Here is an 81,514-nt window from a genome sequence, read left to right as displayed (position 1 = left end):
CCTGATCCCCATTATCCGCTCCGCGTCACAACACGGATGCTTATGAAGCACTGGTCAGCGCGTTTGGAAATCCTGAATGTCGATCCAACCTAGTTGCCGCTGGACCGCAATCTCTGAGCGGCTATGCTTAGGCTTTTAGCCATTCGTCGTCACGCATTGTTGCCGCTGGACCGCAATCTCTGAGCGGCTATGCTTAACAGCGGCATCGCTTGGGTTCGACGGATGTTGCCGCTGGACCGCAATCTCTGAGCGGCTATGCTTTCTCGGGCGACTATTTGAGCGGTGCGTTGTTGCCGCTGGACCGCAATCTCTGAGCGGCTATGCTAGGTGCCTTCCGCTGGCGGAATGCAGGATGGTTGCCGCTGGACCGCAATCTCTGAGCGGCTATGCTCTGGGGCGTCACCCAGATCGCGGACGAGCTGTTGCCGCTGGACCGCAATCTCTGAGCGGCTATGCTCATCCGGGACGAACGGCTGTGCTTCTACAAGTTGCCGCTGGACCGCAATCTCTGAGCGGCTATGCTGCTGACCGTGCCGCGCAATTCGCGCTGGCAGTTGCCGCTGGACCGCAATCTCTGAGCGGCTATGCTGACACGGCCGATGCGTTCTATGGCGACGCAGTTGCCGCTGGACCGCAATCTCTGAGCGGCTATGCTGCCGCTGAAGCCGCCGACTATATCCCGCAAGTTGCCGCTGGACCGCAATCTCTGAGCGGCTATGCTCTCCATGACGCTTTCCAGATCGGCCTCTGAGTTGCCGCTGGACCGCAATCTCTGAGCGGCTATGCTTTGCAGGCGCTCGGCCATGAACGGCCGGGCGTTGCCGCTGGACCGCAATCTCTGAGCGGCTATGCTGTTCGGCCGCCTTCTCGGATCGCACGACGAGTTGCCGCTGGACCGCAATCTCTGAGCGGCTATGCTCGTAGCGGGAGCGCCGTCTACGTATCTAATGTTGCCGCTGGACCGCAATCTCTGAGCGGCTATGCTCCATTTCTACCTGTTGGATGATTTCGTTATGTTGCCGCTGGACCGCAATCTCTGAGCGGCTATGCTCTCGATGTCGCGGACCAGGCCGTCGGTCATGTTGCCGCTGGACCGCAATCTCTGAGCGGCTATGCTACGATGGACAAGTGGCGGGGCCAGTCGATTGTTGCCGCTGGACCGCAATCTCTGAGCGGCTATGCTTTATACTGCTTGTATGCGTCGGTTAGTTCAGTTGCCGCTGGACCGCAATCTCTGAGCGGCTATGCTAATAACCCTAAGAGGCACCTACCGCTTCTTGTTGCCGCTGGACCGCAATCTCTGAGCGGCTATGCTCGAGCAACAGTGGGATCGTGCAAGTATATCGTTGCCGCTGGACCGCAATCTCTGAGCGGCTATGCTTCGAGACATTGCAGTCTCAATTGATCCCCAGTTGCCGCTGGACCGCAATCTCTGAGCGGCTATGCTACCGAATGATCGGCATCAAGTGGGACGGCGGTTGCCGCTGGACCGCAATCTCTGAGCGGCTATGCTACATTTGAATGTACGTCGCGTTGCGGTCTTGTTGCCGCTGGACCGCAATCTCTGAGCGGCTATGCTGGATGGTGGGATATCGTGTTGATCCGCAACGACGAAATCGCCCATCCGGCATAGTCAAACCGTCCGCGAATCATCAGAACAGGGCCAACTGATCGGGGTTTTTTCGCGGCTGTCGACGGGACTGGCCGGCGAAGCGGATGATGTTTTCATATTGGCGGTCGGTAAAGCTCAAGATGTGGACCTCTCCCTTGTCGGGCAGATGGGCCTCGATACGACGCAGATAGGCCTCCATCTGTTCCTTGCCGCTGCAAAAGCGGGCATAGACCGAAAACTGGCTTTTCTCGAATCCTTCGTCGAGCAGATATTCGCGGAACCTGGTCGCCGCGCGGGCCTCCGACTTGGTGGTCACGGGCAGGTCGAACATCACGAAGATCCACATCAGCCGATATCCCGACAATTGCCCGATGCCTGGCGATCCCATGGTCATCGGACCAGGCCGTCCAGCCCGGCCAGCTCCAGCGCGGAGGGCGGCAGGGGCAGGATCAGGTCCGCGGCTCGCCCGGTCTGAAAGCTGCGCGCCAGCGTCTGGGCGACGCGCTGGATGGCGAGCCAGACGGTGGTGATCCCGTCGTCCAGCATCAGGTCGACCGCGATCAGCCCGGCATAGGCGCGCTTGGCCTCGGGCGTGACGCGGGTGATGTCGCGCGCAATCAGCCTCAGGGTCAGCGCATCGACCAGCGCGCGAAACGGCTCGATCACGTCGTCGGCCAGCGCCAGCGGATTGCCGCGATGCGCATGGTGCACTCCGATCGACGGATGCAGCCCCGCCGCGACCACCGCGCGGGCACAGGTCGCGCGCATCACCGCATAGCCATAGTTGAGCAGCGCATTGGCGCCGTCCGCATCCCGGTCGCGACGAAAGGTCTCGCCCATCAGCAGCGGCCAGTATCGCCGCGCCGCCTGTGCCTCGACATTTTCGGGGTCGCCCGACCCGACCTTGCGCGCCAGATGGTCGAAGGCGGTGGCGGAGTGTCCGTTGGCGGCCAGCACCGCGCCTTGCCAGCGGATCTTGGCGACAACCAGCGCGCGCCACAGTTGCTTCGACAGCGGCCGACCGGCCTCCCATTGCGCGCGCATCCGGCCGTTCTGCGCATGATGACCGGCGATCGGCAGGCAGATGGCGGCGGGGCTGTGATTGGCGCCGCATAGCAGCAGGACCGCGCCCCGCTCGGCCAGCGCGACGATCAGGTTGGTCGACCAGGTGATGCCATGCGCATGGACGATGACGGCGCCGACATCGTCGAGCGGCACGCGGCCGACCTCGACCCGATCCTCCGAGACGATCAGGAAGCCGCGATGGGCGGACAGATGCCGGTTGTCGGTGGCGATATCGACGATCCGTTCCAGCCCCATCGCGGCGCGCGTCCCTCAGTCGGCCGGCGCGGCGCGGGGGCGGGTGCGCCTTACGGTCTTGCGGGCAGGAAAGCCGGGGTCGAGCACGCGGCCGAGTTCGTCGATGCGCACCTGCCGGGCCCGAAGCTTCTTGAGGCCGCCAGCCGTCGGTGCGGAATATTTGAAAGGATCTTCGTCATTGGCGGTTGCGTCACGCCGCTTCAGATCGCCCGCCTCCTGCGGAGCCGCCAGCGTCACCTGACCATTCTGGCCGAATTTGACGACACGCATCAGTCGCCGTTCGCCGCCATCCGGTTCGATAGCGATGATGTCATTCTGCTGAAGGCTGAGAACCCGTTTGGCGGCGGGGTGGGGGCGGGCGGAGGCGCCGGACTGATGCGCGTCGAACATCGAGATGATGCTGCTCTGTTCACGGGCATCGGGATCGTGCCAGCGGGTAAGCCACTTCCCGTCGGGCATCTCCCACACGTCGTACCGGTAATTGCTGTCGCCCTTATAGCCCTTGTACGCGCGGCCATCGCGGTCGCGGATCGGGATGATGGTCAGGGGCTCGGTCACGCGCACCCGGCGGATGCCGCGGTAGAGCAGGGGGCCCAGTTCGCCGAAGCGCGCCATGCGGGCCTCGAACGCCTTGCCGTCATGCCCCTGGGTGAATTCGGCCAGCGCCGTTCGCAGCAGCGGATCGCGGACCCGGACGATATCGGCGGGCTTCCTGATCGCGCCCAGCGGCACGCGCCGGACGACGATGCTGTTGCCCTTGGCATCCGTCTCGCCCGTCAGGCCATAGGCGGTGTCGTTGTGCAGCCGCCCGGCGGTCTGGTCGCGACCGGGACGCAGGCCCGCCTTGGACACCGTGCCGTGATCGGGGCGGTGCGACACGATGATGCGGTTGACCGCCGCGCGCAGATCGTCGCGAAAGCCGTCCCATGGCGCGGGGACATGGATGCGCTCGCGCCCTTCGCTGCCCTCCTGACCCGAAGCGCGGGCGATGGCGTTCAGCATGCCCCGGTCGACGATCGCGACCACGACCGCGTCGATGGCGTGATGGCGATGATCGAGCCGGTTCTTGGGCTGGTCCGCGCCGCCGCCGAAATTATGGTCGGGCAGCAGATCGTTCAGCCCCAGCTTGCGCCGGATCATCTCGGTCAGGCGGCCGGGCGATTCCCAGACGGGGTTCGATCCCTCCCCGCGGCCGGGATAGAGCGAGGTCAGATATTCGCGCGCCAGCCGCCCCAGATACTGGGTGTCGACCAGATGCCGCGCCAGGAAGCCGCCATCCTGCGCGAAACGCTGCATCGCATCGGGTTCGAATCGCCAGCGTTTGGCCTTGGGTAGCCGAGAGGCGCGTTCGGCGATCCCCGGCCAGCGATCGGTGTGACCCCAGGCCTCATAGGGGGAGCGGCGGCGCTTCTCGCGGTTGGCCTCGCGCAGGCAGAGCAGCTTGTTGCCGTTCGAATCGTCCAGCGTCTCGGCAAAGGGCAGGATGTGATCGACCTCGACCTGGGCGGAGAACAGCATGTCGATCGAAATCTGTTCGCCGGTATAGATGCAGCGGCGATCGAGCACATTGCCCGGATTGAGTTCCTCCCACAGCTTCAGAAGCGCGCGGTTCGCGCCGCTGTCACGCTGGCGGATCTCCTCCAGCTTGCGGGACCGCCCCTCGGCGGCGAGGCGGTTCTCGGCATTTTCGCGGTTGCGCCGCTTCTTTTCCTCGTCGGTCAGCTTCAGTTCGCGGGCGAGTTCGACCGCAATTTCGTCGGGCGGGCCATAGGCGCGGATCAGGCGGTTCACGACATGGCGAAGCTGGTTCAGCCCGATATGCACCGTGGGGTTGGTCAGGCGGCCGATCCGCATCTCCTCGGGATCGGTCGGCTCGGCGGTGCCCGGCATGATATGCCGTTCCAGCGCGACGCCGTAATAGGGCAGTTCGCTGACCTCCCTATCGGCGTCGTCGCGGCGGAAATCGCTGTGATGGCCGAGGCCCGATCTCTGCACCGCCTCGCTATAGACCAGGACCCGGCCATCCTCGGTCCGGTCGTGGAGCAGCGAATCGATCAGCGTCGTCGTCGCGGTCGGCCCGAAGCGGCCATGCCCGTCCGGCAAGCGCGCGCCCAGCACCGCCCGTGCCTCGTCCTCCGAAAGCCCATGGGTCTGCCGCAGCCAGTCCGCGAACGCCGCCTCGTCGCGCTCGCTCTCGACCGCCGTCAGCCGCTGCACCACCTCCCATTGCGCCTCGATCGACAGATGCGCCCAGCGTGTCCCGAACCGCTTCGTGGCGCCCAGTTCGGCGGCGACCTCGTCGCCCTTCAATTCGGTGCGGTTCTCGCTCTCCTTGTTGAAACGGTCGGCGGGGTCGAGCTTCAGCTGCTTGCGCAGGGCGGCGAAGCTCATCTTCGCGCGCGTCTTGAGCGCCAGGAACAGCACATCGCGCTGCTCGGGCGTCAACCGCTGCGCGATCTCGCCCGCCCGCACGATCGTCAGCGCATTGATCTCCTCGAGCAGGCGGCGCTTCTGGAACAGCGGATGCGCCTTGGCCAGCCGCGTCTCGCCGGGGACCAGCGTACATTGCCCGACCGGCGGGGCCTTGAGCGGGCGCTGGTGAAAGATGATCTCGTACAGCCGGTCATGGACCTCGCGCGTCAGCACGGTCGGATGATGCGGCGCCTGTGCCGCCCAGATCTCGGCGAACTCCTCGGCGATCAGCGCGCGCGAGGGGTAGAAGTCATAGCCGTCGCCCTTGGCCCCCTCGCCGGTTTCGGGGCGCAGCCGGGTGCGGACCGAGGGGATATGGTTGGCATCCTCCGCCGCCTGACGTCGTCGATGGAGAAATTCGCCCAGCGTCCGGGCATCGCTGTCCCGCATCTGCCGGGTCAGCCGGTCGACGCCGACCGCGATCTTGCCCGCCTCGTCATCCTGGCCGCGATCGGTCTTGCGGTTGGACTGGAAACCGCGTCGCTGGTTGAGGTGGAACAGCGCGCGGCCCAGCTCGAACGGGGACAGCGCCTCATCCAGCGCGCGGGCGCGCAGGGCATAGGGGTCCTCGACCGCGAGCCTCTGTCGCTCGGCCTGGTCGGCGGGGAAAAGCCCGTCGCGAATCAGATATTTGATGAGCGCGGCCTGACGCTGCTTGAATCGGTCGCGCCGCCGCCGCATCGCGCGGGCGGCGCGGCGGTCGACGGCCAGCGAGGCGCCCGATTTGGGATCGCGCCCGTCGCTGAAGATTCGCGATCCCATGGCGAGGATGCCGTCGGGATCGCCCGCGCCGTCCAGGTGCAGCGCGGCCCAGCCCAGCGAATTCGCGCCCAAATCCAGTCCCAGTCGCCAGCCCATCTGCTCCCCCGCCCATCTGTTCGTTCGGCCGAATGATGGACGCGTTTATCTTGGGAGGAAAGTCCCTGGGTGGAAACCGGAAGATGGTTCGTTCCGGCGGTAAATCGCACTTGACCGACGCCGTGAAATCGCAAAGACTGCGGGCCTCAGAGATTGCGGTACTGGCGGCTAACAAGCAGTCATGTCTGCACCAGATAAGGCCAGCGCTACGGCGCTGGCTTTTTTCTTGTCCGGCGTTGGTGATGTCGCATGGAAAAGGGCGACGGAGCATTCGCCCCGCCGCCCTTGACTGTTCATGCGTACAGGCGCGGAAACTTACGCTTCCGCCTGGTCGCCATAATTGGCCAGTTCGTCGCCCATGATGCGGGTGACGTGCAGGACGTTGGTCGATCCCGGCGTGCGGAAGGGGACGCCCGCCATCAGCACGACCTGGTTGCCCGCCTCGGCGATGCCGTGGCGCAGCGCCATGCGCTTGGACTTGGCGACCATCTCCTCGAACGACTCGACGTCGCGGGTATGGACCGCATGCGTTCCCCAGAGCAGGCCCAGGCGGCGCGCCGTTTCCAGCTGCGGCGTCAGGACCAGGATCGGCACGGAGGGCCGCTCGCGCGCGACGCGGCGCGCGGTCGAGCCGCTGGAGGTGAAGCAGATGATCGCCTTGGACGACACGGTGCGCGAGATGCCCGCCGCCGCCGCCGCCAGCGCGTCGGCGGTGGTCGGGTCGGGGGTCATCGCGGTGAAGTGGACGCGGTCGCCATGACCGGGATCGTTTTCCACCGACACGCCGATCGCGTTCATCATCGCGACCGATTCGACCGGCCAGGCGCCCGCCGCCGACTCGGCCGACAGCATGATCGCATCGGCGCCGTCATAGATGGCGGTCGCCACGTCCGACACCTCGGCGCGGGTGGGCGAGGGGCTCTGGATCATCGATTCGAGCATCTGCGTCGCCACGACGACCGGGCGGCCCATGCGGCGCGACACCTCGACGATGCGTTTCTGGAGCGGCGGGACGGCCTGGGGCGGCAGCTCGACGCCCAGGTCGCCGCGCGCGACCATCACGCCGTCGCACTGCTCGACGATTTCCTCCAGCCGGTCGATCGCCTGCGGCTTCTCGATCTTGGCGAGCAGCGCGGCGCGGCCCTTGATCAGGCCGCGCGCCTCCATCAGATCCTCGGGCCGCTGGACGAAGGACAGCGCGATCCAGTCCACGCCCTGCTCGACCGCGAAGGCCAGGTCCGAACGGTCCTTCTCGGTCAGCGCGGCCATGGGCAGCACCACGTCGGGAACGTTCAGCCCCTTGTTGTTCGACAGCGCGCCGCCGACCTCGACCAGCGTCGTGATCTTCTGCTCGTCATGAAAGGCGACGCGCAGCACCAGTTTGCCGTCGTCGAGCAGCAGGCGCGCGCCCGGCTCGATCGCGGCGAAGATTTCCTTGTGGGGGAGTTCGACGCGGGTGGCGTCGCCCGGCGTCGGATCGCGGTCGAGCACGAAGGTGCTGCCGGTTTCCAGCATCACCTTGCCTTCGGCGAACTTGCCGACGCGCAGCTTGGGCCCCTGAAGATCGGCGAGGATGGTGGTCGGGCGGCCGAATCGCTCTTCCAACGAGCGGATCGCCTGGATCAGCGGAACCTTGGACTGCTGGTCGCCATGGCTCATATTGATTCGGAAGGCGTCGGCCCCTGCCTGAAACAGGGTGGCGATCATTTCGGGATCGCTGCTGGCCGGGCCAAGCGTGGCAAGAACGCGGACTTTTCGCGAACGCGGGGGGAGGGCCTGGGTCATCTTACATCCTGCTTCTTTTCTGGGTGCGTCCTAAAGCCTAATGCGGCGCGATCAACCTTGGAGAGACGAATATGGCCGATGCAGTGGATGCGTTGAATGCAATCGATGACAATGCGGCGGCGGCGGCCTTTCGGCGGCTGGTCCTGCATCTGCGCCACCGGACCGATGCGCAGAATGTCGACCTGATGGGGCTGGCGGGCTTTTGCCGCAACTGCCTGTCCGACTGGGTGGGCGAGGCCGCAGGGGTCGACAAGGCGACCGCGCGCGAAGCGATCTACGGCATGCCCTATGACCAGTGGAAGGCGCAGCATCAGGGCGAAGCGACGCCCGAGCAGCTGGCGCGCATGGCCGAAAGCGTGAAGAAGAACGCCTGACGAACATGCCCGCTTGAGCCCGTCGCGTTAAGCGCCTAGACCCGCCGCCGATCCCGACATGGGGCCCGATCCGGCCGCGCCAGACCGACCTTCGCTTGATTGAGGGGGCAGGTACGGGCCGCGACATGGATTGGGTCATGCGGGCCTATCGGTATTCAGAGGGTTAAGACGATGGCGGACGACAATTACGACAGCAGCGGCAATGTGACGGCCGACGAGCTGCGCCTGCTGATCGAGCGGGCCGAGCGGCTGGAAGAAGAGAAGAAGGGCATTTCGGACGACATCAAGGACGTCTTCGCCGAAGCCAAGGCGCGCGGCTACGACCCCAAGGCGATCAAGAAGATCATGCAGATCCGCAAGAAGAAGCGCGAGGAATATCAGGAAGAGGAAGCCATCCTCGAAGTGTATATGAAGGCGCTGGGCATGATCTGATCCCGGTTTTCCGGTTTCAGGATGCGAAGGGCGGCGGGGCTTTGGGCTCCGTCGCCCTTTTTGTTTGGGGCGGGCGGTGGGGCGTGGCCTTCGACTTCGCTCAGGCTGAACGGGGGTGGTGGACGTAAGGAAATTTGCGTTTCAGGCGAAAAGGTGCACGCCAGGCTGACATTTTCTTGAAGACCGGCATATCGTCGCGCGGGATGGCGACGTTGGGCGAGAGGAAACGATGGGGCTTTTGGCTGTTCTGGCTGTTCCCGCCGTCATCGCGCTATGCTGGTCGGACCAATTGCTTGCGATGCTGTTGGAACGGAAGATCCGCCGTGATGACGACAAGCCAGCAAAACGTCGCGAGAGGTAGGGCGCTGGCCTGCGCCATAGCCGCGAACCAAGGTTTTTATCGGCCGTAACCCCCAACCTCCGTTCAGCCTGAGCGAAGTCGAAGGCCAAGCGAAACCCTCACCCCATCTCCGCCGCCTGCGTCGTCCAGCCCAGCCGGGGAATCGTGATCGACCGTTTCCCCGTCAGATCGGTGCGGCACACGAACAGGTCGCGACTCTCGATATAGGCGATCAGCCGCTTCACCCGGCCTAGCGAGCTGGTGCCATAGGTCTCGGCGATCTTGGTATCCGGTGGGCAGGGCAGGCCCTCCCGCGCCGCGCGCGCGACCAGCAGGAACGCGCCCAGCATGTCGTCGGGCAGCATCCCGGCCAGCGCCAGCGCCTCCTGCCAGTCGGGATCGTTGACGTCGAAAATCCCCGCCCGCGCGCAAGATAGCCGTCGGGCGAAGCCGTTCAGGTCGAGCGGCGGCCGGGCCAGCCCCGCCATCCGGCATCGGACCTGGAAATCCTGGAACAGCACCGAGGCGGGGCGGAAGGTCGATTCGGGGTCCTCGACGATCGCGCGCAGCACCTGTTCGTAGATCGCCTCGACCTCGCCCTCGTCCATTTCCGGCGCGGGCGGCGCGGCGGTGGTCGGCAAAGGCGGGCGGCCGAGATCGGCCATCAGTTCCTCGGCGGGCACCCGGCGCGGACGCGGGTCGAAGGTCATGGGCAGGGTCGGCGCTTCCTCGACCGGCGCGAAGAGCAGTTCCTGCAAATCGGGCGGCGGGGCGTCGGGCAGGGGGGTCAGCTTGGGGCTGCCCGACCGGGCCGAGGTCTCGACCGCGCCGATCTTCACCGTGATCGGCCGCCGCGAGACGGCGGGCCCCAGCGCCAGGAAGGTGCCGCGCGCCAGATCGCGGATCGAGTCGGCCTGCCGCCGCTCCATGCCCAGCAGGTCGGCGGCGCGTGCCATGTCGATGTCGAGGAAGGTGCGGCCCATCAGGAAGTTGGACGCCTCGGCGGCGACATTCTTGGCGAGCTTGGCGAGTCGCTGGGTCGCGATCACCCCCGCCAGGCCACGCTTACGCCCACGACACATGAGGTTGGTCATGGCGGACAGCGAGGCGCGGCGGACCTCCTCCGACACTTCGCCGCCGGTGGTGGGGGCGAAGAGCTGCGCCTCGTCGACCACGACCAGCGCCGGATACCAATGCTCGCGCGGGGCATCGAACAGCGCGTTGAGGAAGGTCGCGGCGCAGCGCATCTGCCCCTCGATCTCCAGCCCCTCCAGGCTGAGGACCACCGAGGCGCGGTGTTCGCGGATTCGCGCGCCGAACCGCCCGACCTCACGCTCGGCATAGTCGCCCGCCTCGATCACGACATGGCCATAGGCCTTGGAAAGCGTGACGAAATCACCCTCGGGGTCGATCACCACCTGTTGCACCTGGCCCGCCGATTTCTCGAGCAGGCGGCGCAGCAGATGCGACTTTCCCGACCCCGAATTGCCCTGCACCAGCAGGCGGGTCGCCAGCAGTTCCTCAAGATCGATCGGCACCGACGAGCCACGCTCATCGGTTCCCATATCCACGCGTACCGTCATGACTCTGGCGTTTGGCCGATCAACGCCCCAAGGAGCAAGGCATTTGATTCCCCGAGGGAGCGACCGAACATGGCCCTGTCGACCGCCGCCGAAATCGCCCGCCGTACGCTGGGCAAGCCCGCGCACGAACTGGACGAGGAAGAACGCCAGGTCATCGCCGACATCGAGTCGGGCCAGCTGAGCACCCGCGACGCCGCCGACGTCGCGGACGAAAGCTCGACCTGGGGCGAGAAACTGGCCGACCGGGTGGCGGCGGTCGGCGGAAGCTGGGGCTTCATCATCACCTTTTCGGTGATCCTGCTGGGCTGGATGCTGCTGAACTCGGACGTGCTCGGCCATTTCGGGCTGGTCTTCGATCCCTATCCGTACATCTTCCTCAACCTGATGCTCTCGACGCTGGCGGCGATCCAGGCGCCGGTCATCATGATGAGCCAGAACCGGCAATCGGCCAAGGATCGGCTGGCCGCCAGCCTCGACTATCGCACCAATTTGCGCGCCGAGATCGACATATTGCGGCTGCATCACAAGCTGGACAGCACGGTCGTCGAACGACTCGACTCGCTGGAGGCGAAGATCGACGGGTTGGCAAAAGCCCTTGCGCGGTCGTAGAGAGCGCGATCATTTTACGAGGCACCGATGGCAGGCCACAGCAAATTCAAGAACATCATGCACCGCAAGGGCGCGCAGGATAAGAAGCGCTCGGCGGCATTTTCCAAGCTTTCGCGCGAAATCACCGTCGCGGCCAAGATGGGCACCCCCGACCCGGACATGAATCCGCGTCTGCGCGCCGCCGTCAACGCGGCCAAGGCGGCCTCGATGCCCAAGGACAATATCGCCCGCGCCATCGACAAGGCCTCGCGCGGCGACGGGGAGAATTACGAGGAAATCCGCTATGAAGGCTTCGGTCCCGGCGGCGTCAGCCTGATCATCGAGGCGCTGACCGACAATCGCAACCGCACCGCGACCAATGTGCGCACCGCGGTGTCGAAGAATGGCGGCAATCTGGGCACCGCCGGTTCGGTCAGCCACGGCTTCGACCGGATGGGCCTGATCAACTATCCCGCCAGCGCGGGCGACGCCGAAAAGGTGTTCGAGGCGGCGTTGGAAGCCGGGGCCGAGGACGTGACCTCGACCGAGGACGGCCACGAGATCTGGACCGCGCAGGCCGATCTGCACGAAGTCGCCAAGGCGCTGGAGCCCGTGCTGGGCGAAGCAGAAGGCGCCAAGCTGGCCTGGCGTCCGCAGACCATGGTCGCGGTCGACGAAGCGGCGGCGGCGACCCTGTTCAAGCTGATCGACACGCTGGATGACGACGACGACGTCCAGACCGTCTGGGGCAATTACGAAGTCTCCGACGAAGTGATGGAAAAGCTCGGCTAACCCCTATTCCTCCCCGAGCTCGGCTTGGGGAGGGGGACCGCGCGGCATGGCCGCGTGGTGGAGGGGCAAGCCACGCGCAAGATAACCCCTCCCGAAAGCCCGTCATGACCCCACCCCCCGCCATCATCCTCGGCCTCGACCCCGGTCTCGGCACCACCGGCTGGGGGGTGATCGCGGCGGAGGGCAACCGCCTGCGCCATGTCGCCAACGGCCAGATCAAGACCGAGCCGTCGATGCCGCTGCCGCGCCGCCTCGCGAACCTGCACGCCGCGCTCTACGACGTGATCCGCCAGCAGCAGCCCGACGGCGCGGCGGTGGAAGAGGTGCTGGGCAACAGCAACGCGCAGTCCACGCTGAAACTGGGCCAGGCGCGCGGCATCGTCCTGCTGTCGGCGGCGCAGGCCGGGCTGATCGTCGGCGAATATCACCCCAGCATCGTCAAGAAGGCGACGGTCGGCACCGGCGGCGCGGATAAAAAACAGGTGCAGGCGATGGTCGGCCACCTGCTCCCCGGTGTGAAGCTGGCGGGGCCGGACGCGGCGGACGCGCTGGCGGTGGCGATCACCCATGCCCACCATTTGGCGAGCGCGCGGGCGATGCAGCGGCGGACTTCTGCTTTTTAAGGGGTGTGGTTCGCGCGAAGCCGCGATGACGCGAAGAAGAGAAGGTTTGTTCGCGCGGAGGCGCAGAGGACGCAGAGATGGTTGGTATGCCGCGCCAGCGGCCCTCCTATCTCTACGGTTGATGGTACAGCCTGGGCTTCGCCCAACAGGACGCCGCCTCCGCGCCCTCCGCGCCTCTGCGCGCACAAACCTTCTTCGCGCCATCGCGGCTTCGCGTGAACCCGTCCCACTCGCAACATCGGCGAGGGGCGTGACGAAACCCCCGTTTTGTTCTAATCCGTCGCCATGATCGCGCATCTCAAGGGACGTTTGGACTCCACCGGCATCGACCATGCGGTGATCGATGTCGGGGGGGTCGGCTATCTGGTCGGCGCCTCGGCGCGCACGCTATCCTCGATCGGCCCGGTGGGTGAGGCGGCGATGCTGCATACCGAGATGCTGGTATCGGAGGATTCGATCCGCCTCGTCGGTTTCGCCAGCGCGGACGAGCGGGACTGGTTCCGGTTGCTGACCGGGGTGCAGGGCGTGGGGTCGCGCGTGGCGCTGGCCATCCTGTCGGCGCTGGAGCCCGCCGACCTGATGCGTGCGATCGCCAGCGGCGACAAGGCGATGGTCGCGCGCGCCAATGGCGTCGGGCCGAAGCTGGCGCAGCGGATCGTGATGGAGTTGAAGGACAAGGTCGGCGGCATCGTCTTGGCGCCCGGATCGGGCGGCGGTGCGGCGACGCCGGTCGGGGCGGGCGCGGATGCGGTGTCGGCGCTGCTCAACCTGGGCTTCCGCCCCGCCGAGGCAAGCGCGGCGGTCGCGGCGGCGGAAGAGGAACTGGGGGCGGGCGCGACCCTCGATGCGCTGGTGCGGCTGGCGCTGCGCAAGGCGGCCAAATAGGGGGGCGCCCCTTAACCCAGCAACCCCGGCGGCTCGCGTCCCGCGAAATGCGCCTCCAGATTGGCGACCACCATCGCCGCCATCTCGGCGCGCGCCTCGCGCGTGGCGCTGCCCTGATGCGGGGCGAGCACGACATGGTTCATCCGGCGCAGCGCATAGGGCACGTCGGGTTCCTCGGCGAACACGTCCAGCCCCGCACCCGCGATCCGGTGCGCCTCCAGCGCGGCGATCAGCGCCTCCTCGTCGATCAGGCTGCCGCGCGCGATATTGACGATCACCCCCTCCGGCCCCAGCCGGTCGAGCATCGCCGCGTCGACCAGATGGTGCGTGTCCGCCCCGCCCGGCGCGGCGAGGATCAGCACGTCGCTCTCCGCTGCCAGCGTCGCCGGGTCGGGGACGAAGCGCCAGGATACGGGCTTGGCCGAGCGGGCGGTGTAGAGGATCTCGCTGGCGAAGGGCTCGGCACGCCGGGCGATCGCCTGGCCGATCCGGCCCAGCCCGAAGATACCGATCCGCCGCCCGCTCGCGCGTCGGCCCAGCGGAACCGTCCAATTGCCCATCCGCATCGCGCGGTCGTTGGCGGCGACCCGCCGCTCGACCGCCAGCCACAGCGCGATCGCCTGGTCGGCGACATCCTCGGTCAGCGCATCGGGGGTGATCGCGATGCGGATGCCGCGCGCGGCCACCGCCTCCCGGTCGATCCGGTCATGGCCGACGCCGTGCACCGCGATGATCTCCAGCGCGGGCAGCCGGTCGAGCAGCGCCTGGTCCACCGTCATCATCCCGCCGCCGACGATCGCGCGGGTCGAGGGCGGGGCGTCGTCGCGATGAAGCTGGAAACGCTCGGCAAGCGCCAGTTCCAGCGCGGGCGGAATGGACGTGGCCAGGAAGAGGTCGTGCGGCATGCCCGCCAGTCTAGCGCGATTTGCGGCGAAAGTCCGCCACATGAGGCAAGCGCAACGGGCCGGGCCGCACGGCCGGTGACGCCATGGCTGTCCCTGTCGGCCACAGGCTGCTATGTTCGTGCAATGTTCGCCGTTTCTGCCTTTCTTCCGCTGCTCGACAGCCACGCCGCCCAGCCGCTAGGGCGCGTGTCGTGACCGACCAAGACCGTCTTCTGTCCGCCAGCCGCCGTCCCGAGGATGTCGACGCCGCGCTTCGCCCCAAGAGCCTGGACGAGTTTGTCGGCCAGCAGGCCGCGCGCGACAATCTGCGCGTCTTCATCCAGGCGGCGAAGGGGCGCGGCGACGCGCTGGACCATGTGCTGTTCTTCGGCCCGCCGGGGCTGGGCAAGACGACGCTGGCGCAGATCATCGCGCGCGAGATGGGGGTGGGGTTCCGCGCGACCTCGGGCCCGGTCATCGCCAAGTCGGGCGATCTCGCCGCGCTGCTGACCAATCTCGAGGATGGCGACGTCCTGTTCATCGACGAGATTCACCGCCTGCAACCCGCGGTCGAGGAGGTCCTTTATCCCGCGATGGAGGACCGCGTCCTCGACCTGATGATCGGCGAGGGGCCGTCGGCGCGCTCGGTGCGGATCGACCTGCCGCGCTTCACGCTGGTCGGGGCGACGACGCGCCAGGGGCTGCTGACCACCCCCTTGCGCGATCGATTCGGCATTCCGGTGCGCCTGCAATTCTATACGGTCGCCGAGCTGACCCGCGTCGTGACCCGCGCCGCGCGGCTGCTCGACCTGCCCATCGCCGAGGACGGCGCGGTCGAGGTTGCGCGCCGATCGCGCGGGACGCCGCGTATCGCGGGGCGGCTGCTGCGCCGGGTGCGCGACTTCGCGACGGTGGCGGGGCATGAGATCGTCCATGCCGCCGCCGCCGACCAGGCGCTCAACCGGCTGGAGGTCGATTCGCTGGGGCTGGACGCGATGGACCGGCGCTATCTGACGATGATCGCCGATGTCTATCGCGGCGGCCCGGTGGGGGTGGAGACGCTCGCCGCCGGACTGTCCGAGCCGCGTGACACGATCGAAGAGGTGATCGAGCCCTATCTGATCCAGCTCGGCCTGCTGGCGCGGACGGCGCGGGGGCGTATCCTGAATGCGGGCGGGTGGAAGCATCTGGGGCTGAACCCGCCGGTGGGGTCGCAGGACGGGTTGTTCGATGCCTGAGGGGCGGGCGGGGCCTTTCGAAAAGGACCCCCGCCGGTCGGACGACCGGCAGGGGCCAGGCAGGGTATAACTCGGCTCGACCCTTGGTCGGCTGGACCGGGCGGAAGTGTCGTCGCCATCCTGCATGATCGGCAGGCCATCCGGAGAAGCCGGGCCGCCGGCATCCAACGAAGCCTTGCCGCATCGGTTTCGTTGATCCCGTCGAACAGATGGAAAACGCGTCGCATAGTATTATGCGGTTAATACACTTGAACCGCGCGGCCATCCCCTCCACACTAGGCGGCAAGGTATTTGGAGACGCGTAATGGCCACGACCGCCGAGACTGTGACCGGGGAAAAGGGGCTGACCCTGACACCGCCCGATCCCGTGCCGACGGTGGCGCCGTCCCAGGCCGCCGGGCTGGTCCCGGTCGACGACAAGACCCGCAGCCAACTGGAGCAGAAGGTCGACGGCTTCGTCGCCGAACTGATCGCGCAGGACGTCAACAGCCCCGAATTCGGCCGCCGCGTCGATGCGATCACCGCCATGGGGCAGAAGGAAATCCGCGAGGCCGCCAGCCAGTCCAACCGCTTCCTCGACCGCCCGGTCAAGGCGATGGACGGCGAGACCGGCGTGGGCAAGGACCTGACCGAACTGCGCCGCGTGGTCGAAAGCCTCGATCCCGGTCGCCAGGGCAATCTCTCGGCACCGCGCAAGCTGCTGGGCATCCTGCCCTTCGGCAACAAGATGCGCGACTATTTCGACGGCTATCGCTCGTCGCAGACGCATATCGCCGCGATCCTGAAGAGCCTGTCCTCGGGCCGCGACGAACTGCTGATGGACAATGCCGCGATCGATACCGAGCGGGCGAACCTGTGGTCGGCGATGGGGCGGCTGGAGCAGATGATCCATCTGTCCAAGACCATGGACGCCAGGCTGGAGGATACCGCCAACGAGCTGGATCACACCGATCCCGCCAAGGCCAAGGCGATCCGCGAGACCGCCTTGTTCTACACGCGCCAGCGGACCCAGGACCTGCTGACCCAGATGGCGGTCACGGTGCAGGGCTATCTGGCGCTCGACCTGGTCAAGAAGAACAATGTCGAGCTGGTGAAGGGCGTCGACCGCGCCTCGACCACCACCGTCTCGGCTTTGCGCACCGCCGTCACCGTGGCGCAGGCGCTGGCCAACCAGAAGCTGGTGCTCGACCAGATCACCGCGCTCAACTCGACCACCGCCAACATCATCGATTCGACCGGCAAGCTGCTGCGCAGCCAGACCGCGCAGATCCATGAGCAGGCGGCGGCCTCGACCATCCCGCTGGAAACGCTGCAACGCGCCTTCCAGAATATCTATGACACGATGGACGCGATCGACAGCTTCAAGCTGAAGGCGCTCGATTCGATGAAGACCACCGTGACCACGCTGGGCAACGAGGTCGAGAAGTCGAAGGGCTATATCGCGCGGGCCGAGGGGGCGCAGAACCCGCAACTGACCGGCGGAGCATCGTCGTCGTCGTTCAAGCTGGAGGCGCTGTAAGCTCGTGACCACACCCCGCTCGAACGAGGTCGATGCCCAGATCGAGCGTGCGCGCGAAGTGATGGCGCGCATCTCGCAGGATTATCGCGGGTCCGCGCAGCAGACCGTCAGGCGGGTGCGCCGGCGCGCGCGCTCGGCCCTGCAACGCGTGATCCTGATCGCGGTCGCCAATGCGGTCATCCTGATCGCGGCGATGGTGACCGGGCTGATCCTGCCCGGCGGCATCGGCATTTTCGGGGCGCTGGCGGCGATGATGCTGATGATCGCGGTGACGCTGGCGATCGCCCTGGCCCCGGCCGCGCGCGCGCCCAGCCCGGCCAGGCTGGCGCAGGTGGATATCAAGGCGCTGCCCGCCCAGACCGAGCGCTGGCTGGAGGCGCAGCGCCCCTTGCTGCCCGCGCCCGCCGTGCAACTGGTCGACCGGATCGGCCAGCGGCTCGACACGCTGTCGCCGCAGCTCGCCGCCGTCGACAACGACACCGCCGAGGCGATGGAGGTCCGCCGCCTGATCGGCGAGCAGCTGCCCGCCTTTCTGCGCGATTATGAGCGCGTGCCCGAGCCGCTCCGCCGGGTCGAGCGCAACGGGCGGACGCCGGATGCGCAGCTGGTCGACGGATTGAAGCTGATCGAACAGGAGATTGGCGACATGACCCAGCGTCTGGCCCAGGCCGATCTCGACAGCCTGTCGACGCGCGGACGCTTCCTGGAAATGAAATATCGCGAGGAAAGAGCGGAATGATCCGGCGCGCGGCGGTGGTCCTGATGGCATTCTCCACCGCCGCGATGGCACAGGATGGCGCGACACAGGCGGATCTGGAGGCAGCGAACGCGGCGTCGCAACTGCTGGGGAAAGGACGCTATCTCGATGCTGCCGAGCGGCTCCGGCCGCTGGCTTTCGATCCGGCCGGCAAGGCGAAGCCGGGTTTCGTCCACGGCCAGTGGCTGGAAATGCGGACGCTGATGACGGCCGAACCCGTAGAGGCCGAGCCCGCACCAGCCGAGGACGCCGAGGCTCGGGCGATGGCGGAGCGGGTCGCCGCCGCGACCCCGCGCGACGCCATCGCCGAGATCGTCGCGCGGGCGGCCCGGACGCGCGTGGTCATCCTCAACGAGAATCACGGCGTTCCCCGGCATCGGGCCTTTGCGCTGGAGGTGGCGCGGGCGCTGCGGCCGCTGGGCTATTCGGTGCTGGCGGCGGAAACCTTCGTCAGCGAAGGGACGCAGGCCGCCATGACCCGCCTGGCGAAAAGCGGTTATCCGACGCTCAACGGTACGGGCTATTATACACGCGACCCCGTGTTCGCCGATTTCGTCCGCCAGTCGCTGTCGCTCGGCTATCGCCCGCTGGCCTATGAGATCACCCAGGCGGAGCGTGGCGGCGGCACGAGTCGCGCCGAGAGCATCGCCCGGCGGGAAGAGGCGCAGGCCAATCACTTGGTCCAGGCGCTGGCGGCCGATCCCAAGGCCAAATTCTTCGTCTATGTCGGTTTCAGCCATGTCACGGAGCGGCTGATCCAGGGCTGGGACGAAGGCACGTATAGCTGGATGGCGACCCGGCTGAAGGCGAAGACCGGCATCGATCCGCTGACCATCGATCAGGTGACCCTGGGGCCGCAAATGGGCCGTGATACCGGGCTTGCCCGCCAGGCCCTGGCGGCGAAGGGTTATGATCGATCGACAATCCTGTTCGACGGCGATCGCCCCGTCACCGTCGGCCAATATGCCGGTGCGGTCGACTTGCAGGTCTATCATCCCGCCGCCCGCAGGGTGAAGGGGCGCCCCGACTGGCTGGCGGCGATGAACCGGCGGCCTTTGGCGATCCCGCCGGGCTTCGTGCCGCAAAGGGGCGAGCGGCTGGTTCAGGCGTTCATCGCGCGCGAAAGCGACGATGCGATTCCGGTCGATCAGGTGCTGGTGCGGGCGGGCGAGGATGTGCCGTCGCTGCTGGTGCCCGGTGACAGGCCATTGCGGCTGGTGATGCAGGACCTGGCTCCGGCAAGGCCGTGACGCGGACGCCGCCGTCCCATCCGCTCCAGAAATGAAAAGAGGCTGCCGGGACGTCATCGCGACGGCCCCGGCAACCCCTAAACATGGTCAGCGGCCGGAGAGCTCCAGCCCGGGAGACCATGCGGGCCTCATGACATCGGACACGGCCGTTGATTGGGGGAGAATACCCCCCGGACCGAATCCATCGATGTCAGAGACCGGCCCCCCGAACGAACTGAACCGACCCCCTTGCTGAACCATGAGACATCGGATCACCTCCTTTCGCTAGTGGATAGCCAACGCGCCCTTTCAAAGTGCGCAACCGCAATGTGCGTAGTCGAAAGTCGATAAACAAGACTTGTAATGCAACGATGTTTGGCCGAGCATCTTGCGCCCGCCAAACGGCCGGGACTCAGCCCCGACAATCCTCGATCACGCGTCCGATCTCGGCATAGGCGGGGATGACGAGCGGCACCTGGCCCGCCTGTTCCATCGTGAACCGCCCCCGGCTGAACGCCATGGCGTCGAGCAGCGGGTCGGCGGCGGGGAGCAGGATTTCCGCCCCCGTCGCGACGGCGCGCGCGGTCAGTGTCTTGGTCGTGCTGGAGGTGCGGACGGTGATGCTCCCGGCGACCGAGGCGGGGCGGTCCAGCCTGATCTGGCGGGTGCGCGGATCGCAGGTCAGCGCCAGCCGCGTGACCCCCGCCGTACCGAACACCGCCGTCGAGCCTTGCGCGGTGCGCCGATAGCGCCAGTCGCCGGGCGTCAGCGGCCAATCGCGCCAGTCGGAGCCCAGCACGGGACGCGGGGCGGGCGGCTGCGGGGCCGGGCGGGGCGTGTGACGGACCGGCGGAGCGGCCTCGGGGCGGGTGGCGGGGATACAGCCCGACAGGGCGGCCGCCGCGACCATCGTCGTGGCGAGGGGGGCAAGGGACAAGCGACGCATTGCCCCCAGCCTATGGGCGAGCATCAACCATCGCTCAACCCCGTGCTGCGGCAGGCCGTGCTGTTGCGGCGGGCACCGGAACCCGGCCTCGCCCTGGCGGGTTTGAAGGGCGATAAACGGAGGTTAAGAATGGCCGATCACGATACGCCGACCCTGATCCTGGTCCAGTCCAATGTCGCGGGCACGCTGAAGCTGGAGAGCCGCGACGGCGACACGATCGGCAGCGTCTATTCCTTCATGGTTCACAAGCGATCGGGCCGCGCGACGCATGCGGTGCTGGCGTTGGGCGGGTTCCTGGGCATGGGCAAGAGCTTTTACCCGGTGCCGTTCAGCCTGTTGCAGTTCGATCCGGTGAACGACCAATATGTCATCACCGTCGACCGCCGCCTGCTGGAAGGCGGCCCGAGTTGGGCCAACAATGCGCCGATCTTCGACCAGGCCTATGCCGACCGGGTGGCGGGCTATTATGGCGTGACGACGGAGAATCTCGACCTGGGGTGAGGGGGCGGAGGAGCGGTTTGCGGGGTTTCCCCGTATCTCCGCAGCCTTGTTCGAATGCCTAAATAATGGCCATTGATACGCCCGAAGCCTTTCGCCCCGCATGACCCGATAGCTCCTCTCCCGGCAGGGGGAGGGGTTGGGGAGGGGCAAAGGCCAAACAGGTCCAGCTTGGGTGAGGGGGCGAGCGAGCCCAGAGGCTCGCGCGCTCGCTTCGCGAGCGCCCACCCCTCACCCAGCTCCGACTAAGCCTTTGCTTTCGCAAAGGCCAAGTCTGCGCAACCCTCTCCCCTCTGTGAGGGGCGAGGGAGAGAAGGCATTACTGAGTATCGATCGGCCCTGACGCGGCCTGGGGTCCCTGCGGTAACCGCGTTAGCGTCACGAACAGCTCCGACCCTGGGCCCTTGCGGCGCGGGCCCTCCCCCATCCCCTCCCGCTTGCGGGAGGGGCGGGTTTGGGGAAGCCGGATGCGTGCCTCATGGGGCGGTCGCCCCTTCGATCAATTCGCCTTGCGCCCGCTGGCGAACTTCTTGCTCTTGCCGAACCGCGTCTTGCGGGTTCCCGGCTTGCCCTCGTTGGAGCGCCCCATGATCGGGGCCTTCTGCTCATGGACGGGCAGGCCCAGTTCCTCATTCTCCAACTGCCGGATCTCGTCGCGCAACCGGCCCGCTTCCTCGAATTCGAGGTCGGCGGCGGCCTTGCGCATCTTCTTTTCGAGTTCCTCGATATAGGCGCGCAGATTGTGGCCGACCATGTGTGGACGGTCTTCGTCGATCGGCACCGTCACCTGGTCTCCGCTCGCCACATGCGCGATGATGTCGCCGATCTGGCGGCGGATCGTCTGCGGCGTGATGCCGTGTTCGGCATTATAGGCCATCTGCTTCTCGCGACGCCGTGACGTCTCCGACATGGCGCGTTCCATCGATCCGGTGATCCGGTCGGCATAGAGGATCACGCGGCCATCGACGTTGCGCGCCGCGCGGCCGATCGTCTGGATCAGCGAGGTTTCGGAGCGCAAGAAGCCTTCCTTGTCCGCGTCCAGGATTGCGACCAGCCCGCATTCGGGAATGTCCAATCCCTCGCGCAGCAGGTTGATGCCTATCAGCACGTCATACACACCCAGCCGCAGGTCGCGGATCAGCTCGATACGCTCCAGCGTCTCGACATCGGAGTGCATGTAGCGGACCTTGATCCCCGCCTCGTGCATATATTCGGTCAGGTCCTCCGCCATCCGCTTGGTCAGCGTGGTGACGAGGGTGCGGTAACCGAGTTCGGTCGTCTTGCGCGCCTCGATGATCAGGTCCTGCACCTGTTCCTCGACCGGCTTGATCTCGACCGGCGGGTCGATCAGGCCGGTGGGGCGGATGACCTGTTCGACGAAGACGCCGCCGGTCTGCTCCATCTCCCAATTGCCGGGCGTGGCCGAGACGCTGACCGTCTGCGGGCGCATCGCGTCCCATTCGTTGAAGCGCAGCGGCCGGTTGTCGATCGCAGAGGGCAGGCGAAAGCCATATTCGGCCAGCGTGATCTTGCGCCGATGGTCGCCGCGCGACATGCCGTTGATCTGGCCGATGGTGACGTGGCTCTCGTCCACGAACAGAACCGCGTTTTCGGGCAGATACTCGAACAAAGTGGGCGGCGGCTCGCCGGGCAGGCGGCCGGTCAGGAAGCGGCTGTAATTCTCGATGCCGTTGCAGCTGCCGGTGGCGGCGATCATCTCCAGGTCGAAATTGGTGCGCTGCTCCAGCCGCTGGCGTTCCAGCAGCTTGCCCTCGATCTCCAGCTCCTTCAGGCGCTCGGCCAGCTCGAACTTGATCGCCTCGACCGCCTGCTTCATCGTCGGGCCCGGCGTCACATAGTGGCTGTTGGCGTAGATGCGCACCGAGTTGAGATGCGCGACCTTCTTGCCGGTCAGCGGGTCGAACTCGACAATCTCCTCGATCTCGTCCCCGAAGAACGAGATGCGCCAGGCCGAATCCTCATAGTGCGAGGGGAAGATTTCGAGATTGTCGCCCTTCACCCGGAAATTGCCGCGCATGAAGGCGGCGTCGTTGCGCTTATACTGGAGCGCGACGAGCTTGCGGATGATCTCGCGCTGGTCGACGCTCTGACCTTTCTTCAGGTCGAAGATCATCGCCGAATAGGTCTCGACCGAGCCGATACCATAGAGGCACGACACCGAGGCGACGATGATGACGTCGTCGCGCTCCAGCAGCGCGCGGGTCGCCGAGTGGCGCATCCGGTCGATCGACTCGTTGATCGAGCTTTCCTTCTCGATATAGGTGTCGGACCGGGGGACATAGGCTTCGGGCTGGTAATAGTCGTAATAGCTGACGAAATATTCGACCGCGTTGTTGGGGAAGAAGTTCTTGAACTCCCCGTACAACTGCGCCGCCAGGATCTTGTTGGGCGCCAGGATCAGCGCGGGGCGCTGCAGCTCCTCGATCACCTTCGCCATGGTGAAGGTCTTGCCCGAGCCCGTGACGCCCAGCAGCACCTGGTCCTTGTCGCCCGCGCGCGCCGCCGCGGTCAGTTCGCGGATCGCGGCGGGCTGGTCGCCGTTCGGCGTATAGTCCGTCACCAGCTCGAACCGCTTGCCGCCCTCGGCCTTTTCGGGGCGCGACGGGCGGTGGGGGATGAAGCTGACCCCGGTTTCGGGCTCGTCGAGGGTGGTTCGGATCTGAATCGCCATGGGGTGGAATATGGGTATCTGTTCCCGTTTCGTCACCCGTCGATCTGGGTTAGCATCGGCCAAAATCGCGAAAAAGGGGAATCCATGCGCCACGTCATCGCCGCCGCGCTTCTGCTGACCGCCGCACCGGCCTTTGCCGAGCCCGATTATGCCGCCGCGGTGAAGGCGGATTACGACCGCGACCTGGGCAAGCTCTGGGACTGGTTCCACCGCAACCCCGAACTGTCCTTTCGCGAGGTGAAGACCGGCGCGCGCATGGCCGCCGAGCTGCGCGCGGTGCCGGGCATGGTCGTGACCGAGAAGGTCGGCGGGACCGGCGTGGTCGGCGTGTTGAAGAACGGCGCGGGGCCGGTCGTGCTGCTGCGCGCCGACATGGACGGGCTGCCGGTCGAGGAGAAATCGGGGCTCGCCAATGCCTCGACCGTGCGACAGGTGGGCGTGGACGGAGTGGAGGCGCCGGTGATGCACGCCTGTGGCCATGACACGCACATCACCGCGATGGTGGCGACCGCGCGGCGGTTGGCGGCGTTGAAGGACCGCTGGCGTGGCACGGTGGTCTTCATCGTCCAGCCCGCCGAGGAACGCGTCGGCGGGGCCAAGGCGATGGTGGCGGACGGGCTCTATAGCCGCTTCCCCAAACCCGATTACGCCGTCGCCTTCCATGTCGATGCCGAGCGCGCGGCGGGCACCGTGTCGGCGTCGGAGGGGATCCAGTACAGCTCGTCCGATTCGGTCGACATCACGGTGCCGGGCATCGGCGCGCACGGGGCGAGCCCGCATATGGGCAAGGACCCGGTCTATATGGCCTCGCAACTGGTCGTCGCGCTCCAGGGGCTGATCAGCCGCGAGCAGCAGCCGCTCAAGCCTGGCGTCATCACGGTGGGCTCCTTCCATGCCGGGTTGAAGCACAACATCATCTCCGACCAGGCGAAGCTCCAGGTAACGGTGCGCGCCAATGACGAGGCGGAGCGGGCGCGGCTGCTGGCGGGCATCAAACGGGTCGCGCGCGGGGTGGGCGAGATGAACGGCATGCCCGAGGACAAGATGCCGGTCGTGACCGTGACCGAGGGGACGCCGACCACGATCAACGACGCCGCGCTGGCCAAAAGGCTGAACGCGGTGATGGCGGCGACCTTCGGGGCCGATCATGTCACGCCGTTCGAGCAGAAGGGGATGGGGGCGGAGGACTTCGCCTATCTGGTCCAGCCGGACAGCGGGGTGCGCGGCTATTATCTGTCGGTCGGCGGTACGCCCGCTGCGGCGCTGGCGGCGGCGAAGGCGGGCGGGCCCGCGATCGCGTCGCACCATTCGCCCCAGTTCAGGATCGCGCCCGAGCCCTCGATCGTGACCGGCGCGGTGGCGACGACGGCGGCGATCCTCGATCTGTTGAAGCCGGGGGCGATGGCGTCGCTCTGACCCGTCGGCGTGGAACGGGCCGGTCGGCGAGCGACCGCCGGCCCGTATCGCGACGCTGCGGCGCGATCAGCGACGGCGGCGTGCGACGCGGGCCTGCCACAGCATCAGGAGCGGGACGACGCCCAGTTCCATCGCCAGCCCCAGCCGATGGCCGGTCGAGGGCGCACCGACCATCGCCCAGGACAGCGCCCGCGCCATGCCGCCCGCGATCACCAGCGCGCCCAGCAGGCGGAAGCGTGCGCCCTTGCGCTCGATCGCGGGCACGCAGGTGACGAAGGCGAGCCCCAGGCCCAGGAAGATGCCCGAGACATAGCGGAACTGGCTGTCGAGATCGGCCGGGATCGACGGTGCATGGCCCAGCCAGCCGGGGCCCCTGACGACGCTGATCCCCCCGATCGACAGCGGCACCAGACAGGCGATCGCAACCACCGCCTGCAGCGCGCGACGCTCGGCGATCAATCCAGGATTTCCTTGCGGACATGGATCGCGCGCAGCGAGATGCGCACCTCGACCATGAAGGCGATCAGGCACAGCGTCAGCAAGCTGACCGACAGGATGAAGGCCAGCGCGATCCAGGTGCCGATATGGAATTTGCCGAGATTGGCGATGAACAGCACCGCGATCACGATGCAGGCCATGACCGCGCTCGACACCGCCAGGAACAGCGCGGCGTTGATGATCGACATGCGCCGGTCGAGCAGCCGCAGCTCCCATTTGTGGCGCAGCAGGTCGGGGCCGTGATCGATCTTGTGGATCATCATCTCCAGCCCGCGCGCCCGGTCGATCACCCGCGCCAGCCGCCCCGCCAGCACGTTCAGCAACTGTCCGATGGCGGCGAGCAGGAAGACGGGGGCCAGCGACAGCTGGATGGTCTGGGCGATGGTGGCGACGGCGGGAAGGGTAGGCATGTCCGCGAAATGGTGGCGTGTCGTGCGCGGTCGGGCAAGGGGGAAGTGCTGCCCCGCCACGGGGCTGCCCGTCACCGAATTCGCGGAGGAACCTTTCGGGCGATCAGCCCTTGGCCAGCATCTTTTCGGCGCTGGTCTTCACGAACTCGCCGATCGGGCCCGCCATCATCGACAGCATCATCGGGATCGTGACGGTGCCGGTGATCGCACGGTCGGCGACCGCCATGTCGGCCTTCACCGTCTGTCCCATCGCGATGATGGTCAGCATCAGCCGGTCGTCGGCGACCCATTCCGAGGAAACCTGTCCGCCGCCGGGAATCTTGGATTCCAGCTTGGGCAGGCCCTGCTCGATCCGGCGCCGCGCCTCGGCATGACCCAGTTCGTGGGGGATGTCGAAATTGACCGATGCCATGGCGCAAATCCTCTCGTCCGGTGAACGGGCGGAGTGGCGGCGCTTTACGTGAACGTCAAGCAGCGAACGGCAAATTATTCAGAATGTTAGGCTGATGCACGGTGAGGGGGAATGGAGCGGGTAACGGGAATCGAACCCGTGTATTCAGCTTGGAAGGCTGCTGCACTACCATTGTGCTATACCCGCTCGGATCCGGCGCCGCTATCGACCCTAGCCGATCGGCGGGGATGGTGGAAGGGACTGGATTCGAACCAGTGTACGCTCACGCGGGCAGATTTACAGTCTGCTGCCTTTAACCACTCGGCCACCCTTCCGGGGTGTCACTCCATCGGAGCGAGGCGCGCCAAATGCCGAAGCAAAGCACCGCTGTCAACGCCGTTTTGCGGGTTTTTTGGCCGGAATGTGCGATCACTCGCTTGCATCGCCCGGGACCGGGACATAGCCTCTGTCCCATATCCGTTACCTGGGGGTTTTCATTTCGATGCGCGTTTCCCTGCTCGCCGCCGTCGCGGCGGCCGCCCTGTTGCCCGTCACCGCCGCCTCCGCCCAGGATCGTGCCGCCGCCAACCGGATCATCGACGAGGGCATGAATCACAGCCAGGCGATGCAGACCGCCCAGCATCTGACCGACGTGATCGGCCCGCGCATGACCAACAGCCCCGCGATGCGCGCCGCCGAAGCCTGGACCGCCGGGCAATTCGCCAAATGGGGGCTGAAGAACGTCCATAAGGAAGGTTTCGCCTTCGGGCGCGGCTGGTCGATCGAACGGGCGAGCGTCCGGATGGTCTCGCCCCGCCCGTTGCAGTTGACCGCAATCCCCATCGCCTGGACGCCCGCCACCAACGGCGCGGTGACCGCCCCGGTGATCGTCGCGCCGATGAAGCGTGAGCGGGACTTCGACAAGTTCCGGGGCCAGCTGCGCGGCAAGATCGTGATGGTGTCGCTGCCCGGCACCGGCGACGAACCCGGCACCGCGCCCTTCCGCCGCCTGTCGGGCGAGGACATCGCCAAGCTCGACCTTTACGTCCAGCCCGAGCATGACCCCGAAAGCGCCGATCGCCGGATGAAGCGGCTGGACTTCGCGCAGAAGCTCGACGCCTTTCTGAAGGCCGAGGGCGCGGTCGCCTATGTCACGCAGAGCTATCGCGACGGCAAGCTGCTCCACGGCGAGGGCTATCTGTTCGGACGCGGCGAGACGCCCGCGGTGCCGGGGATCGAGCTGGCCGCCGAGGATTATCGCCGCCTCGCACGGCTCGCCAAGGTCGGCCCCGCGCCCACCATCGAGGTGCTGAGCGACGTGCGGTACGACGACAGCGACGAGAACGCCTACAACATCATCGCCGAAATCCCCGGCACCGATCCCAGGGCGGGCTATGTGATGGCGGGCGCGCATCTCGACAGCTGGGTCGCAGGCGACGGCGCGGCGGACAATGCGGCGGGCAGCGCGATGGTGATGGAGGCCGCGCGCATCCTCGCTGCCACCGGCCAGCGGCCCCGGCGGACCATCCGCTTCGCGCTCTGGTCGGGCGAGGAGCAGGGGATTCTCGGCTCGATGGCCTATGTCGAGCAGCATCTGGCGACGCGCGGGCGGCCGGGCGATGCGCCGCAGACGGGCCTGAAGCGCTATTATGGCTGGACCAATCGCTGGCCGATCACCCCCAAGCCGGGTTACGGCGACCTCGCCGCTTACTTCAACATCGACAATGGCTCGGGCAAGCTGCGCGGGCTCTATGCCGAGAACAACCCGGCGGCGGTGCCGATGCTGAAGGAATGGCTGTCGCCCTATGCCTCGATGGGGGCGGGCAATGTCGTCCAGCGGACGACGGGGGGTACCGACCATGTCTTCATGCAGGCGGTCGGCGTACAGGGTTTCCAGTTCATCCAGGACCCGCTGGACTATGGCAGCCGCATCCATCACAGCTCGGCCGACACCTTCGATCATTTGAAGGGGGAGGACATGCGCCAGGCCTCAGTCGTGCTCGCGGGGGTCTTGCTCGCGGCGGCGAATGCGGACAAGGCGTTGCCGCGTCCGCCGGTGCCGACCGAACCGGCATCGACCAACCCCTTTGCATATACGGATACCGACGACTGATGGCACGCCGAGGACATCGCCCCAGCCAGGCTTCTTCCAACCGCCCGCGCTTCTGGGGGCGGCATGCGGTGACGGCGGCGCTCGCCAACCCCAACCGCACCGTGCGCAAGATCTGGGGCACGCGCGAGGCGCTGGCCGCGCTCGACCTGCCGCCGGTGGTGCCGATCACCTATGCCGATGTGGCCGATCTGGGCCGCCTGGTCCCCGCCGACGCGCCGCACCAGGGCCTGGTGGCGGAAGTCGATCCGCTGGAGGATATGTGGCTGGGCGATCTGCTGCACGAGGGGCAGGACGACCGGCGGCCGCTGGTCGTGCTCGACCAGGTGACCGATCCGCACAATGTCGGCGCGATCCTGCGTTCGGCCGCCGCGTTCGACGCGCTGGGGATCGTGACCCAGGACCGGCACGCGCCGCCCGAATCGGGCACGGTCGCGCGTTCGGCCAGCGGCGCGCTGGAGACGGTGCCGTGGATCCGCGTCGTCAACCTCGCCCGCGCGCTGGAGGAGATCGCGGAGGCGGGCTTCTGGCGGATCGGCCTGACCGGCCATGCGAACCAGACGCTGGCCGAGGCGATGGGCACGCAGCGCATCTGCATCGTGCTGGGCGCCGAGGGCGAGGGGATGCGCCAGAATACCGAGGCGCATTGCGACGAGCTCGCCAAGCTGCCGATCAGCCCGAAGGTGGAGAGCCTGAACGTCTCCAACGCGGCGGCGATCGCCCTCTATGCGGTGGCGGCACGGTGATGTCTTGGGGCGGCGGGTCTGGTCCTGCCGCCCTTTTTTGCGCGCGGAGCGGATCGTTGTCGACGGCGGAGCGTGGCCTTCGACTGCGCTCAGGCTGAACGGATGTTGGTATGGGTGGCTATGATCCCCAAACTCCGTTCAGCCTGAGCGAAGTCGAAGGCCACGGGTTTCACGCGGAGACGCGGAGGCGCGGAGATGTCCGGCTCCGGGTGATCGAAGCCCGCCATCACGACCGGCAGACTTTGCGACGGCCTGAGGGGATGGAATGGCCTCGCGGCCAAACCCATCATCTCCGCGCCTCCGCGCCTCCGCGCGAACAAAAAAGGCGGGGCCGAAACCCCGCCCTCGACGTTCACGCGCGATGCGCCGTCAGTCCTCCGCCGCGATCCGCACCCGCATCCCGTCCTGTGCCGCGCCGAAGGGCAGCTGGCACGACAGCCGCGAGGTGGCGTCGCGCTCGCTGGTCGAATCGAGCAGATCGTCCTCGTCCGGCCCGATCGCGGGCAGCGTGCCGGCGAATTCGGGATCGACATGGACATGGCAGGTCGCGCACGAGCAGCACCCGCCGCACAGCGCCAGCAATTCGTCGACGCCTGCATCGCGGATGACTTCCATCACCGACAGACCGGCCTCGCCGTCGATTTCGCGTTCTTCCCCGTCGCGGGTCACGACGATAAGCTTGGGCATGTCCATTCTCCTTGTCGGCCCTGATGTCGAAAGCGCCTCTGCCGGGCCTGAACGCGCGGATCAAGCATCATGGGGCTGAGCGCCGAACAGATTCGCGAAAGTCTCGACGCGCTGGCCGCCGCCGAGCCCGCCATCGCCGCAGCCGTGGCGCGCATCGGCTATCCCGAGCCGCGTATCCGCGCGCGCGGCTATGCCACGCTGGTCCGCACCATATTGGGCCAGCAGGTTTCGGTCGCCTCGGCGGATGCGCATTGGCGGCGGCTGCACGAATTGCTGGGCGATGCGACCGATCCGACCCGGATGCATGGCGTCACCGACGAGGCGCTGCGGGGCGCGGGCATCTCGCGCCAGAAGGCGGGCTATCTGCGCAGCCTGGCCGAAGAGGTGACGAGCGGCCGCCTCGATCTGGCCAATCTGCCCGAGGATGACGAAGAGGCGATCGCGAAACTGGTCGCGGTGAAGGGCATCGGCCGCTGGTCGGCGGAGGTCTATCTGCTGTTCGCCGAGGGGCGGACCGATATCTGGCCCGCCGGGGATCTGGCGGTGCAGATCGAGATGGGCCGGATACTGGGCCACGACACGCGGCCCTCGGAAAAGCAGGTGCGCGCTTTGGCGGAGGCGTTTCGCCCCCATCGCAGCGCCTTGGCGATCTTCACCTGGCATCATTATGGCGCGGGCGCGGATGCGGCCCCGGTCTGAGGAAAGGTGGACCGACGGCATGCCCGGAATGAGCAGTCGTTGAACCGCCGAAACAACATATCTTAAGTTTTGACCGGTATCAGGAGAAAGGGTGAGGAGCCAATCTCTTGAATATCAAAGAAAAGTGCCGTGCGGGCGGCCTGTCCATAATGGCCATTCTGGTGCTGGGCGGGGTTGTGACCGGATTCGAGATCGACCGCATCCGGATCGGTGGCCCCCTGGCCGACGCCAATCAGGAGATCAACGATCTCCAGGCGGATATCCTGCCGCCACCTGCCTATATCATCGAGCCCTATCTGGAGGCGACGCTGCTCGTCCAGCATCCGGAAACGCTGCCCCGGCGCCGCGCCGCGCTGGCCATGCTGGAGAAGGATTTCCGGGCGAGCATCGCGCGCTGGCAGCGGTCGGCGATCGGCGACGGGCTGAAGCCGTTGCTCGTCGACCAGGCGGCGCGTCACGCCGACCGCTTCTGGACCGAGCTGGACGATGTGACGATCCCCGCCATCCAGCGCGGCGACCGCGCCGCGGCCGAGACCAGCTATGCCCGGCTGACCCAGGCCTATGCCGCGCATCGCCGCGACATCGACACGCTGGTCGCGTCCGTTACCCGGGCACAGGGGCGCGTGACCGATGCCAGCCTGACGTCGCTGCACAGCACGATCGCGATCCTGGTGGCGCTGGGCCTGGTCATCGCCGCGCTGCTGGCGGGCGGGCTGGTCTATCTCATGCGTCGCGTGCTGGGGCCGGTCGGGGCGACCGCCGATGCGATGCGCCGGATGGCGGGCGGCGACCTGGCGCTGGCGCTCAACGGGGGCGAGCGCACCGACGAGATCGGCACCATGGTCTCGGCGGTCGAAGTGTTCCGCGTCGCCGCGCAGGCGCAGCGGACCAACGCCGACAAGCAGGAAATCGTGGTGCGCGAACTGGCCTGCGCGCTCGACCAGCTGGGCGAAGGGAATATGACGCACCGGATCGGGAACACGCTGCCGGTGGAATATCGCGGGCTGGCCCTGTCCTTCGACGCGACGATGGAGCGGCTGACCCAGACCCTGTCGCGCGTCGCGGCGTCGGCGGGCCATGTCAGGACGGGGGCGACGGAGGTCCGCTCGGCGTCCGACGACCTGTCGCAGCGTACCGAGCAGCAGGCGGCCAGCCTGGAAGAGACGGCGGCGGCGATGGACGAAATCACCACCGGGGTCCGCGAGACGGCCGGGGGTGCGACGCGCGTCAACGCGGCGGTCACCGCCGCGCACCGCGACACCCGGGAATCGGGCAAGGTCGTCCGCCGCGCGGTCGATGCCATGGGGGCGATCGAACGCTCGTCGGGCGAGATTTCCGAGATCATCACGGTCATCGACGGCATCGCGTTCCAGACGAACCTGCTGGCGCTGAACGCCGGGGTGGAGGCGGCGCGCGCGGGCGATGCGGGCAAGGGCTTTGCCGTCGTCGCCAGCGAGGTGCGTGCGCTCGCCCAGCGTTCGGCCGACGCGGCCAGGGATGTGAAGGAGCGTATCCAGACGTCGTCGTCGCAGATCGGCATGGGTGTCGGGCTGGTCAGCGAGGCGGGGCGCGCGCTGGAGGCGATTTCGGTACGGATTGAGGAGATTGCCGGGCTCGTCGCCGAGATCGCGACCTCGGCACAGCGCCAGGCGACCGGGCTGCAACAGGTGAATCTCGCGGTCGCCGATATGGACGGATCGACCCAGCAAAATGCCGCCATGGTCGAACAGGCCCATGCCGCCGCGCGCCATCTGGCGGCGGAGGCCGAGGGGCTGGCACGCGAGGTGGCGCAGTTCCGGCTGACGCGCGGGGACGGACCGGCGGTCCGGGCGCCCGCCGCCGCGGCGCGCCCGGTACTGGCGCTGGCGCGGGCCGGCTGACGGGGTGCGGGTTCGTGGGGACTGGCATCGCCGCGCATGCGCCCTTAAGTCCTGTGGCATGTTGACCCCCGAACAGGCCCGCGACCGGGCCGCCGATATCGTCGCCCGCGCCCGTGCCGCCGGAGCCGATGCCGCCGACGCCATCTTCGCCGCCGATGCCGCGCTGGAGGTGTCGGTACGGCTGGGCGCGCTGGAGGATGTCGGCCGGTCGGAGAGCGAGGAGCTGGGGCTGCGCGTGTTCGTCGGGCGGCGCTCGGCCAGCGTCTCGACCTCGGACCTGTCGGGCGATGCGATGGACCGCGCGGTCGAACGCGCGGTCGCGATGGCGCGCGAGGCGCCGGAGGATCGCTGGGCGGGCCTGGCGCCCGAGGAGCGGCTGCTGCACGGCGCGCCGCCGATGCTCGACCTGGACGATGGCGGCGAGATTGCGCCCGAGGCGCTGCGCGCCGCCGCGCTCGCCGCCGAGGAGGCCGCGCGCGCGGTGCCGGGTGTGACCAATTCCGAAGGGGGCGGCGCCTCCGCCTCGCGCATCGTCACCGCGCTGGCCACCAGCCATGGTTTCGCGGCGGGCTATGCCGCCACCGGCTATGGCCTGTCGGTCAGCGTCGTGGCGGGCGAGGGCGCGGGCATGCAGCGCGATTATGCGCATCATGGCGCGCGCCTGCGTCGCCTGCTCGAAAGCCCCGAGGCGATCGGCACGCGCGCGGGCGAGCGGACCGTGGCGCGGTTGAACCCCGGCAAGCTGGCGAGCGGCGCGATGCCGGTGGTGTTCGATCCGCGCGTCGGATCGTCGCTGGTCGGGCATCTCGTCTCGGCGATCGCGGGGGCGGCGATCACGCGGCGGACCAGCTTCCTGCTCGACCGGCTGGGCGAGCGGGTGATGGCCGAGGGCATCCGTATCGAGGACGATCCGCACCGCCCGCACGGCCTGCGCTCGCGCCCCTTCGACGGCGAGGGGCTGGCGGTGTCGCCGACCGCGATCGTCGAGGACGGGGTGCTGGAGACCTGGCTGCTCGATTCCGCCTCCGCGCGGCAGCTGGGGCTGGAGCCGACCGGCCATGCCGCGCGCGGCACGGCGGGCGCGCCGGGCGTCTCGACCAGCAACCTCTATATGGTGGCGGGCCGGGTGCCGGTCGACACGCTGATTGGCGACATCGCCGACGGCGTCTATGTGACCGAGCTGATCGGCAGCGGGGTCAATCCGGTGACCGGCGACTATAGCCGGGGCGCGGCGGGCTTTCGCATCGTCGGCGGGCGGATCGCGGAGCCGGTTGCGGAGTTCACCGTGGCAGGCAATCTGAAGGATATGTTCCTCGCCATGACCCCGGCCAATGATCTGGAGTTCCGCTACGGCGTCAACGTGCCCACGCTGCGCATCGATGGAATGACGGTTGCCGGCGGCTGACCCGATCCCCGCCCGGGACCTGATCCCGGCGGTCGTGGCGGCGGCGCGCGAGGCGGCGGCGATGGCGCTTGCCCGCTGGCGTACCGATTTCCGCCAATGGGAAAAGACCCCCGGCAGCCCGGTGTGCGAGGTCGATCTGGACGTCGACCGGATGCTCCATGCCCGGCTGACCGCGCTGGTCCCCGATGCGGGTTGGCTGTCCGAGGAGACGGCGGACAAGCCCGACCGGCTGGCCGCACGCCGGGTCTGGGTGGTCGATCCGATCGACGGCACGCGCGACTATATCCGGGGGCGCGAGGGCTGGGCGGTGTCGGTCGCGCTGGTCGAGGACGGGCGGCCGGTGATCGGCGTGCTGGCCGCCCCCGCGCGCGGCGAGCTGTGGCTGGCGCAGGCGGGGCAGGGCGCGACGCGCAACGGGCGCGCGCTGAGTGCGGGCTATTGCCGCCAGATGCCCGGCGCGCGGGTGCCGGTCGATGCGCTGCCCAAGGCCGATCGCGATCTGGTCGCCGTCTTCAAGCCCAATTCGATCGCACTGCGCATCGCGATGGTCGCCGCCGACGAAGCCGATCTGGTCGCCACGCTGCGCTGGGGCAATGAATGGGACATCGCCGCCGCCGCGCTGATCGCGTCCGAGGCGGGGGCGGGGGTTGCCGATGCGCTGGGCCAGCCGCTGCTCTTCAACAAGCCCGATCCGCGCGCCTTTGGCGTCCTGGTGACGGCGCGGGGTCTTCAGGCTCCGGCGGTCGAACGGCTCGGCCCCCGCGCCCGCGAGGTCATCGTACCCGTCACCGGCTGAGCATCTGCTCGACCCATTCGGGCACCAGCTGCCCCGCCGGACCCAGGCGGCTTTCGTCGAACCAGCCGCTCCCCTCCGAGCGATCGAGGTTCAGCTCCAGCGTCGCCGCGCCATATTCGCGCGCCATCCGCACGAACCCGGCGGCGGGATAGACCGCGCCCGAGGTGCCGATCGACACGAACAGATCGGCCTCGGCCAGCGCCGCCTCGATCCGGTCCATGTGATAGGGGATCTCGCCGAAGAACACGATGTCGGGGCGAAGCGCGCGCGTGGCGCAGGCGGGACAGGCGGTGCCGGGTGGGAGATCGTCCTGCCAGTCGAACCGCTCCCCACAGCCCGCGCACAGGGCCCGTTTCAACGCGCCGTGCATATGCAACAGCCGCTTCGCCCCCGCCCGCTCGTGCAGGTCATCGACATTCTGCGTGACGATCAGCAACTCGCCCGGCCATTCGCGGTCGAGCCGCGCGAGTGCGTCATGCGCGGCGTTGGGCGCGACCGTCGCCAACGCCGCGCGCCGCCGATCATAGAAAAGGTGGACAAGGTCCGGATCGGCGGCGAGCGCCTCGGGCGTGCACACATCCTCGACCCGGTGCCCCTCCCACAGCCCGCCGGGCCCGCGAAAGGTGGCGATGCCGGACTCGGCCGAGATGCCTGCGCCGGTCAGGATGACGATGTTCGGGATCACGGTCATCTGAAAGAGAGTCCTTGCCATTGCCTGGGTGAAACGATCCAGCCTTAACGGTACAAGAGGTCGTTTTCAGTGCGGCGATCAACAGGATGCCACTCATCGCGAAGCCTTTGGCGGCAGGAGCGTCGAAATGCCCGGAGAGCCTTTTCATGGTACAGGCACGATGCCGAAATAATCGCCGCCCACGGCGTTGGTAAGGCATGGTCCCAGACTCCGGGCATCGGCCGCTCCTCCATCCTGATAGACTATCATGCAGTGTTGTCGGGCTGCGATGTAGGCATCGGGACGCCGACGGATCGCATCGAAAAAGGGCATGCCAGGTCTCTCGCCGCGGACAGCGGCGCGCGCATTGCTTTCGGCATGATTGGCCAGGATGAGTGCGAAATCCTGTGACGGCGGACATTGTGGATCACCACGTCGCTTTTGCCAACAGAACAGATAGGCCCGATCGCGCATCTTTTGAGTCGAACGTGACCACGTCGCGTCGGAGAGCCGCCAATCACTCGTGGGACCATAGGTGGACCGCTGCTGCTCGGCGTGGAGTTGTTCTGCGGTTGGGGGCGTCTCGCGTGTCCCACAGGCGATGAGCGGCAGGGGCAGCGCTGCGATCATCAGCATCCTTATCGTGCGGTGCAAGGTTGTTCGTCCCCGTCGCTATTCCGGGCAGTACCGGCTCTGCATCACGGATCATAGCATCGGCTGGGCGGACGGATTGGCAATCAAATTTTGCGCGACACGCCGCACAAATGATCGCTGATCGGTTCTGCGATCGCTAACCGCCGGTTTCCACTCGCCCGGACCTGTGCCAAGGAAATCCGCATGACCACCCGCACTCTCCTGTCGCCAAAGGCCCCCGCATGACCGCCATCGGCATCTATGGCAGCGCCGGGCGCATGGGCCGCGCTATTGCTGAGCTGATCGAGGGCGAGGGCGCCACGTTGGCGGGGGGGTGCGACTCGCATGACGATCCGGCCGCGCTGGCGGCACGCGCCGATGTGCTGGTGGATTTCTCGATCGCGGGGGCGCTCGACGCGCATCTGGCGGCCGCGCGGGCGGCGGGAACGCCGATCGTGATCGGTACCACCGGCCTGTCGCCCGCGCAGCATGCCGCGATCGACGCGGCGGCGGCGGACATCGCGGTGCTCCAGACCGGCAACACCTCGCTCGGCATCACGCTGCTCGCCAATCTGGTGCGCGAGGCCGCGGCGCGGCTGGGCAGCGACTGGGATATCGAGATCACCGAGATGCACCACCGGCACAAGGTCGATGCGCCCTCGGGCACCGCGCTCCTTCTGGGCGAAGCGGCGGCGGCGGGGCGGGGGCATCCGCTGTCCGAACTGCGCGTCGATGGCCGTGCCGGGCTGGTCGGCGCGCGGACCGAGGGGACGATCGGGCTGGCGGCCCTGCGCGGTGGCTCGGTGATCGGCGATCATGAGGTGATCTTCGCGGGCGAGGGCGAGCGCGTGACGCTGGGCCATTTCGCGCAGGACCGCAGCATCTTCGCGCGCGGCGCGGTGCGCGCGGCGCTGTGGCTCGCGGGGCAGGCGCCGGGCCGCTATCGCATGGGCGACGTGCTGGGCCTGTAACGGACATGAAGAAGGCGGACGTCGTCGAATTCTACCACCGGCTGGCGGAGGCGAACCCGCATCCCGAGACCGAGCTGGAATTCCGCAATCCCTATACGCTGGTGGTCGCGGTCGCGCTGTCCGCGCAGGCCACCGATATCGGCGTCAACAAGGCGACGCGCGCCTTGTTCGCCGAGGTCGACACGCCGCAAAAGATGCTCGAACTGGGCGAGGATGGGCTGAAGCAGCACATCAAGACGATCGGCCTGTTCAACACCAAGGCCAAGAACGTCATCGCCCTGTCGCAGATGCTGGTCGACGATTATGGCGGCGAGGTGCCTGAGGATCGCGCGGCGCTGGAGCGGCTGCCCGGCGTGGGGCGCAAGACCGCCAATGTCGTGCTGAACGTGGCCTTCGGGCAGGAGACCTTCGCGGTCGACACGCATATCTTCCGTGTCTGCAACCGCACCGGACTGGCCAAGGGCAAGACGGTGCTGGCGGTCGAACTCAAGCTGGACAAGGCGACGCCCGCGCCGTTCCGCGTCCATGCCCATCACTGGCTGATCCTGCACGGCCGCTATATCTGCAAGGCCCGGCGGCCCGAATGCTGGCGCTGCCCGGTTGAGGACCTGTGCGCCTATCGCCCCAAGACGCCCGCCCCTGCGGCCAAATCCGGAAAAGCGCCCGTGGCGGCATAAAAGGGCTGGCGCGTGCGGACGGGCGATGCTAGTCGGCTCGCCCACGCACCCGTAGCTCAGCTGGATAGAGCGCTGCCCTCCGAAGGCAGAGGCCACAGGTTCGAATCCTGTCGGGTGCGCCATATCTGTTCAGCTTTGGGCACTGCGGCACCCGGCGTCTGGGATGCTATGATCGCGCGTTCCAGCATCGCGTTGCGCCCCGTGATCCGAACCTCGCGGTCGCCGACTTCGACGCGGTCCACGAGCAGGTGGATGTATTCCTTGCGTGTCCTGCCGTCCGACTCGTCTAGCTTACGGCGAAGCAGATCGCCAAACCGGGCGATGATTTCAGGCGTGATTCGCCGATCACCGGCGTCGAGCTGCCGTTCGAGGACGGCGATGTCGGCTTGGGTACTGGCCTTCTGCGCACGGATGTTGCCGAGTTCACTGGCGACTTGCGGATCGTCGGGGCTCAGCGTGTTGTTCCGGACCAGCCTGATTACGCTGGCGCTTTCGCCATCGAGTTGGGTCAGCTGGGCGCGTAGCCGCTTCAGTTCAGCGGCGCGCTCGGCGACGGCGGTGGCCGACCGGTCCAGCCATGTCTGCAGAAGCGTGGTCAGCCGTTCCGGCTGGACGAGATGACGGGTCACCGCGCCGACGACCAGATCGTCCAGCTGCTCCATCGGAACGCGGCGTCCCGTGCACGCGTCCGGCCCGCGCTTGATCCGCGCCGAACAGGCGTAATAGCGATACTGGCCGGATTTGCCGGTGCTCGTCATCATCCCGGCGCCGCAACCGTCCCCACCGCAACCGCAGACCGCGCGGCTGGTCAGCAGATTCGTATTCGTCTTCGCCGCCGCTTCGCCCATCCGCGGGTCGCGGTCGGCCATCTGCTGGCGGACCGCGTAGAACGTCTCTTCATCGATGATCGGCGGCACCGGGATCGGCACCCACTCGCTTTCCGGCCGCGTCTCACCGGTGCGAGAATTCCGGCGGTTGAAGATGACATAGCCTATATAGGCGGTGTTGGTCAGGATGTTGTGCAACGTCCCGATGCTGAACCGCTTGCCCCGGATGCGATAGCCGCGTTCGTTGAGGTGATGCGCCAAGCCCGTGACGCCGATCGGGCCGCTCGCCGTGCCTTCGCGATACGTCTTGAAGATGTACCGCACCATGTCGACCGTCTCGGGGTCGTGCTCCAGCTTCTTGCGGTCCTTGCCGCGCGCCTGCGGCACGGTGCAGGTGCGAAAGCCGATCGGCGGCGTCTGCCCGTTCCAAAAGCCGTTCACGGCATTGGCCACCATGGTGCGGCGAACATGCTTGGCGTTCTCGGCCGAATGATATTCGTCGAAGATGGCGAGCATCGACACGGCTAGGTCGGACGTTGGATCGTCGCCGAAATCCTGCGTCACCGAAATAATGCGGATTTTCTTGCTGCGGAGCCGCTCGCGATACTGCATGAAGTCGAGCGCATTGCGGAACAGCCGCGACAGCGAATGCGCGAGGATGATGTCGACCGGACGCTCATTCGACTCGGCGAGCGCGATCATCTCACGAAAGGCGCGCCGATGATCGTCGGTGGCGCTGCCCGCTTCCGAGAAGACCCTGACGGCCTGCGCGCCATGATCCTCGATCCACCGTTCGGCGGTGGCGATCTGATCCGGCAACGACAAGTCGTTCTTTTCCTGCCGCGTCGTCGATACCCGCGCATAGACGAAGACGCGCTTACCCGCGAACGTGTCGCTTCCCATTGTTAGACCTTTCGAACAGCGCGGCGATCTCGCCGCCGAACAGCCGATCGATCAGCGCGACCTCCTGTTCGAGGGTCGACCATGAATCGTCGAAGGCCGCGCTGACAAGCCCCGGATCGTTGATACGCGCATCACTGCCCGGCGACGCGGAGGTCACTTGGGTCGTTGAAGGTGATGCTTGCCGGCTCATGGGCCGGGCGTCGCAGGTTCAGCGCGACGCCGTTGCGGGGGGCGCTCGCGAATTTTCCAGAAGTGCCTGCGTTACCGGTTCACCGTGTGAGGTCGACAAGAAGGAGCCGAGTTTTCGATGTCTTGCTGTCTATCGCAGGCTGGTCGATGGCGTTCCCGATTTCCCATCACAGAACGGTGGTTTTGGGAAATGGCAATCGGGAACGGATTTTGAGAATGTCCATGTCCCAGGCATACGTTGGACCACCCGACTCAACCGGAATCCTACCTCGGGTTCGTTTTCGGGAACGTGATCACGCCGTTTGCCGGCGGGGCATAGGCCGCTAGAGTAAGCCGAAGGTTGAGCGAGGACGGCAATGGAAGCAGCGTGCCAGTGTAATCAGTTGAAGATGGAGCTGCCGTCACGCCCTCTCATAACGATCGCGTGCCACTGTATCGATTGCCAGAAACGAACCGGCGCACCTTTCGGCGTTCTCGCCTATTACCGGGTAGATCAAGTTTCGATTACCGGCGAGGCCAGAACCTACGAGCGTGTTTCTGCCGCAGGCAACAAGGTCGAAACATCCTTCTGTCCGGTTTGCGGATCAACTGTCTGCCTTAAACTCGCCAAGCAGCCTGGCCTCCTTGGCGTTGCGCTCGGGGCGATTGCCGATCCGGGCTTTGCCGCGCCATCATGGTCCGTATGGGAACAGTCCAAACATCATTGGATCGACATGCCGGGTGAGGTGCAGCACTTCCCGCAAGGCGATTAGCGGCTTCCCGATCAACCATGCTTGATCGGGAATGAGAAACGGTTCTCGAAACCCGTCCCAATCGGGAACGACACCGCCGGCTATTGCTAGGTCGATTTGATTCCGAAGTTGACGTTGAGCGCCAGCGCTCCGGCCCTCGTGATCGAAATCATCCGCGAGCGATCTGTGCGACGCATCCAGCCCTGTTCGATGCACGCATTCAGCAGGGCCGCACCGACCGTCCCGGCGATGTGCGGGCGGCGTTCGCTCCAATCGAGGCAGGGGCGGCAAAACAGCCTGCGCGCCGTCGTGCGGTTCAGTGCGGTATCCACGTCAACACCGATCGACCGGAGGAACATGATCCCTTCGGCGGATAGCTCACCTCCACCAGCCAGATCGGTGATGTAGCCTCGCTCACCCATGCGATCGGCGACAGCCACGGCGATGCTGCCGGCAAGATGGTCGTAGCAGGAGCGGGCGCGCCGCATCGCGGCATCGCGAGGGCCTGTCCTTACCTTGCGGCTTGCAAGGTTCGCGGGTTCGGCCGCGACCGCCATGATGCTTTCGATCATGGTGGCGACAGTCACCGAGGCAAGCCGATGATAGCGATGGCGTCCCTGCCGCTCGACAGCCAGCAGCCCGGCCTCCGTCATCCGCCCTAAGTGACTGCTCGCCGTCTGGGGGGTGATCCCTGCAACGTCGGCCAGCTCGGTCGCCGTCAGCGCGCGCCCGTCCATCAGCGCCACCAGCATCGCGCTTCGGGCAGGATCGCCGATCAGGGCGGCGATTTCGGCAATTCCGGTCGTGGTCAGCATCTATCTCTCACCCGAAGCGGGTTTCGTTGCACACGTCCTCGTATATGCGGCTTCCGTAACGGTTCGATCCCGGTCGAAGCATCGCCCAAAGCCCGCGATCTATGAAGGCCCGGTCACGGCAACACCGGAAGGCCATTCATGATTACGTGTTTCATCCGCTATGAAATCGACCCCTTTCGTGTCGATGCATTCGAGGAATATGCCCGCAACTGGGGGCAGGCAATCCCGCGTTGCGGGGCCGATCTGATCGGCTATTTCGCCCCTCATGAGGGGTCCGCGACCACGGCCTACGGCCTTTACAACATTGAAGACCTCGCCGCCTACGAGGCTTACCGTGCGCGACTGCGCGATGATCCCCTTGGTCGAAGCAATTACGAGTTCGCAAAGCGGGAGCGCTTCATCCTGCGCGAAGATCGCATGTTCCTCCGGCTTGCTTCGACACCCCATGCCTCGCTGGTAAAACCATGATCGCCGTCATCTTCGAGGTCGATTTGGCCGAGGGCCGAACGGATCAGTATCTTGCGCTCGCCGCTGCATTGCGCGGCGAGCTGGAAACGATCGACGGCTTCCTGTCGGTTGAGCGTTTTCAAAGTATGTCGACGCCAAACAGGATGGTGTCGCTCTCGTTCTTTCGGGATGAGCAGGCCGTCCAACAATGGCGAAACACGTCCGCGCACCGTGCCACGCAGGCGCGGGGGCGAGCAGGCATTTTCACGAACTATCGGCTGCGGGTCGCCAGCGTCGTCCGCGATTACGGGATGGTCGATCGTATCGAGGCCCCAGCAGATAGCCTAGCTGTTCATTCGATGTAGGACAGTCGGCTCACCACTGAAACACAGCCACCCTTCGCATTTCCCCTGCCGGGGAGGTTTCGGGAAACCCAGTTGCTTCCCGCTCAACCATCCCAATGGGAATGCCCCGGCCGTCTCGTTCGCCGTTCCTAATCGAGAAGGCATTCACCTCACCGTCACCGGGGCTATCGTTCACGATCTGACGGTTGGCAGTCCTGCCTAGCTCTGGCATCGCTAAGCCTATGGCGAAGGTAGTATGTGAGTGGGGTATGTCCGGAATTGAGGCTTGGAAAGCCTCTGCAGACGTGTTCATCATTGTCGATGTGCTGTCTTTTTCAACAGCCGTCAGCGTTTCCGTCGAACGAGGTGCGACGGTGTTTCCGTTCCCATACGGAGATGCCACGGCAGCGGCGGTTGAAGCTGCTCGACATGGAGCGATCGCAGTATCACCGCGAAGCGCTGGCGGGGGGCAACTCTCTCTTTCGCCAGTGAGCTTGAAGCAGATTGAACCAGAATCACGCCTCCTGTTGCCGTCGCCTAACGGCTCGCGCCTATCTCTGAATACTGGCAGCATTCCGACAATTAGCGGTTGCCTTCGAAATGCACGCGCAGTCGGCGATGCGGCGAACCGCCTTGCCGGTGATGGAACCATCGTCGTGATCCCGGCGGGCGAGAGGTGGCCCGATCAGACGCTACGACCGGCCATTGAGGATTGGCTTGGAGCCGGCGCGATAATCGAAGCTTTGGACGGCATATTGGGGGCAGAAGCGGATTTGGCGGTCGAAGCCTACAAAGCGGTGAAGTCACGCCTCCCCTATATCATACGTGAAAGCAGGTCAGGACGTGAACTCTCCAACTGGGGGTACGCCGAGGACGTGGAGTTGGCGCTTGAAATCGGTGTCACCGACGTTGTGCCGTTGATGCGGGACGGTGCCTACCAATCTGCGTGAGCATCTTTCCTAGCCATTCGTCAGCTTTCCCGATCAACCATCGGGAAATGGGAAGCGGTCAGACCGTCGCTGCCGTTCGCCCCTTTGCCAACCAGTCGCGTCGAACTGCGATACCGGACGCCAGCCAGAGCGCGCCAGCAGCCATGAACCCGGCCACCTCGCCGCCTGTAGGGGTTCCGATGATGAAGCCCATGATCGCCGCCACAACCAGCGCCTTCCCAAGGACATAGAACGGGCGAAAGCCCGCAGCGAAAGCGATCGGCAGGAAATGCAGGCCGACAACCAGCGCCATCGACGGCAACAGAAGATCGGGCCGATGCAGGTTCATGACGATATTGGCAGCAAGGAAAAGGCCGACGCCTTCACCGATGCTACTCCACATGATGGCTCGTTCTTCCTTCGGCGAAGGCTTGATGCCCTCGCCGGGTGTTCGGATCACATAGCTTGCGGCTAAACCGATCAGGATGAACGCCAAGAAGGGCAGCGCCAGAATGGCCCCGGACAAGTGCCATTGCCAATATAGCGTCAACGAAGCGAAAACCGCCCCGAAGAAGCTCATAATCAGCGCGCCCCATGCCCCCACAGCCGGTCCCCTTTTTCTAGGTAGTCGGCGCACAGTACGTCTGACGTTTGGACTGGTCGAGAGAGATTAGATCAGGGGCTATGCCGACCCCTGTTCCCGATCGGGAACGACGGGCGGGACGGCAAAGATCGTCCCATTGGGATGGCGGATTGGGAAAGCGTTAGCTCACTCCCCGCTGGCCACGATCCACTTGCCGAACAACTCAAACCCGCACGCTTTTGCCAACGCAACGGACGCTTGGTTGTCCATCTGGCATCGATACTGCGGCTCATACCCTTGCTGTCGGGCAAACCCGCTGAGCGATCCAACGGCAGCACGAGCATAGCCTTTGCCGCGCGCATCGGGAAGCGTCAGGACGCCGAGGTCAGCGACCGGACTATCGTCCCACAGGATCGCGCTTGCGGCGCTGACCAATCGATCGCCATCGAAGCACCCGAATACGGCCCATTGGTCGAGTTCGACATAGGAATCTTCCCGGTCCTGCTCCGAGGCCGTTGCGTAGAAGGTGTCGAATACCGCACGGTCGTTTTCGGTGAGCCGCCGAGCCGGCGCGGAATGGCCTGCCTCCGCCGCAGCATCGGCCGGAAGGTAGAACAGGAAGTCGGGATCGTGAAAAGCGATGCCCTCGTTCGTCAGCCGCTCGCGCAAAGCCGTGGCGCTCGCCCCGGTCGTTTCAAGGTCGATCGCGGTGGCCAGCTCGGGCGTGATCGCCGCCTGTACCGAGCCATCGGCTCCTTCCAGCATCATCGCCGGACGCTTGCGGCTGAGCGTGTGGACTAAGGATAGGGTGAGATCGGCCTCTATCTCGACGACAGTGCCTTCAAAGGCTTTGCGCCAGTAATCGAGGATGGGACGGGGATAGTTGGACATACCGTCGTAATAGCATTGTCGGCGAAGGGCAGGTAGCAGCCGAAAACCCTTCCCGATTGGGAACGACGGGCGGGACGGCCAAGGCCGTCCCATTTGCGATCCTTGTAGGAAAGCCGCCTCACTCAAATTGCCGGGTTCATCTGCGCCGACACGCTATTGGCCATATGCGCCGTCACCCGCATATCGACGCCGCACCGGCAGCCGGAACGGTTTGATTTCACCCCACTGCTAACCAGCGGAAGGCAGTGACGATCGACCAAGTGTCGGACGATTGGCGTCCGACGGATTGCCGTCCATGCCATCCGCTGAAAGCGAGTGGCACGGACGGGGTCATCGCGTTTTGGTCTTCGCCTTCTTCTTTTTTTTCGGCGCGTCCTTCCGCTTTCGCGACAGCATTTCGCGCATCAGGTCAGTCGACGGGGGCGAGATCATCATGCCGAAGTTCTGCGCGCCGCGAGCGGCAGCAATGTCGTCGGTCATGGCGGAGGATGGCGGCCAGTTATGTCCCATGCCACCGTGGATCGGCGATACGCCATGTGCTCGACCCAAAATCGCGACCACTTCTTCGGGCACGCGGCTCGTATCCCGGAGGATCTTAGGCAGGATACCCGCCTTCGCCCCATAGTACCCCATGATCGCGTCCCGTTGATGCTGCAGGTAATGCGCGATGTCATCCCCACGGTCGTTGAGCCACAAATGGGCCTGATAGCGCGCCGTGTAGCCGATTTCGCCCGGTTTCGGCCGATCGGCAACCAGCGCAAGGGCTTTCTTGCGCAGCGTGTTTCCCGACTTCTCCTTGAGGATATCGTCCATCGCGAAGGGGCTGAACGCGTCGAGCGGATCGTCGTTCTTGCCCTGCGCCTGCCGCAACAGCCAGACTGCGGCAGCCGGGTTGTTCTCCGTCATCCATGCATAGCTGATCGTCGCGATCGCCCAGGACACGCGCCGCATCGACATGGTGCTGAGTCTCCGTCCGCCCGGTCGGCAGCGACAGTTCCAGTCCTGGGCCGTCATCATGATCTCCACCAGCCCGACCGAGGCGTGCTGGCGCCAATCCAGCCCCCAATATGTCGCGGCGGGGCGGTTCTGGCGCGACCATCCGTGATCGTTGCGCTGTTCCAGCCAGAAGGCGGGATGGGCCTCGAAATCGCGGGCGATCGCCTTCGCCTGTTGGGGCGTGGCGGGCGCGATATCGAGACCCTCCCGCTCTTCGGCCACCGCCGACAGGCTTGCGGCGCAGACCTTGGCCCAGGCCGCTGCCGCTTCGGCATCGCCGCGCTGCAGGATGGTCCCCGGCGCACTCAGGGCGATCGACTGATAGGGCAGCATCTCGATCGCCCGCTTGATCGCTGACGGTTGATGGGGACCGCCCGCCAGCGGGACGCGGGGCACGAAGCGCCGCGTCGAGAGCTCGATGCCTCCGTCGAATGCCATGACGAGAAGCCCGTCGTGGTTGACGGCCAGGCGGGCAAGTTCGGCGTAAAGGACGGCGACGAGGAAGGGCGGGAGATAGTCCGCCTCCGGCGCTTCCCACAACGCGCGCACGCGGTCGGGCCACGGATCATCGGCAATCGTCGGGCGCAGCGCGATCGCGCCCTTGAAGTCCTTGGCGATCACCCGGTCGAAGATTGCACGGTCGCGCAGTCGCAGGTCGTCGAGATAGATCGCCAGGTCGCGGGGCGAATGACCGACCAGCGTGACCAGATGCTCGGCACGTCCGCAATGCGCGGCCATGCTGCTGACGGCAAACGGGTCATGGCCCATGACTGCGCGAGGATCGCGCGGGCGGACCAGGATCTGCCGCCAGATCGATCCGCCGAGTTGCGCCGCGGTCATCGTACCGTCGACGATCGCAACCGCGCCTTCGGGCAGCGGGTCCAGGTCGATCGGAAGGCGATGGGGCGTGCGGGCGATGCCGCAGCCATCGGTCGGCGGCTGGCCCGGCACCCAATAGTCCCAGCCACAACGCAGACCGACGGACGGATCGATGCCGTCGTCGAGGCCGGCCTGCGCGACCGCTGCGGCGATTTCGTCGGTGATGCTCATGCCACGTCTCCCACGTCCACCGTACCTCGCGGGATGTTGAGGGATCGTATGTCGCTGCGCGCCTGCTCGATCGCGCGGGCGAGCGCGGCATCGTGATCGGCGAGCCATTGTTCCTGCGCCGCGGTGATGGCGACCAGCGCTTCGGCGGCGATCGCCAGATCATGCCAGTCCTTTTCCGACCCTGGCGGGGTTGCACCCAGCGCTCTTTCAATCTGCTGCATCCGGCCGATCAGTTCCTCGGCACGACGCGCGAGCGCGTCGTAGCCTTGGAAGCGCTCGACGCGGCCGCCGACAACGACCGAGCGGAATTCGTCGAGGATGTCGCTCATGCCGCGTTCCCCACGGTGCTCGTGTCGTCGAGCATGGGTCGATCGGTTGCGCTGATCACCTCACCAGTAGACGCGGCTGCGACGTTGGCCGAGGCGGGCGGCGGCCCGTGCGGGGTATCGGGATCGACCGGCGTGCTGGCGAGCCGTGGATTTCCGCCATGCCGCTCGATCCAGTCGTGTGCCTCACCGCGATTCATCCGGGCGGGCGGCTCGAGATCGAGCGCGGCCACCATCCGTCCAATCAGGAATCCCTGTGATTTCGTCATCGCCTTGCGCCGCCATGCATTGCTGTCCGGATGATCACGCTGCCAGACGCGAAAGCCAGCGACGTCCTCCGCATAGGCGCGGGCTGCGCGGTCGAGCAGTAGCGCCTCCCCGCGCTTCGTCCACTCGTCGAGATGGGCACGGACCGCCGCGACCTCGACCGCGATGATCGTGGCGCCTGGCATCGCGGCGGCGAAGGGTGCGACCAGCTCAATATAAGCGTCGAGCGGCTGGTGGCGCAGCCAGACGCGCGCCGCCGCCATTTCGCCCGTATATCCCACATCGCGTTCGAGCCACGCGAGCGCCATGCGGTGCCACTGCTCTGATCGCGTGGCCGACAGTAATCGCCCCTTGGCGTTACGCGCCCTTCGCTTGATCTCGGCCAGCCGTTCCTCAGCCCTGCGTTCTACCGCGATGGCCGCCTCATATTCGCGGCGGCGGCGGGCTTCGATGGCGTCGTATTCCATGGGTCTTCTCCTCGTCCGTGATGGACGGGCTGACGATACGAACCGCCGATTCCGGCCGTTGCGGGGGGCGCTCCACTTTCGCTGACGATGGATGCGCCGGTGGGTGATCGACCGCCTGCTGCGACGTCGAACCGGAACCCGCCTGCTCCGCGCATTTCCAGATCCGTCAAATGGAGCGCCCCCCGCAACGGCGGTGAGCATCGGTTCCTACGAAGCGAAAGACCGCAGATGAGGGAAGGTCTGGGGGGGTGGGATGCGAAAGAAATGTTGACCCCCGTCAACGCCGCATCCGCTCCTGATCCCACCCCCCAGCCTGCGGCGTCACGATCGAGGGCACGCGATGCTGCTGGAGACCGAGGAAGGAATATGGGCACGGGCGGACGCGACAGTCTTCCGCCTGCTGATGGACGGCGGGCGGACAGAGCGCCGTATCCAGGCGGCGGAACGCACGGTCGCCGCAGCCTTTCGGCGCGTTGTAGCGCTGCGCCAGCGTCGGCGCGTTCGCGCAGCGCGGGAACAGGCGGCGGCCGACCGCAGACTTGACCGGGAACTGGCGCGTACCTGGGGGCATCCGCTGCGCATCCGCATGGCCAAGGCCGATCGACCGGGACCAGGCAGCGCAGCATCGTCCCGTAAGATGGCGATGCTCACCGCCGTGTCGAAGCGCGCCATCCGCACCTACCGCGTGCCGCTGGTCGATGCACGCGGCCGCATGGCGCTTTTCTTCCGCATTCGATACGTCGGCTTTAAATCGAAGACATGGCGCGCGGGTCTGCCCGCTGATCACGCACTCTATATCCTGCGCGAGGACGCGCTCGAGCGGATCGGCGATGACGCGATCGATTCCGTGCCGATGTCGAACATGGGCATGAACGCGCAGGAGATTGCGGCAGGCTGGCGCGCGCTGGAGGCGGTCGAGGAAGGCTATCGCGCGAATGCGATCGTCCAGCATCGCATCATCTGGAACCTGCCGCATGACCTGACCGCGGTCGAGCGCCGCGCGCTGGTCGAGGAGTTCTGCCAGCGGACTTTCGGCCGCCTCGGCCTGCCGTGGGTCGCTGCGATCCACACGCCGGATGCCAAGGGCGACGCGCGAAATCACCACGCGCACATCTGCTTCTCGCTGCGACCGTGCGAGCGCACCGGCGACCATGAATGGTCGATCGCGCAGGAAAAGGTGAACGGCCTGACCGACCCGGACGGCCTGAAGCTGATGCGGGCGCTGGCCGCCGCGCACATGAACCGTGCCTGCCGCGCGGCTGGGCGACCGGAGCGCTTCACCCATCAGACGTACAAGGAGCGCGGGATCGACGCCCAGCGGCAGGCGCATGTCGGTGCTGCTGCGATGGCGGCGCACGAACGCGGCGAGCATGTCCATGCCATTGTCCGCAATACCGTCATCGCCGAGAGCAACGAGCTCGCGGTCGAGAAGGCTCGGGTTGAACGGGAGGTGCAGGCCCACGGCCGGCTGACGTCGCTGCTCGAACGACGGATGCACATGGCTGGCTTGCGGGCCCACGCCGCTGCGATCACCGCCCACGCGACGATGATCGCGACGTCAGCCCGCGAGATAATCGAAGGGGTCCGCCGAGCGAAGCCTGTCGTTCGACCCGTCGCTTCACAAACCGTCCTGAAGGTTCGCGATCACGCTCAGGCGGTCCTGCAGCGCATCCAGCGGCGACAGATCGTGCATCGGCCGTCGCCTGCGGTGCGGAACAGGGCCATGACACTGGCGGTCACGGCCCGAACGGTCGCGGAGCGGATCGGCATGGTAGCGTCACCGGTCATAACGTCCCAGACCGCACTGATGCAGTCCCGACGTATCGCGACGATCGTGGCGGGTCGGGCCAAGTCGAACGTGCTGCAGAGGAAACTGGCCGAGCAGCGTGCCACAGCCGCAGCGATCCACCAGCGCCTCGTCACACTTGATCGGCAACATGCGCATGAACACGCTCGCCGCCTGATCCTGACCGCTGAACCGACGCCCTATCGGCAGGAACACAACCGCCTGATCCTCGATCTGTCCGCCATGGCCATGGGGGCCCGTCAAATGATCGAAAGCCTGCCGCGCGATGATCTCGGCCGTGCCCTGCGCGAGCGTCATCGCCTCGACCAGCAGCGTGCAGCCGAACAACGCAAGACCGCTGACGCTGCGGCGAAGCGCGTGGAAGCCGAACGCGCTGCCGAAGCCGCTCGACGTATACTGGTCGAGGAAGCCTGCCGCATCCTGCGCGACGCGGAACCGCGCCCTTACCGCCGGAACGGCGAGCGGATCGTACCCGACTGGTCCGTCCTGCCTCAGCGAGAGCATGACACGGTGATAGCGGTCGGCATCGGTGACGATGACCTGCGCCGCGCTCTCCTTGACCGTGTCCGACACGACGACCGTGCCGACCGAACCGCAGCGCTGCTGGATGAGATCGAGAGGAAACGTCGTCCTGTGCCGACCGTCGATGGTCGCCGACGGGTCGATGCGCTGATGCTCGCGACCTTCGGCCTGCGTGACGACGACGTTCAAACTGAGCCGGTGCAGCGCCAGCTCGAAGATATTGCGGCACAGCAGATCGGCGAACACGCGATGATCGCAAGCTATGCCATGTCGCATTCCGACCAGCTGGTGCGGATCGACGCGGGTTGGTCGCTCAGCCAAGCCGCCCCAGATGTTATGCGAGATCTGGTCGAGGCTTGGCGCCATGACGACAAGGTGCAAAGTGTCCTTGAAAGGCTCGCCGAACGGGTGCGGGCCGACATTGGGACCGCGCCGAAGCCAGGCTTGGCGATGGCCGACCCGCTGACGGGGGCTTCACGGCGGAGCGGTGTGCCTGATGCCTCGTCATCCAGCACACCGCCGCCATTATTGCGAAGCGGCATTTATGCCGCCGCGCCGCCCGCATCTGGCGGAACCTCTCCGCGTCATGCGGATGGCAATGAAGGCGGGAGGCCCCGTCGGACGCCGCTGATCGACGATCCGGGCACGATGTCACGGTGAGTAGTCCATCACATGGTAATGTACCACTTGCCGTCGATGCGGCGTACCTTGCCGGTGTCGGTCTGTGTCGATCCATCGCCAAAGCGGGTGACGGTGGTCACCACGGCGTGATCCCCGTCCGTCTGTTGGACCTTCTCGACCTCAACCGACGTCACTCCGCCCCGCTTCTGCGCGTTCGCGGCCTTGCCTTGCAGCATTGGCGTGATGAAAATTCCGGCGGTCGCCTTGATTTCCGGGTCGATCCGCTCGAGCGCTTCGGCCGTCTGACCACGCCCGGCCGCCTCCATCGCGGCACGGGCAGCGTCACCCGGTCCCTGGCCGCAGGCGGTCAGCGCCAGAAGCGCGGCGGCTACGACCAGCGGACGGATGTGCATCGTCCCCTTCAGGATCGCGCCCATCACAGCACCGGCTCCTTGGCACGGGCGGCGATGAAGGCGTCAGCGGCCTGTTCGACAAGCTGGCCTGGTTGCTGCGCCGAACCCTCCGGTGGCGCGATCTCGACCGTTCCGCCCCGCGGGCCGATATTCGCGCTGGCGCGGAAACCACTCCCGCCCTTGCTCCAGCGTGCCGCGAATGTATCGCCGGGCTGCTCCTCGAGAGGCTTACCCCATTTCTCGACCAGCATGCGACGCCATTCGGCGACTGTCGTTCCCTGCGGCGCAAGGTACACGATCGACGACAGATGCGCCCCGTCCGGCCAGACCAGCGTCCTCAACACATAGCGTCCGCCAGCATCGTCCTGAAGCGTGGCCTCGCCAAGCACGCTGCGCCGTGTTTCCACGCCACCAACGCCTCCATGAATGTTGATGGCGCTGCGAACCTGACTTTCGAAATCGACGAAGCGGGTCACGCCCCGGCTCGTCAGCTTTCGCGTCGCGATGACGGCGGAAACCTCCGCCTCGCTCATGCCAAGGCGAAAGCCGCCGAGGTCGAAGGTGACCGGATCACCGGCAACGCTGCGATCGACAGCGCGGGTCAGGCCGACGATCACCGGCGTGGCCAGCATGGTGATGGCAGGCTGCTTCGGCCCGTTGCCGAAGACGGATGGGATCTTGTCGAGCAGCTTGGTGATGGGTGCCCGCTGGGCGGCGGCGGGCACGGCGGCCAGCCCGATGACAAGTGCAATGGTCAAACGCATAAGTGTCTCTCCCTGTGATATCGGTCGGATCAGAAGCCGGCGTGCCAGCCGACGAGCGCGGCGACGGAGCCGTCGGTGACGTCGTGCATGACGCCGAGGCGGAGCGGCATGGCGGTGCGGGTGACGTAACCGGCGGTGAGCTGGACACGGCGTGGACCAGCAAGACTGGCGCGGGTGACGCCGTACAGGACCGAACGGCTGGCAAGGTCGTAGCCGGTGCCCAGCGTCAACTCCGCCGCGCCCGCCTCGATGGCAAGCGGCTGCGCGATCCCGAGCGTCAGCAGACCGCCGGGCACCGCGCCGGTTGCCTGCACGCCGATCCGGCTGCCGAGGATCGGGGTCGCGCCCGTCACCAGCGAGGCGGCGTCGATCTTCAGCCGGGTGACGCCCAGCGAGCCATAGCCCTCCAGCGCCCAGCTATCGGTCACACCGATGCGGTGGTGAACCTCGACCATGACGGTGCGGGCGCCGCGTCCCAATCGCAGCGCACCGGCACCGGTCGGCATACCCATCAGCGTGCCATCCTCGTCGATGAACGAGGCGCGCAGATCGAGGCCACCCCGGCTCCAGCCCAGCGTCATCGCCTGCGCGGCACTCTCGCTGGCTCGCCCCGCCGCCATGGTCAGCCCGAGCCGTCCGCCACCGACCGCACGGTCGACGCCGAGGCTGTTCGCGGCCTGCGGGGCATAGGCGAGCACGCCATCGGCGAAGGGCACCAGACCCATGACATCGGCCTGGAGCATGTCGGCACCGTTCCACGCCGCATGCACCCCGGTCATCCCGTCAGTGTAACCGAAGGTGCCTGCCGTCACTGCCGCTTGGACCTGGCCCTGTCCGGGGCCGAAGCGGGTGCTGGTAAAGCCCATCGTTCCGCTGAAGCCGCCGAGCGACAGGCTCGCCTGTCGCCCCATCTGCTGGACCCGCCGCTCGATGCGGCGGTCGGCCATGATCTGCGGCTGGACGACGAGCGCGGCGACCGAACCCGAAAAGTCGCGGCCATAGGCGTCGAGCACCGTCACATGCGACAGCGCTGTTTGGATCGCAGCGGTACCGACCGCCCCCGGCACCACCATCACCGATTTCGCGACGCTGGTCTGGGTCGATCCGTTCGACAGCGTCGGATTGACCGGCGACAGCGCCGCCTTGAAGTCGACCAGCCCCATGCCGAATACCTCGTCCGGTCCCGGCGCACCGATGTCCTTGGCGGTCTTCAGGATGACGTCGCCCGCTTGCTGGCCGCTCAGCTGCGGCCATTTGGACAGGATGTCGGCGGCGAGGGCTGCGACCACGGGCGCCGCCGAACTGGTGCCGGAGAACACGCCGACCGTGCCATCGACCAGCGTGGTAACATTGGCGCCGACCGCAACGACGGTGCGGTCCTTCATCGACCCCGCCCTATTCGAATAGGCCTCGATTTCGTATTGATTCAGCGCCGGGCTGAGCGCGCCGACAAACAGCACCGCCTTGCGATTGTCGGCGGTGATCCACTGGCTATTGTGGGGATCGGCAGCGCCGTAATTGCCGGTCGAGTTGACCAGCAGGCCACCGGTCGCCGCCAGCCTTTCGGTTGCCGCAGTCCAGCTCGCGCTGCCACCGACGAGCGATGAACTGACGATCTTGATACCCTTGTCCGCCGCATAGCGGATGGCCTCGTCGGTGTGCCACAAGATTTCCCCTTGCGTCTTCTCGTCCCAGTCGGCGACGCGGAGCGCAACGATCGTCGCGGACGGCGCATAACCCACTGCGCCACCGCCATTAACCCTGGCGGCGATGATGTTGGCGACCGCCGTGCCGTGGTCCGACGCTGCGCTGCCCAGCTCGTTACGCTTGGTCCGAGTGCCGTCCGCCGCCACGATATAGCCGAAGTCCTTGGAAAGCGTCTGGTCGATGCGGCCGTCGAGCTCGCCGTTCACGTTCATCACGCCATCGTCGACCACGGCGACGGTAACGCCTTGGCCGGTGTGCCCGCTGTCGAGCGCGTACAGCGCATTCATGAACTCGTTCGCACCGTAGTTGCGGCGGAACTCGGGCGTGTCGTTGACCGAGCGGATCGGCTGGCGGTCCGATGGCGTGATGACATAGCCTGGCGGTGGCGGCACTGGCGCCGAATAGACCGGTGGCGTTGGCGTTGGCGTTGGCGTTGGCGTTGGCGTCGGCGTCGGCGTCGGCGTGGGTGAAGGCGTCGGAGACGGCGCGGGCGTTGGGCTCGGCGACGGCGTTGGCGACGGGGTCGGACTTGGCGATGGCGTCGGTGTCGGCGCAGGCGTCGGTGATGGACTGGGCGTCGGCGTCGAGCCGCCAGTCGGCGGTGGCGTCGCCACGCTGCCCGAACTGCTGATCGCGCCGCCGCCCCCGCAGGCGGCGATCGTCATCGCCAGCATGCTGGCCGACGCTGCTCTGATCTCCCGTATTCCAACCATCATCATCCCCCGATGGGGGTGCATACCGGACAGCCGGCGGCACCCCGTGAAATGGCGGGGTGCCGGCCCTCTGGAGACCGGATGTTCGAAACCTGCAGTAAAACAGGCGCGGGCGCCTTTAGCCGGGTGGCCTGGACATACGCGTCCGCCACCCGGTCACAAAGAGCTTTGCGACCGTTTGTTGGTCTTGCGACCGGCTTTTACTGCGGGGTTTCGACGCCCCGGTTCGCGGACAAAATCCGCGAACCGCCTCAGGCTATAAGTCAAACCTTAACGAATTGCGACAGTCCGAAGGGCACATCCATGCCGCTGGCATGGAAAAGGGGCGCTGTTGGCGCTGATCCGTACGGACAGATGAAGCGAAGGTTCTGAAAGAAGGGAAAAACAGGGCCGGCATCCGCCGGCTCGGCCCTCGGTCAGAATTTTCATCGTCGATCGGTCCTGCCGGTCATTCCCACCATCCGCGTGTCCTTACCCCAGCCGCCTCGCGCGGCCTGGGGCCTATGGCGCGTACCTGGAGCTCTCCGCCTATGCTTCCTTCACCTATCATCACGGCCCTGAGCGTCGCCCGGCTCGACGTCGGTCATCGCCTGGGCGTCGACCGCCAGATCCCCATCGGGGCTGCCGTTCTGACCGCCGAACTGCGCGGTCCGGACATTCACTTTGCCTTCGACAGCTGCGTCCTCCAGCCTTCTGATCCCGCCGAGTGGCTCCTGACCTGGCTTGACGAACAGCTGCTACGTGATGGGGCAACGATTGCCGGATATGGCCTCGACGACGACGCGGCACTCCTCGACCACCTGCCGGGAGCCGAATGGTCGCCCTGCATCCGCGCGCTCGCGGGATGCGGTCAGCAATATGCCCTGAACCTGACCGCCAGCCATGACGACAAACGGCTGACCTTCGCGCAGGCCTGCGCGAACATGAACATTCTCCATGCCCCGGTCGATCGGGGCCGCCGTTTCGCTGCCTGGCTGCGGTCGGACGTCAGTGAGATCGAGGGGCAGGTGCAAGTCGATGCAATCGCCACCTTTCGGCTCGTCATACGGCGCTTCGCCGCGCTGAACCCGGTCGGACACAGCATCGCCGCCGTCCTCAGCGACCATCTCTCCGTCTGGCTCGGCGAAAGCGATCACGCCGCAGCGCAAGCGCACGTCGCGGACCTGCTGTCCGCCGCCGACTGATCCCACACGGCCGCCATACGGCCAAAATTCAAGGAAACGCCCATGTCTCTCATCGACCTGTCGATCGAGGAGCGAGGTTTCGCGCCCGCGTCGATCGCACTCGCCATCCGCACCATCGGGGCCTGTCCCGCCGCGCGCAACAGGCCGGATGCCCGCATCCTCTGCGGGATCGGCCTACTCACGGTCTCCACTGATCATGAGGGCTACCGCTTCTCGACCGAGGCTCGCTGCCTCGGCGAAGGGGACACCGTCCTTGATCTGCTCGACTGGCTGGAGCCGCACGTCGCATCGCCCGGTGCCGTGGTCAGCTGGGACAATTTCGGCGCGGTGCCCTACCGTCTGCTCGCGCTGGCCGATCCGGCGCGCCATCCGCAGATCATCATGGCCGCCGCCGACACCGCGGGACGATGGCGGGCCCTGCCGCTCGGGTACACGTGGCACCTTCGCCAGGCGCGTGCGCATCTCATGCCCTGCATGTGCCTGCCGCAAACGCCGGTCGACGAATGCGCTGCAGAGATGCCGACCGTCCTGCTGCCGGATCCAGCGACCACTGCGGTCGAACTGATCGGTGAGGCGATCGCCGGATGGCGATGCTGGGCTCAAGGCTTCGGCGATTTCGACGACGCTGACCACCCCGCACAAGCCGCGCTTAGGGCGCTGGACCGCTGGCGGGGCGAGCAGCCCGCCACCCGCTGACCTTTACCCATCGAAATGCGGGCGCGCGAGCGCCCGCCGGAGAACAACCATGCACCACGACCTGACATCGCTCTGGAAGAGCAACACGCCCCGCTTCGTCGTCGTCCTCGATGCCGAACTCGCCTATAACCATGAAGCGCATGGCCGATACCAGGCAAGCGAACGCTTCCTGCCCGCCGATGCCGCTAATCTGTCTTCGCGCGAATTACGCACGGACCCGCGCGTGACGCCCCGCTGGCCCTGTCACCGGATCACGACGCTGAGTTGGCTGGTGATGACCGAGGCCGAGGACGGCTTGCGCCCGGTCAGGCTGGAAACGCGCGGCCTGCCGGAGCACGATGAAGCTGCTGTCCTGAAGGCCTTCTTCACCGACATGGAACAACTCGGCCATGTCCAACTCGTGACCTGGGGTGGCTTCCACGCCGACCTGCCGCAGATCCTGATCGGGGCGATCGACGCTGGCCTGCGGTTGCCATCGTGCCTGACCGGCCTGTTGTCGCCGTGGCGGCGCGATGCATCGGGCCATCTCGACCTCTGCAGCGAAATGTGTGGCGGGGCGGCACCCGCACACCTGGCTGAGGTCGCTGCCCGGCTGGGCATCCCGGCCAAATTGACCTGCCGGCCGGACCTCGTCTCGCAATTGATGCAGCAGGGCAAATGGTCGGCAGTCCGCTCGGTCTGCGAGGGCGATGTGCTGAGCACGGCGGCACTGTTGATGCGCTGGCGTCACCTGTCCGGCGGCACCGTCTCGATGCTGGAGGCCATGCGGCGGTTGACTGGGTTCGTTGCCGAGCACTGTGGTCATCGCCCCTACGCTGCCGACTGGGGACGATACGGCGACCGCGTCCTGCACGAAGCCATCATGGCCGAAACACTCAAGCGCGAAGTGCTCGCGCCCTGAGCCCAGATCAGAACAGACAAAGAATATGCGCCCCTTGGAGAGCGGAAAACAAGAAGATCGGCGCATGGCTCGGCCTGCGTCGGTCGCAACGGAAGGTAATGAATATGATCGAACGTACCCCTCAGCAGCAGGCCGCCAACCTCATCACCGCCACCGGCCATTTGCTGACCGGTTCGCCCGGCCAGCAGGCCAACCTCGATGACAACCTCGCAATCATCGTCGGCCCGCCGGTCCGCCCTCTCAATCTGCTCAACTGGACCAACTGGGTTCGCAGTTCGCGCCAGAACATCGTTCACATCTCCTTCCGGGAGGATTGGGCCGGCGTCCCCAACGTCGCGCTGGTGTTCGTCGACGATGACGACCGCTCCCTCATCGCCGAGCACTGCTGGCTCTGGCTGCCACAGAGCGGCGGTCGCTGTTGGCTCATCCCGGATGGTGAGGGTTGGGGCGCATACCGGCTCGACGCCGACCTGAAGCTCCGCCACCATCCACGCGCCCCGGTGCGCGGCGAAAAGGCACGGCAAGACGGCTACATGCGCGCCTATCGGCGCTTAGCCGATATCTTCGAGAAGCAGAGTGCCAGCGGCTTCGAGCTACCGTTGCCGGAGCAACTGCGTACGGCGGCGTGACACGGTCGCAAATTCAGTACGTTATGAAAAAAAACAGATGCTCGTCGTAATTGGCGAGCATCATCATTCAGCGACGCTTATTTCGCCTACCGCGCCAAGATGTATTTTTAACGATTTAGCGCTTATATCTATATAGAAGGGGTATCGAATATGCACGTATATCGCATTCTTGTCGGCAACAAATTTCATACCGCTTCTTTGCTCGTTGCGTCTGCTGATGAAGGACGTGCGCTATCCGCGGTCGAAACCTTCCTCCAATCAGAGGAAAATCGCGAGATGGAGCGTGAAGAGATTGAGTGGTCAAAAGAGGTAGAGAGCAAAGAGATTGTTTCTGAAAATGATCACCGCTATGCTACTTTCGGCCATCCTGTCGAGCGGTGCGATGATCTTTGTCATCAAAATGACGGACATGGCCCCTCCTTCGTAAATGACCTCTTAGCCAATCCTGACTCCGTGATCGTGGATGACAGCTGGAACAACGGCTAGACAGATGTGATAAACTTGCCGAGGCGATCGAGGTAGCCACCATCTTCGAACAGACCAAGCGCGACTTCGTCCTCGTCCAATTTGATCTGCCCGTCGCCGACGGGCCGGTCGGCATGCGGCACATCCTTGTCGAGTGGCACGCCGATGTGCAGCCCTACCTCGCCAGCGACGACGGGGTCATCGAACTGCTCAGCGACACGCACCGCTGGTCGGTCGGACCACGATCCATCCTGACCGCGTCGCCCCTGCCATCCCGCAGCCAGATCAAACGCGGCATCGAACTTCCCGGGTAAGCGTGGCCAGTAGGCCGCCTTGTTATTGAGCGCGGCTTTTCTGGTAGGCGAGTTTGCCGGCGTGGCGGCGGATTGCGATGGCAGCGACGGCACGTCGAGTGAAGCGCTCGTCGATGTCGTCGGCGTTGTAGGGTCCGCCATACCATTCGCGTAGGTGTTCGTGTTCTTCGTGACTGGGGTCGGCCATGGCATCGAGGAACATCTCGAACCCGGGCAAGCCGCCGACATCCTCTGGCGGGCAGCGCCGGGCGCCATCGACGAAGCGCGGATATTTGACGTCGGGTTCACCGGGGGCGACCGTCTCAAGCGTAATGGTGTGCCGCCAGTCGTCGCCCATGTCGTAAGTGTAGACGAGCTCCCGCACGCCCCGGTCGATGAGGGCCGCGAGCTTCACGTTCTTGGCCGCGGTCATGCCGTTCTCCGGCCACATCGGGTCGGGGATGCCGTAGCGCCGGTCGTCGGCCTCGAAATACCACAGATGGCAATTCTCCCAGCCCATTGCGGCCTGGATGATGTCATGGAGCATCTTGAGGCTGGCGGTGACCGGCACGTCGACCCGGCGCCAGATGGCGGGTTTGATGTCATCCAGGACGATATGCAGGCGGGCGATGGTTTCGACGCTCATGCCGCCAGTCTGGCAGGTTCGGGGGACCAATTCCACGGCATGAGTTCGTCCCATCGGCTGGCAGGCCAGTCGCCCGCGACCTTGGCGATAACGTCAGCGATATAGGCCTGCGGGTCGACGCCGTTCGCCTTGCAGAGCCTGCCCCGGCGAAGGCCGGGGTCTGGATGACGGTGTAGATGGCAGCGGCCCGTTCGCCACCTGCGCGCGAACCGGCGAACAGCCAGTTGCGGCGTCCAATGGCAACACCGCGCAGTGCACGCTCCGCGATATTGTTGTCGATTTCCAGACGACCCTCACCCAGGAAGCGCGACAGTGCCTGCCAGCGCTTGGTGCCGTAGGCGATGGCTTTGGCCATGTCGGACCTGGGCGACAGATGGCGAAGGGCGGCGTCGAGCACCTCGCGCAGGGCCTCGACCAGCGGTTTGCTCCGCTCCTGCCTGACACAACACCGTATGTCGGGCGGCTGACCGCGCACCTCGGCCTCGACGGCATAGATCGCTCCGATCCGCTCGAGAATGTCGGTGGTCAGCGGCGTGGGCGACCGCTCGTGCAGATCGAAGACCTTGCGCCGGAAGTGTGCCCAGCACGCGACTTCGATCACGCCACCACGATACAGTCCGTCATAACCGGCATAGGCATCGGCCTGAAGGAAACCGCGAAAGCCGGCGAGATGGGCCATCGGGTGCGCGGCTGTGCGGTCGGGCGTGAAGCGATACCAGGTCGCGCGCGGCGCCGTGCCGCCGGACGCCTGGTCGTCGGCTGCGTACACCCATAGCCGCCCGGTCGCGGTCTTCCCCCGGCCGGGGTCGAGCACCGGTACGGGCGTGTCGTCGGCATGGATCTTGTCGGCCTTGAGCACCTCGTCACGGATGCGGCTGACGATGGGGTCGAGGAGCACTGCGGCCTGTCCGGTCCAGCCCGCCAGCGTCGAGCGGTCGATGTCGAGCCCTTGCGCGGCCATCATCTCGGCCTGGCGGTAAAGCGGCAAATGGTGGTCGAACTTTGAGACGACGACGTGCGCCAGCGTGACGAAGGTGGCCTTGCCACGCGCCACGGCCCTGACCGGGACGGGAGCCTGGACGATCTTGTCGCAGGAACGGCAGCTGTATTTGGGGCGGACGTTGCGCACGACCCGCCAGCGCACCGGCACGATGTCGAGCATCTCGTGTGCGTCCGAGCCGAGCGGGCGCAACGCGCCGCCACAGTCCGGGCAGGTGCAGGCACCCGATGCCGGCTCATGGATGACGTCCTCGCGTGGCAGATGTGCGGGCAGACTGCGGACGGGCCACCGGCCGAACCGCCACGCCGCTGTCGGCCATCTCAGGCCCAGGCGCGTTGCGCTCCGTCTCCAGTTCCTCCAGCGCCAGTTCGAGCTGCTCGATCTCGCGGCCGAGCTTTTCGGACGAGGCACCGAACTGCATCCGCCGCAGCCGGGCGATCTGTCCGCGCAGGGTATCGATGAGCAGATCGCGGGCGGCGAGCGCGGCATTGGCCCGGGCGAGTAAGGCCTCCAGCGCGGCGATCCGCGCGGTGGCATCTGCAGGGGAAACAGGCGCTTCCGACACGCTGTCTTCATAGCAGATTGCAGGTCGGCGAGCGAGCAAAAGCGGCGTAAAACCGCCGTTCTCACCCCGCCAGCGTCGGCGTAAACGTCCGCTCGGGCCGACGCCAGTCGATGCCCTCCAGCAGCATCGACAATTGCGCCGGCGTCAGCACCACCGTGCCGGTCGCGGTCACCGGCCAGATGAAGCGGCCACGGTCGAGCCGCTTGGAAAACAGGCACAGGCCTTGCCCATCGAACCACAACAGCTTGACCAGATGACCCCGCTTGCCGCGGAACGCGAACAACGCTCCGGAATGCGGGTTCTGCACCAGCACCTGCTGCACCAGTACCGCCAAACCATCGAACCCCTTGCGCATGTCGGTCACGCCGCATGCCAGGAACACCCGCGTCGGCAACGGCACCGGGCTCATCGCAGCACCGACAGCACCCGTGCCAGCGCCCCTGCATCCACGGCAGCATCCACGCTCACCCGCACGCCACCCGGCAGTTCGATATGGATGAACCCCGGTGGACATGGTGCCGGCTGCGGTGTCCGCACGACCGGTTCCGCCACCTGCACTTCGGCGAATACCGGCAACGACGGCACGGCACTCGCCAGCGTGCCCTCCCGCAACTGCTTGCGCCACGTGTAGATCAGGCTGCTCGACACTTCACGCCGGGCGATGACGTCGCAAACCCGCACCCCCGGCCGGAACGCCTCCGCCAGGATCTCCAGCTTCTCCGCGTCCGACCATCGCCGTCGACCCGACACACGGCCGACCACCTCCATCCGACCAGTCATACGAGTGCTCGTATGACCAGTCGTAGAACCGAAAACTTCCCGCACCGCCCGCGCCCTCGTCAAAGGCGACAAGCATCCTGACCGCCAGCGCTACCGCAAGGCGGCCTGCTGACCACGCTTACTTCCCGGTTCGGTTTTCATCCCCGCCGGCGGCAGCTACGCCGATGCCATGCCGATGGAGGCGCTGCGGGCCGCGGCGTGAGACATCATAAACCTCATCGGCGCGTAATATGTGCGCACCATCAACGCGGACAGTGCTGTTACATCGCTGGCGGTCGATTGGACGACAGCGGCCAATCGACCGCCAGCCAGTCCGCTTTCGACCAGCTCAAGACATCCAACGCCGTTGATGTGAGCGTCGGCTTTTGACGAAACCCGCCATTCGGGTCGCGGAAACCGGCAGGTCGGCTTGGCGCCCCACTTCGGTCATTGGCGCTCAGCTCGCGATGCCCTGAAAGCGGGCATCAAAATTGCTCGTGCGATATGGCCATAACGTTTGACGATCCGGACAGTCCGGTTTTAACTTACGAATGGCGTAAGCTGCCGTTTGTTAAGGGCATCAAACTGAGTCAGTTTCGCGCTTCCAAGTCAGTCATTGAAGCTCAAGATGTAATGGCCTGAAAGCGCACAAATTATCGTCATAGATCACAATATGTACTGTCGCAAATCATGTTAGGCTGCCTGCCGACCACCAAGTATGTGGTCACCCGCTCCTCGGCGAGCGATGCGCAAGCACCCACGCAGGTCTGGTCCAATCTGCCGCTTCTCACTCAGAGGTCGGTCGCCTGCCGCCCGGTGATCCGGATTGAAGCATACGCGTGCGCGTCATCTGGACGGTCCGGTGCATGGGACGGGTCATCTGCCAGCTCGAGGAAGAACTCGTCGATACACGCGTTGAGATGCAACGGTGCACAAGTGCCGATCCGGCCGACAAGCAGGTTGGTCGCACTTGGGCGCTGCACCACGTCATCCGGCCCCACGGCTAGCGCCATGACATGGTGGCACAATCGCGACTTGAGTTCGGCTGCATATCCGACCGCCTGATAATAACCTGCACGCGCGACGAACTCCGGATTACGCGAATATTTGCATTCGAGCACGAGTGCTTCGCCGCTTTCTGAAATCAGCAGCAAATCGGCGCCGAGAGACCGGTCCTTTAGATCAAGGCCGGCCGTCGCCGCGGCATAAGGCGGGTGTTCGCCAGAGGCGGCCCAAATGCCCGACGCTTCGAACCACAAGGACCACGTCTTTCCTGACCGCTCCATGATCCGGAAGGCCGGACCCGTGCTGCTCGCGCTGATCGGTCGCAACGACACGATCGAGCATCCCCGGGTCCGCAATGCCTGCAACATCACACCTAGCACGCCGAGGTGGAACAGCCGCCACCGAATTTCATCGTCGGGCAACAGCAGCGCATGGATCAGCCGCGCCGGTTCTTCATCGAGGATCATCAGCGCCTCGGCCAGGTGCGCGATCGAGCCCCAGGGCCGGCCGGCACGGGCGAGTGCCTTGAGATCCTGCCGCGATGGCCTGATCGCATCGGCCTGAGCCAGCGGCGCGATGGCAAGGATTCGCTCGGCAGCATCGAGCTGCACGCGGAGTTCCAGGTCGATATCGGGATAGCTGCGGATCGCGCCGCGCCTGACCAGAGAGAGCTGCATGAGCGTCCATTTTAGCGTAGTCGCCAGCAGCATGTCGGGCGACCGCAATGCGCGCCGCCCGATAAAGGCCTTAGGAACCCAGCCATAGCGCACCCGCGTGGCGACCCAGTCTGTGCCTGCACCCGGCGCGTCCGACACATAGGCATGATGCGTCCGCGCCGCCGGCAGGACATCAAGCCAGGTCGCGGTGCGCGTTGGCAATTCCTCAATCAGCGGGAGAATATGCTCAAACAGGATCCGATGGGCGCGCGCCCGGACATCGCGAGCCGTCCAGCGATGGTCGTCCGCTTCATCCTGGGGTGCCGCTAGCCCCTCAAAAAGCTGGCCGCGGCCGATCCAGCGCTTGAGGACTTCGTTGAGCCCAGCCTCCGGGATAGGCGGCGTACTCAAGCGAGCGAGACTATCATCGCCTCGATCCAGCCCCAGTCGACGTCCGAAAAAACGCCGGCCTGCTGGACGCGATCGCGCAAGGCTTCGCGGTCTTGCGGCTCGAGCTGCGCAAGCCAGGTGCCGATGTGCACGACATAAGCCTCGGCGAGGATTCCGTCGCTAAGTGGCGCGCCAGCTGTTGCGTCACTCGCCTCACTACTCGCAACTGTATTTCCGGCGAGCGCCGAACCCAGATAGCCTGCCAGCGCGATGAACAAGGCAGGTCCGAGGATCGTCGCGGAGCTGGCAAAATGCGCCGCGTAGAGCCGTGTGATTGCATGCCGCAAATCGGCCGGCAACAGCCGCGCCCGTTCGGACAGGACCTCGTCGAACAAGTCAGGGCTGAGCGCAGGGATTGGTACGCGGACGAACCGGCGCCCCAACGCCTGCCCGAAGCGAAACACACGCTGAGCGTCCAAGGCGTTGTATGTTCCCAACATCCGCCAATTGGACCCGGCGCGGTATCGCAGCTGAGCGTCCTCGGGCCCGTCGCTGACGCTCGACGCGCCAGGCGACCAGCCAAGCAGGACTTCGCGAGCATCGCTGCCACTATGCTCGGTGCCGATCGAGACCGTGCCCCCGGACAGCCAGGTCAACAAGCCGCCGAAAATGCGGTCCATGTCGGCACGGTTCGCTTCGTCGAGCACCAGCCAGCGATCGTCGGCAATGGCTCGCACCACCCAGCCGGCGCGGAAGCGGATCTGTCCATCAACGATCGTGTCGCCGCCGACCAGGTCACGCGCCGTCCAGCTCTCGTCGGGTGTCGCCCAGAGCGGGTCATGAAATACGCCGCCTTCGGGCACAAATTGCGGATCTTCAGCCAGCGCGCGAATGGCCTTGCCGAGTAACGCAGTCTTGCCGGTGCCGGGCGGGCCGACCAGAATGACCGCCGGCGACGAGCGGATGGCGGTGATGATCATGCGCCACAGACGACTATCGACGCGGATTTCGTCATCATCGTCCCCATCGAGCGGCACCGTCACCACAGCTGACCCCAGGTCACTGCCAAGATCAACCGCGGGCGTGGCTGCGAGGCGATTCTTCACTGCGGCAACAATCTCGTCGGCATCGGCGCTTTGCGTCTCGCTGCGGACGCGCTTCAGGCCTTCGATCAGTGCATCGCCGTTGAGCGTCGCCATATCGCCAGCCCAAAGCTGACCACTGCTGACCGTCGCATACATGGTGATGGTGCGGTGTTCGAAGTTCGGCGTCAGCGAAAAGCTCGACGTCCCCGACGCAGGAATATCTCGGCGCGCTGCTTCCTTGGCAAACGCGCCGAATAAGGTCGATGCCGCGACGATCAGGAAACGATTCTGGTGATAGTCGAACACCAGCAGCAGCGGATTACGTTCGAACAATCGCCCGTCGCTTTGCGCGATCGCTTGGCCGAGTGCCTCGGCGCGCGTGGCCGGCCGGTTGCTAGCATTGAGAATCAGCGTGAACGCGACTGCCTCAAACGGGGCTTCGCCCGGCTCACTCACCCGGATGCGGTACAGCGCGTTTGGACTGCGGCTCAGTTCGATGCCGAAATCATCCGCCAGATTGCGCGTCGTCGTCTTGTCGATCGTCAGCCGCGGATCATTGGCGGCAAGTTCGGCGAGCCGTTCGCGCAGGACACTATCGTTTGCCATCGTCAGGCGCGCACCGATGCCGAGAGATCGATTTCATCGCCAGCCGCGCCGGCATAGAAACGATCGAGCACCGCGGCCACCTGTTCCGCGACGGCGCCGGCCATCAGCGGCGGCACCGCGTTGCCGCACAGGCGATATTGGTCAACTTGACCGCCATAGAATTGATAGCTGTCAGGGAAGGACTGGATCCGCGCCGCTTCGCGCACCGAGATCAGCCGCTGCTGCGAAATATCATAATGAAGGAAGGTCCCCCAATGCGGATCCGGCTTGGTCAGCAACGTCCCCGACAGTTCGTCGGGCCTCAGCCGGCCGTAGCGCTTGGTGTGATCCTTGCGGGCCGCGCGCTGCATGCCGGGCGGCAATAGGTCGTGCGGGATCGAGCGCCAGTCGCCGCCGGCCGGAATATGCTTGGCCCGCGCAATATTGGGCGCAGCGAGCGCGCGGCACCAATGATTGCCGAGCACCGATGCGCCCTCGCGAGACCAAAGCTGATAGGCCGTAGAAGGACGCTTGGCCTTGGCGTAGGATGCGACATCGGCGCCGCCGCCATTGCCGAGCGCTGGCAGGTCATCAATCGCTTCGGCAACCGTGACCGGTTCGGCGAGATGCGGCCCGATCTGAGGAACATCCTGCTGGTTCAGCCGCTTGCGAAAGCCGATCGCATGATGAAAGGTGTGGGCCCGCCCACCTTTGAAGTGGGCCTGCGACAGCGAATAATGCCGGGGCACGGGCAGTTCGACCATTCCGGCAACTCTCGCAACGTCGCGCCTCGTCCCCACCAGAACGACACGGAACCGGTCCTGCGGCACGCCATAATGGGCGGCATTCACGATCTTGAAGGCGACCTCATACCCCGGACAGTCTGGGCTTGGCTGCCCGATCGTGGCCACCAGCTCATCGAAAAAGCGTCCGCCGTCGAGCGAATACATGCCGGGCACATTCTCGAGGACGAACACCTTGGGCGCCAGTCCCTGCAGAATCCTCACATAATGCCGGAACAGGAAGTTCCTGGGGTCCTCGGCCGAGCGGGTGTGCGAGTTGACCGAATAGCCTTGGCACGGCGGTCCGCCGAGCAGCACGTCGAGGTCCCCTGCCGCAAGTGGCGTACCGGCGACCGTCTCGACCGAACGCATCACCGCATCGACATCGATATCCTCGACGGAGCCGCCGAGCGCGACGACATCGCCCTTGGTGCCGCCCGAGGCAGCGTACAGCGGATCAAAGTTCATCAGGAAATTGTGCAGCGCCAGCGACCAGATATCGTTGGCAAACCGGGTTTCGAAGCCATGGGCGTGGAAGCCGCTCGAGAGGCCGCCCGCGCCGCAGAACAGCTCACCCGAGGTGAACCGTCGCGCTCTACCCGTGCTCGACTGCATAAAGTTCTCCCGTCAACGCATACTTGCCCCGCGCCATAGCTAGCGAAGCAACGCTGTCGCGTAAACGAATTTTGCGGGATTTTGTTCTCTTCTTGTTCCAGTCGCACGAGTGCTCAGCCTGTCGAACGCAGCGGCGACACGCGCGCTTAGGTGGTCTAGACCGCTCGCAGCCGATGCTTGAAATCGTCAACGAAGGCGGCGGCGATCGTGCAATAAGGCGCTTCTGGCGCAGCGAGCGCCGCCATTTCCTCGATCACCCTAATCTGAAGCTGGCCTAGGCTGCGGATTGCGTCGTTGACCTCCGCATGGGCAGTCAGATGGGCCTGGGACAGGGTCTGAATAACGCCGCTGACTTTGACGATAATATATTCGAAGAAGCGCAGGCGTTGCAGCACCCGTGCCCGTTCCTGCACCAACCGCAGCCGGTTAAGGCCATATATCTGGATCGACACGGCGCCGCGGATGCTCAATCCAGCCGCGCTGGCATGCGCTGCCACGACTGCCGCCTGCTCGTTGGCGGCGGGCAAAACAGCCGCGGGCGCGGTCGATTTCGGCAGTGCAAGCCCGGCTGCCGGACCTTCCTCGATCCAGAACAACAGATGATCTGCGGCATCGTCCCGGGTGGGATCGAGAAGCAGCGCGTCCTCGACGGTCAGGTCGGACGACACCGTTTCAGCGCGGGTGCCGCTGATCGGAAAACAGTCGTTCTTTCCAGTCAGCATCGTCCTGTGCAGCACTGCCACGTCATTCACTGCCTGCGGGGTTTTCTGCCGCCGCCTGCGATTGCAGTCGATGCAGCTCGGGAGCAAATTGTCCCACGCCATAGCGAGCCACCAATAGCCGGGGTGATCCGGCGCGCCTTCGACTGCACCCTTGGGCCGATAATGTTCGACGTCGACAGGAGCCTGCGCCCCGTAAAGGGATTCGCAATAGGCACATTTGCCATGAAACAGTTCTTCGAGCCGGCGTTTCACTTCGTCGGCCTTGTAGCTTTTGAACTCAAAGGCGGTGCGCTCAGTACCGGCCGGTAACGCTGCCGACATGTGGTCCTTGGCGCGTTCGAACTCGGTACGTTTATCGCGACCGCGCTTGCTCAACGCTGCTGGCGCCGCCTTCGCCCCCCTGGTCACCTTGCGCATTACAGCGACTCCAGAGCATCAAGAATGCTCTGTCGGGCATCAGCTTCCAGGCCCCGTAGCTGCGCTGCCGTTGCCGTGCGCCGCTGGATAAGAAATTCGCTTACCGCGGACAGGACAAGCCGTTGCGCCTGCGAGCTTCCCAGCGGCAGGGACTCATTGACTTGCTGCTGCAGCTCCGCGACCGCGTCAGCTTCTTCCGCTGACATGGCGTCGCCAGCTTCGCTTCGCGCGAGAAGGCCCGCCAGCTCAGCAAGCTTGCGTTCAATCGTGGGCGAATCAGTGGTGAACATTTCGAACAGGTCCGAGGTCAACAGCTGCTCGATCGTCATCGCCTCGATGTCGGGCAAGTCGATCCGCTCTTCGATAGCATAGGGCATTTTATGCGTGGTGCCCGTGTTGCGGACCCGGTTGAAGACCGAGACCTCGCCATTGTGCATGCCACGTACGCATAAGGGGTCATGGCTGGTGGCGATGATCACGGATTGTGGGAACGCACGCCGCAGCGCAGCCATGATTTGCATCTTCCAGCGTGGATGGAGGTGCGCCTCGATCTCGTCGATAAGGATGATCGCACGCGCCTCGTCGAGCGGGCGGAGATTGCGATCGCTCCGGCCCATAAATCCTTCCAGCATATCGCATATCATGGCGAGAACCGACCGATAGCCGGACGAAGCGACTTGCAAAGGGGTGCGGATCGGTTCGGACAGCGGATCCTCGCTAACACGCGTTATGAGGACGCAGCGTTCATTCGCCCGGTCGGCCTCGAGCACATCAAAGTCGCCATCGATCGACAAGATGTCGCGAAGCGCGCGTACGACCATCGCGAACCGCGCACTGTTCAAGCTCAGCAGCCAACTTTCGGGATTCGGAAGAACGATCTGCGATTGAAACAACGTGCCGACATGGCCGAGACGCGGCGCGCGCTTGCTGCTCGCGCTGTAATGGCGAAACGCTCCGTAAGCGAAGACCGGCGGAAGATTGCCGGCACGATTGTCCTCCGCAAATTCTACGCCTAGGTGCAACGTCGTCTCAGCGCCATCTTCGAATTGCAGCGTGACCAAACCGCTTCCCGGACCAGACGTTCCGATCGCGCCCATGAGGTCCGGATCGAGAATGAATGTGTTCGCGGCCTTGCCGATATTTCCCCGCACCCGCTCGCCACAAAGCGCAAGCGCGACCCCCTCCAGCAGTGAGCTCTTGCCCGCAGCATTTTCGCCCAAGATCAGCAGCGCAGCTGCCTCGGGTGCCAGACCGGCTGATGGATCGCCTGCAACAGGCTCCGGCACCACGATATCCATCCGCTCAAGCGATTTGAAATCACGCAACAGGATCCCGGTCAATCGATGTGTGGGACCCGGTCGTGTGGCGGCCCTTGCCGCAATCTTGAGCCGCTCTGGACTCCGGATGGCCTCCATCGCGTCCTCAAGGGCTTTACGCCCGATATCGGTGCGCCAGATCCGCTGCAGCTGATTGCCAATTTGCCTGCGCGACGTCTGTGCAGAACGCCCAAGACGCCGCAGCGCGTCGGCCAGGAGGCGGCGCAGTAACAGATACCAGACACCGCCGAACTCGAGCTGCGCGAAATCCAAGACCGACGACGCGATTTGCTTGTCGAACTCGGAAAACAGCAAGTGAAAATACTGGTCAAACGCCTGGAACCGGGCATTAACGAGCTCGTCCCGGTTCAGGTTGAATACTTCGATCGTGGCGCCGCCGGCCCGTGACCGTGGTTGTACCAACCCGCCGAGATCGACGCTAAAATGAGCGTCATAGGCCCTGACGCGACAGGGGTCGATCAACAGCGGCTTGTCGCGGTGCGCCTGTCGCCACACGCCATAATTCTCGGTTACAAAAGCGGTGAATTCATCGCGCGTCGGCAGTTTTCCGCGGCGCCCGTCTCGGACAGGGAACTGGCGCTCGGACCCTCGCGCGCAGCCTTCGCAGATCGCATAATGGTTGTTCCAATCCGTCCGCAGCCAGACATAATAGAGATGCGCGAACTCGGTTGCCGCGAGCGGCGAGGCCTGCTCGGGCGGGCGGAACAAGCGAACATTGATCGGCGCTCGGGATTCACAAAACGCGCATTTCGAGCGGAAAAGCGAGTCCAGTGCCGCCAGCATCTCGGAATCCGGCTCGAACTGGCGCGGTGGCGGCGGACTCTGCGCCTGACGAGCCGCGTCTTGCCCCAGATATGCCAGCAATGCTGCACGCTCGGCAGCGGCTGGCTTACCTTGAAACACCCCGGGCGGCGGCACTTTCGTGCGGTCCACAAACTGCATGATACGTGACGATCTCCCTCGCGAGCTATGGTCGAGTCTTTGCCTTTGTTTCGCAAGAAGAAACTGGTAGCATCGATCTGGGAGGGGCAATGAAAACGCAAGTCGACACCCTAGATGCCGTACCGTCAAAGCGGCTTTTTCTCTCTATCATCGCAGACTATGACCTAAGTAGATCGATCTGCGAGCTGGTTGACAATGGCTTCGATGTGTGGACTCGCGCGGGGCGCGCTGAGGCGATCGTCATCGACGTCTGCCTCGATGACCATAATCGGACAATACGAGTTGAGGACAATGCTGGCGGCCTTGCGCGCGAAGAGCTCAAATACATCGTTGGCCCGGGGCAAACCGGCTCGACGGACACAGACGAGACCATCGGCATTTTTGGTGTCGGAACCAAGCGCGCTGTTGTAGCGCTTGCAGCGCAGATCCGGATAACAACCCGCTATCGGGAAAATCCGACCTACCAGATAGAATTCGATGACAGTTGGCTAGAGGATGACGAATGGGCGCTCCCCTTGTTCGAAGTGGACATGATCGCGCCCGGGACGACCTGCGTCGTCCTTCAACAGCTGCGCGTCGCGATCGGCGAGGAGCAGGAAAAACAGCTCCGGACCCATCTGGGGGCAACATACGCAAAATTTCTCGACCATGATGGAGTGACACTGCGACTGAACGGGACGGCGATCCAGCCACGTTACTTCGATAATTGGTCATACCCGCCCGATTATCTCCCGCGGCGCTATCACGGGTCGCTCACCGCACCCAATGGAAGCGCGGTTAGCGTCGAAGTGCTGGCCGGGCTGAGCAACGAGTCCAGTCCGGCGTCTGGCGAGTATGGCGTATACTTCTATTGCAACGATCGTCTCGTCGCCCCCGCCATGAAGACGTTCGATGTCGGCTTCACCAAAGGGCAAGCCGGCCTTCCGCACCCCAAGATATCGCTGACTAAAGTGATTGTGACGCTTCGTGGTGAAGCTGCCGAAATGCCCTGGAACAGCAGCAAATCGGACATCAGTACGAAGCATCATGTCTTCGTCGCGCTCCATGACTGGCTCGTCACGGTGGTGAAGGACTATGCCGGCGTATCGCGCGCTTGGATGGGCCAATGGCCGGAGAAGGTTTTTGCCCATACCGCGGGAACGATCGTCGACACGCCGATCTCCGACTTCCCCACCGCGAAGCGCTCGTTCCTCCCGGATCCGCCGAAGTCGAAGCCGCGTATGGCTGAGCGGGTGGCCAAGAAAAACCAGAAGCTGACCCTGACAAAGCCGTGGGCCGCTGGACTCTATGAAGGGGTGGTGGCCGCCAAGGAGGTTGCGAAGCAGCAGCTGACGCAAGCAAACTGGCTGGCGCTCAATCTGCTGGACGTGACCCTGACCACGGCGTTCAAGGATTATCTTGTTCACGAGCAGGGTGATCAGGATAGCGACTCCGACCTCCGCACAATCCTGTCGGCCGGTGACACAGCAGGGCTCAGAGACCGGATCCCGCTGAGCAGCGGCACATGGACCCAGGTCGACATCTTCAGGGCGCGCCAGAAAGATCTCCTCTATGGCCGCGCTACGCCGACGATCAGCGCGCAAGAACTGAAAAAAGCCGAATCGCTCGTCGAAGGGATCTTGAAGAGCCTGTTCGAGATTGAGACCGCGGCATGAGATCGTCTCAAGTCGGCGTCGTCATGGGCGCACCGTCCTTATAGACCGGTCGCACCGTATCGTCGCCGTTCAGGTCCGGTCCGCCAATGATCGCCACCATGCCAGCAGTGGCATATCGTGAGCCGCTCGATGCGACGAACGAAGGCGGCGCTGATCTGCAAAGCGACCGGCAACCTCCGGGCCATGCAAATTCTGCTTGGTCACACCAATATCAAGAATACCGTTCGCTACCTCGGTGTCGATCTTGACGACGCAATCACCCTCGCTGAGCGGACAGAGATCTAATTGGGAGCGGCTCCTCGGAAGCCGAGGGGCCGCTTCCAATAACGTTAAATGTACGACAGCTTTCGGCATCGTCGGCGCGCCACTTGTTGGTCCGCAATGTTGGCAAATGCGGGCGCCGCACTTTAGCTGTTCGAAAGTCCGCTAATCCAGATTGCCCCCCCCGAAATTTGCCAGTCAGCAGCCAGCCAGCTTCTGACGTTCCCAGACGCCGGTCGGGCGAACGTTGAACGTCGGCTTCTTACAACAGGCGCCGTTCGACACGTCGCAGGCGAACGGCAGCAAAGTCCCAGGCCTACCAAAGTCGGCTCCCCGCCAGCGGAACGGGGAGCCGATGGTTCAAATCTCGGTGTTTTCGGCGAGAGCAAGCGCGTCTTCCACATCGATACCAAGATAGCGGACCGTATTCTCGATCTTGCTGTGGCCGAGCAAGATCTGGACGGCGCGCAGGTTGCCAGTCGCCCGGTAGATGATCGAAGCCTTGGTTCGGCGAAGCGAATGCGTGCCATATTCGCTCCGCATCAGGCCGACACCCGTCACCCATTCGTCGACAAGCCGGGCATATTGCCGGGTGCTGAGATGACCACTGTGATCAACCCGGCTTGGAAAGACGTAATCGTCCACAGTGCCGCCCCGTCGCTCAAGCCACGCCAGCAGGCTGGCCCGGGCATCGGGGAGAAGTTCGAATTGAACAGGCCGACCCGTTTTCTGCTGCATGACGATGGCCCGCGTTCGGATCTGCCCTCCGCTGACGACATCGCCAATTTTCATGCGAACGAGGTCGCAACCGCGCAGCTTGCTGTCGATAGCGAGGTCGAAAAGGGCACGGTCCCGCAAGCGGCGGCGCTGATTGAGGTAGAAGCGGATCTCCCAAATTTGCTTGGGCTTCAGGGCCCGCTTCGCACCGACTGCGCGCCCCGCATTCCAGACCGGGCGCTTGAGGGAAGCATTCGCGGTTTCTGACATTTCCATGATCATTCTCCGATGGCCAGAAGCGGCCATTTTGGAGAACGGCTGCAACCCCCACGGAGAGAATGGTGTGAGGCGTGGGGCAGGCAACACGCGGGAGATCGTGGGGGCGGACCATAGCTTCGTATCAATTGACAAACTTTGCCAATCTTTGCTATTTTTCCGACCTTGGAGGTTGCCATGGCCACGATGAATATCTCACTGCCCGACCCTATGAAGCAATGGGTGGAGGCGCAAGCTGACACCGGCCGGTATAGCAATGCCAGCGACTATGTGCGCGACCTTATCCGCCGTGATCAGGAACGCGCCGACAAGGTTTCCGCCATGCAGCGCCTGGTCGATGAAGCCCGAACGAGCGGTCTAAGTGATGAGACGATGGCGGACATCCGGGCCCGGGCGATCAGCCGGGCTGGCTTGCAAGCCTGATCGTGCCTCGCTTCCGTTTAACACGCGCCGCAGTCGATGATCTGACAGCTATCTTTCTTGAGGGCATCGAGCAGTTCGGTCTACCTCAGGCCGACGCTTATCACGAAGGGTTGAGCGCGATTTTCGCGTTTCTCGCAGACTATCCCCATGCCGCGCGCCTGCGCGAGGAGATATCACCGCCTGTTCGCGTGCATCCCTACAAGGCCCATCTCGTGATTTATGAAGTGAACGATGACGACGAGGTCATCATTCTGCGTGTCCGGCATGGTCGGGAAGATTGGATATCCTCGAATTACAACGGTTAGCCTTGGCGAGATAAGGGCATGCGGCAAAGCCGCAGAAATCCCGCCCCACTTGGCGCTTCATACTGAGCGATAAGATTCTGGACGCGACCACAATGCGTCGCTCGCTGATCTGGCTTCGAACGGCAGCTTCCGCCAGAACCAGCCATTCGCTCAACGGGAAGCCGTCTGGCAGCAATAAGCCCATCTCGGTCGCGCGGCGGCGCTTATGCACCTGCGTCCAAGCTACGATGACAGAAGGATAATACCGATCTAAATTTTCAGAATGGTACCTCATCGTCGAGATCGTCCGCAAATTGCGGGTTTGTCGGCTGGATCGGTGGTGGAGGCGGAATAACGACAGCTTGGGCCGGCGGCGGCGGAGTTGAAATCGGTGGAGCTAGAACCGGCGGGGCCGGAATTGGCGGAACTGGAACCGGTGGAACAGGAACTGCCGGCACGGCGGCCGCTGCCCGCTCACTGCGCCCGCGCCAGAAGTTTTGAAACTCGGGTCCCTTCGAATCCGGCGGATATTCGGGCGGGTGGATGAATAGCGGCACAGGGGCGGGGATATCGGGGCCGATCACCACGGCTTCGCCGGGCGCGAGCATCGGCACAAACTGCGCGGCGCCACGATCGAGGTCGCCACAGGCGCGCTCGACCGTTTCGCGATCCTGGTCGTTCGTGAGCCGGTGCACGAACAGCGTGCCCAGCTGGCTCATCACGTCCTGCGGAATGTCCCTCGGCCGCTGGGTGGCAAGGACGCAGGTCAAGCCGTATTTGCGGCCTTCCTTTGCGATGAGGCCGAAAGAATCGAGCTTTACGCTGCTGTACTCGTCGCCGACCGAGCGCCCGAGGAACTGATGCGCCTCGTCGAGGAACACGACCAGCGGCGACGTACGATACGCTCCGGCTCTGGCTTCGGCGAGAAGGAACCGCCCGATGACGTTGAGCAAGATCTCGCGGGTGTTGTGCTCGAACCGCACATCCTTGAACGAGATGACCGCGATATCCCGGCTGTCGTCGGCCAGGAAGGCGCGCAGCTCGTTGACCAGCGACGTACCATTGGTCTTGAAGATACATTCAAGCTCGCGCGAGCCTAGCAAGGTGTTGATCCGCGCGATCAGCGATTCACAATAGCCGAGAGAAACTTGGTCGCCGTCACCGAAGTTGGCGGTATTGTTCCTGCCAGTTCCCCAGACGCACTCGTTCTTTACCTGCCCGGCGAGGTTGGTGATGTCGAAGTCGCATGCCGGATGATGCAGCTGGGCAGCGTGTGCGTTCAGCGCGTTGAAGTAGGCGGCGCGGGGGCGGTTCGCTTTCTCGACCAGACCATTATTGATGTAGAGTCCAGCGGGGACGGCGGCGCCCACTGCGGCGACAAGTTTCAGACTTTTTATCGCCTCCCTGAGCCGTGGCCCCTGACTCTGGCCCGACGGCCTGAACAGCGAAAACAGATCGTCCTCGGTGATCTGGCGATAGGGAAAATGGACGCGCTTGGCGGCGCCGACAGGGGCGTCGAACACGAAGATCTCGTCGACATTGCCCATGTCGGCGAACTCGCCGGTCGGATCGAGCACGATCGCCCGGCCGCCGGCCTTCTTCAGCTGCTGGACCAGCGTGGCGACGGTCCAGCTCTTGCCGCCGCCGGTCGCACCGAACACCCCGCAATGCCGGCCGAAGATCTTCTCGGGCGGCAGGCAGACATCTACGCCGTCGGCGGCATCGATCCGCCCGATGCTGAGCGTCAGCTCATTCTCATCGGCAACGGCATTGCGGATCAGCGTCGCGAGTTGGCTGGGTTCGGCAAGATAGACGCCGTCGCCAATCCGCGGGAAATCGGGCAGGCCGCGTCGCAGCTTGTTCGAGCGCTGCTCGACCGCCGCTAGCAGCTGGATCTTGCCGATCGGATTTGTGACCGCGGATTTGCCGAGCGACGGTTCGACGGTCAGCCGCTCGGCATCGGGAATCTTGGTCTCGACAATCCGCCCGAGAGTCTGGAACCGCTCGCAATCGACGAACACGAAGTCGCCGACCGCGCCGAGCGACAGCCCGCGCCGCTCGGGCACCGCCGCCGCATTGGGCAGGTTCACATGAACATAGGACGCGGTCGCTTGGGTGATCGTGCCGATATAACGTTCTGGATTGATTGGGTTGATGCGGGTCACGTCGTCGGCGCCCCCGCGTCCCGGAGAGTTCTGACACGCTGCATGTGCCGCTCGCGGTCGGTTTCGCCGACTAGATCGGGAAGAGCGGAAACCAGGTCCTGGAACCGGCCGTTCATGAGATGGATACGCGCATCGCCGACCGCCGCCATGCGCTTGAACGCGGCAAGGAACGGGTTCTTGGGATCGGCGACGGCGGGCATCGTTTGCGGTGCGGCATCGAGCTCGGCCGGCGGCACGAATGCCGGATCGCAGATGACCAGTCGCAGCGACATATTGGCCTCGACCGCCGACAGGATCGGCCGGCTAATGTGATCGTCATTAAACCCGAACCCCGAAATCAGCAGCGCCGTGTCGGGCTCGCGTAGCGCCGCCTGGAACGCACCGATCATGTCGAGATAGGGCGCTTCGAAGCTCTCCTGATATTTGCTCGAGCGCGGATAGATCAGCACCGGCTTCCCTTCGGGCCCGCGCGAACGGTAGATGTCGGCGGCCTGCCGGCGCCAATCGAGCGAGCCGTGCAGCTTGTAGAGGTGGAAGACATTTTCGATGTAATCGGGCGCGTCGCGCTGGCCCGAGCGGCGCACGATATCGAACTCGAAATGGCTGCGGTCATAGACTTGATCGAGACCGTGCGAGAAACCGTCGATGATCGTGAACCGATGCCGCCGCGCCGCTTCCTCAAAGCACAGGTCGTAATTGGTCGTGAACAGCTTCGACCGTGCCTTGCGCACGCCGCGGCGCCCGATCTTCTGGATCAATCCTGCATGGGCATCGAGGTTGGTGGTGCGATCGACAAAGTCGACGCGGGCAAGGATCGCCTGTTCGGCCGCTTCCACGAAATCATGGATTCGGATGTAGGTCGGATCGGCGACCGCGGTCTCGTGCAGCTCCAGATAAAGTTTGCACAGCGTCAGCAGCCGCTCGATATTGTCGTCGATCTTCGCGCTCGCAAAGGTATCACAAACCGCCTGGAACGCCGGTGCGCCGACCTTAGTCTGCACCGCAACCCAGACGTCCCACATGCCCGCCGGCGAGAGCTTGGCCGCGTGGTTGGTCGCCGCGAACGACGAACCGGTGCCTGTCAGCACGACGACATTGGTCGCGTTGAGGACATTGAGCAGCGCGCTTTCTACGGCGCGCTGTGTCCCCGCTTCCTCGATGCGCTCGCCATCGGCGCTCATTTTGTCGCTGAACAGCCGCCAGCCATCGCCAGTTACGAACAGACGCAGATGTGCAGCATTGGCTGCCTTGTCGTTCCAGTAAGTCATCCGCCCCCAAGCCACATCATCCCTATGGGCTGGCAGCGTTAGCATCTTTTCCCGCACAGGGCAGTGCGTGAATGCTGCCTTTAGGAATCCACTATCAACCAATCCCGAACGTTCGCGTATCAAACGTCAAATCGCCGCTCGCGACAGAAGTAAACGTTCGGGTCGCACCGAGCAAACGATCCGCCTTCGCGCCTCATGGCAGTTATACTGAGCGCCAACGCCGTTTTTGACAGCTGGCCATCGGTTTCTTGGGATCGGAAAGGAAGCCATAGCATGGGTATGATTATTGTTCGGACTCTAGCGATTTTGCTCGTCGGATGCCACTGCGTCGATACTTCCCTGCGTGAGTAAGGCGACAATCCGTCGCAGTCATTCAAAATACGTCGAAGATGATGGACGTAACATTCGTAGGTTAATCGCTTAAATCAAGGGACCAATTAATGGTATCAAATTCTTTGCGGACACGTGCCGCGTAATCTTCATCAATTGATTTCGCGAAATCAATCAGGCCTCGGATATGTCGGTAGAGGCCCGAGACCGTGTCAAAACCGCGCTCGAGCTGGTGAGCTTCTGGCCCAAATTTCCGCAGGTAGTAGAGATGTTGGCGGAGCCCATCCCTGAAATCACGCGTAAGCTTCGGATGTGGTCCGTCAACGAGCAACCCTAGCACGATCTTGCGCCCGCTAGGCGGGATAATCCGCGTTTTCTTGGCATTGATAGCTAGCCCCATACGCCTGAGGATCGCGGTCGTGTCGCGCACGATCCTCTTTGCTCTCTCCCGGTCATAACCCTGCGTCGTCGAGAAAGTGATATCGTCGCTGTATCTCGTGTAGGTAAGCCCCTGACTGGCAGCGAGTTTTGCTATTTTTTTGTCGGCCTCCACCATGATAAGGTTCGACAGCATCGGGCTTGATGGGGCTCCTTGCGGAAGATAGCCGACGCCCCATTGCGCATAGAATTTCCGCGACCCCCTCTTCCTTACCAACCATTCGGACGACTGCTGGTACCGTTTGCTGTTGGCCGGCGCATGAGTGCAAAGTCTTGCCAGTTCGAACGCGACGAGCGGCGCGTACCCTATCCCACGAAAAACACGGTAGATCTGGATTTCGCTGATCGACCCAAAGAATCCGCTGATGTCGAGCTTAATGAGCCAGCGCGCGCCGCAATGCTGACTCGCACATTTGCGGATCGACGCCTTCGGACGGAATGCGGCGCTTGCGCGATGGACCGGCTGGCTGGCGAGCAGATGTCCTGCGATCCAACGTTGAATATGCATCAAATCTGGTTCGGGAACGCTAATCAGCCGGCGCCCTCCGGAGCGTTTGCGTATCCGAAAATATTGATATTCGAGCGTGCGTTGGCCCGCCACGATATTGCGCAGCTTGTAATAAGGGATGCCAGTCCGCGCAGCTAGGTGCCCCAGCGTCAGGATTGGCGGGAGCGCCGGATATGCGTCGAGGAAATCCGAAATCGCCTCGGCACCCCGGTCGACGACTTCTGGGTCGGCCCCCCTCTCTAGGCCTAGTTCACGATAGCGTTGAGGAGACCACATGGAGGACTACTTTTGAGATCCGCCGCAGGCGGATGCATGCGGCCTACCCGGAGACATGCGCTCGATGAGGGAGGCCGTATGCAACCTCCTGTCAAGCGCGGACTTGTTCTGAGAGCAGCGGAAATCCGCGCCCCAACGCATGCCGTTGAGCATACGCCAATACGTCCTTGCGGACGCGCACTAGCCTCCTGGTGGCCCCCTCAACTGGCGAGGATAATACATATCAGATCCGATGGGGGGAAGCCGTCCCAGACGGTTCGATGAACGGCCATCGAAGTTGAGTTCGGCACGCCCGGCGGCCGTCAGCCGCAACGCCGGTGTCAGATACCCACGTGCGACGCAGCGATCGAGAATGGCGGTGCATTCCTTGACGTCGTATCCGATCGCATAATTAAGCGCGGCGCGGCTGCGGACGCCCTTGGCAACGAGCGCCAGGATCGTCGTCGCACTGATCCCGAGAGGCGCTGGCCCAAACATCGCGGCTGGCACGCCCTCCTCATTGCCCGATAGCTCGGTCAGGATCGCGACTGGATCCCGAGCCAAGATATCAGGGGGAAAGGCGGATGCTTCCTCGGACAGAATTGAACGGTCGGGAAACAATGGCTCCCAGCTCGCTTTTTTGGTTGTCGGTGCCCAGAAGATAGCGGGCACGTTGTTGGGGCAGCCGTGCTCGAAGACTAGGGCGGCCATGCTGTCGGCGAAGCCCAGTCGCATTTTTGGACGCGAGGTTCGAGCGCCATAGACCACGAACATATCCTTGACCTTTTGCCCGATGTCATCCGGCCAAAGAACGTCCTCGAAGGTCGGGCAATCCCGCGCGGTGATCACCTCAGGCCGGCACCGATGTGCGCCGACGCGGCGCTCGCCGCTAATAGTCGCCGTAAAGGCGAGCGCCTTGAATGCGATCTGGTGGCGACTGTGCCACGACATAATGCTCGGCGAATGCCACATTGCCGAAATGAACTCGGTAGTGCGCTTACCCGAGCCGATGATGTCATCCACGACGAAGATCGCTCGCGCGTGCTCTTTGCGCAGCGTCTCGAGAGAGGGGTGATTGAGAAACTTGCCCTTCGCTGTTTTCGCCAGATTGCGAATGAGAGCCGCACATCGCGCTTCACTGCCGAGATCTGCACCGGTGGGTACCGCTGAAAGCGGCGCGAAAGGGGAATCTGGATTTCCCATCGCCTCAAAGTAATTCCGGTCCGGATCGGCCTCGCGTGTCGCGTAAAGCGCAACTGGCCCTTCAACCGCTGCGGCTTCGCGCTCGATAAGTGATTGCAGCGCCCGCTCAAATGCGGAGTGAGATACAAGCGTAAGGGAGCTAAGCAGCCTAACTGCAACTTCCTGATCCAGGTCGTCAAACTGCGACAGCCAAGCCTTTGCCCGGGTGGTGTTCGGTAATCGCAGAGCGATGTTTTCGCCGCCTGCCTGATTGCTGTACCCGCCCGACATCATGCAGCGACCCTAATTGCTTCTAGTCCACCTTCAACACCCTGTTTTAAAGGTGCCGTCGCCACTCAATCTATTCGATTCCCGGGACAACGCAATTAAGCAAGCCGAATCCGATGATAGACCATGCTGGCGGCTGGCCTGCTTGTATCTGACCGCCGGTCGATCAAAAGGAAAAGTCTGGTTCTGACGAAAGCCGTCATTGGCGGAGGCCACCGGGAACGACGGCTTTGTCCCAAACTCGGCTGTCCTGAATTTGGGACAAAGCAATGTGATGAGCGAGGACTACCGATGAATCGTCACCAAGGCTCTATCGGCTCATATTCGAGTAAAAGATACCGTTAAGCCGCCCTCGCCACCCGAATTTCCCAATAATCTGAGTGCCCATCGCTTTCACCTCGGGCGCGCCATCGAACATTTCGGATTGATCGCCTGACCCATGCCGTTGCGCGTCGCGCGCGTCGCGCACCGCTGGGGCTTTTGCCGTGGGGGTGGCGCGGTGTACGGAACGGGCAAGGGCTCCGTCAGCGAGTCGTCGTGCTCGGGCGTGCCGGGCCATCCGGGATAGAGGCTGCCGCGTGACGATCATCTCCGCCCCCACCGACTATCGGGAGGCCGCGCGCCGGCGGCTGCCGCCGTTCCTGTTCCACTATATCGACGGCGGCGCGAATGCCGAGCACACGTTGCGCCGCAATGTCGAGGATCTGGCCGGGATCGAACTGCGCCAGCGGGTCCTGCGCGACGTCGCCGATCTCAGCCTGGAGACCGAGCTGTTCGGCACCCGCATGGCGATGCCGGTGGTCCTGGCGCCCGTCGGGCTGACCGGCATGTATGCCAGGCGCGGCGAGGTGCAGGCGGCGCGCGCGGCGGCGGCCAAGGGCATTCCCTTCACCCTGTCGACCGTCTCGGTCTGCGCGATCCGGGAAGTGCAGGCGGCGTCCGCCGCGCCGATCTGGTTCCAGCTCTATGTGCTCAAGGATCGCGGCTTCATGCGCGACGCGCTGGAGCGGGCGCAGGCGGCGGGGGTGACGACCCTGGTCTTCACGGTGGACATGCCGACGCCCGGTGCGCGTTACCGCGATGCGCATTCGGGCATGTCGGGACCCAATGCCGCGTTTCGCCGGATGGTGCAGGCGGTCACGCATCCGCGCTGGGCCTGGGATGTGGGCTTGCGCGGGCGGCCGCATGACCTGGGCAATATCTCGACCTATCGCGGCGCGCCGACCGCGCTGGCCGACTATATCGGCTGGCTGGCGACCAATTTCGATCCGTCGATCGCCTGGCGCGACCTGGAATGGATCCGCGATGTCTGGAAGGGCGCGATCGTCATCAAGGGCATTCTCGACCCGGAGGATGCGCGCGACGCGGTGCGCTTCGGCGCGGACGGGATCGTCGTGTCCAACCATGGCGGGCGGCAGCTGGACGGCGTGCGGTCGAGCGCGCGCGCCCTGCCCGCCATTGCCGACGCGGTGAAGGGTGAACTCCGGCTGCTCGCCGATTCGGGTATCCGATCGGGGCTCGACGTGGTGCGGATGCTGGCGCTGGGGGCGGATGCGGTGATGCTGGGCCGCGCCTTCATCTATGCGCTGGCGGCGGACGGGGAGGCCGGGGTCGCCAACCTCCTCCGCCTGATCGACAGCGAGATGCGCGTCGCCATGACCCTGACCGGCGTCCGTTCGGTCGCCGAACTCGACCGGACGGCGCTGGCCGGGCGCATCGCCTAGAGCAAATTCCGAGCGTCTTGAATCGATGGGGGATTCCCAAGCGGCTTGAAGTCTGATTCAAGATCGTCACCGGCGACAGGAGGCCGGTCAGATGGGCAAGCCGTTGTCGATGGATCTGCGCGAGCGGGTGGTTGGTGCGATTTCGGGAGGCATGTCACGCCGGGCAGCGGCCGCACGGTTCGGGGTGAGTGCCGCCAGCGCGGTGCGGTGGGCGGCGCTTCAGCGCGATCATGGAAAGCCCGTGGCCAAGCCGCAGGGAGGAGACACGCGCTCGGCCGCGACCGAAGCCAAGGCGGCACGCATCTGGGCGCTGTACGAGGCAGCCCCTGACATCACGC

Annotated in this window: 74 protein-coding genes, 3 tRNA genes, 4 pseudogenes and 1 CRISPR repeat array; of the genes and pseudogenes, 38 read left to right on the top strand and 43 right to left on the bottom strand. The window is 65.1% G+C overall.

Annotated features, from left to right (window positions below):
* Positions 1–92: 92 nt before the first annotated feature.
* Positions 93–1,579: a CRISPR direct-repeat array (repeat unit 36 nt; unit sequence GTTGCCGCTGGACCGCAATCTCTGAGCGGCTATGCT).
* A 73-nt stretch (positions 1,580–1,652) separates the two neighbouring features.
* From cas2 to pyk, 4 genes are all read right to left on the bottom strand, one after another.
* Positions 1,653–2,006: a CRISPR-associated endonuclease Cas2 gene (gene cas2 / locus ABIC44_RS13080; RefSeq protein ID WP_354295901.1), complete on the bottom strand. Its 354-nt coding sequence runs from the start codon at positions 2,004–2,006 to the stop codon at positions 1,653–1,655.
* Positions 2,003–2,932 (bottom strand): type II CRISPR-associated endonuclease Cas1, encoded by a 930-nt coding sequence (gene cas1 / locus ABIC44_RS13075; RefSeq protein ID WP_354295899.1) that lies wholly within the window; start codon positions 2,930–2,932, stop codon positions 2,003–2,005. Before cas1 ends, cas2 begins: the two co-directional genes overlap by 4 nt.
* Before the next feature lie 15 nt (positions 2,933–2,947).
* Positions 2,948–6,262 (bottom strand): type II CRISPR RNA-guided endonuclease Cas9, encoded by a 3,315-nt coding sequence (cas9, locus tag ABIC44_RS13070; protein WP_354295897.1) that lies wholly within the window; start codon positions 6,260–6,262, stop codon positions 2,948–2,950.
* A 315-nt stretch (positions 6,263–6,577) separates the two neighbouring features.
* Entirely contained in the window at positions 6,578–8,047 is a 1,470-nt protein-coding gene (gene pyk, locus ABIC44_RS13065) for a pyruvate kinase (RefSeq protein ID WP_354295895.1), read from the bottom strand.
* 71 nt (positions 8,048–8,118) lie between these two features.
* Here pyk and ABIC44_RS13060 point away from each other — a divergent pair, with 71 nt between their 5' ends.
* A complete protein-coding gene (locus ABIC44_RS13060; protein WP_261268945.1) occupies positions 8,119–8,421 on the top strand; it encodes a DUF1244 domain-containing protein in 303 nt (100 codons plus the stop codon).
* A gap of 171 nt (positions 8,422–8,592) precedes the next feature.
* The gene (locus ABIC44_RS13055; RefSeq protein WP_261268946.1) at positions 8,593–8,853 is read left to right on the top strand and encodes a DUF2312 domain-containing protein; all 261 of its coding nucleotides are present in this window, start codon (positions 8,593–8,595) and stop codon (positions 8,851–8,853) included.
* A gap of 459 nt (positions 8,854–9,312) precedes the next feature.
* Here ABIC44_RS13055 and ABIC44_RS13050 read toward each other — a convergent pair whose 3' ends face one another.
* Entirely contained in the window at positions 9,313–10,776 is a 1,464-nt protein-coding gene (locus ABIC44_RS13050) for a helicase HerA domain-containing protein (RefSeq protein ID WP_307100696.1), read from the bottom strand.
* 69 nt (positions 10,777–10,845) lie between these two features.
* Between ABIC44_RS13050 and ABIC44_RS13045 the strand changes: the two genes are divergently transcribed.
* The 4 genes from ABIC44_RS13045 (at position 10,846) to ruvA (ending at position 13,664) form a co-directional block, all read left to right on the top strand.
* Positions 10,846–11,385 (top strand): DUF1003 domain-containing protein, encoded by a 540-nt coding sequence (locus tag ABIC44_RS13045; RefSeq protein ID WP_309697295.1) that lies wholly within the window; start codon positions 10,846–10,848, stop codon positions 11,383–11,385.
* 27 nt (positions 11,386–11,412) lie between these two features.
* Positions 11,413–12,156, top strand: a complete 744-nt coding sequence (locus ABIC44_RS13040) for a YebC/PmpR family DNA-binding transcriptional regulator (RefSeq protein ID WP_307100692.1) — start codon at positions 11,413–11,415, stop codon at positions 12,154–12,156.
* Positions 12,157–12,260: 104 nt separating this feature from the next.
* Positions 12,261–12,779, top strand: coding sequence for a crossover junction endodeoxyribonuclease RuvC (ruvC, locus tag ABIC44_RS13035; RefSeq protein WP_309697292.1), 519 nt, complete (start codon positions 12,261–12,263; stop codon positions 12,777–12,779).
* A gap of 285 nt (positions 12,780–13,064) precedes the next feature.
* Positions 13,065–13,664, top strand: a complete 600-nt coding sequence (ruvA, locus tag ABIC44_RS13030) for a Holliday junction branch migration protein RuvA (protein ID WP_354295893.1) — start codon at positions 13,065–13,067, stop codon at positions 13,662–13,664.
* A gap of 11 nt (positions 13,665–13,675) precedes the next feature.
* Here the strand turns inward: ruvA and ABIC44_RS13025 are convergent, their stop codons facing one another.
* Positions 13,676–14,578 carry a 2-hydroxyacid dehydrogenase gene (locus ABIC44_RS13025; protein ID WP_354295905.1) on the bottom strand — a complete coding sequence of 301 codons (903 nt, stop codon included), beginning with the start codon at positions 14,576–14,578 and terminating at the stop codon, positions 13,676–13,678.
* Between the two features lie 182 nt (positions 14,579–14,760).
* Here ABIC44_RS13025 and ruvB point away from each other — a divergent pair, with 182 nt between their 5' ends.
* The 4 genes from ruvB (at position 14,761) to ABIC44_RS13005 (ending at position 19,312) form a co-directional block, all read left to right on the top strand.
* Positions 14,761–15,786, top strand: coding sequence for a Holliday junction branch migration DNA helicase RuvB (gene ruvB / locus ABIC44_RS13020; RefSeq protein WP_309697291.1), 1,026 nt, complete (start codon positions 14,761–14,763; stop codon positions 15,784–15,786).
* Between the two features lie 304 nt (positions 15,787–16,090).
* Complete coding sequence (locus ABIC44_RS13015; RefSeq protein WP_354295892.1) at positions 16,091–17,305, top strand: toxic anion resistance protein; 1,215 nt, start codon at positions 16,091–16,093, stop codon at positions 17,303–17,305.
* A gap of 4 nt (positions 17,306–17,309) precedes the next feature.
* Positions 17,310–18,044 carry a hypothetical protein gene (locus tag ABIC44_RS13010; protein ID WP_354295890.1) on the top strand — a complete coding sequence of 245 codons (735 nt, stop codon included), beginning with the start codon at positions 17,310–17,312 and terminating at the stop codon, positions 18,042–18,044.
* Positions 18,041–19,312, top strand: a complete 1,272-nt coding sequence (locus ABIC44_RS13005) for a hypothetical protein (RefSeq protein WP_354295889.1) — start codon at positions 18,041–18,043, stop codon at positions 19,310–19,312. The genes ABIC44_RS13010 and ABIC44_RS13005 overlap by 4 nt, the downstream gene beginning before the upstream one ends.
* A gap of 391 nt (positions 19,313–19,703) precedes the next feature.
* Here ABIC44_RS13005 and ABIC44_RS13000 read toward each other — a convergent pair whose 3' ends face one another.
* Positions 19,704–20,237 (bottom strand): hypothetical protein, encoded by a 534-nt coding sequence (locus tag ABIC44_RS13000; RefSeq protein WP_354295888.1) that lies wholly within the window; start codon positions 20,235–20,237, stop codon positions 19,704–19,706.
* Between the two features lie 129 nt (positions 20,238–20,366).
* On the opposite strand from ABIC44_RS13000, the gene ABIC44_RS12995 reads away from it, so the two are divergent.
* Positions 20,367–20,738, top strand: a complete 372-nt coding sequence (locus ABIC44_RS12995; protein WP_309697282.1) for a PRC-barrel domain-containing protein — start codon at positions 20,367–20,369, stop codon at positions 20,736–20,738.
* A 496-nt stretch (positions 20,739–21,234) separates the two neighbouring features.
* On the opposite strand, the gene uvrB is transcribed toward ABIC44_RS12995, so the two are convergent.
* Positions 21,235–23,427: an excinuclease ABC subunit UvrB gene (uvrB, locus tag ABIC44_RS12990; RefSeq protein WP_309697280.1), complete on the bottom strand. Its 2,193-nt coding sequence runs from the start codon at positions 23,425–23,427 to the stop codon at positions 21,235–21,237.
* An 84-nt stretch (positions 23,428–23,511) separates the two neighbouring features.
* Here uvrB and ABIC44_RS12985 point away from each other — a divergent pair, with 84 nt between their 5' ends.
* Positions 23,512–24,843, top strand: coding sequence for an amidohydrolase (locus ABIC44_RS12985; RefSeq protein ID WP_354295887.1), 1,332 nt, complete (start codon positions 23,512–23,514; stop codon positions 24,841–24,843).
* Positions 24,844–24,909: 66 nt separating this feature from the next.
* Here ABIC44_RS12985 and ABIC44_RS12980 read toward each other — a convergent pair whose 3' ends face one another.
* The 5 genes from ABIC44_RS12980 to ABIC44_RS12960 form a co-directional block, all read right to left on the bottom strand.
* Positions 24,910–25,302, bottom strand: a complete 393-nt coding sequence (locus ABIC44_RS12980; RefSeq protein ID WP_354295885.1) for a DUF4345 domain-containing protein — start codon at positions 25,300–25,302, stop codon at positions 24,910–24,912.
* A complete protein-coding gene (locus tag ABIC44_RS12975) occupies positions 25,299–25,751 on the bottom strand; it encodes a DUF2721 domain-containing protein (RefSeq protein WP_307100671.1) in 453 nt (150 codons plus the stop codon). The genes ABIC44_RS12980 and ABIC44_RS12975 overlap by 4 nt, the downstream gene beginning before the upstream one ends.
* A gap of 103 nt (positions 25,752–25,854) precedes the next feature.
* On the bottom strand, positions 25,855–26,163 hold the full coding sequence (locus ABIC44_RS12970) for a polyhydroxyalkanoic acid system family protein (RefSeq protein ID WP_309701012.1): 309 nt from the start codon (positions 26,161–26,163) through the stop codon (positions 25,855–25,857).
* 112 nt (positions 26,164–26,275) lie between these two features.
* A tRNA-Gly gene (locus tag ABIC44_RS12965) sits at positions 26,276–26,349 on the bottom strand.
* 42 nt (positions 26,350–26,391) lie between these two features.
* Positions 26,392–26,477 (bottom strand) — tRNA-Tyr (locus ABIC44_RS12960).
* 167 nt (positions 26,478–26,644) lie between these two features.
* On the opposite strand from ABIC44_RS12960, the gene ABIC44_RS12955 reads away from it, so the two are divergent.
* On the top strand, positions 26,645–28,255 hold the full coding sequence (locus ABIC44_RS12955) for a M20/M25/M40 family metallo-hydrolase (RefSeq protein WP_354295884.1): 1,611 nt from the start codon (positions 26,645–26,647) through the stop codon (positions 28,253–28,255).
* Positions 28,255–28,998, top strand: coding sequence for a 23S rRNA (guanosine(2251)-2'-O)-methyltransferase RlmB (gene rlmB, locus ABIC44_RS12950; protein ID WP_307100665.1), 744 nt, complete (start codon positions 28,255–28,257; stop codon positions 28,996–28,998). Before ABIC44_RS12955 ends, rlmB begins: the two co-directional genes overlap by 1 nt.
* A 369-nt stretch (positions 28,999–29,367) precedes the next feature.
* On the opposite strand, the gene ABIC44_RS12945 is transcribed toward rlmB, so the two are convergent.
* Complete coding sequence (locus ABIC44_RS12945) at positions 29,368–29,685, bottom strand: 2Fe-2S iron-sulfur cluster-binding protein (RefSeq protein WP_267434059.1); 318 nt, start codon at positions 29,683–29,685, stop codon at positions 29,368–29,370.
* A gap of 69 nt (positions 29,686–29,754) precedes the next feature.
* Between ABIC44_RS12945 and ABIC44_RS12940 the strand changes: the two genes are divergently transcribed.
* The 4 genes from ABIC44_RS12940 to ABIC44_RS12925 all read left to right on the top strand — a co-directional run bounded on the left by ABIC44_RS12940 (position 29,755) and on the right by ABIC44_RS12925 (position 34,465).
* Positions 29,755–30,384, top strand: a complete 630-nt coding sequence (locus ABIC44_RS12940) for a DNA-3-methyladenine glycosylase family protein (protein WP_354295881.1) — start codon at positions 29,755–29,757, stop codon at positions 30,382–30,384.
* A gap of 107 nt (positions 30,385–30,491) precedes the next feature.
* A complete protein-coding gene (locus tag ABIC44_RS12935) occupies positions 30,492–32,264 on the top strand; it encodes a methyl-accepting chemotaxis protein (protein WP_354295880.1) in 1,773 nt (590 codons plus the stop codon).
* 58 nt (positions 32,265–32,322) lie between these two features.
* Positions 32,323–33,669 carry a TldD/PmbA family protein gene (locus ABIC44_RS12930; RefSeq protein ID WP_354295879.1) on the top strand — a complete coding sequence of 449 codons (1,347 nt, stop codon included), beginning with the start codon at positions 32,323–32,325 and terminating at the stop codon, positions 33,667–33,669.
* Entirely contained in the window at positions 33,656–34,465 is an 810-nt protein-coding gene (locus ABIC44_RS12925; protein ID WP_309701025.1) for a 3'(2'),5'-bisphosphate nucleotidase CysQ, read from the top strand. Before ABIC44_RS12930 ends, ABIC44_RS12925 begins: the two co-directional genes overlap by 14 nt.
* Here the strand turns inward: ABIC44_RS12925 and ABIC44_RS12920 are convergent.
* Entirely contained in the window at positions 34,455–35,156 is a 702-nt protein-coding gene (locus ABIC44_RS12920; protein ID WP_354295878.1) for an NAD-dependent deacylase, read from the bottom strand. The genes ABIC44_RS12925 and ABIC44_RS12920 overlap by 11 nt on opposite strands.
* Before the next feature lie 144 nt (positions 35,157–35,300).
* Positions 35,301–35,765: a hypothetical protein gene (locus ABIC44_RS12915; RefSeq protein WP_354295877.1), complete on the bottom strand. Its 465-nt coding sequence runs from the start codon at positions 35,763–35,765 to the stop codon at positions 35,301–35,303.
* A 245-nt stretch (positions 35,766–36,010) separates the two neighbouring features.
* Here ABIC44_RS12915 and dapB point away from each other — a divergent pair, with 245 nt between their 5' ends.
* From dapB to ABIC44_RS12900, 3 genes are all read left to right on the top strand, one after another.
* Positions 36,011–36,739 carry a 4-hydroxy-tetrahydrodipicolinate reductase gene (gene dapB / locus ABIC44_RS12910; RefSeq protein ID WP_309701031.1) on the top strand — a complete coding sequence of 243 codons (729 nt, stop codon included), beginning with the start codon at positions 36,011–36,013 and terminating at the stop codon, positions 36,737–36,739.
* A gap of 5 nt (positions 36,740–36,744) precedes the next feature.
* Positions 36,745–37,416, top strand: coding sequence for an endonuclease III (gene nth, locus ABIC44_RS12905; protein ID WP_309697255.1), 672 nt, complete (start codon positions 36,745–36,747; stop codon positions 37,414–37,416).
* 45 nt (positions 37,417–37,461) lie between these two features.
* Positions 37,462–37,538: transfer RNA gene (locus ABIC44_RS12900), tRNA-Arg, on the top strand.
* 564 nt (positions 37,539–38,102) lie between these two features.
* Here ABIC44_RS12900 and ABIC44_RS12895 read toward each other — a convergent pair.
* Positions 38,103–39,146 (bottom strand): annotated as a pseudogene (locus ABIC44_RS12895) (recombinase family protein); the annotation flags it as partial.
* A 545-nt stretch (positions 39,147–39,691) separates the two neighbouring features.
* Between ABIC44_RS12895 and ABIC44_RS12890 the strand changes: the two are divergent.
* Positions 39,692–40,087 (top strand): GFA family protein, encoded by a 396-nt coding sequence (locus ABIC44_RS12890; RefSeq protein ID WP_502959847.1) that lies wholly within the window; start codon positions 39,692–39,694, stop codon positions 40,085–40,087.
* A gap of 86 nt (positions 40,088–40,173) precedes the next feature.
* On the opposite strand, the gene ABIC44_RS12885 is transcribed toward ABIC44_RS12890, so the two are convergent.
* Entirely contained in the window at positions 40,174–40,881 is a 708-nt protein-coding gene (locus tag ABIC44_RS12885) for an ArsR/SmtB family transcription factor (RefSeq protein WP_354295876.1), read from the bottom strand.
* Positions 40,882–41,019: 138 nt separating this feature from the next.
* On the opposite strand from ABIC44_RS12885, the gene ABIC44_RS12880 reads away from it, so the two are divergent.
* The 3 genes from ABIC44_RS12880 (at position 41,020) to ABIC44_RS12870 (ending at position 42,622) form a co-directional block, all read left to right on the top strand.
* Positions 41,020–41,349: an NIPSNAP family protein gene (locus ABIC44_RS12880; RefSeq protein ID WP_354295875.1), complete on the top strand. Its 330-nt coding sequence runs from the start codon at positions 41,020–41,022 to the stop codon at positions 41,347–41,349.
* Entirely contained in the window at positions 41,346–41,693 is a 348-nt protein-coding gene (locus tag ABIC44_RS12875) for an antibiotic biosynthesis monooxygenase family protein (RefSeq protein WP_354295874.1), read from the top strand. The genes ABIC44_RS12880 and ABIC44_RS12875 overlap by 4 nt, the downstream gene beginning before the upstream one ends.
* 221 nt (positions 41,694–41,914) lie before the next feature.
* A complete protein-coding gene (locus tag ABIC44_RS12870; protein ID WP_354295873.1) occupies positions 41,915–42,622 on the top strand; it encodes a 2-phosphosulfolactate phosphatase in 708 nt (235 codons plus the stop codon).
* A gap of 58 nt (positions 42,623–42,680) precedes the next feature.
* Here ABIC44_RS12870 and ABIC44_RS12865 read toward each other — a convergent pair whose 3' ends face one another.
* The 5 genes from ABIC44_RS12865 to ABIC44_RS12845 all read right to left on the bottom strand — a co-directional run bounded on the left by ABIC44_RS12865 (position 42,681) and on the right by ABIC44_RS12845 (position 47,181).
* The gene (locus ABIC44_RS12865; protein WP_354295872.1) at positions 42,681–43,181 is read right to left on the bottom strand and encodes a hypothetical protein; all 501 of its coding nucleotides are present in this window, start codon (positions 43,179–43,181) and stop codon (positions 42,681–42,683) included.
* A gap of 189 nt (positions 43,182–43,370) precedes the next feature.
* Positions 43,371–44,075, bottom strand: a complete 705-nt coding sequence (locus ABIC44_RS12860; RefSeq protein WP_354295871.1) for a GNAT family N-acetyltransferase — start codon at positions 44,073–44,075, stop codon at positions 43,371–43,373.
* Between the two features lie 330 nt (positions 44,076–44,405).
* On the bottom strand, positions 44,406–46,121 hold the full coding sequence (locus ABIC44_RS12855; protein WP_354295870.1) for a hypothetical protein: 1,716 nt from the start codon (positions 46,119–46,121) through the stop codon (positions 44,406–44,408).
* Positions 46,118–46,450 carry a hypothetical protein gene (locus ABIC44_RS12850; protein WP_354295868.1) on the bottom strand — a complete coding sequence of 111 codons (333 nt, stop codon included), beginning with the start codon at positions 46,448–46,450 and terminating at the stop codon, positions 46,118–46,120. The genes ABIC44_RS12855 and ABIC44_RS12850 overlap by 4 nt, the downstream gene beginning before the upstream one ends.
* Positions 46,447–47,181 (bottom strand): hypothetical protein, encoded by a 735-nt coding sequence (locus ABIC44_RS12845; RefSeq protein WP_354295866.1) that lies wholly within the window; start codon positions 47,179–47,181, stop codon positions 46,447–46,449. The genes ABIC44_RS12850 and ABIC44_RS12845 overlap by 4 nt, the downstream gene beginning before the upstream one ends.
* A 340-nt stretch (positions 47,182–47,521) precedes the next feature.
* On the opposite strand from ABIC44_RS12845, the gene ABIC44_RS12840 reads away from it, so the two are divergent.
* Positions 47,522–50,170 (top strand): MobA/MobL family protein, encoded by a 2,649-nt coding sequence (locus ABIC44_RS12840; protein ID WP_354295865.1) that lies wholly within the window; start codon positions 47,522–47,524, stop codon positions 50,168–50,170.
* A gap of 8 nt (positions 50,171–50,178) precedes the next feature.
* Here the strand turns inward: ABIC44_RS12840 and ABIC44_RS12835 are convergent, their stop codons facing one another.
* The 3 genes from ABIC44_RS12835 to ABIC44_RS12825 are packed head-to-tail and all read right to left on the bottom strand — an operon-like array spanning position 50,179 to position 53,407.
* Positions 50,179–50,568: a DUF4878 domain-containing protein gene (locus tag ABIC44_RS12835; RefSeq protein ID WP_354295864.1), complete on the bottom strand. Its 390-nt coding sequence runs from the start codon at positions 50,566–50,568 to the stop codon at positions 50,179–50,181.
* Positions 50,568–51,308, bottom strand: coding sequence for a hypothetical protein (locus ABIC44_RS12830; RefSeq protein WP_354295862.1), 741 nt, complete (start codon positions 51,306–51,308; stop codon positions 50,568–50,570). Before ABIC44_RS12830 ends, ABIC44_RS12835 begins: the two co-directional genes overlap by 1 nt.
* Before the next feature lie 29 nt (positions 51,309–51,337).
* Positions 51,338–53,407: a S8 family serine peptidase gene (locus ABIC44_RS12825; RefSeq protein WP_354295860.1), complete on the bottom strand. Its 2,070-nt coding sequence runs from the start codon at positions 53,405–53,407 to the stop codon at positions 51,338–51,340.
* Positions 53,408–53,442: 35 nt separating this feature from the next.
* Between ABIC44_RS12825 and ABIC44_RS12820 the strand changes: the two genes are divergently transcribed.
* The 6 genes from ABIC44_RS12820 to ABIC44_RS12795 all read left to right on the top strand — a co-directional run bounded on the left by ABIC44_RS12820 (position 53,443) and on the right by ABIC44_RS12795 (position 57,624).
* On the top strand, positions 53,443–53,646 hold the full coding sequence (locus ABIC44_RS12820; RefSeq protein ID WP_354295859.1) for a hypothetical protein: 204 nt from the start codon (positions 53,443–53,445) through the stop codon (positions 53,644–53,646).
* A gap of 612 nt (positions 53,647–54,258) precedes the next feature.
* The gene (locus ABIC44_RS12815) at positions 54,259–54,912 is read left to right on the top strand and encodes a hypothetical protein (protein ID WP_354295857.1); all 654 of its coding nucleotides are present in this window, start codon (positions 54,259–54,261) and stop codon (positions 54,910–54,912) included.
* A gap of 42 nt (positions 54,913–54,954) precedes the next feature.
* Entirely contained in the window at positions 54,955–55,608 is a 654-nt protein-coding gene (locus tag ABIC44_RS12810; RefSeq protein WP_354295855.1) for a hypothetical protein, read from the top strand.
* A gap of 49 nt (positions 55,609–55,657) precedes the next feature.
* The gene (locus ABIC44_RS12805) at positions 55,658–56,509 is read left to right on the top strand and encodes a hypothetical protein (RefSeq protein ID WP_354295854.1); all 852 of its coding nucleotides are present in this window, start codon (positions 55,658–55,660) and stop codon (positions 56,507–56,509) included.
* A gap of 104 nt (positions 56,510–56,613) precedes the next feature.
* Entirely contained in the window at positions 56,614–57,138 is a 525-nt protein-coding gene (locus ABIC44_RS12800) for a hypothetical protein (RefSeq protein WP_354295852.1), read from the top strand.
* Between the two features lie 150 nt (positions 57,139–57,288).
* Complete coding sequence (locus ABIC44_RS12795; protein WP_354295851.1) at positions 57,289–57,624, top strand: hypothetical protein; 336 nt, start codon at positions 57,289–57,291, stop codon at positions 57,622–57,624.
* Here ABIC44_RS12795 and ABIC44_RS12790 read toward each other — a convergent pair.
* From ABIC44_RS12790 to ABIC44_RS12735, 12 genes and pseudogenes are all read right to left on the bottom strand, one after another.
* Positions 57,621–57,827 carry a hypothetical protein gene (locus ABIC44_RS12790; protein WP_354295849.1) on the bottom strand — a complete coding sequence of 69 codons (207 nt, stop codon included), beginning with the start codon at positions 57,825–57,827 and terminating at the stop codon, positions 57,621–57,623. The genes ABIC44_RS12795 and ABIC44_RS12790 overlap by 4 nt on opposite strands.
* A gap of 112 nt (positions 57,828–57,939) precedes the next feature.
* Entirely contained in the window at positions 57,940–58,542 is a 603-nt protein-coding gene (locus ABIC44_RS12785; RefSeq protein WP_354295848.1) for a plasmid pRiA4b ORF-3 family protein, read from the bottom strand.
* On the bottom strand, positions 58,539–58,631 hold the full coding sequence (locus ABIC44_RS12780) for a hypothetical protein (protein WP_354295903.1): 93 nt from the start codon (positions 58,629–58,631) through the stop codon (positions 58,539–58,541). The genes ABIC44_RS12785 and ABIC44_RS12780 overlap by 4 nt, the downstream gene beginning before the upstream one ends.
* A 128-nt stretch (positions 58,632–58,759) precedes the next feature.
* A pseudogene (gene tnpC, locus ABIC44_RS12775) lies at positions 58,760–59,785 on the bottom strand (IS66 family transposase); the annotation flags it as partial.
* Complete coding sequence (locus ABIC44_RS12770) at positions 59,778–60,107, bottom strand: IS66 family transposase (protein ID WP_354295847.1); 330 nt, start codon at positions 60,105–60,107, stop codon at positions 59,778–59,780. The gene ABIC44_RS12770 and the pseudogene tnpC, both read right to left, overlap by 8 nt.
* A gap of 61 nt (positions 60,108–60,168) precedes the next feature.
* Positions 60,169–60,516, bottom strand: coding sequence for an IS66 family insertion sequence element accessory protein TnpB (gene tnpB, locus ABIC44_RS12765; protein ID WP_354295845.1), 348 nt, complete (start codon positions 60,514–60,516; stop codon positions 60,169–60,171).
* The gene (tnpA, locus tag ABIC44_RS12760; RefSeq protein WP_354295843.1) at positions 60,513–60,887 is read right to left on the bottom strand and encodes an IS66-like element accessory protein TnpA; all 375 of its coding nucleotides are present in this window, start codon (positions 60,885–60,887) and stop codon (positions 60,513–60,515) included. The genes tnpB and tnpA overlap by 4 nt, the downstream gene beginning before the upstream one ends.
* A gap of 770 nt (positions 60,888–61,657) precedes the next feature.
* The gene (locus ABIC44_RS12755; protein ID WP_354295842.1) at positions 61,658–62,938 is read right to left on the bottom strand and encodes a hypothetical protein; all 1,281 of its coding nucleotides are present in this window, start codon (positions 62,936–62,938) and stop codon (positions 61,658–61,660) included.
* Positions 62,935–64,608, bottom strand: coding sequence for an AAA family ATPase (locus tag ABIC44_RS12750; RefSeq protein ID WP_354295840.1), 1,674 nt, complete (start codon positions 64,606–64,608; stop codon positions 62,935–62,937). Before ABIC44_RS12750 ends, ABIC44_RS12755 begins: the two co-directional genes overlap by 4 nt.
* A gap of 2 nt (positions 64,609–64,610) precedes the next feature.
* On the bottom strand, positions 64,611–65,984 hold the full coding sequence (locus ABIC44_RS12745; RefSeq protein WP_354295838.1) for a DNA cytosine methyltransferase: 1,374 nt from the start codon (positions 65,982–65,984) through the stop codon (positions 64,611–64,613).
* A gap of 155 nt (positions 65,985–66,139) precedes the next feature.
* Positions 66,140–67,123: an HNH endonuclease family protein gene (locus ABIC44_RS12740; RefSeq protein ID WP_354295836.1), complete on the bottom strand. Its 984-nt coding sequence runs from the start codon at positions 67,121–67,123 to the stop codon at positions 66,140–66,142.
* Positions 67,123–69,402, bottom strand: a complete 2,280-nt coding sequence (locus tag ABIC44_RS12735; protein ID WP_354295834.1) for an AAA family ATPase — start codon at positions 69,400–69,402, stop codon at positions 67,123–67,125. The genes ABIC44_RS12740 and ABIC44_RS12735 overlap by 1 nt, the downstream gene beginning before the upstream one ends.
* 5 nt (positions 69,403–69,407) lie before the next feature.
* On the opposite strand from ABIC44_RS12735, the gene ABIC44_RS12730 reads away from it, so the two are divergent.
* Positions 69,408–71,057, top strand: a complete 1,650-nt coding sequence (locus tag ABIC44_RS12730) for an ATP-binding protein (protein WP_354295832.1) — start codon at positions 69,408–69,410, stop codon at positions 71,055–71,057.
* 120 nt (positions 71,058–71,177) lie between these two features.
* Positions 71,178–71,342: pseudogene (locus ABIC44_RS12725) on the top strand (integrase); the annotation flags it as partial.
* Positions 71,343–71,678: 336 nt separating this feature from the next.
* On the opposite strand, the gene ABIC44_RS12720 reads toward ABIC44_RS12725, so the two are convergent.
* A complete protein-coding gene (locus tag ABIC44_RS12720) occupies positions 71,679–72,311 on the bottom strand; it encodes a tyrosine-type recombinase/integrase (RefSeq protein WP_309704241.1) in 633 nt (210 codons plus the stop codon).
* Between the two features lie 177 nt (positions 72,312–72,488).
* Between ABIC44_RS12720 and ABIC44_RS12715 the strand changes: the two genes are divergently transcribed.
* Together ABIC44_RS12715 and ABIC44_RS12710 are read left to right on the top strand one after the other, a co-directional pair.
* Positions 72,489–72,734 (top strand): type II toxin-antitoxin system ParD family antitoxin, encoded by a 246-nt coding sequence (locus ABIC44_RS12715; RefSeq protein WP_309703870.1) that lies wholly within the window; start codon positions 72,489–72,491, stop codon positions 72,732–72,734.
* Between the two features lie 2 nt (positions 72,735–72,736).
* Complete coding sequence (locus ABIC44_RS12710) at positions 72,737–73,039, top strand: type II toxin-antitoxin system RelE/ParE family toxin (RefSeq protein WP_309703868.1); 303 nt, start codon at positions 72,737–72,739, stop codon at positions 73,037–73,039.
* Positions 73,040–73,296: 257 nt separating this feature from the next.
* Here ABIC44_RS12710 and ABIC44_RS12705 read toward each other — a convergent pair whose 3' ends face one another.
* From ABIC44_RS12705 to ABIC44_RS12690, 4 genes are all read right to left on the bottom strand, one after another.
* Positions 73,297–75,183: an ATP-binding protein gene (locus ABIC44_RS12705; RefSeq protein ID WP_354295830.1), complete on the bottom strand. Its 1,887-nt coding sequence runs from the start codon at positions 75,181–75,183 to the stop codon at positions 73,297–73,299.
* Positions 75,180–76,466 (bottom strand): SIR2 family protein, encoded by a 1,287-nt coding sequence (locus ABIC44_RS12700; RefSeq protein WP_354295828.1) that lies wholly within the window; start codon positions 76,464–76,466, stop codon positions 75,180–75,182. The genes ABIC44_RS12705 and ABIC44_RS12700 overlap by 4 nt, the downstream gene beginning before the upstream one ends.
* A gap of 397 nt (positions 76,467–76,863) precedes the next feature.
* Positions 76,864–78,003 carry a reverse transcriptase family protein gene (locus ABIC44_RS12695; protein ID WP_354295826.1) on the bottom strand — a complete coding sequence of 380 codons (1,140 nt, stop codon included), beginning with the start codon at positions 78,001–78,003 and terminating at the stop codon, positions 76,864–76,866.
* Positions 78,004–78,183: 180 nt separating this feature from the next.
* Positions 78,184–79,458 carry a phosphoribosyltransferase-like protein gene (locus ABIC44_RS12690; protein WP_354295824.1) on the bottom strand — a complete coding sequence of 425 codons (1,275 nt, stop codon included), beginning with the start codon at positions 79,456–79,458 and terminating at the stop codon, positions 78,184–78,186.
* A gap of 572 nt (positions 79,459–80,030) precedes the next feature.
* Between ABIC44_RS12690 and lldD the strand changes: the two genes are divergently transcribed.
* Both lldD and ABIC44_RS12680 read left to right on the top strand, forming a co-directional pair.
* Positions 80,031–81,176, top strand: coding sequence for an FMN-dependent L-lactate dehydrogenase LldD (gene lldD, locus ABIC44_RS12685; RefSeq protein ID WP_354295822.1), 1,146 nt, complete (start codon positions 80,031–80,033; stop codon positions 81,174–81,176).
* Between the two features lie 91 nt (positions 81,177–81,267).
* Positions 81,268–81,514, top strand: a pseudogene (locus tag ABIC44_RS12680) (IS630 family transposase); the annotation flags it as partial.

It is taken from the genome of Sphingomonas sp. 1185 (assembly GCF_040544655.1).
In the GTDB taxonomy this organism is placed as follows: Bacteria; Pseudomonadota; Alphaproteobacteria; order Sphingomonadales; family Sphingomonadaceae; genus Sphingomonas.
The sequence above is the reverse complement of the archived record's forward strand: the minus strand, read 5'-3'. Positions and strand labels throughout refer to the sequence as shown.

Bases quoted from the DNA above. Each gene is read 5' to 3' on its own strand.
- ABIC44_RS12985 (WP_354295887.1), top strand. From the start codon at position 23,512: ATGCGCCACGTCATCGCCGCCGCGCTTCTGCTGACCGCCGCACCGGCC.
- nth (WP_309697255.1), top strand. From the start codon at position 36,745: ATGAAGAAGGCGGACGTCGTCGAATTCTACCACCGGCTGGCGGAGGCG.
- ABIC44_RS12810 (WP_354295855.1), top strand. From the start codon at position 54,955: ATGTCTCTCATCGACCTGTCGATCGAGGAGCGAGGTTTCGCGCCCGCG.
- tnpB (WP_354295845.1), bottom strand. From the start codon at position 60,516: ATGAGCCCGGTGCCGTTGCCGACGCGGGTGTTCCTGGCATGCGGCGTG.
- tnpA (WP_354295843.1), bottom strand. From the start codon at position 60,887: ATGACTGGTCGGATGGAGGTGGTCGGCCGTGTGTCGGGTCGACGGCGA.
- pyk (WP_354295895.1), bottom strand. From the start codon at position 8,047: ATGACCCAGGCCCTCCCCCCGCGTTCGCGAAAAGTCCGCGTTCTTGCC.
- ABIC44_RS12930 (WP_354295879.1), top strand. From the start codon at position 32,323: ATGTTGACCCCCGAACAGGCCCGCGACCGGGCCGCCGATATCGTCGCC.
- ABIC44_RS12830 (WP_354295862.1), bottom strand. From the start codon at position 51,308: ATGCGTTTGACCATTGCACTTGTCATCGGGCTGGCCGCCGTGCCCGCC.
- ABIC44_RS12945 (WP_267434059.1), bottom strand. From the start codon at position 29,685: ATGCCCAAGCTTATCGTCGTGACCCGCGACGGGGAAGAACGCGAAATC.
- uvrB (WP_309697280.1), bottom strand. From the start codon at position 23,427: ATGGCGATTCAGATCCGAACCACCCTCGACGAGCCCGAAACCGGGGTC.
- ABIC44_RS13040 (WP_307100692.1), top strand. From the start codon at position 11,413: ATGGCAGGCCACAGCAAATTCAAGAACATCATGCACCGCAAGGGCGCG.
- ABIC44_RS12835 (WP_354295864.1), bottom strand. From the start codon at position 50,568: ATGGGCGCGATCCTGAAGGGGACGATGCACATCCGTCCGCTGGTCGTA.
- ABIC44_RS12875 (WP_354295874.1), top strand. From the start codon at position 41,346: ATGATCGCCGTCATCTTCGAGGTCGATTTGGCCGAGGGCCGAACGGAT.
- ABIC44_RS12795 (WP_354295851.1), top strand. From the start codon at position 57,289: ATGCACGTATATCGCATTCTTGTCGGCAACAAATTTCATACCGCTTCT.
- ABIC44_RS12800 (WP_354295852.1), top strand. From the start codon at position 56,614: ATGATCGAACGTACCCCTCAGCAGCAGGCCGCCAACCTCATCACCGCC.
- ABIC44_RS13060 (WP_261268945.1), top strand. From the start codon at position 8,119: ATGGCCGATGCAGTGGATGCGTTGAATGCAATCGATGACAATGCGGCG.
- ABIC44_RS13055 (WP_261268946.1), top strand. From the start codon at position 8,593: ATGGCGGACGACAATTACGACAGCAGCGGCAATGTGACGGCCGACGAG.
- ABIC44_RS13000 (WP_354295888.1), bottom strand. From the start codon at position 20,237: ATGCGTCGCTTGTCCCTTGCCCCCCTCGCCACGACGATGGTCGCGGCG.
- ABIC44_RS12890 (WP_502959847.1), top strand. From the start codon at position 39,692: ATGGAAGCAGCGTGCCAGTGTAATCAGTTGAAGATGGAGCTGCCGTCA.
- ruvA (WP_354295893.1), top strand. From the start codon at position 13,065: ATGATCGCGCATCTCAAGGGACGTTTGGACTCCACCGGCATCGACCAT.
- cas9 (WP_354295897.1), bottom strand. From the start codon at position 6,262: ATGGGCTGGCGACTGGGACTGGATTTGGGCGCGAATTCGCTGGGCTGG.
- ABIC44_RS12735 (WP_354295834.1), bottom strand. From the start codon at position 69,402: ATGCAGTTTGTGGACCGCACGAAAGTGCCGCCGCCCGGGGTGTTTCAA.
- ABIC44_RS12720 (WP_309704241.1), bottom strand. From the start codon at position 72,311: ATGGAAATGTCAGAAACCGCGAATGCTTCCCTCAAGCGCCCGGTCTGG.
- cas2 (WP_354295901.1), bottom strand. From the start codon at position 2,006: ATGACCATGGGATCGCCAGGCATCGGGCAATTGTCGGGATATCGGCTG.
- ABIC44_RS12920 (WP_354295878.1), bottom strand. From the start codon at position 35,156: ATGACCGTGATCCCGAACATCGTCATCCTGACCGGCGCAGGCATCTCG.
- ABIC44_RS12815 (WP_354295857.1), top strand. From the start codon at position 54,259: ATGCTTCCTTCACCTATCATCACGGCCCTGAGCGTCGCCCGGCTCGAC.
- ABIC44_RS12845 (WP_354295866.1), bottom strand. From the start codon at position 47,181: ATGGAATACGACGCCATCGAAGCCCGCCGCCGCCGCGAATATGAGGCG.
- ABIC44_RS13005 (WP_354295889.1), top strand. From the start codon at position 18,041: ATGATCCGGCGCGCGGCGGTGGTCCTGATGGCATTCTCCACCGCCGCG.
- ABIC44_RS12915 (WP_354295877.1), bottom strand. From the start codon at position 35,765: ATGATCGCAGCGCTGCCCCTGCCGCTCATCGCCTGTGGGACACGCGAG.
- ABIC44_RS12870 (WP_354295873.1), top strand. From the start codon at position 41,915: ATGGCGAAGGTAGTATGTGAGTGGGGTATGTCCGGAATTGAGGCTTGG.
- ABIC44_RS12695 (WP_354295826.1), bottom strand. From the start codon at position 78,003: ATGTGGTCTCCTCAACGCTATCGTGAACTAGGCCTAGAGAGGGGGGCC.
- ruvC (WP_309697292.1), top strand. From the start codon at position 12,261: ATGACCCCACCCCCCGCCATCATCCTCGGCCTCGACCCCGGTCTCGGC.
- ABIC44_RS12715 (WP_309703870.1), top strand. From the start codon at position 72,489: ATGGCCACGATGAATATCTCACTGCCCGACCCTATGAAGCAATGGGTG.
- ABIC44_RS12860 (WP_354295871.1), bottom strand. From the start codon at position 44,075: ATGTCCAACTATCCCCGTCCCATCCTCGATTACTGGCGCAAAGCCTTT.
- cas1 (WP_354295899.1), bottom strand. From the start codon at position 2,932: ATGGGGCTGGAACGGATCGTCGATATCGCCACCGACAACCGGCATCTG.
- ABIC44_RS12740 (WP_354295836.1), bottom strand. From the start codon at position 67,123: ATGCGCAAGGTGACCAGGGGGGCGAAGGCGGCGCCAGCAGCGTTGAGC.
- dapB (WP_309701031.1), top strand. From the start codon at position 36,011: ATGACCGCCATCGGCATCTATGGCAGCGCCGGGCGCATGGGCCGCGCT.
- ABIC44_RS13015 (WP_354295892.1), top strand. From the start codon at position 16,091: ATGGCCACGACCGCCGAGACTGTGACCGGGGAAAAGGGGCTGACCCTG.
- ABIC44_RS12955 (WP_354295884.1), top strand. From the start codon at position 26,645: ATGCGCGTTTCCCTGCTCGCCGCCGTCGCGGCGGCCGCCCTGTTGCCC.
- ABIC44_RS12850 (WP_354295868.1), bottom strand. From the start codon at position 46,450: ATGAGCGACATCCTCGACGAATTCCGCTCGGTCGTTGTCGGCGGCCGC.
- ABIC44_RS12690 (WP_354295824.1), bottom strand. From the start codon at position 79,458: ATGATGTCGGGCGGGTACAGCAATCAGGCAGGCGGCGAAAACATCGCT.
- ABIC44_RS12940 (WP_354295881.1), top strand. From the start codon at position 29,755: ATGGGGCTGAGCGCCGAACAGATTCGCGAAAGTCTCGACGCGCTGGCC.
- rlmB (WP_307100665.1), top strand. From the start codon at position 28,255: ATGGCACGCCGAGGACATCGCCCCAGCCAGGCTTCTTCCAACCGCCCG.
- ABIC44_RS12785 (WP_354295848.1), bottom strand. From the start codon at position 58,542: ATGAGCGTCGAAACCATCGCCCGCCTGCATATCGTCCTGGATGACATC.
- ABIC44_RS12975 (WP_307100671.1), bottom strand. From the start codon at position 25,751: ATGCCTACCCTTCCCGCCGTCGCCACCATCGCCCAGACCATCCAGCTG.
- ABIC44_RS12880 (WP_354295875.1), top strand. From the start codon at position 41,020: ATGATTACGTGTTTCATCCGCTATGAAATCGACCCCTTTCGTGTCGAT.
- ABIC44_RS12805 (WP_354295854.1), top strand. From the start codon at position 55,658: ATGCACCACGACCTGACATCGCTCTGGAAGAGCAACACGCCCCGCTTC.
- ABIC44_RS12885 (WP_354295876.1), bottom strand. From the start codon at position 40,881: ATGCTGACCACGACCGGAATTGCCGAAATCGCCGCCCTGATCGGCGAT.
- ABIC44_RS12865 (WP_354295872.1), bottom strand. From the start codon at position 43,181: ATGAGCTTCTTCGGGGCGGTTTTCGCTTCGTTGACGCTATATTGGCAA.
- ABIC44_RS13045 (WP_309697295.1), top strand. From the start codon at position 10,846: ATGGCCCTGTCGACCGCCGCCGAAATCGCCCGCCGTACGCTGGGCAAG.
- ABIC44_RS13050 (WP_307100696.1), bottom strand. From the start codon at position 10,776: ATGACGGTACGCGTGGATATGGGAACCGATGAGCGTGGCTCGTCGGTG.
- ABIC44_RS12970 (WP_309701012.1), bottom strand. From the start codon at position 26,163: ATGGCATCGGTCAATTTCGACATCCCCCACGAACTGGGTCATGCCGAG.
- ABIC44_RS12840 (WP_354295865.1), top strand. From the start codon at position 47,522: ATGCTGCTGGAGACCGAGGAAGGAATATGGGCACGGGCGGACGCGACA.
- ABIC44_RS12745 (WP_354295838.1), bottom strand. From the start codon at position 65,984: ATGCAGTCGAGCACGGGTAGAGCGCGACGGTTCACCTCGGGTGAGCTG.
- ABIC44_RS12855 (WP_354295870.1), bottom strand. From the start codon at position 46,121: ATGAGCATCACCGACGAAATCGCCGCAGCGGTCGCGCAGGCCGGCCTC.
- ABIC44_RS12750 (WP_354295840.1), bottom strand. From the start codon at position 64,608: ATGGCAAACGATAGTGTCCTGCGCGAACGGCTCGCCGAACTTGCCGCC.
- ABIC44_RS12995 (WP_309697282.1), top strand. From the start codon at position 20,367: ATGGCCGATCACGATACGCCGACCCTGATCCTGGTCCAGTCCAATGTC.